This window comes from Streptomyces sp. NPDC088746 (assembly GCF_044751065.1).
In the GTDB taxonomy this organism is placed as follows: domain Bacteria; phylum Actinomycetota; class Actinomycetes; order Streptomycetales; family Streptomycetaceae; genus Streptomyces.
In genome coordinates, this window is the sequence record NZ_JBIVLA010000002.1 from 331,848 (window position 1) to 444,861 (window position 113,014).

Below are 113,014 nucleotides of genomic sequence, written 5' to 3' on the forward strand. Positions count from 1 at the left end.
GGGTCGAGGTGGCCGACACCAGCTGCCGTCCGCCCCAGCCGCGTCACGCGGAGGGTGAGGACACCAACGGCCGCGGCCTGGAGCTGGTGGACGGCCTGGCGGACCGCTGGGGCTGGCAGCCGGAGGGCGCGGGCAAGCGGATCTGGTGCGAGATCGACCGGGGTGGCCCGGTGATGGTCCCGGTGATCCAGGAGCAGCCCGGCGACCGGGCCAACGCCTGAGGGCACCGCCGGCGACGGGGCGAACGCCTGAGGACGCCGCCCGGCGGCCGGGCCGGCGCCGGAGGGCGGTGCGCCCTTCAGCGCCCCGGGGCGGTCGAGCGGAACGTCCGCCGGTAGGCCGTGGGCGACACCCCCAGCGCGGCCTGCACATGCTGCCGCAGCGAGGTGGCCGTACCGAAGCCGGCGTCCCGTGCCACCTGGTCGACCGACAGGCCCGTGGACTCCAGCAGCTGCCGCGCCCGCTCGACCCTCTGCTGGGCGAGCCACTGCCCGGGGCTCACGCCGACCTCCTCGCGGAAGCGCCGGGTGAAGGTGCGCACGCTCATCGACTCCTGCCGCGCCATGTCGCGCAGCAGGATCGGCTGCTCCAGCCGCCCGAGCGCCCAGGCCCGCGCGGCGGTCGTCGTGGCGAGCCCGGCCTCGGGCAGCGGCCGACGGATGAACTGCGCCTGACCGCCGTCCCGGTGCGGGGGCACGACGGTTCGGCGGGCGATGTCGTTGGCGACGGCGGTGCCGTGGTCGCGGCGCACGATGTGCAGGCAGAGATCGATCCCGGCGGCCACACCGGCCGAGGTCAGGACGTCGCCGTCGTCGATGAACAGGACGTCCGGGTCGACCCGCACCTTCGGGAAGAGCCGCTGGAAGTGGTCGGCCGATGACCAGTGGGTCGTGGCGGGCCGCCCGTCGAGGTATCCGGCGGCGGCGAGGACGTAGCCGCCGGTGCAGATGGAGACCATACGGGTCCCCGGCCTGATGTACGCGAGCGCGGCGGCCAGTTCGCCGGTGAGCCGGCCCTCCTCGTGGACGGGTCCGAGTTCGTACGAGGCCGGGACGACGACGGTGTCGGCGGTGGCGAGCGCCTCGGGGCCGTGCTCGGCCATGATGCTGAAGTCGGCGTCGGTGCGGACCGGGCCCGGCGGGCGCACGGAGCAGGTCACGACGTCGTACAGCCTCTTGCCCGCGCCGGGCGTCCCCGTGCTCAGTGTGCGGCCGAAGATGCGTTGCGGGATGCCCAGTTCGAAGGGGATCACTCCGTCCAGGGCGAGCACGACGACGCGGTGACACATGCGGACTCCTGCTCTCCCGCGGATGCTCTCCGGCGGATTGGGTGCGGCCGTCTCCGGCCTGATAAACGTACCGACCATGAAGGAGAAGCCGGCCGTCCGCGCATCCATTCCCCGCTCCGCCGTCGTCCGTGCGGCGGCCGTGGCGGCGGCGCTCGTCACCGTGGCGGCGGGTCTCGGCGTGCGCTCGGCGGCGAGCGGGGACGGGGCGAAGTACGCGGGCGACGCGCTCTACACCGTGCTGATCCACGCCCTGGTGGTCCTTCTGGTGCCCCGCGTGCGGCCGCTGACGGCGGCGGGCGCCGCGCTGGCCTTCAGCTGGGCGGTGGAACTGGCCCAGCTCACCGGCGTACCGGCCGAGCTGGCAGAACGGAGCGCGGTGGCACGGCTGGTGCTCGGCTCGACGTTCAACGCCCCTGATCTCCTCTGGTACGGGGTGGGAGCGGGCCTGGCCTGGGCCGTCCACAGCCTCCTGCGGCCCGGGCGCTCCCTGGCACGGTCGTGACCCCGGTGGCCCGATCCCTGCGAAGGGTGTCCTCCCGGCCACTCGTCCGAGTGCGGCCCCGGGCCCGATGCTGAGCGGCGTGACCGAGACAACCGAGAGCGCGACGACCGAGCGCGCCCCCCGCCGCCGCTCCCGCCTGCGGATACACCGCGCGTGGATCGTCGCCGCCGTCACCTTCGTGACGATCATCGGCGGAGCGGCCTTCAACTCCCTGCCCGGCCTCCTCATCGAGCCCCTCAACAAGGACTTCGGCTGGACGTACGGCGAGATCGGCCTCGCCGTCTCCCTCGACATGGCGCTGTACGGGCTGACCGCGCCGTTCGCGGCCGCGCTGATGGACCGGTTCGGCATCCGCCGGGTCGTGGTCGTCGCGCTCGGCGCGGTCGCGGCCGGGGCGCTGGCGAGCGTGTGGATGACGGCGTCCTGGCAGCTGATGCTCTACTGGGGCCTGCTCGTCGGGCTGGGCACCGGCTCGATGGCGATGGCGTTCTCGGCGACCGTCACCAACCGCTGGTTCGTGGCCCGGCGCGGTCTGGTGACCGGCATCCTGACCGCGGCCGGTGCCTCCGGCCAGCTGATCTTCCTTCCGCTGTGCGCCTGGATCATCGACAGGCACGGCTGGGAGCCGGCCTCGGTGACGGTCGCGCTGGCGGCTCTCGTCGTCGTCCCGTTCGTCTGGCTCCTGATGCGTGACCATCCGGCCGATGTGGGGCTCGCCCCGTACGGCGGCACATACGTGGAGAAGCCGGCACCCGCGACGGGTGCCGCGGCCCGCACCATGCGTGTCCTGTTCGACGCGGCCCGCACGGGCCCGTTCTGGCTGCTGGCGGGCTCGTTCGCGATCTGCGGTGCCTCCACGAACGGCCTGATCCGCACCCATTTCGTGCCGTCGGCCCATGACCACGGCATGCAGATCACCGCGGCGGCCTCGCTGCTCGCCGTCATCGGCGTCTTCGACATCATCGGCACGATCTTCAGCGGCTGGCTCACCGACCGCTTCGAGGCCCGCAGGCTGCTGGCCGTCTACTACGCCCTGCGCGGGATCTCGCTGCTGTTCCTGCCGATGCTGATGGCCCCGACGGTGCATCCGCCGATGGTCTTCTTCATCGTCTTCTACGGACTGGACTGGGTCGCGACGGTCCCGCCGACGCTGGCGCTGTGCAGGGAGCAGTACGGCGACGACAGCGCGATCGTCTTCGGCTGGGTCCTGGCGTCGCACCAGGTGGGGGCGGCCCTGGTGGCGTTCCTCGGCGGGGTCGTACGGGATGTGACCGGCTCGTACGACCTCGTCTGGTACGCCGCGGGGGCCCTCTGCGCGACGGCGGCCCTGATGGCCCTGGTGATCCGCCGCAAGGGGACGGCCCCGGTGCCGGCGGCCGTCCGCTGAGGGGCGGTGGTCAGCCCGTCCTCGCCACGCGGGCGGCTATCTTCCGCGCGTCCAGCGCCATCTCGCGGAGCATCCCGCTGATCGGGTTGGTGAAGCCGGTGAAGTAGAGGCCCGGCGCCCCCTCCGGGGTGCGTGCGCCGTGCACCACGGGGCGGCCCCGGGCGTCCAGCACGCCGAGGTGGCCGACCAGGTCCTCCAGGGCGCGTTCGTAGCCGGTGGCCGCGATCACGGCGTCCGGGGTGATCCGGGTGCCGTCGGCCAGTGCCACGGCGTCCCCGTCGAACGACTCGACCGCTGCCACGGGCACCACCCGGCCGCGCTTCACCGCGTCGATGAGCCCGACGTCCTGGACGGGGATCGCGCCCTCCTTGACCCGGGAGTACAGGCCGGTGTCGGGGCGGGGGAGGCCCTGTTCCGCCAGGTCGGGGACGGATACACGGCACATCACGCTCCCCGCCCGGTCGACGAGCCCGACCGGCAGCCTGCGGACCAGGACGGCCGTGGCCTGGGCGGGCCAGCCCGCCGTGGAGCGGCGCACGATGTGCGGCGTCGTGCGGACCGCGATCCGCACCCGGGACGCGCCGCCCTCGACCAGGTCCACGGCGATCTCGGCGCCCGTGTTGCCGATGCCGACGACGAGGACGTCCTTGCCGGCGTACGGGGCCGGGCCGCGGTACCGCGCCGCGTGCACCAGCTCGCCGGTGAAGTCCTCGCGGCCGGGCCACGGCGGGATCCGCGGGGTGTGGTTGAAGCCGGTGGCCACCACCACCGCCCGCCCGGTGAGCACCCGGCCGCCGGTGGCGCTCAGCTGCCAGCCCGTGCCGTCGGCGGCCCGCTCGATCCGGGAGACCTCGACGCCCGTCACGACGTCCAGCGCGTGGTGCTCGGCGTACTTCTCCAGGTACCGCACCATGTCGTCGCGCGACACCCAGCGCCCGAACCGGCGGGGCATCGCCAGCCCCGGGAGCGCCGACCAGCGGCGGGTCGTGTGGAGGTGCAGCCGGTCGTAGTGGTTGCGCCAGGACGTCCCGACGCTGCCGGACTTCTCCAGCACCACCGCCCGTACGCCCTGTTCCCGCAGGGCCGCCGCGGCGGCGAGGCCGCCCGGGCCGCCGCCGATCACATAGACCGGCCGGCCGTCGGTGCGGTCGATGGAGGCGGGCAGGGCTTCACCGGAGGCGGGGGTCGATTCGGGCATGGTTCGGAGCGTAATAGGACATGGACATGATGGGTTCCGGTCCGGACGGGAATCGGTTGCGAAATGATCACGGGACGCCGCGGAGGCCTTCACAGCCCGGGAGCGCCCCACACCGGGAACCAGCGTGAGAGGTCGTCCTCCACCCGGAGGTCGTCGCCGAGCGTGGCGCGCACCTGGAGTTCCAGCTGGTTGTCGCGCTTCTCGCCGCCGCCGGGGGCCGGCGCGAAGGGATAGAACGTCCCCCTCTTGTAGAGGTAGACCAGGGCCAGCGAACGCCCCTCCGGGTTCCGGAACCCGATCATCGAGCAGAGCAGATGGGGGCCGAAGCCGCCGTCCTGGAGGAGGGTGTTGACCGCGTGCAGGTCGTTGACCAGGGCGGCCGTGTCGTCCGGCTCCTGACGGGCGAGCAGCCAGGTGTAGCCGTAGGTGTCCCGGCTGAACTCGACCGGGACCCCGCCGCGCGCCGTGTCCGCGTCGAGCAACTCCCGGACGTCCTGCTGGACGCGGGCGAAGGTGCCGCCCTCCACCCCCGCGAAGCACACCGACCCGAGCCCGGTCGGCGTGAACCCGGTGCCGGCCTGGAGGGTGAGCGCGGCCGACGGCACGGCGAAGAGCTGGTCGAGATCGGGGCGGACCGGCTTGCTGCGGCCCAGGATGCTGTCGAGCAGGCCCACGGAAGCTCCTTACGGGCGGGACAGGCCGGCGGAGATGCGGGCCAGCTGGTCCAGACGCTGTTCGAGGGTCGGGTGGGAGGAGAGCAGCCGGCCCAGGCTCTCCCTGGCGGCGAAGGCGGGCACGAAGTAGAAGGCGTTGTACGGCTCCGCCTTCCGCAGGTCCTCCGTCGGGATCCTGGCCATCTGTCCGCTCACCTTGGTGAGGGCGGAGGCCAGCGCCGACGGCCGCCCGGTGAGCAGGGCGGCCGTACGGTCGGCGGAGAGCTCCCGGTAGCGGGAGAGCAGCCGGGTCAGCAGGAAGCTCAGGGCGTACACCACCGCGCTGATCAGCGGGATGAGCATGAGGATGACGCCCGCGGGGTCGTTGCCCCGGCTGTTGCGGGCGAAGCCGCCCCACAGGGCGACCCGGGTGACGACGCCGGCGAGGACCCCGAGGAACGACGCGATGGTCATCACGGCCACGTCGCGGTGCGCGACGTGCGACATCTCGTGGGCCAGGACGCCTTCGAGCTCCTCGGGCTCCAGTCTGCGCAGCAGCCCGGTCGTGGCACAGACCAGGGCCGTCCTCTCGCTGCGGCCCGTGGCGAAGGCGTTCGGCACGTCGCTCCGCGCGACGGCCACGCGGGGCTTCGGCATGTCCGCGAGGGCGCAGATCCGGTCGATCGCGCCGTGCAGCTCCGGCGCCTCCTGCGGGGTGACCTCCCGGGCGCCCATGCCGTACGCCGCGATGCGGTCGCTGAACCAGAACTGGGCGACGAACAGACCGCCCGTGATGACCAGGATGACGGGCCAGGAGCCGCGCAGGGCTGCGAGCAGCACGCCCACGAGGACCACGTACAGCAGGCCGATGAAGAACATCGTGCCCACCATGCGGGTGGTCAGCCCTCGGTCCGGGGCGTAACGGGAACGCGTACGTGCCATGGGTGCCTCCAGCAGCTCACCTGCCTCCCATAGTGCTCCTTTCCGGTAGGAACCGGGTGAAGGAGGCTCAGGGCCAGAGGAGCTCGCGGGTCCAGCCCGCGCCGTCCCGGCGGTAGCGCAGCCGCACGTGCCGGCGCCGGTCGTCGCCCTGGAAGAACTCCACCTCGCGAGGCTCGACGACGTACCGCGTCCAGGTCTCCGCCTCCGTCTCCGGCTCCGCCCGCGCCCGCTCCCAGGCGGCCTCGGAGGCCCGTACGAGGTCCTCGTACGCGGGCAGCACCTCGCTCTGCGAGCCGGTCAGCGCGGCGGCCAGCGCGCCGGTGGATCTGGCCCGCAGATCCGCCCGGCTCTCCTCCCGGGTCGCGGGGGCGGCCGTGCCCCGGACGCGTACCTGGCGGCCCTGGACGGGCCAGTAGAAGCCGAGCGCCGCGTACGGCCGGGCGGCGAGCTGCCGGCCCTTCGCGCTGGTGGCGTGGGTGGCGAAGTGCCAGCCGCGCTCGTCCGCGTCGTGCAGCATCAGCGTGCGCACATCGGGCAGGCCGTCCGCGTCCGCCGTCGCCAGCGTCATGGTGTGGGGCTCGGTCTGCCCGGCTGCCACCGCCTCGGCGAACCAGCAGTGGAAGAGGGGGAGCGGCGCGGCGGGCGCGGCGGACGGGTCGAAGCGGGGGAGGGGCACGTCCCAGACGCGCTGCGCGTGGAGCAGGTCGCGGAAGTCCTTCTGTGCATCGCTCATGGGTCCATTCCACAGCGTCCCGCGCCGGTGCGGAAACGCCGGCGGCGGACCACGGGGCGTGGTCCGCCGTCGGTGAGACAGGACGTGGGGAGCCGCGGGAAAGCGCGGCGCCCGGCGTGTGCGCGGGAGTCCTGGTCGGCGCCTACCTGACCGGCTTCTTGCCGGTGATGCCCAGATGGACCAACAGGGCCAGGTTCGGCCGGAGTTCGGCCTGCTTCACGCCCCAGGTGGTGAAGCTCCTCTGATGCGAGGCGACCCCCGCCATCATGACGACCAGGGAGCCCGCCACCGCGCCTGGGCTGACGTCCTTGTCCACCTTGCCCTTGGACTGGAGCTCCTTGACCGCGTCCGTCAGGGAGTTGGTGACGGAGCTCAGGACCTTCATGCGGATCTTGTAGAACCGCTTGTCGCCCTCGGCGGCGCCGAGATCGACGACGCGGAGGATCGCGTCGTGCCGCCGCCAGAAGTCGAGGAATCCCTCGACGAGTTCTTCGGAGGCCAGCCAGCCGACCTTGCCGACCCAGGAGCGGTCACCGACCAGTTCGGTCAGTCCGGCACCTTCCTTGGCCATTTCCTCGGCGAGTTCGAGAACAGCGCCCTCGACGTCGGGGAAATACTGGTAGAAAGTCGCGGGTGAAGTCCCCGCCTTCCGTGCGACGTCGATGACTTTGACGTCCCGGTACGGCGAGGAGCTGAGCATCTCGCTGAGGCAGTCGAGCAGCTTCTGCCGCGTCGCCTGACCTCGCCGACCAGCCACGCGGCCGTCGACGGTGCGTACTTGTCCTGTCATGCCGTCAGCTTACCGAGGGGTGATCCGAGCGCGATCTGACCGACTGCAAATGGGGAACGCCCCAGTGCGGACGGGGTGAACAGCGCAATTCCCGGAGCTGTGTGATCGGTTTTCCACGCGGGCGAAGCTGTTTATGAATTGCTCTTCACGGCCGCGCGCAGGGGCTCCGGTGCGATGTTGTTATCAACAGCCTGTGGATAACTTCGGTGGACAACCCTGTCCACGCAGGTCGCAAGACCTTCACGATTCGGGCAAAGGTTCTATTCGACCCCTCGGGGCGCGCCGGAAGGCCCCCGACGCTACGTTGAGTGTGACGGGCGTCACGGCGATCCATGCGACGGAAGGACCCGGGCCATGGCCGTATTCGCGCAGTCCGCGCCGTGCTGGGTGGATGTGCAGCTCTCCGACCTGGAGGCCGGCAAGCGCTTCTACGGCGGGCTCTTCGGCTGGACCTTCCGGGCGGGCGACGGCATGCCGTTCGCGGACGCGTACAGCGAAGGCGAGCTCGTCGCCGCGCTCGCGGCCAAGCGGGACGGCCGCATGCCCACGACCTGGGGCGTGTACTTCTCGACCGATGACATCCGCGCCACCGTGGCCCTGGTCAGGAAGGCGGGCGGCCAGGTGATCACCGATCCGGTGCGGGCCGGCGCGGCGGGGGTCCTCGCCCAGGCCGCCGACCCCGGCGGCGCGGTCTTCGGTCTCTGGCAGGCGGGCGAGCGCGCGGGTTTCGAGAAGCAGAACAGGCCGGCGTCCTTCTGCTGGACCGAGGTCTACACCCGGCAGCCGGAGCGGGTGGACGCCTTCTACGAGGAGGTCTTCGGCTTCCGGGGGACCGACATCGAACTGCCGGGCGACACCGGGGCGGCCGAGCCCTTCCGGATCTGGTCCCCGGCCGGGACCGAGCCCGGTGAGGACACCGGCGTCGGCGGGCGAGCGGTCATCACGGACGCGTTCCCCGCGATGCTGCCCAGCTACTTCCTCAGCTACTTCGCCGTCGTCGACTGCGACGGAACCGCCGAGGCCGCCGTACGCCTCGGTGGCCGGATCACGGCGCCTCCCCTGGACATTCCGTACGGGCGGATGGCGGTCCTCCAGGACGACCAGGGTGCGGTTTTCGCCGTGCTCCAGCCGACCGAGCTGCTGCCGTAGGGGTTTCCAGGGGTGTCCTGAAAGGGATGGAGTGCCACACAACACTCCGTTCCGCCCCCGGGTTCGCAACCGGGCCCCGAGCCAGGAAGAATCAGGGTGCGCACCGCCAAGTGGTGCCCAGTGGTGAGACGCTGCACAGGGCGGGATTTCGCGGGCTTCTGTTCCTGAGGTCCGTACGGGGAGGTGGCAGGCAAGTGGAGCAGCTGACGCAGCATGACCCGAGGCGGATCGGCCCGTTCGAGGTGCTGGGACGGCTCGGGGCCGGCGGCATGGGGCTGGTCTATCTGGCGCGGTCGGCGTCGGGCCGGCGGGTGGCGATCAAGACGGTCCGTACGGAACTGGCCGAGGACCAGCTGTTCCGGGTCCGCTTCACGCGTGAGGTGGAGGCCGCTCGCGCGGTCAGCGGTTTCTACACCGCCGCGGTGGTCGACGCCGACCCGAGGGCGGCCGTGCCCTGGCTGGCCACCGCCTACGTCCCCGCCCCCTCCCTCGAGGAGATAGTGAATGAGTGCGGGCCGATGCCGACGCAGGCCGTGCGCTGGCTGGCCGCCGGGATCGCCGAGGCCCTGCAGTCGATCCACGGGGCCGGTCTCGTCCACCGCGACCTGAAGCCGTCCAACGTCCTCGTGGTCGAGGACGGGCCGCGGGTGATCGACTTCGGTATCGCGTCCGGCGTCTCCAACACCCGGCTGACCATGACGAACGTCGCGGTGGGAACGCCCGCGTACATGTCTCCGGAGCAGGCCCGCGACTCGCGCAGCGTGACGGGTGCCAGCGATGTCTTCTCGCTCGGCTCGACCCTCGTCTTCGCGGCGACGGGGCACGCGCCCTTCCACGGGGCGAACCCGGTCGAGACCGTGTTCATGCTGCTGCGTGAGGGCCCCGACACCGAGGGGCTGCCCGACGATCTGCGCCCGCTCATCGAGTCCTGCATGCAGATGGACGCGGCCCGGCGGCCCAGCCCCGCGGACCTTCAGTCGCAGCTGGCCCCGCACCTGTTCGCCTCCGGCGGCGACGACAGCGGCACGGCGTCGGCCTGGCTGCCGACCGTTGCGACCGCGATGATCGAGCAGCGCCGCGGCGGTGGCCGTGCCGTCGCCGTCGCGCCCGCCCCCGTGGTCGTGCCTCCGCCCCCGTCCCAGCCGCCGCCCGGTGCCGACCGGGACGGGGTCTGGCGCAGCGGCGGCGATCTGCGGACCGCGCCGGCCCCCGCGCCCGTGTCGCCCGCCCCCGACGGCGGCCCCGTGCGGCTGCCCAACGCCAAGGTGCCGATCGGTCCCGGGCCGCGCCCCGTGGACGTGCGGGGCCCGGCGGCCGCGCACGCCGACCCGGCCACCGGCTGGGTGCGGGCACCCGGAGGGCACACCTCGGCGGCGCCGGCCGCCCCGGTGCCCGCCCCCGCACCGGCCCCGGACGCGGCACCCGTCGCGCCGGAGCGCTGGCGGCCGTGGCGTTTCCGTATGTCGAACGACGTGTGGGGCACGCCCGTCGTGGTGGGCGACCTGCTCTACGTGACGTCGTTCGAGGTCCATGCCCTGGACGTGGGCAACGGGCGGCGACAGTTCAAGACCCGCGACGTGGCCTGGTCGATGGCGGTCGACGGCGGCCGGATCCACGCCTCGGACGGCCCGTCCCTGTACGCCCTGGACGCGGCGACCGGCACCGAGCGGTGGCGGCTCCAGACCGACGCCTGGGTGTACTCCCTCAAGGCCGACCGGGGCACCGTCCTGACCGGGACGCGCGGCGGCGGCGTACAGGCCTGGGAGGCGTCCAGCGGCGAGAAGCTGTGGGAGACCTCCGGAGTGCAGACGGACTTCGAGACGCCGGAGGCCGGCCCCGTCATCCACGACGGCACGGTGTTCCTGTGGCAGGACGCCCGGCTGCGTGCCGTGGACGCGCGCACCGGCACGGAGCGGTGGTCGTACCCCGTCGGCGACGCGGCCTCCTGCGGCGGGGTCCCGGTCCGGATCACGCCCGCGCCCGACGGCTTCGTGTACGTCGCGGCGGGGACCCGGGTGCTGGCCGTGGACACGGTCTCCGGCCGGGTGCGCTGGCACTTCGAGTCACCGGCCGTCTTCCTCTCCCCGCCCGCCTTCGCGCCGGGGCCCGCGGTCACCGGCGGCGGGGTGTACCTCGCGGACTACCTCGGCACCGTGTACGCCCTGGACGCCTCCACCGGCAAGGACCGCTGGCGGATCGCGACGGAGGCCCGGCAGTCCATCGAGCCCGTACTGGTGACGGCGGGCAACGTGCACGTCGGCAGCGGCAGCGCGCTGTACACCCTGGACGCGGTCACCGGCACGCCGAAGTGGCGGTTCGCCGCGGGCGGCGAGGTCGTCGGCGCACCGGTGGTCGCGGACGGCCGGGTCCACTTCGGATCGGCGGACCACGTCCTCTACACCCTGGACGCGGCAGGCGGCCAGCTCCGCTGGAAGCTGGCCACGGGCGGCGAGATCACGGGCTCCCCGGTGGCGGAGGCGGGCGTCGTCTACGCGTGCAGCAAGGACCGCTGCGTGTACGCCCTGGACGCGCTGAAGGGCACGGGGACGGGGAACCGGGCCCGGGCCTGACGCCCCTCAGGGGTGGGGCGGGTGATACCGGTCCCGGTCCTGCTGATCCCCCTCGTCGGGGTGCTGGACGGGGTACTGGGCGGTGTCCTCGTCGGCGGGGGACGCCCGGTGCCGGCCCGGCCCGGTGTACGGATCCGCCTCGGGCTCCGGCCCGGGGGACGTGTACGCGGCAGGCCCGGGCTCCTGCGTCGGCGGCCAGGTGTCGGGACGGTCGTCAGGCGGCGCGGGGTAGGGCTCGGGGGCGTACCCCTCCCTGGCCGCCCGCTTCTTCCGCCCCGACATCAGCAGCGCGCCCAGCAGGAGCAGGAGACCGCCCGCGAGCGCCTGCGCGACGCCCCACCGCAGCCCCTGCCCGTCGCCGTCGACCGTGAGGCTCCCGGCCTCCTGGCCCTGCCGGACCATCCACAGCACGGTGAAGCCGATCACGATCAGGCCGGCGAGGGCCACGACCCAGCGCGAGCGGAACACGACGCCGACGAGGGTCACCAGGGCGGCGAAGAGGAACGGCAGCAGGATCGAGCCCATCACCGACGACGAGACGCCGCTGATGCCGCCGAACAGGTCCTGAATGCGGTAGTCCCGCCCGAGGCGGTCGTCGAACCAGCGGTGGAAGGGGCTCTGCACGGCCGCCGCCGCTCCCACCAGCGCTACGACGGAGCCGAGGACATTGCGGATCATCGACAGCCTCCCGGGCCAAGGCGCACGGCTGTGCGCACCGCTCCCCGCGCTCGACGCTACGCCGGGCCGATCTTCCCTGCCATCGGAGACGATGACGAGACCGTGACAGGGCCATGACGGAACCATGAGTGAGCGTCCGGGATGCTGTGCGTTACGGTGTCGCGCGGCCGTGCGACGGCCATGAAGCCGACTACAGCAAGGGGGGCTGCGTCGATGATGCGGCGACAGATGAGGTTCGCGGCGGTACTGGTCGTGGTGGTGCTCGCGCTCACCGGCTTCTCCACGTCCAGCCACGGCGGCAAGAGCGGGAAGAGCCGGAGCAGCGGCGGTTCTGGCGGAGGCGGCTGCTCCAGCTCCAAGAAGAGCAACGGCGGCTATCACGACTACGACGACGATGACTACGACAGCTCGTCGAGCTCGTCCGGCGGTTCCACGTACGAGTCGGCCACTCCCGCCGCGACCTCCTCCGAGGCACCCTCCCTGCGGGTCATCCGCTGCGCCCAGCCCAAGAAGGGCAAGCGCAGGGCGTACACCGCCTCGTCGGTCGAGATCCGCTCGACGGCGACGACCGAGCACACGTACGAGGTGGACGTGACGTTCGTCGACGCCAAGGGCCTGACCGTCGACACGGGTGAGGCCGACATCGACCTCGCGGCCGGCGAGAAGCAGATCATCTCGGTCCCCATGGACAGCCCGCGCTCGGTCTCCCGTGTGAAGCGCTGCGTGGTGACGGCGGAGCTGCGCTACTGATCCTGCTTGGTAAGATGCCAGGTATGGCAACCAAGAAGTACACGGTCACGCTGCCCGAGGAACTCGCGGAGGAGATCCGCGGCGAGGTGGGCCCCGGTGCGTTCAGCGCGTATGTCACGCATGCCATAGAACGTCAGCGTGAGCAGGACCGGCTGGGCGAGCTGGTGGCGTGGATGCAGGAGAAGCACGGGCCGCTCACCGAGGAGGAGCAGGCGGCGGCGTCGGCGGAGCTCCGCGAGATCGAGCGGTGGTTCGAGGAGCGGGCGCCCGGGGCGCACGGAGGGGCGACGGCCGCGTGACGCCTGAACTGTGCTTCGTGCTGGACTGTGAGGCTCTGTCGCGGGCCGTGTCCCGTGAGCGGGTCATGACGGGGATTCTCACCAAGGCGCACCAGGTGGGGGTCCGTGTGGTGACCAGTTCCATGACCCTCATCGAGGCGTACCACGGCAGGATCCGGCGTGCCGAGTGGAACTGGGCCATGTCCCGCATCGCTGTGGAGCCGGTGACCAAGGACGTGGCGGACGAGGCGATCGGTCTGCTGAGCGAGGCCGGGCTGCACGGTCACACGTACGCCATCGACGCGGCGCTCGCGGTCGTCGCGGGGCGGCAGCGGGGGCGGGTCGCGGTCTTCACCTCGGACGAGGACGACATGCGGAAGCTGTGCCGGCCGGAGGTCCAGGTCCGGGCGTTGTGACCGTGGAGCACGGCGGAGGGCCCGAGCCGACCGGCTCGGGCCCTCGTTCCCGCACGCGGACGTGCCGCGGCCGCGACGGCTCCCCCTCCGCGCCGCCGCGGCCGTTCCCCGTGCGGTGAGGCCTAGTTGGCCGGCTCGCTCGTGGCATGCGCGTCCTGGGTGGTGATCTCCCCGCCGGTGGCGTGCGCGTCCGTCGGCTTGAGCGGCGAACCGGTGGCGTGGGCGTCCTGGGTGGTGATCTCCTCGCCGGTGGCGTGCGCGTCCGTGGGCTTGAGGATGTCGCTCTTGTCGGCCATGAAGTTCAACTCCTGAAGAGGTGGTGACTGCGGATGGAGCGCCCACCCGGCGGTTCCCCCGTGGATCGCCGGGTGGGCCTCCCAGGGCCGATCACCCTAACGGTGAGGCCACTCGCCAATCCGTCTGCCCCCCGACGCGACGGATCGATGAGTAGAGAGTGCCGTGGGGCGATAAACGATTGATGAACGCCGGTCAGGAGGCCCTGGCGACAGTGGCCGGGGCGAGAAGGTCGCGTACGGAGGCGGCCTCGGGCGAGCCGAGGTCGTCGTAGATCGAGAGCGCCTCGTTCCAGCAGACCTGGGCGCGGTCCGTCTGGCCGATGCCCGCGAGCCCGCGGCCCAGTGCGGTGAGCACGTTGGCCCGGCGCCATTCACCGCCGATACCGCGCAGGATCGCCAGGGCCTGCTCGGCCTGCGACGCGGCGTGCGCGGGCTGACGGATGGCCAGGTGCAGTTCGGCCAGCCGGAACAGGGTCATGCCGTGCCAGAGCTGCTGCCGGCTGTCGCGGAATATCGACATGGCCTCGGTGAGCACCTCCTGGGCGGAGGCCGTCTGCCCGGTGCCGGTGAGGGCCAGTCCCAGGGCGTACTTCCCGTTGGCGAGGCGCAGGGCCAGTCCCGAGGTGTCCGCCTCGTAGATGCCGACGCCCTGCTGGGCGAGGTTCACCGCGCTCGCCGTCCTCCCCGTGGCCAGATGGACACGGGAGAGGTTGCACAGGGCCGAGGCCTCGCCGGGCTTGTTGCCGTCCGCGCGGAAGGCGGCCAGCGCTTCACGCAGGTGGTTCTCGGCGTCGGAGTGCCGGTTCTCGTACAGGGCGATGATCCCGCGCTGATTCGGGACCTGGCCGAGGGAGACAGGGTCACCGGCCAGCCGGCCGAGCTCCAACGCACGCCGGGCCTCGGTCTCGGCCTCCGCGAACCGTCCGGAGACGCTGAGGGCATGGGTCAGCATCGTCCGGGCCCGGCCCTCGGCCTGTGCGTCGCCCGCGGTCCGCGCCGCGTCGCTCACGGCCTTCGCGGCAGTCGCGAACTGGTGGGAGTTGGCACCGGATTCGCCCAGGTCCACCATCGCCATGAGCAGATCGGCGGCGCGCCGCGGCATGCCGGACCCGGCTGACTGGGCCGCGCAGGCCAGCAGTCCGCTGGACTCCGAGAAGAGCCAGTCCAGCGCGGTCTCACGCACCTGGAAGGTGAGTCCGGGGTATTCGGTCCGCGAGAAGTGGTCGAGCACCCGCTCCCCGGGCCGCTCCAGCGCGTACACCCCCGCCGCCGTGGCCAGGTAGAAGTCCAGCAGCCGCGACAGCGCCAGCTCCCGTCCCGCCGGGGGCTGTTCGTCGCGCTCGGCGCACGCACGCGCGTAGAGGCGCACCAGGTCGTGGTAGCGGTAGCGGCCCGGGGCGGCGGACTCCAGGAGGCTGGTGTCGACCAGGGTCTCCAGGAGGTCCTCCGCCGTGTGGGGGTCCAGGTCCAGGAGGGCGGCCGCCGCGGCGAGGGAGATGTCCGGGCCGTCCGCCAGACCCAGGAGACGGAAGGCGCGCGCCTGGGCCGGCTCCAGCTGGCCGTAGCCGAGCTCGAAGGTGGCCTTCACCGCGAGGTCGCCGGCCTGGAGTTCGTCGAGGCGGCGGCGTTCGTCGGCGAGCTTCGCGGCCAGCACCGAGACCGTCCAGGTGCGGCGGGCGGCCAGCCGGGAGGCGGCGATGCGGATGGCCAGCGGCAGGAAGCCGCACGCGGCCACCACGTCCAGGGCCGCTTCGCGCTCCGAGCGGACGCGTTCGTCGCCGACGATGCGGGTGAAGAGCTGCAGGGCCTCCTCGGGGGACATCACGTCCAGGTCCACGAGGTGCGCACCGGCCAGGTCGACCATGCGCACGCGGCTGGTGACCAGGGCCGCGCACCCCTCCGTGCCGGGGAGGAGGGGCCGGATCTGGGCCGCGTCGTGGGCGTTGTCGAGCAGGACCAGGATGCGGCGGCCGTCCAGCGTGGAGCGGTAGAGCGCGGCCCGCTCGTCCAGGGAGTCCGGGATGGCGGAGTCGGCGGTGCCCAGCGCGCGCAGGAACGCGCCGAGGACGGTCTCGGGTTCGGCGGCCCGCGCGCCCGCGCCCTGGAGGTCGACGTACAGCTGGCCGTCCGGGAAGTGCGGGCGGGCCCGGTGGGCGACGTGCACGGCGAGGGTCGTCTTGCCGACGCCGCCGATGCCGGCGAGCGCGGAGACCGCCATCACGGAGCCCTCCGCGGTCGCGAGCCGGGCGCCCAGTTCGCGTACGAACGCGTCGCGGCCCGTGAAGTCCGGGACGGTGGCCGGGAGCTGGGCCGGGCGGACCGCCGCGGTGGCGGGCGCCGGCTCGTCGGCGGGGCGGGCCAGCTCCTCGTCGGCCTGGAGGATCCGCTGCTGGAGCTGGGCCAGCTCGGGGCGCGGGTCCACGCCCAGTTCCTCCGCGAGGAGGCGGCGGGTGTCCGCGTACACCGCGAGGGCCTCGGCCTGCCGGCCGCTGCGGTACAGGGCGACCATCAGCAGCTCGCGGAGCCGTTCGCGCAGGGGGTGCGCCGCGGTGAGGGCGGTGAGTTCGGAGACCGCCTCCGCGTGGCAGCCGAGCTCCAGGTCCAGGTCCAGCCGGGTCTCGGTGAGCTGGAGGCGCCATTCCTCCAGGCTGGTCCGCTGGTTCTCCGCGTACGGGCCGGGGAGGGAGGCGAGTCCCTCGCCGTCCCAGAGACCGAGCAGCTTGTTGATCAGGGTGCGGGCCTGGCAGCGGTCTCCGCCGCCGCGTGCCTTCTCCGCCTCCGCCGCCAGGTCCTGGGCGAGCGTCAGGTCGAGTGCCTCGCGCGGGATCCGGACCGCGTACCCCCCGGACTCGCTGACCAGGGTCTCCTGGCCCAGGATCTTGCGCAGCCGGGAGGCGTACGTCCGCACGGTGGCCAGTGCCTGGGACGGGGGATCGTCGCCCCAGAGGGCGTCGATGAGTTCGCCTGCGGTGGCCGTGCGGCCGTCGCGCAGGAGGAGGGCGGCCAGCAGGGCGCGCTGCTGCGGGGACCCGGACGGCAGGAGTTCACTGCCGCGCCAGGCGCGGACCGGGCCGAGCACGGTGAAACGCAGGTCGGTCCCGGCCGCCTGTTCCCGTGGAGCGCGTTGCTCCGGAACGCGCACACCGGATCCGTTGTCGCGGCCCATGATGCCCCCTGTCCTGCTTGCCCCGCCGGTCCTGCTGATCCCGCTCTGCTTCATACCGTTGGTATCGCGGTCAACAGTCTGCCTTGTTATGGGCGGGCTCGTCAGTATCGGGTGGTGCTCTGCACAGGCCCTCGACATGATTGGGGGGCGAGAACCTGTGCGGAGGGTGACGTCAGGTCACCCGGCGAGGGGCAGCTGGAGTTCAGTGACCCAGTTGTCGGGATTCTCCGGGCACTCCAGAGTGACCTCACGGGCGTAACCGGCGGGACGCCGCCCGTGGTCGTCGACGTGGCGGGCCAGGATCCGCTCGGTCGCCGGCACGTGGCCCATGGAGCCCCGGTGGACGGCGTCCTCGTACCGGGCGATGCCGGGACCGGTGGCACCGACGCCCGCCGTGGCGAGCAGGGGCCGACGGCCGGGGTGCTGGCCGCGCCGCGGGACCCCTGCACCGGGTTGCTGCCGGCCTCGGTGCCCCGGGAGGGCTGGGGCCCGGCGGACGCCCTCAGGGGCCCGGGCCGCCGCCGGCTCTGAGTCGGGCCCCTTTTCCGTTTTCCGGAGAACCGGGGCGGAAAAGGCAGGAGCCCCGTTCCTCCGCCGAAGCGGGGGAGCGGGGCTCCTTGGGTACTGCTCACTCGGCCGCGATCGGCCGACCCGGGCAACTAGGCCGGGGTGACGTTCTCAGCCTGCGGACCCTTGGGTCCCTGAGTGACGTCGAAGTTCACGACCTGGTTCTCCTCGAGGGAGCGGAACCCGGACGCGTTGATCGCGGAGTAGTGGACGAAGACATCCGGGCCGCCGCCGTCCTGGGCGATGAAGCCGAAGCCCTTTTCAGCGTTGAACCACTTGACGGTTCCGGTAGCCATAAGCCCTCCTTGGGCCAAAGGGTTGCCCTGCTCCAGAACCTGCAAACAAGTCTGAAAACTACAAAAGCCTGCGGGTTACATGCTCCGCAGGCTCTGTACTGCAAGGGAAACCAAACTGCAACTTGCGGCGAGCCTAGCACGCAGTCCGCAGGGAGCGGTAGAGGGAAAGATCACTTCACCCGGATGTTTGATTGAGCCGTCCGAGAGCTGACGGACAAAGCCCCCGCGACCCACTCCGGGAGCCCCGATGGTGCCGGCCGGGAGGGGCAGGTCTAGCCTCGCGATGTGGACAATTCAACCGTCTCTCCCGCAGAAGGCGACGACCGTCGCAGCAGGCCGCGCGTCGGCCACATCCAGTTCCTGAACTGCCTCCCCCTCTACTGGGGCCTGGCGCGGACCGGAACCCTGCTCGACCTCGAGCTCTCGAAGGACACCCCGGAAAGACTCAGTGAGCAGCTGGTCAGGGGGGACCTCGACATCGGTCCCGTCACCCTGGTCGAGTTCCTGCGCAACGCCGACGACCTGGTCGCCCTCCCCGACATCGCCGTCGGCTGCGACGGCCCCGTCATGTCGTGCGTGATCGTGTCCCAGCTGCCCCTGGAGCAGCTGGACGGGGCCCGGGTGGCGCTCGGCTCGACCTCACGCACCTCGGTACGGCTGGCCCAGCTGCTGCTCGCCGAGCGGTACGGCGTCTCCCCCGACTACTACACCTGCCCCCCGGACCTCGGCCTGATGATGCAGGAGGCCGACGCGGCCGTGCTCATCGGTGACGCCGCGCTCCGCGCGAACCTGCACGACGCCCCCAGGCTCGGGCTGCAGGTCCACGACCTGGGCCAGATGTGGAAGGAGTGGACGGGGCTGCCGTTCGTCTTCGCCGTCTGGGCGGCCCGCAAGGACTACCTGGCCTCGCACCCGGACTACGTCGAGAAGGTGCACGAGGCGTTCCTGGCCTCCCGCGACGTCTCGCTGGAGGAGGTCACCAAGGTGGCCGAGCAGGCCGCGCGCTGGGAGGCCTTCGACGCCGAGGTGCTGGAGCGCTACTTCACCACCCTGGACTTCCGCTTCGGTCCGGACCAGCTGGCGGGCGTGCGCGAGTTCGCCCGGCGGACGGGTCCGACGACCGGCTTCCCGGCGGACGTCAAGGTCGAGCTGCTCGGCGGCTGACCCGAGGGCACACGGGAAAGGTGCGGGAGAAAGGTGAATCCCGTACCTTCCCGGCCCTTGCCCCGGGGGCCTTCCCTCGCGTTCCCCGTCCTTGCCCCGCGGGCCTTCCTTCCCGGGCCGCCCATTCCTCCCGGCGGACCCTGACGCACGACTGCTCCATTCCGTTCCCTTGAAAGGGTGCGAATGTCCGGAGTTCTGTCGCGGAGGGCCTCTCCAAGGACGCACGGGGAAATGGCGGACGTCTCCCGTAACGCCTTCCGGTTTCCCTCCGGTGAACCCCGGGGGTGCGGACGAACGACGTATTCACGCCTTTCCGTGTGGCGAAATCCCTGCTTCGTGCCCATAGGGGCGATATCGGCGGAAGGGGTCTCCGTGACCGTGCGACCCGGGCCGCCTAGGCTGCCGTCCGAGTCCCGGGGACCACAGGGGGAGACCGTATGCAGCCGCTGGAAGCCGGCGAACCGCACACCATCGGCGCCTACCGGCTGCTCGGCAGGCTCGGCGCCGGCGGGATGGGCCGGGTCTATCTGGGCCGCAGCGCGGGCGGACGCACCGTCGCCGTCAAGGTGGTGCACCCCCACTTCGCCCTGGACGAGCAGTTCCGCGCGCGCTTCCGCCGCGAGGTGGACGCGGCGCGGCGCCTCGGAGCGCGGTGGACCGCCCCGGTCCTCGACGCCGACCCCGACGCGGCCGTGCCGTGGGTCGCGACCGGTTACGTGGCCGGGCCGCCACTCTCCGACGCGGTCACCCGCCACGGCCCGCTGCCCGAGTACGCGGTACGGGCCCTGGGGGCCGGGCTCGGCGAGGCGCTCGACGCCGTACACGCGCACGGCCTGATCCACCGTGACGTGAAGCCGTCCAACGTCCTGCTCGCCCTCGACGGCCCCCGGCTGATCGACTTCGGCATCGCCCGGGCCCTCGGCGCCACGGTCTCCCTCACCTCCACCGGCGTCTCCGTCGGCTCGCCGGGCTACATGGCGCCGGAGCAGATCCGCGGCCTGGACATCTCCGGTGCGGCCGACGTCTTCTCGCTCGGCGCGGTCCTCGCCTACGCGGCCACCGGCACCGCGCCCTTCCCCGGCGACTCCTCCGCCGTGCTCCTCTACAAGGTGGTGCACGAGGAACCCGAACTCGGGGACCTGGAGGGCGAACTGCGGGAGCTGGTCGCCGGGTGCCTCGCCAAGGACCCCGCCGACCGGCCCGCCCCCGCCGAACTCGCCCGCAGGCTCGCGCCCGGCGGGGCCGCCGCACTGGTGGCGCCGGGCTGGCTGCCCGGCCCGCTGGTGCGGGAGGTCAGCACCTCGGCGGTGGCCCTGCTGGACCTGGAGCCGCAGGACGCCCCGGTGCGGTCCGGGCCGGTGCCGTTCAGCAACGCCTCGCTGGGGAGCGCGGCGCTCGGCACCTTCGGCCCGCCGCCACCCCCGCCGGCCGAGCCGCCGGCCGCCGCCGAGAGGCCGGGGAAGCGGGAGCCCGACGCCCGGATCGCCGTCACCGTGGACACCGGCCGGCAGCCCGGCGCGCGGCGGGGGCGGCGGGTCAGCTGCACCGTCGCGCTGGCCGTCGCCGGGGCGCTCGCCGTGGTGACCGTGGGTGCCGCGATGCTGGGGGACCTGTTCCCGGGCGGCGGTGGCAGCGACCACGGCAACGACGCCGCGGAGCCCCCGGCGTCCGGCCAGTCGCGGAAGCCGACGGACGCCGCGTCGAAGACCCCCGCGCCCTCCGCACCGGTGAGCGCGCTGCCCAAGGCGTTCGCCGGTACGTGGAAGGGCTCCGCCACCGAACGCAGCGGCGCGCCGCACGGCACGGTCACCGCCGTCTTCGTCGAGGGGAAGAGGAGCGAGGAGGTGGTCCGGCTCTCGTACAGGTTCGACGCGCTCGGAACGACCGTCGTCTGCAAGGGCATCGGCACACTCGTCTCCGGCACGGCCACCGAGCTGAAGATCCGGGAGCGTGCCGACCCGGACGCCCGCACCGGTGCGCTGTGCACCGGGGGCGAGGCCGACCTCGTCTTCACCCTCACCTCCGAGGACACCCTGCGCTACGAGTCCCACGAGGAGGCGGCGGGGAACCCGAAGGGAACCCTCAGCCGGTCCGGCGGCTGACCCCGGCAGGGGCTGGCGTACGCTGGATCGGTCCGTAGATCCGTTGAAAAACCGCCGAAAGGTGACAGCCCGGTGACCGAGAAGGCCGACCTCCAGCCCATCCTCGACCGAGCCGCCGAAGGCGGCCGGATCACTCCGGAAGAGGCCCTCGACCTGTACCGGTCGGCTCCGCTGCACGCCCTGGGTTCCGCCGCCGACGCCGTGCGCCGCCGCCGTTACGCCGGTACGGAGCACATCGCGACGTACATCATCGAGCGCAACATCAACTACACGAACGTCTGCGTCACGGCCTGCAAGTTCTGCGCCTTCTACGCGCCGCCCAAGGACACCGCCAAGGGCTGGTCCCGCGACCTCGACGACATCCTGCGCCGCTGCGCGGAGACCGTCGAGCTCGGCGGCACCCAGATCATGTTCCAGGGCGGACACCACCCGGACTACGGCGTCGAGTACTACGAGGAGCACTTCTCCGCGATCAAGAAGGCGTTCCCGCAGCTGGTCATCCACTCGCTGGGAGCCTCCGAGATCGAGCACATGGCCCGCATCTCGGGCGTCTCCGCGAAGGAGGCCATCGAGCGCATCCACGCCGCCGGCCTCGACTCCTTCGCCGGCGCGGGCGCCGAACTCCTGCCCGCCCGGCCGCGTACGGCGATCGCCCCGCTCAAGGAGTCCGGCGAGCGCTGGCTGGAGATCATGGAGATCGCGCACGGCCTCGGCGTCGAGTCCACCTCCACCATGCTGATGGGCACCGGCGAGACCAACGCCGAGCGCATCGAGCACCTGCGGATGATCCGTGACGTCCAGGACCGCACGGGCGGCTTCCGCGCCTTCATCCCGTACACCTACCAGCCGGAGAACAACAAGCTGAAAGGACAGACGCAGGCCACCCTCTTCGAGTACCTGCGGATGATCGCCATCGCCCGGCTCTTCCTCGACAACGTCGCCCACATCCAGGGCTCCTGGCTGACCACCGGCAAGGAGGTCGGCCAGCTCTCCCTGCACTACGGCGCGGACGACCTCGGCTCGATCATGCTGGAGGAGAACGTCGTCTCCTCGGCCGGCGCCAAGCACCGCTCGAACCGGCTCGAGATCATCGACCTGATCCGCAAGGCGGGCCGCGTCCCCGCCCAGCGGGCCACGACCTACGAGCACCTGGTCGTCCACGACGACCCGGCGAACGACCCGGTCGACGAGCGCGTCGTCTCGCACATCTCGTCCACGGCGATCGCGGGCGGCACGGCGCACCCGGAGCTCAAGCTCCTGAACGCCAACTGACGTCTCCGTGCTGACGATTCACGCCGCGCCGCTGGTCCTTCCGGTCGGCGCGGCGGCCGTCGAAGGCGGCGCGGTCGCGGTGGACGGCGACCGGATCGTGGCCGTCGGGCCGTACGACGCGGTGACCGCGGCGCACCCGGGGGCCCGGGTCCGGCGGTGGCCGGGCGTCCTCACCCCCGGCCTGCGCCAGTGGGACGCGGTCGAGCTGCTGACCCGCTGCTACCACCCGGACCCGCGCGAGGCGGACGAGCTCGGCGAACAGCCGCTGACCGGGGCGGACTTCGAGCGGCTGGCCGGGCGGATGGACGAGCCCCGCCGGGCCGGCAGCGTACGCCGGGGGCTGCAGCGGATGCTGAGCCACGGCACCACCCATGTCGCGGGCCCGTTCGACGACCACGCCGTACGCACCGCCCTGGCCCGCTCGGGACTCACGGCGGTGGCCGGGGCTCCCGGCGGCCTCCCCGGTGAGCCGGACCTCGACCCGTTCGCCCGCGGCCGCGACCTGCCGGGCTCCGTGCACGCCCCGCTCACGGCCGGCGGCCGCGCCGACCTCGCGGTCTTCGACGTGCCCGACGAGGCGGCGCTGGTCGCGGCGGGTGCCGGGACCTGCGTCGCCACGGTGCTCGGCGGACGGCTGGTCCACCGGCGGCGGTGAGGGCCGCCCCGCGGGGACCGGCGCACCGGGCCGGCGCGGCCTACGGCACGGACGGGCCGCCCAGGTAGCGGCCGTTCCCGTCGTACGGCCAGGCGTTGGAGGTGCAGCCCTTGAGCCCCTTGATCTGCTGCATCATCGCGGGGGCCGGCTTGCCGGCGCCGGGGCAGGTCTCGTGACCGTGCCCGAGCCAGTGGCCCACCTCGTGATTGATGATCAGGGCGCGGTACTCGGTCGCCGGACCGTCGAAGGTCGGTGAACCCAGCTGCCACCGGTCCAGGTTGACCATGACGTTCTTCCCGCCGCGGCAGTTCACCTCGCCCCCGGTGTTCAGCCCGTACTGCCCGCAGAGGCGGTCGGTGGTCTTCGCCGTCCCGATCTTGATCACCAGTCCGGCCGAATCGTCGTCGACCTGGGTGAAGGTGCGGGCCCCGCCGTTGCTCCAGCCCCGTGGGTCGGCGAGTATCTCCGCCACATCCTCGGCGGCGCTGTCCGGGTCCACGCCGATGCCGTCCTCCACCTCCACGCGGTAGCGGCTGCCGTCGCCGCCGGACGAGACACCCTCGCCGGCCACGGTGAAGGTGCCGGGACCCGACTTCGGCACGGAGTCCGGATCGACGGACTCCTCGGTGCTCGCTGAGGGCGAGGGGGACTTCGACGGCTCGGGGCTCACCAGGGCCTTCGGTGAGGCCGAAGGCCGCGGTGCGGCCGTGGACGGCGGCGGGGTGGTCCGGTCGGCCGCCACGGCGGCGCCGTCGTCCTGCCACGGCGGGTCGACGTAGAGGAACGTCGTGGCCGCGGCCACCGCGACCACCGCCCCGGCGAGGACCGCGCGCCGGCGCCGGGTCCGTTTTCGGAGGGCCGTGGAGCGCTTCCGGGACTGTGTGCGCGAGGGTCTGGACCCCGGAGCGGGTGTCCCGGCCCCCCGCCGGGAGCCGGCGGCGTTCCGTATTCGATGTGTGTCGTCACTGTGCATGTTCTGGTGAGTATCCGTGGTCTCGGTGTGGCCGTCCAGGACGGATGATCACCCGCCCCACACGCTGACCTGCTCCTCGAGCACCGGGTGCCCGTCCGCGTACCGGACGACGTCCAGCGTTCCGTTCTCCCGTGTTCCGTAAAGGAGTTGCTGGGTGTCACCGGGGCGGAAACCCCTTTCTTCTCGCCGGGAGAGACGACGATCGGGGCGATGCTGTTCCCGAATTCGAAAGGCCGTTCACCGCGTCGCTCCACGCCGCCGCCGGATATGGGGGGCGGGGCTGCTTGAATGGGAGGGTGACCCGAGCATCCCTGGACAAGCAGCCGCACGAAGTCGCCTCGATGTTCGACGACGTGGCGGCGAACTACGACCTCACCAACGACGTGCTGTCGCTCGGACAGGCGCGGCTCTGGCGCAAGGAGGTCGCCCGCGCCGTCGACGCCCGGCCGGCCCAGAAGATCCTCGACCTGGCGGCCGGCACGGCCACCTCCTCGCAGCCGTTCGCCCGGGCCGGCGCCTATGTGGTGCCCTGCGACTTCTCGATCGGGATGCTCCGGGTCGGCAAGGCGCGCCACCCGTGGATGCCCTTCACCGCGGGCGACGGCACGAAGCTCCCGTTCAAGGACGAGACCTTCGACGCCGTCACGATCTCCTTCGGGCTGCGCAACATCCAGGACACCGGCGCCGCGCTGAGCGAGCTGTACCGGGTCACGAAGCCCGGCGGACGGGTCGTGATCTGCGAGTTCTCCCAGCCGACCTGGACGCCCTTCCGGACCGTCTACACCGAGTACCTGATGCGCGCGCTGCCGCCGGTGGCGCGGGCGGTGTCGTCCAACCCGGACGCCTACGTCTACCTCGCAGAGTCGATCCGCGCCTGGCCCGACCAGGCCGGCCTCGCGACGCTGCTGCGGAAGGCCGGCTGGTCGAAGGTGGCCTGGCGCAATCTCACCGGTGGAGTGGTGGCACTCCACCGGGGCGTACGCGACTGAGGCCCCCCGGCCGGATTCAGAGCTCCAGCCGGAAGCAGTACGCCTCCTGCTTCGTCACCGGGGAGGTGTACGTCTCGGCCTGCCGCATGCCGAGGCGTACGGCCACCGCCACCGAGCGGGCGTTCCGCGTGTTGATCATCGCGACGACCTCCCGCACCCCGAGCGCCTTCATCCGCTCCAGCGTGGCGCGCGCGGCGGCGGTCGCGTAACCGTGCCCCCAGGCGGACCGGCCCAGCCGCCAGCCGATCTCGACCTCGCCCACCGGTCCGAACGACTCGTGCGGCCACGGCTGGGCGCCCGTGAACCCGAGCACCTTCCCGTCGTCGTCCAGGACCGTCCACAGACAGTGGCCGAGCTCCGCGTCGTGCCGGCGCTGGCGGGCGGTCAACTCCTCGTACACGGAGTACTCCGCCGGACGGCCGCCGTGGAACTCCATCACCTCCGGATCGTCGAACACCCGGTGCCAGGCCAGGGCGTCCTCGTCGGTGGGGACACGCAGATGGACGGACGGAGTCGAGTCAGGCACGTGCGGCATCGGGGAGCCCTTCGGAAGGTTGATCAGCAGGCACCCATAGACTGCACGCGACATGTGCCGCGCGGCACGCGAATTCGAGTCTTCGGGAGATCCGACCGTGACCGAGCCCCTCTCCGAGCACAGCGCGGACGTGATCGTCGTCGGAGCGGGCCCAGCCGGCTCCACGACCGCGTACCACCTCGCCAAGTCCGGACTCGACGTCCTCCTCCTGGAGAAGACGGCCTTCCCCCGGGAGAAGGTCTGTGGCGACGGGCTCACCCCGCGCGCCACCAAGCAGCTCGTCTCCATGGGCATCGACATCTCCGAAGAGGCCGGCTGGCTCCGCAACAAGGGCCTGCGCATCATCGGCGGCGGCGTCCGCCTCCAGCTGGACTGGCCGGACCTCGCCTCGTACCCGGACTACGGCCTGGTCCGCAAGCGCGACGACTTCGACGAGCAGCTCGCCCGCCAGGCACAGAAGGCGGGCGCCCGGCTGTACGAGCGCTGCAACGTCGGCGAACCGGTCAAGGACGAGCGCACCGGGCGCATCACCGGCGTCCACGCCAAGCTCGGCGAGGAGAAGACCCCGGTCACCTTCCACGCCCCGCTCGTCGTCGCCGCCGACGGCAACTCCACCCGGCTCTCCCTCCACATGGGCCTGCACCGCCGCGAGGACCGCCCGATGGGCGTCGCGGTCCGTACGTACTTCACCTCGCCCCGCCACGACGACGACTACCTGGAGTCCTGGCTGGAGCTCTGGGACCGCCGCGGCGCCGAGGACCGCCTGCTGCCCGGCTACGGCTGGATCTTCGGCATGGGCGACGGCACGTCCAACGTCGGCCTCGGCATCCTCAACTCGTCCTCCGCCTTCAAGGAGCTCGACTGGCGCGAGGTGCTCAAGGCATGGTGCGCCTCCATGCCGGAGGACTGGGGCTACACCCCCGAGAACATGACGATGCCGATCCGCGGCGCCGCGCTCCCCATGGCCTTCAACCGCCAGCCGCACTACACCAAGGGCCTGCTGCTCGTCGGTGACGCGGGCGGGCTCGTCAACCCGTTCAACGGCGAAGGCATCGCCTACGCCATGGAGTCGGGCCAGATCGCCGCGGACGTCATCGTCCAGGCGCACGCCCGCGCCACGCCCGCCCAGCGGGAACTGGCCCTGCACAACTACCCGAAGATCCTCAAGGACACGTACGGCGGTTACTACACGCTGGGCCGCGCCTTCGTGAAGATGATCGGGAACCCGAAGGTCATGAAGATCGCCACGCAGCGCGGTCTGACCCACCCCGTCCTGATGAAGTTCACGCTGAAGATGCTCGCCAACCTCACCGACCCGACCGGCGGCGACGCGATGGACCGCATCATCAACGGCCTCTCGAAGGTCGCCCCGAAGGCCTGATCCGACGGGCCCGGGGACGACCCGGGCCCCGGACCCCGTGGCCCTGCCTGCGATAGGTTCGGGCCATGGGGGCAACAGGGGCACGGACCACCGGCGGCTGCCGACGGCTCGGCGCGGCCGGATCGCTGGCGGTCGCGCTGGGCGGCTGGGCCGTCGGCACGCTGCCGGCGCACGACCCGTGGGGGCTGTGGGTTCCTCACGGGCCCGCTGTGACCGCTGTGGGCTACGCCCTGGCGTACGGCGGACTGACCGTGCTCGTCGTCGCCTGGTGGCTGCACGGGAGGGCGGGAGCCTCCGTACGCGACACCCTCGTCACCCTCGCGTGGTGGACCGCCCCGCTCGTTCTGGCCCCGCCGCTCCACAGCGCCGACGTCTACAGCTACATCGCGCAGGGCGCCATGGTCCTCGAAGGGCACGACGTCTACGACGTGGGCCCGTCCGTCCTCGACCCGGCGGGGCCGGGCGGCGACGCCGCGGCGAGCGTCGGCGGGCACTGGACCGACACCCCGGCGCCGTACGGCCCGTTCTTCCTCATCCTGGCGCGGGGTGTGGCCTGGGCGACCGGCGGCACGCTCGTGCCGGCCGTGCTGGGGATGCGACTGATCGCCCTGGGCTCACTGGTGCTGATCGTGTGGGCCCTGCGGAACCTCGCCCGGGAGCACGGCCGCGACGAGAGCGCCGCCCTGTGGCTCGGGGCACTGAACCCGCTGCTGCTCATCCATGTGGTCGGGGGCGTGCACAACGACGGGCTGATGACCGGCCTCATGCTGGCCGGCGTGCTGCTCGCCCTGCGCGGGCGGTGGATCGCCGGGTCGGCACTCGTCGGGCTCGCCATGATGGTCAAGTCGCCCGCGGCCGTGGCCCTGCTCTTCGTCGGCGTCATGGTGGGCCGGGCCGCGAGCGGTCCGGTCGTACGGCGGGTGGCCAAGGGGCTGCTGGCGCCAGGGCTGGTCGCCGGGGTGGTCGTGGCCGGCGTGACGTTGCTCGGCGGCACGGGCTTCGGCTGGATCGGGACCCAGAGCGTCGCGGGACGCATCCACACCGCGCTGTCCGTCAGCAGCGACCTCGGCCTGGGGCTGGGCGAACTGCTGCGGCTGCTGGTCGGGACCGACCCGGATCCGGTCAAGTCCGCCGTGCAGAACCTCGGTCTGCTGGTCGCCCTGGTGCTGATCGCCCGCCTCGCCTGGCAGGCGACGACCGGGCGTACGGAACCCGTCCCCGCCCTGGGCCTCGCGCTGCTGGCCCTGGTCGCGCTCTCGCCGATGGTGCAGCCGTGGTACCTGCTGTGGGCGACGGCGGTGCTCGCCGCCACCGTGAGCGGCGGCAGGGCCGTGGCCGCGGTGACCGTGCTGTCGGCCGCGCTCGTCTACGAGACGCAGCCCAAGGGCTCGACCCCGCCGTACGGCTTCGTGCTGGCCGCCCTCGTGTGCGTGGCGGGCCTGGTGCTCCTGCGCAGGGAGCGGGCCGACGCGGAACGCGGCCACGTGCCGGGCCAGCGCCTGCCGGCGGAAGCCGCCGTGCAGGCGGACGTGGAAGCTGACGTCACCCGGACACGATGACGGGCCGTCACTCCGGGTGGAGGAGTGACGGCCCGCGGTCGTGCTCAGGCGTGCGGAGCTTGTGAATCAGAGAACGCGGACGGCGCCCGACGGCGGGTCGTAGTCCAGGGACTTCTGCACGACACCGGTGCTGGAGTTCTGCGCACCGACGAACTCGCCGCCGCCCACGTAGATCCCGACGTGGTACGCGCTGCCGGCACCGCCCCAGTAGAGGATGTCGCCGGGCTGGAGGTTGTCGAGCGAGACCTGGGTGCCGGCCGTCGACTGGCTCTGCGAGACGCGCGGCAGGTCGATGCCCACCGAGCCGAAGGCGGCCTGGACCAGGCCCGAGCAGTCCCACGAGTTCGGGCCGGTGCCGCCGGAGACGTACGCGTCGCCGATCTGGGACTGCGCGAACGCGATGACGGACGCGGCGGACCCGGTGGCGCTCGACGACGAGTAGGAGGGGGAGGAAGAGGACGACGAGGAGTCGGAGGCCGCGCTGAGCGTGGTGCGCTCGGCGGTGCGGGAGGCGCGCTCGGCGGCCTCCGCCTTGGCCTTGGCGGCTGCTTCGGCCTTCTTCTTGGCCTCGGCCTTGCGGACGGCCTCGGCCTTGGCCTTCTTGGCCGCCTTGGCGGCGGTCTCGGCGGCGGCGTCCTCCTGGGCCTGGGTCTCCAGGTCCAGGGCGACCGCCTGGGTTGCCTGCGCGGACGCGGCGACGGAAGTGGAGAGCCCGGCCGTGATGGTGGGCATCTCGATGGTCTGGGTCACCGGCTCGGCCTGAGCCGGACCGGCGGCACCCGCGACCGCGATGGTGCTGAGGACGCCACCGGCAACTCCTGCCCGCAGCGCCGTCTTCGAGGCACTCTGGCGGGGCTTCCGGTGGCTGGGTATGTGAGCGGTGTGGGACATGAGTACTAGCGCTATCAGGGCCGTAGGGGTCCCATCAAGAAACGTGTGTTGCGACACAGTTACGTTCGGAATCTATGAATCCGCTTATTACGGCCCCTTATTGACGCCCTAACGGACAAAACGGGCGCGTCCGTGTACCGCTGTGATCACGGTGTTCTTTCAATACGCCCGAATTGCCCGTCGCTTACCATCCGTTCACACGGTTGGCCAAGCCCGCTTTTCTTGAAGCGTGCATGGAGTGATGCAGGTCACAGTATGACTCTGCTGTGAGAGGCAACCACGCGTTCGCGCGCCGCGTGCGGAGCGAGGCCGGCCGTCCCCTCGCGACGACGTGCCCCATTGGTGCGTCATGTCCGTTTCCATGGCCGCCCGTCGGCGCTCGCGCGGCCCGTTCGCGGATGGCCCGGCCGAGGGGAGCTCCCCCGTGCCGCGCATCCGGACGATGCGCTCCGGTCCGGCGCTCCCCGGTCGCCCGGAACTTCGTGAATGCGTGCGCATTGTCCACATCGGTACCGGAAGCCCCCCGTCCGAGTGTCTCCCGACTGGGGCCGATCCCTATATCACCAGTCCCGTGTCCATCGCCAATTTGCTTGTACGGTCCGCCGATTGATAGTGCCGTGCGCCTTTGACCAGGGGTGACGCCGCGAGATGTCACGTCTCGTAACCGCACGGCCGCTTCGCGTGCGAAGATCACCGCTCATCCGACTTCATGATCGTTCGTCAGGTGGTGGAGATCACAAAGACGTTGGTGTACCCCGTGTCGCAGATCACAGGACGGCAGGCATAGGATGCGGGGCAGTCGGGCTTGTGAACTGCCTCACATGTGCACGATCTTGATGAGGTGGCGAGCCGGTCGCCCGATGCGGTCCAACGGTCAAGGACGACTGGAAGGAGCGAGGAGCGTGAATGCCTACGCGCCCATCCTCGTGCTCGGCGCCCTCGGGGCAGGGTTTGCGATCTTCTCCGTGGTCATGGCCACGCTAATCGGCCCCAAGCGGTACAACCGGGCAAAGCTCGAAGCGTACGAGTGCGGTATCGAACCCACCCCCACTCCAGCCGGAGGCGGCCGCTTCCCCATCAAGTACTACCTGACGGCGATGCTGTTCATCGTCTTCGACATCGAGATCGTCTTCCTCTATCCCTGGGCGGTCACCTTCGACGCCCTGGGGATCTTCGGGCTCGTGGAGATGCTGCTCTTCGTGCTCACCGTCTTCGTCGCCTACGCGTATGTGTGGCGCCGGGGCGGCCTGGAATGGGACTGAGGGGCTGAGGGGCACACCATGGGACTCGAAGAGAAGCTGCCGAGCGGCTTTGTTCTGACCACTGTCGAGCAGGCCGCCGGCTGGGTACGGAAGTCGTCCGTCTTCCCCGCCACCTTCGGCCTCGCCTGCTGCGCCATCGAGATGATGACGACCGGCGCCGGGCGGTACGACCTGGCCCGTTTCGGGATGGAGGTCTTCCGCGGGTCGCCGCGGCAGGCGGACCTGATGATCGTCGCCGGGCGGGTGAGCCAGAAGATGGCGCCCGTCCTGCGGCAGGTCTACGACCAGATGCCGAGCCCCAAGTGGGTCATCTCCATGGGGGTTTGCGCGTCATCTGGCGGAATGTTCAATAATTACGCCATTGTTCAGGGTGTTGATCATATTGTCCCGGTCGACATCTATCTGCCGGGATGCCCGCCGCGTCCCGAGATGCTGATCGACGCCATCCTCAAGCTCCACCAGAAGATCCAGGGCTCCAAGCTCGGGGTCAACGCGGAGGAGGCCGCCCGCGAGGCGGAGGAGGCGGCCCTCAAGGCACTCCCCCTGATCGAGATGAAGGGGCTGCTGCGATGAGCGAGGAACCCAACAGCAACAGCGGCCAGGTGCCCGTCCCGCGCGACGACTCCGGTGAGGTCATCGGCGTACGCAAGGGCATGTTCGGCGCCAACAACGGCGGTGACACCTCCGGCTACGGCGGACTCGTCCGCACGGTGACCCTGCCGGGGGCCACCTCCCGCCCGTACGGCGGCTGGTTCGACGAGGTGGCGGACGAGCTGGAAGGGGCCCTGGAGGAACAGGACCTGCTCCCGGACAACGCCATCGAGAAGACCGTCGTCGACCGGGGCGAACTCACCTTCTTCATCGCCCGCGAGCACCTGCTCCAGGTCGCCCGCACCCTGCGCGACGACCCGGCCCTGCGCTTCGAGCTCTGTACGGGCGTCAACGGTGTCCACTACCTGGGGGACAAGGGGCGCGAGCTGCACGCGGTCTACCACCTGCGCTCGCTCACCCACGGGCGGCTGATCCGCCTGGAGGTGTCGGCCCCCGACAGCGACCCGCACATCCCGTCCCTCGTCGAGGTCTACCCGGCCAACGACTGGCACGAGCGCGAGACCTACGACTTCTTCGGGCTGATCTTCGACGGGCACCCCGCCCTGACCCGGATCATGATGCCGGACGACTGGCAGGGCTTCCCGCAGCGCAAGGACTACCCCCTCGGCGGCATCGCCGTCGAGTACAAGGGCGCCCAGATCCCGGCTCCGGACCAGCGGAGGTCGTACAGCTGATGACCACTCCCCACGCCCACCCGTCGCCCGGCCCCCACCCCTCATCGGGTCCCTCCGGGACGCCCCTTTCCGATGCCCGCTCCACGACCGAGGGGACTGTATATACAGTCACCGGCGGCGACTGGGACGAGGTCGTCGAGTCCGCCGCGAAGTCGGACGACGAACGCATCATCGTCAACATGGGTCCCCAGCACCCGTCCACGCACGGCGTGCTGCGGCTCATCCTGGAGATCGACGGCGAGACCGTCACCGAGGCCCGCTGCGGCATCGGCTACCTCCACACCGGCATCGAGAAGAACCTCGAATTCCGGAACTGGACGCAGGGCACCACCTTCGTCACCCGCATGGACTATCTGACCCCGTTCTTCAACGAGGCGGCGTACTGCCTCGGGGTCGAGAAGCTCCTCGGCATCGAGGACCAGATCCCGGACCGGGCCACCGTCCTGCGGGTGCTCCTGATGGAGCTCAACCGGATCTCCTCGCACCTGGTGTGCATCGCCACCGGCGGCATGGAGCTCGGCGCCACGACGATCATGATCTACGGCTTCCGCGATCGTGAACTCGTTCTCGACCTCTTCGAGCTGATCACCGGTCTGCGCATGAACCACGCGTTCATCCGCCCCGGCGGCCTCGCCCAGGACCTGCCCATGGGCGCGATCGACCGGCTCCGCGAGTTCATCAAGACCATGAAGAAGAACCTGCCGGAGTACGACAAGCTCGCGACCGGCAACCCCATCTTCAAGGCCCGTATGCAGGACGTCGGCTATCTCGACCTGACGGGCTGCGTGGCGCTCGGCGCCACCGGCCCGGTCCTCAGGTCCGCGGGGCTCCCGCACGACCTGCGCAAGACCGATCCCTACTGCGGCTACGAGACGTACGACTTCGACGTGCCCACCGCGGACACCTGCGACGCCTACGGCCGCTTCCTCATCCGGCTGGAGGAGATGCGCCAGTCGCTGAGGATCGTCGAGCAGTGCCTGGAACGGCTGGAGCCCGGACCGGTCATGGTCGCCGACAAGAAGATCGCCTGGCCCGCGCAGCTCGCGCTGGGACCCGACGGGCTCGGCAACTCGCTCGACCACATCAAGAAGATCATGGGCACCTCCATGGAGGCCCTGATCCACCACTTCAAGCTGGTGACCGAGGGCTTCCGGGTTCCGGCCGGGCAGACGTACACCGCCATAGAGTCCCCCAAGGGCGAACTGGGCGTGCACGTCGTCTCGGACGGCGGCACGCGCCCCTTCCGGGTCCACTTCCGCGACCCGTCCTTCACCAATCTGCAGGCCATGGCGGCGATGTGCGAGGGCGGCCAGGTCGCCGACGTCATCGTCGCCGTCGCGTCCATCGACCCCGTGATGGGAGGCGTCGACCGGTGACCGCGTCCAACCAAGAAGTCAGCCTGGGGATGCCGCAGCTCCCCGCCCCCGCCTACCCGGCCGAGGTGCTCACCCGGCTCGAAGCGGACGCGAAGGAGGTGATCGCCCGCTACCCCGGCAGTCGCTCCGCCCTGCTGCCGCTGCTGCACCTGGTGCAGTCCGAGGAGGGATACGTATCCCGTACGGGCATGGCCTTCTGCGCCGACCAGCTCGGACTCACCACCGCCGAGGTCACCGCGGTCGCCACCTTCTACACGATGTACCGCCGCCGGCCGAGCGGTGAGTACCAGGTCGGCGTCTGCACCAACACCCTGTGCGCGGTCATGGGCGGCGACGCCATCTTCGACCGGCTCAAGGACCATCTGGGCGTCGGCAACGACGAGACGACCGAGGACGGCAAGGTCACGCTCGAACACATCGAGTGCAACGCGGCCTGCGACTTCGCGCCCGTCGTGATGGTGAACTGGGAGTTCTTCGACAACCAGACGCCGGAGAGCGCGACGCGGCTCGTCGACGACCTGATCGCCGGCCGCACCGTCGAGCCCACCCGGGGCGCGCCCCTCTGCACGTACAAGGAGACCGCCCGGATCCTGGCCGGCTTCCCCGACGAACGCCCCGGCGCCGTCGAGGCGAGCGGCGGAGCGGGCGCGGCCTCCCTGGTCGGTCTGAAGCTGGCCAAGGGCGAGGGCGGACCGCACGCGCGCGTGGTCGGACAGCGGGGCGAGGCGCCCGGGGACGCACAGCCGCAGAAGGGCGCCGAGCACCTCAGCTCGCACGACGCGCCGCAGCAGACCTCGGCCTCCGACCCGGACAACCCGGCCGGGCCCGCAGCCGAGGAGGGGGAGTGATGACGTTGGCAGCCGAGATCGACAAGAACGGGACCAGCCCGGAGAAGCTCCTGGCCCCTGTCCTCTCCTCCTTCTGGGACGAGCCGGAGTCCTGGACGCTGGACACCTACCACCGCCATGACGGATACGAGGGCCTGCGCAAGGCCCTGGCCATGGCGCCCGACGACCTCATCGCGTACGTCAAGGACTCCGGTCTGCGCGGACGCGGGGGCGCGGGCTTCCCCACCGGGATGAAGTGGCAGTTCATCCCGCAGGGCGACGGCAAGCCGCACTACCTCGTGGTCAACGCCGACGAGTCGGAGCCCGGGACCTGCAAGGACATCCCGCTCCTCTTCGCGAACCCGCACAGCCTCATCGAGGGCATCGTGATCGCCTGTTACGCGATCCGCTCCTCGCACGCCTTCATCTATCTGCGCGGCGAGGTCGTGCCCGTACTGCGGCGGCTTCACGAGGCCGTGCGCGAGGCGTACGAGGCGGGCTACCTCGGGACGAACATCCTGGGTTCCGGGCTCGACCTGGAACTCACCGTGCACGCGGGCGCCGGGGCGTACATCTGCGGTGAGGAGACCGCACTGCTCGACTCGCTCGAAGGACGGCGCGGCCAGCCCCGGCTGCGGCCCCCCTTCCCCGCGGTCGCCGGTCTGTACGCCTGCCCCACCGTCGTGAACAACGTCGAGTCCATCGCCTCGGTTCCCGCGATCCTGAACAAGGGCAAGGACTGGTTCAAGTCGATGGGCAGCGAGAAGTCCCCGGGCTTCACGCTGTACTCGCTCAGCGGACACGTCACCAGCCCCGGACAGTACGAGGCCCCGCTCGGCATCACCCTGCGGCAGCTGCTCGACATGAGCGGCGGCATCCGGGCCGGGCACCGCCTGAAGTTCTGGACCCCCGGGGGCTCCTCGACTCCGATGTTCACCGACGAACACCTCGACGTCCCCCTGGACTACGAGGGCGTGGGCGCCGCCGGATCCATGCTCGGCACCAAGGCGCTGCAATGTTTCGACGAGACCACCTGCGTGGTGCGCGCCGTCACCCGCTGGACCGAGTTCTACGCCCATGAGTCCTGCGGCAAGTGCACACCGTGCCGCGAGGGGACGTACTGGCTGGTCCAGCTGCTCCGCGACATCGAGGCCGGCAAGGGCCAGATGTCCGACCTCGACAAGCTCAACGACATCGCCGACAACATCAACGGCAAGTCGTTCTGCGCACTCGGCGACGGCGCCGCCGCGCCGATCTTCTCCTCGCTGAAGTACTTCCGCGAGGAGTACGAGCAGCACATCACCGGCAAGGGCTGCCCCTTCGACCCGGCCAGGTCGACCCTCTGGGCCGACGACAAGGACGACAAGAACGCTCACCGGGGGGTGAACGCATGACAGTCACCACGAGTGCGCCCTCCGGGGGCGGCGAGGCGGCCGTTCCGCCCGAGGACCTCGTCACGCTCACGATCGACGGCATCGAGATCAGCGTCCCCAAGGGGACCCTGGTCATCCGCGCCGCCGAGCTCCTCGGCATCGAGATCCCGCGCTTCTGCGACCACCCGCTCCTCGACCCGGCCGGCGCCTGCCGGCAGTGCATCGTCGAGGTCGAGGGCCAGCGCAAGCCGATGGCCTCCTGCACCATCACGTGCACCGACGGCATGGTCGTGAAGTCGCAGATCACCTCGTCCGTCGCGGAGAAGGCCCAGAAGGGGGTGATGGAGCTCCTGCTCATCAACCACCCGCTGGACTGCCCGGTCTGCGACAAGGGCGGCGAGTGCCCCCTGCAGAACCAGGCGATGTCGCACGGCGGCGCCGACTCCCGCTTCGACGGGAAGAAGCGCACCTTCGAGAAGCCCGTCCCCATCTCCACCCAGGTGCTGCTGGACCGCGAGCGGTGCGTGCTCTGCGCGCGATGCACCCGGTTCTCCAACCAGGTGGCGGGCGACCCGATGATCGAGCTGATCGAGCGCGGCGCGCTCCAGCAGGTCGGCACCGGCGAGGGCGACCCCTTCGAGTCGTACTTCTCCGGGAACACCATCCAGATCTGCCCGGTCGGGGCGCTGACCTCGGCGGCGTACCGCTTCCGCTCCCGGCCCTTCGACCTGGTGTCGACGCCCTCGGTGTGCGAGCACTGCGCCGGCGGCTGCGCCACCCGGACCGACCACCGGCGCGGCAAGGTCATGCGGCGGCTCGCCGCCAACGACCCCGAGGTCAACGAGGAGTGGCTCTGCGACAAGGGCCGCTTCGGCTTCCGCTACGCCCAGCAGCGCGACCGGCTCACCACGCCGCTCGTACGCAACGCCGAGGGCGTGCTGGAGCCGGCGAGCTGGCCGGAGGCGCTGGAAGCGGCGGCGGCCGGACTCTCGGGTGCGCGCGGCAGGACCGGCGTGCTCACCGGAGGGCGGCTGACGGTCGAGGACGCCTACGCGTACAGCAAGTTCGCGCGGGTCGCCCTCGACACCAACGACATCGACTTCCGGGCCCGCGTCCACAGCGGTGAGGAAGCCGACTTCCTCGCCGCGCGGGTGGCCGGGCGCGGCCGCGACCTGGACGGCAGCGGGGTCACCTACACCGCGCTGGAGAAGGCGCCGGCCGTCCTGCTGGCCGGCTTCGAGTCCGAGGAGGAGGCGCCCGGCGTCTTCCTCCGGCTCCGCAAGGCCTTCCGCAAGCACGGGCAGCGGACGTTCGCGCTCGCCTCGCACGCCAGCCGGGGCCTGGAGAAGGCGGGTGGCACCCTGCTCCCCGCGGCTCCCGGCACCGAGACCGAATGGCTGGACGCCCTCGCGGGCGGGGTCGGCCTGGAGGCCGAAGGCGCCGCGGCGGCCGAGGCGCTGCGCGGCGAAGGCGCCGTGATCGTGGTGGGCGAGCGGCTCGCCGCGGTGCCCGGCGGACTGACCGCCGCACTGCGCACCGCCGCCGCGACCGGGGCCGCACTGGTGTGGATCCCGCGCCGGGCCGGCGAACGCGGCGCGCTGGAGGCGGGCGCGCTCCCGTCCCTGCTGCCGGGCGGCCGTCCCGCGACGGACCCCAGGGCCAGGGAGGAGGTGGCGTCCGTCTGGGGCGTCGCCGAACTCCCCGCCCGCTTCGGCCGCGACACCGGCCAGATCGTGGAGGCGGCGGCCACCGGTGAGCTGGGCGCGCTGCTGGTCGCGGGGGTCGACCCCGAGGACCTGCCCGACCCGGCCCGCGCGATCGAGGCACTGGACGAGGTCGGCTTCCTCGTATCGCTGGAGCTGCGGCCCGGCGCGGTGACCGAGCGCGCCGACGTGGTGCTCCCGGTCGCGGCCGTCGCGGAGAAGCCCGGCACCTTCCTCAACTGGGAAGGCAGGGCGCGGATGTTCGAGGCGGCGTTGAAGCCCGAGCAGCTGCCGAGGACGCTCTGCCCGACCGACGCGCGGGTGCTGCACATGCTGGCCGACGCCCTCGGCGTACGCCTCGGACTGCCCGACCTGAGGGCGGCCCGCCGCGAACTCGACCGCCTCGGCGGCCGGCAGGGCGGTTACGCCGACGACCCGCGGGCGACGTCCCGTCCGGTGCCCCGGCCCGGAGACGGCGAGGCGGTCCTCGCGGGCCACCGGATGCTGCTCGACCGGGGCCGGCTCCAGGAGGGCGACGAGGCGCTGGCCGGTACCCGGCACGCGGCCGTAGCCCGGCTCTCCCCGGTCACCGCCGCCGAGTCCGGGGTGAAGGACGGCGATCTGCTGGCCGTCACCGGACCCGCGGGCACCACCGAACTCCCGCTGGCGGTGACCGAGATGCCGGACCGGGTGGTGTGGGTGCCGCTCAACTCCGTCGGCCGGGGCGTCCCCGCCGATACCGGCGCCCAGCCGGGCGGACTCGTCCGGATCGGTCCGGCCGCCCCGGGTTCCCACGTCGTGACAACGGAGGTAGGAGAGTGACCGGCCTCGCCCAACTCACCACGGCACCGCAGGGCACCGTCCTTGCCGCCGAGGACCTCTCCATGTTCGGCACGGACCCCTGGTGGCTCGTCGTCGTCAAGGCGGTGTTCTGCTTCGCGTTCCTGATGCTGACCGTGCTGTTCGCCATCGTGTGGGAGCGCAAGGTCCTCGCCTGGATGCAGCTGCGCATCGGCCCGAACCGGCACGGCCCCTGGGGCATGCTCCAGTCGCTCGCCGACGGCGCCAAGCTGATGCTCAAGGAAGACGTCGTCGTCAAGCGTGCCGACAAGTTCGTCTACATCCTGGCCCCGATCGTGGCCGCCGTACCGGCGTTCATGGCGATCGCGGTCATCCCGTTCGGCCCGTCGGGCAACGAGGTGTCGATCTTCGGGCACCGTACGACGATGCAGCTGACCGACCTGCCGATCGCGATGCTGTACATCCTCGCGGTCGCCTCCGTCGGCATCTACGGCATCGTGCTGGCCGGCTGGTCCTCCGGATCGACGTACCCGCTGCTCGGCGGTCTGCGCTCCTGCGCCCAGATGATCAGCTACGAGATCGCGATGGGCGCCGCGTTCGCCTCGGTGTTCCTCTACTCGGGTTCGATGTCGACGTCGGAGATCGTGGCGGCTCAGGAGGACCGCTGGTTCATCCTCCTGCTGCCGGTCTCCTTCATCATCTACATCGTCACGATGGTCGGCGAGACCAACCGGGCACCGTTCGACATGCCGGAGTCCGAGGGCGACCTGGTCGGCGGCTTCAACACCGAGTACTCCTCGATCAAGTTCGCGATGTTCATGCTCGCCGAGTACGTCAACATGGTCACCGTCTCCGCGGTCTCCGCGACCCTGTTCCTGGGCGGCTGGCGGGCTCCGTACCCGGTCAGCACCTTCTGGGAGGGCGCGAACCACGGCTGGTGGCCGATGCTCTGGTTCGTCATCAAGGTGCAGCTGCTCCTCTTCTTCTTCATCTGGCTGCGCGGCACGCTGCCCCGCGTCCGCTACGACCAGCTGATGAAGCTCGGCTGGAAGGTCCTGATCCCGGTCTCCGTGGTCTGGCTGATGCTGGTCGCCACCGTGAGGGCGCTGAACAACGAGGGCTACGACTACTCGAAGATCCTGCTGTACGTCGCCGGAGCCGTGATCGCGGTCCTGCTGATCTCCTTCGTCGCCGACATGTTCCGCGACCGGAAGGCGAAGGCCGCCGAGGAGGCGGCCGGACCGGAGCCGGCGTTCGACCCGATGGCGGGCGGATATCCCGTGCCGCCGCTGCCCGGGCAGTCCCTGCCGCCGGTGCCGCGCCGCAGGCCACGACGCGAGCGGGAACTCGTTGTCAGTGGCGGGCCGGACACTCGGAGTGACGACCAGGTGGGTGCCGGAAGTTCGAGTGCCGGAAGTTCGAGTGCCGGAAGTTCGAGTGTCGGAAAGGAGGCTGACGGTGTCTGAGTCATCAGAGCCCTCAGGGGAGAAGTTCCAGAATCCTGTGGCCGGCTTCGGCGTGACCTTCAAGGCCATGTTCAAGAAGCGGCTCACGGAGCAGTACCCGGAAACGCAGAAGGTGACAGCGCCGCGCTTCCACGGCCGGCACCAGCTCAACCGCCACCCGGACGGGCTGGAGAAGTGCGTCGGCTGCGAGCTCTGCGCCTGGGCGTGTCCGGCGGACGCGATCTACGTCGAGGGCGCGGACAACACGGACGAGGAGCGCTACTCCCCGGGCGAGCGCTACGGCCGCGTCTACCAGATCAACTACGCACGCTGCATCCTGTGCGGGCTCTGCATCGAGGCGTGCCCCACGCGGGCACTGACCATGACCAACGACTTCGAGCTCGCCAACACCACCCGCGAGAGCCTCATCTACACCAAGGACGAGCTGCTCGCGGGGCTCGAGGACGGCATGGTCGACAGCCCGCACGCGATCTTCCCCGGCATGGACGAGCAGGACTACTACCGCGGTCTGGTGACCGAGGCGTCTCCCGGCACGGAGCGCCAGGTCGCCGTCTCCAAGGGAGAAGCGGACAAGGAGGTGGACGCGTGACCTCCACCCTGGCCGCAGCGGCCACCGCCACCTCGACCGGTGAGGCCGTCCAGTTCTGGATCCTCGGCACCGTCGCCGTCATCGGCGCCCTCTGCACCGTCCTGATGAAGAAGGCGGTGCACAGCGCGCTGTCGCTCGCCGGCACCATGATCGTGCTGGCGGTCTTCTACCTCGCCAACGGCGCCTACTTCCTGGGCATCGTGCAGGTCGTCGTCTACACCGGCGCGATCATGATGCTGTTCCTCTTCGTGGTCATGCTCGTCGGTGTCACGGCGGCCGACTCGCTGAAGGAGACGCTCAAGGGGCAGCGCTGGCTGGCCGCGGCCTGCGGACTCGGCTTCGGCATCCTGCTGATCGCCGGCATCGGGCAGGCGTCCCTCACGTCCTTCAACGGTCTGGGAGCGGCGAACGCCCGGCACGGCGGAAACGTCGAGGGCCTCGCCAACCTCATCTTCACGAAGTACGTCTTCGCGTTCGAGATCACCGGCGCCCTGCTGATCACGGCGACCGTCGGCGCGATGCTGCTCACGCACCGCGAGCGCACCGAGCGCGCCAAGACGCAGCGCGAGCTCTCCCAGGAGCGGGTGCGCAGCAGCCATGTGCCGCCGCTGCCGGCCCCCGGCGTCTACGCCCGGCACAACGCCGTGGACATCGCGGGCCTGCTCCCGGACGGCACCCCGTCCGAGCTCACCGTCATGCAGACGCTGCGGCAGCGCGGCCAGATCCGCGATGTCTCCAGCGAGTCGCTCGCCGACCTCAAGGCGCTGGAACAGCGCTCCGGGGAGCGGCTCGGCCGTGACCGCGGACCAGTCCGTGACCAGGCGGAAGAAGAGGAGGAGGTCGCCAAGTGAATCCCGTCAACTACCTCTACCTCGCGGCCCTTTTGTTCACGATCGGCGCCTCCGGCGTGCTGATCAGGCGGAACGCGATCGTGGTGTTCATGTGCGTCGAGCTGATGCTCAACGCCTGCAACCTCACGCTCGTCGCGTTCTCCCGGATGCACGGCAACCTCGACGGACAGATCATCGCCTTCTTCACGATGGTCGTCGCCGCCGCGGAGGTCGTCATCGGGCTCGCGATCATCGTGTCGCTGTTCCGCTCCCGCCACTCGGCCTCGGTCGACGACGCCAGCCTGATGAAGCTGTAAGGGGTCGGAATCGTGGAAAACCTGATTGCGCTGCTGGTCGCGGCGCCCCTGCTCGGAGCGGCGGTCCTGCTCTGCGGCGGCCGCCGGCTCGACCGGGCCGGACACTGGATCGGCACGGTGCTCGCCGCCGCGTCGTTCGTCATCGGTGTCGTGCTCTTCACCGACATGCTCGGCAAGGGCGCCGAAGACCGCGCCCTGCACCAGAAGCTGTTCAGCTGGATCCCCGTCGAGGGGTTCCAGGCCGACGTGGCCTTCCAGCTCGACCAGCTGTCGATGACGTTCGTCCTGCTGATCACGGGTGTGGGCACACTGATCCACATCTACTCCATCGGCTACATGGAGCACGACGAGCGCCGCCGCCGCTTCTTCGGCTATCTGAATCTCTTCCTCGCGGCGATGCTCATCCTGGTCATCGCCGACAACTACCTCCTGCTGTACGTCGGGTGGGAGGGCGTCGGCCTGGCGTCGTACCTGCTCATCGGCTTCTGGCAGCACAAGCCCAGCGCGGCCACCGCCGCCAAGAAGGCCTTCCTGGTCAACCGGGTCGGCGACATGGGCCTGTCCATCGCGATCATGCTGATGTTCACCACCTTCGGCACGTTCGCCTTCGGACCGGTGCTCGAAGCGACCGGCGACACGAGCGAGGGCAAGCTCACCGCGATCGGCCTGATGCTGCTCCTCGCCGCGTGCGGCAAGTCGGCCCAGGTGCCGCTGCAGTCCTGGCTCGGTGACGCGATGGAGGGCCCGACCCCGGTCTCGGCCCTCATCCACGCCGCCACCATGGTCACCGCGGGCGTCTACCTCATCGTCCGCTCCGGCGCGATCTTCAACGCGGCGCCCGACGCCCAGCTGGTCGTCGTGGTCGTCGGCGCCGTCACGCTCCTCTTCGGTGCGATCGTCGGTTGCGCGAAGGACGACATCAAGAAGGCCCTCGCCGGGTCGACGATGTCTCAGATCGGCTACATGATCCTGGCCGCCGGCCTCGGCCCCATCGGCTACGTCTTCGCGATCATGCACCTGGTGACGCACGGCTTCTTCAAGGCGGGGCTCTTCCTCGGCGCCGGTTCGGTCATGCACGGCATGAACGACGAGGTGGACATGCGGAAGTACGGCGGCCTGCGGACGTACATGCCGGTCACCTTCGTCACCTTCGGCCTGGGCTATCTCGCCATCATCGGCTTCCCCGGTCTGTCCGGCTTCTTCTCCAAGGACATGATCATCGAGGCGGCCTTCGCCAAGGGCGGCACCGAGGGCTGGATCCTCGGCTCCGTCACCCTGCTGGGCGCCGCGATCACCGCGTTCTACATGACGCGCGTGATGCTGCTGACGTTCTTCGGCGAGAAGCGCTGGCAGCCCGACGCCGAGGGCCATGAGCCGCACCCGCACGAGTCACCGAAGTCGATGACGATCCCGATGATCGTGCTGGCCTTCGGGTCGGTCTTCGCCGGAGGCTTCTTCTCCATCGGGGACCGCTTCATGCACTGGCTGGAGCCCGTCACCGGACACGACCACGGACACGCCCCGGTCAGCGCGACCACCGTCACCGCCGCCACCATGGTGGTGCTCGTCATCGGTGTCGCCATCGCCTGGGTCATGTACGGGCGCAGGCCCGTACCCTCCGTCGCCCCGCGCGGCTCCCTGCTCACCAGGGCGGCCCGCCGGGACCTCCTCCAGGACGACTTCAACCACGTGGTCCTGGTCCGCGGCGGCGAACACCTCACCCGCTCCCTGGTCTACGTCGACCACACCCTGGTCGACGGTGTCGTCAACGGCACGGCCGCCTCGATGGGCGGGCTGTCCGGCCGGCTGCGCAAGCTGCAGAACGGTTATGCCCGCTCCTACGCGGTCTCGATGTTCGGCGGTGCGGCGGTCCTCATCGCCGCGACCCTGCTGATGAGGGCGGTCTGATCCCATGTCCTTTCCCCTCCTGACAGCGACGGCGGCGCTCCCGGCGATCGGCGCGATCGCCACCGCCGCGGTCCCGGCCGCCCGGCGCACCGCGGCCAAGTGGCTCGCGCTGCTCGTCTCGCTGGCGACGCTCGTGCTCGCGGGCATCGTGTTCGCCCGCTTCGAACCGGGCGGCGACCGCTACCAGCTCACCGAATCACACGCCTGGATCAAGGACTTCGGCGTCCGGTACGAACTGGGCGTCGACGGCATCGGGGTGGCGCTCCTCGCGCTCACCGCGCTGCTGATCCCCTTCGTCATCCTGGCCGGCTGGCACGACGCCGATCCCCTGGAGACCAACTCCAGCCGCTGGCGGCCGACCCAGGGCTTCTTCGCCCTGATCCTGATGGTCGAAGCGATGGTGATCCTGTCCTTCGTGGCCACCGACGTCTTCCTCTTCTACATCCTCTTCGAAGCCATGCTCATCCCGATGTACTTCCTCATCGGTGGCTTCGGGGACCGGGCGCACGCGGGGAGCGACGAGAACGCGGCGGCGCAGCGCAGCTACGCGGCGGTGAAGTTCCTCCTGTACAACCTCGTCGGCGGGCTCATCATGCTGGCCGCCGTCATCGGGCTCTACGTCGTCGCGGGGAGCTTCTCGCTCTCCGAGATCGCCGAGGCCCGGGCCAACGGCTCGCTGGACATGGCGACCTCCACCGAGCGGTGGCTGTTCCTCGGGTTCTTCTTCGCCTTCGCGGTGAAGGCCCCGCTGTGGCCGCTGCACACCTGGCTGCCCAACGCCATGGGGGAGGCGACCACGCCGGTCGCCGTCCTGATCACCGCGGTCGTCGACAAGGTCGGCACGTTCGCGATGCTCCGCTTCTGCCTCCAACTGTTCCCGGAGGCCAGCAAGTGGGCGACGCCGGTGATCATCGTCCTGGCACTGGTCTCCATCGTCTACGGCGCTCTGCTCGCCGTCGGGCAGCGCGACATCAAGCGGCTCATCGCCTACGCGTCGATCTCGCACTTCGGCTTCATCGTGCTCGGCATCTTCGCGATGACCAGCCAGGGCCAGTCGGGCGCCACGCTCTACATGGTCAACCACGGGCTCTCGACGGCCGCGCTGATGCTGGTCGCCGGATTCCTGATCACCCGGCGGGGGTCGCGGCTCATCGCCGACTACGGCGGGGTGCAGAAGGTGGCGCCCGTCCTGGCGGGAACCTTCCTCATCGGCGGCCTGGCCACGCTCTCGGTGCCCGGCCTCGCCCCGTTCGTCAGTGAGTTCCTGGTCCTGGTCGGCGCGTTCAGCGCGTACCCGGTGGCCGGGATCATCGCCACCGTCGGCATCGTGCTCGCCGCGCTCTACGTCCTCGTCCTCTACCAGCGGACGATGACGGGGCCGGTCAGGGAGGGGATCGGGGGCATGCCCGACCTCAAGGTCCGTGAGCTGGCGGTGGCCCTTCCGCTGATCGCCCTGCTGATCTTCCTGGGCGTCTTCCCGAAGCCGCTCACCGAGGTCGTCAACCCGGCGGTCCAGCACACCATGCACGACGTACAGAAGAAGGACCCCCAGCCCGAGGTGGAGGCCGCCAAGTGAGCGCAACAGCTGTCCACAGCCTGTGGACGACGGCGGGCGAGGTGACATCGGCTGCCCCGGGCGACAAGTTCACCGCTCCGACCATCGAGTACGCCCAGCTGGCACCCGTCCTGATCGTGGTCGGTGCCGCAGTCGTCGGGATCCTGGTGGAGGCGTTCGTCCCGCGACGGGCCCGCTACACCACCCAGGTGCTCCTGACGGTGGTCGCGATCGCCGCCGCGTTCGCCGCGGTGGTGGGACTCGCCGCCGACGGGTACGCCACGAAGAACGCGCACATCGCCGCGATGGGCGCCGTCGCCGTCGACGGACCCGCCCTGTTCCTCCAGGGCACCATCCTGCTGGTCTCCATGGTCTCCGTCTTCACGTTCGCCGAGCGGCGCCTCGATCCGGCCTCGCACGGCAACCGCGTGGACTCCTTCGCCGCCCAGGCCGGTTCGGTGCCCGGCAGCGAGGGGGAGAAGGCCGCGGTCAAGGCCGGGTTCACCACCACCGAGGTCTTCCCGCTGGCCCTCTTCTCCGTGGCGGGCATGCTGGTCTTCCCGGCGGCCAACGACCTCCTGACGCTCTTCGTGGCGCTCGAGGTCTTCTCGCTCCCGCTCTACCTCCTCTGCGCCGTCGCCCGCCGCAAGCGGCTGATGTCGCAGGAAGCCGCCGTGAAGTACTTCCTGCTCGGCGCCTTCTCCTCGGCCTTCCTGCTCTTCGGGATCGCCCTGCTCTACGGATACGCGGGCACCGTCTCGTACGCGGGCATCGCGAACGTCGTGGACGGCAGCGTCCAGCAGATCGACCCGGCGCTCGCCTCCACCATGGGCAACGACGCGCTGCTGCTGATCGGCGGCGCGATGATCCTCATGGGCCTGCTCTTCAAGGTCGGCGCGGTCCCGTTCCACATGTGGACCCCGGACGTCTACCAGGGAGCCCCGACCCCGGTCACCGGCTTCATGGCCGCCGCCACGAAGGTCGCCGCGTTCGGCGCGCTGCTGCGCCTGCTGTACGTGGTGCTGCCCGGCCTCACCTGGGACCTGCGTCCCGTCATGTGGGGTGTCGCGATCGTCACGATGCTGGGCGGGGCGATCGTCGCGATCACCCAGACCGACATCAAGCGGCTCCTGGCCTACTCCTCGATCGCACACGCGGGCTTCATCCTCGCCGGTGTCATCGCGGCCAGCCCGGAAGGCGTCTCCTCGGTCCTCTTCTACCTCGGGGTGTACTCCTTCGTGACCGTCGGTGCCTTCGCCGTCGTCACCCTGGTGCGGGACGCGGGCGGAGAGGCGACCCATCTGTCGAAGTGGGCCGGTCTCGGCCGGCGCTCGCCGCTGACCGCGGCGGTCTTCGCGGTGTTCCTGCTGTCCTTCGCCGGCATCCCGCTCACCTCGGGCTTCTCCGGCAAGTTCGCCGTCTTCAAGGCGGCGGCGGACGGCGGCGCGGGAGGCCTCGTCGTGGTCGGTGTGATCTCCTCGGCCATCGCCGCGTTCTTCTACATCCGGGTCATCGTCCTGATGTTCTTCAGCGAGCCGAAGGCGGACGGCCCGACGGTCGCCGTCCCGTCCCCGCTGACGATGACGACGATCGCCGTCGGGGTCGCCGTGACCCTGGTCCTCGGCCTCGCCCCGCAGTACTTCCTCGACCTGGCGAGCCAGGCGGGGGTGTTCGTGCGGTAACGGCGCGCGGACGCGCTGCGACGCCGGACGGCCTTGGAAAAGTCAAGGCCGTCCGGCGTTGTCGTAGGCGGCGCCTATGGTTGCCGGTGACGGGTGAAGACGGACGGACGGGCGCGACCATGAGTGTGACGACCGAGAGCGCTGCGCAGCAGACGCTGCACCGGGTGTTCGGTTACGAGGCGTTCCGCGGCGAGCAGGGCGCGGTGATCGAGCATGTCGTCGAGGGCGGCGACGCGGTGGTGCTCATGCCCACCGGCGGCGGCAAGTCCCTCTGCTACCAGATCCCCGCGCTGGTCAGGCCCGGCACCGGTGTCGTGGTCTCCCCGCTGATCGCGCTCATGCAGGACCAGGTGGACGCCCTGCGCGCGCTGGGGGTCCGCGCGGGCTTCATGAACTCCACGCAGGACTTCGACGAGCGCCGCTCGATGGAGGCCCAGTTCGTCGCCGGTGAGCTCGACGTGCTGTATCTGGCCCCCGAGCGGCTGCGCCTCGATTCGACGCTCGCGCTGCTGGCCCGCGGCGAGATCTCCGTCTTCGCCATCGACGAGGCCCACTGCGTCGCCCAGTGGGGCCACGACTTCCGCCCCGACTACCTGGCCCTGTCCGTGCTGGGTGAGCGCTGGCCCGACGTACCCCGTATCGCGCTGACGGCCACGGCGACCGATGCCACGCACCGGGAGATCACCCAGCGCCTCGGCATGCCCGACGCCAGGCACTTCGTGGCCAGCTTCGACCGGCCGAACATCCAGTACCGCGTCGTGGGGAAGTCCGACCCGAAGAAGCAGCTGCTGACCTTCCTGAAGGAGGAGCACGCGGGGGACGCCGGGATCGTCTACTGCCTCTCGCGCAACTCCACGGAGAAGACCGCCGAGTACCTCTGCCGCAACGGCATCGAGGCCGTGCCGTACCACGCGGGTCTGGACGCCGGCACGCGCGCCGCCCACCAGTCGCGCTTCCTGCGCGAGGAGGGCCTGGTCGTCGTCGCGACCATCGCGTTCGGCATGGGCATCGACAAGCCGGACGTGCGTTTCGTCGCCCACCTCGACCTGCCGAAGTCCGTCGAGGGCTATTACCAGGAGACGGGCCGCGCGGGGCGGGACGGGGCACCGTCCACGGCCTGGATGGCGTACGGGCTCCAGGACGTCGTCCAGCAGCGCAAGCTGATCCAGGGCGGCGAGGGCGACGAGGCCTTCAGGCGGCGTGCGGCCGCGCACCTGGACTCGATGCTGGCGCTCTGCGAGACCGTCCAGTGCCGCCGGGCCCAGCTCCTGACGTACTTCGGCCAGGAGCCCGGCGCCGAGAGCTGCGGCAACTGCGACACCTGCCTGACCCCGCCGGAGACCTGGGACGGCACCGTGGTCGCCCAGAAGCTGCTGTCCACCGTGGTCCGGCTGAAGCGGGAGCGGAACCAGAAGTTCGGGGCCGGCCAGATCATCGACATCCTGCTGGGCCGCCGCACGGCCAAGGTCATCCAGTTCGACCACGACCAGCTCTCGGTCTTCGGTATCGGCGAGGAGCTGTCCGAAGCGGAGTGGCGCGGTGTCGTGCGCCAGCTGCTCGCCCAGGGGCTGCTCGCCGTCGAGGGTGAGTACGGCACGCTGGTGCTGACCGAGGAGAGCGGTTCCGTGCTCGGCCGGGAGCGCGAGGTGCTGCTGCGCAAGGAGCCGAAGAGGCCCACGACGCGGTCCGGCGGCTCGGGCGAGCGCAAGGCCAAGTCGGCGGCGGCCGTGGCCGACCTGCCCGCCGAGGCCGTCCCGGTCTTCGAGGCGCTGCGCGCCTGGCGCGGCGCCCAGGCGAAGGAGCTGGGCCTCCCGGCGTACGTGATCTTCCACGACGCGACACTGAGGGAGATCGCGGCCCTGCGCCCCACGACCCTGGCGGAGCTGGGCGGGGTCAGCGGTCTCGGCGAGAAGAAGCTCGCGACGTACGGCGATGGCGTGCTGGAGGTCCTGGCGGGGCTGGGGGACACGGCCCCCGCCGCCGCTCCGGAGCCGGACGCGGCTCCCTCACCGGTGCCACCCGCTCGGACCCCGGTCCAGGACGCGGACCCGGAGTTCGGCTGGGACGAGGAGCCGCCGGAGTTCGAGTGAGCCGGGGCGGGGCGCGCGGGCGCTATCGGGAGTCCGCTGTCAGGCGGCGCGGGAGGATGGCGGTGAGGTCGAAGTCGGCCTCGAAGGGGACGGAGACCTTCATCCGGTCGTGGAAGACCCCGGTGGAGGTGTAGGAACCGGTGGCCGGCTCCAGCTCGAACACGTAGACCACGGCACGACCGTTGTGGTTCTCCACCCGCCAGAAGTGCGGGATCTTCACCCGGGCGTATTTCACCGGCTTCGTCTCCCGGTCGCGGGACCCGGACTCCGGCGAGACGACCTCGATGGCCAGGCGGACGGACTCGGCAGGGAGACGAGTCCGGTCCAGGTTCTGCATGACCTCGTCGTCCACGACGATCACATCGGGTTCGGGCCGGTTGAAGCGGTCGATGTCGATGGTGAACCGGCCCACGACTTCCAGACCGGGCGGGGCCGAGGACCGCAGTTGCCCCGAGAAGAAGCTGACCGCTGCTGAGTGGAACAGCGTCTGCGGGCACGCGAAGACCAGGCTCGCGTCGATCAGCTCGGTGTGCGGAGGCAGATTCGGAAGCGTGTCCAGGTCATCGGCGGTCCAGCCGCCCAGGGGCGGTACCGCCCATCGCGGCTCGGGCTCGATGCTCATCGTTGCTCCATACGACGAGTCTCCCGGGCATCCAGGGGTTTCGCCGGGCGATCCGGTCAAGCCCACCCGCACGCGTGCACGAGTCACGCGCCGTTGACCACCGCCCCCCGCGCCGCGTACGCGCGCACGTCCGCGTCCGGGTCCGTGAGCACCCCGGCCAGGGCCTTTCGGGCCGCCTGGTGGGACGTGTGGTTCAGCAGCGCCAGGACAGCGGCCTTGCGCACATCGGCGTTCGGGTCGGCCAGCGCCCCGGTCAGCGGCGCGACCGCGGAAGCCGGCTCCGCCGAGGAGAGCGCCGTCGCCGCCCCCGCCCTGACCTGCCAGGCCGGATCGGAGAGGGCGCCGACCACCGTTCCCGCGTACGCGGGAGGGCACCCCGTCGCCGCGAGCGCCGCCAGGGCCGCCGCCCGCACCAGCGGGTCGGGATCGTCGAGCAGCGGTACCAACGGTTCAGGCCCGGGGGAGCGGGTGGCCGCCAACCCCTTGGCGACGGCCACCCGGACCTCCCGGGACGGGTCCGTCACGGCCCTGGCCAGCAGGTCTGCGGCGTCCACCGAGACCAGGGCGCTCACCGTGTGGACCCGTACGCCGATGTCGGGGTCGCCGAGCGTGCGCGCGTACAGCTCCGCGTCCCCCAGCCGCAGCGCCCGCAGGGTGTCCAGCGCGGTGGCGCGTACGACGGGGTCCTCCGAGCCCAGCGCCACCACCAGCGGTTCGCGCAGGGCCTCTTCGGCCGGCAGCACCTCGACCAGCTCCCGCAGGGACGCGGCGGCAGCCGCTCGCACCGACGGAGCGGGGTCCGCGAGCGTGGCCGCCAGCGCGGGCCCCGCGCCCGCCGGGGTCGACTCGGTGAGCGCCGCCACCGCCGCCCGCCGGACCGCCGGGTCCGGGTCGGTCAGATACGGGGCGAGATCCGGCAGCTCCGGCTGGTCCTCGGCCAGCGCCAGCAGCTCCAGGATCCGGGGGGAGGGCCCGGCCGAAGCGGAGTCGGCGGCCCCGGGCCGCACGGGCGCCGTCGAGCCGGAAGGGGCCGACTCCCGTGCCCCGGCCGTCGCCACCTGCTCCGCCTCGACCTCGCCGAGCTCCCGCGAGACCCCGCCCACCGGGTCGAAACCGTCCACCGGCACGAGATAGGGCGCCACCGGCCGGGCCGTGAACGTCATCGCCCCCGAAGCGGACTTACGCAGGTCCAGGTGGTGGAACCAGTCCGTGTCGTCGCGCTCCGGATGGTCCGTACGCTCGTGGTACAGCCCCCAGCGGGACTCCGTGCGGGCCAGGGAGGAGCGCGCCGCCATCTCCGCGCAGTCCCGGATGAAGCTCACCTCCGCGCACCGCATCAGCTCGTGCGGGGTGGTTGCCCCCATCTCCCCGATGTCCGTACGCATCCGCTCGAAGGACTCCAGCGCCAGCGAGAGCCGCGCCCCCGACTTGGGCGGCGCCACGTAGTCGTTCACGAACCGGCGCAGCTTGTACTCGACCTGGGTCTGCGGCGGGCCGTCCGGGTTGCGCAGCGGCCGGTAGATCAGCTCGTGGGCCTCGCGTAGCTGCTGCGCGGGGAGTTCGCCCTCGTAGGCCGTGTACTGCGAGGCGTCGGCGCCCGCCAGATCGCCGTAGACGAACGCGCCGATCATGTAGTTGTGGGGGACGCAGGCCAGGTCCCCGGCCGCGTACAGGCGCGGCACCGTCGTGCGGGCCCGGTCGTCGACGCGGACGCCGGAGGCCGAGTGGCCGCCGCACAGGCCGATCTCGGAGATGTGCATCTCGATGTCGTGGGTGCGGTAGTCATGGCCCCGGTTGGCGTGGAACGTGCCGCGCGTCGGCCGTTCCGTGGTGTGCAGGATGCCCTCCAGGGCGCTGACGGACTCCTCGGGGAGGTGGCTCAGCTTCAGATACACCGGCCCCCGGTCCGAGGCGACCTCCGCCGCGAACTCGGACATCATCTGCCCCGACCAGTAGTCGGAGTCGACGAACCGCTCGCCGTGCCGGTTCACCTGGTAGCCGCCGAACGGGTTGGCGACGTAGGCGCAGGCCGGGCCGTTGTAGTCCTTGATCAGCGGGTTGATCTGGAAGCACTCGATCCCGGTCAGCTCGGCGCCCGCGTGGTACGCCATGGCGTAGCCGTCACCCGCGTTCGTGGGGTTCTCGTACGTCCCGTAGAGGTAGCCGGAGGCGGGCAGTCCGAGCCGGCCGCACGGCCCGGTGGCCAGCACGACGGCACCGGCGCGGACCGTGACGAACGCTCCGGTACGGGTGTTGAAGGCCGCCGCCCCGATCGCCCTGCCGTCGTCACCGGTGAGGATCCGGACGGGCATCACCCGGTTCTCGATGCGGATCCGCTCCCGCATCTCCCGGCGCCGCAACTGCCGGTAGAGGACCTTCTTGACGTCCTTGCCCTCGGGCATCGGCAGGACGTACGAGCCGGAGCGGTGCACCTGCCGGACGGCGTACTCCCCGTGCTCGTCCTTCTCGAACTTCACCCCGTACGACTCCAGCCGCCGCACCATTCCGTAGCCGCGCACGGCGGTCTGCCGGACGGTGGACTGGTCGACGATGCCGTCGTTGGCCCGGGTGATCTCGGCGACGTAGTCGTCGGGTTCGGCCCGGCCCGGGATCACCGCGTTGTTCACGCCGTCCATGCCCATGGCGAGGGCGCCCGAGTGCCGGACGTGCGCCTTCTCCAGCAGCAGGACGGAGGAGCCGTGCTCGGCGGCGGTGAGCGCGGCCATCGTGCCGGCCGTGCCGCCCCCGACGACCAGTACGTCGCAGGAGAGTTCCTCGGCGTCGGCGAGGGCGGGGATCTGCACGGTCATGCCTTTCAGTGGGCGGGGGTGAGTGATTCGAGGACCTCGCGGCGCAGCGCGACGGTGGCCGGGTCGGCGTGCGCGGCGCGTTCGCGCGGACGCGGTACGTCCAGGACACGGCCGGTGGGCAGCAGAGCGACCCGGTCACCGAGAAAGAGCGCCTCGTCCACGTCGTGCGTGACGAAGACGACCGTGGCGCCCGTGCCGTGCAGGACGTCGACGAGCAGTTGCTGCATCCCGGCCCTGGTCTGGGCGTCCAGGGCGCCGAAGGGCTCGTCCATCAGGACCGCGCGCGGCTCGGCCGCCAGAGCGCGGGCCAGCTGGACGCGCTGGCGCTGACCGCCGGAGATCCGGTGCGGGAGCTTCGCGCCGTGCCCGTCCAGGCCGACCCGGGCCAGCCAGGACTCGGCGCGTGCCCGGCGTTCGGCCCGTGCGAAACCCCGGATGGCCAGGGGCAGTTCGACGTTCGCCCGCACCGTGCGCCACGGCAGCAGGGCGTCGTCCTGGAAGACGAGGGCACGCTCGGCGCGGGGCGTGGTGATCGCCTCACCGTCCTGGACGACCTCGCCGCCGAGGGCGGGCAGCAGCCCGGCCAGGGTGCGCAGCAGCGTGGACTTGCCGCAGCCGGAGGGACCGACGACGGCGAGGATCTCACCGGGTACGACATCGAGGTCGATCCCCTCCAGGACGGGGGCCCCGGCCCTGCCGAGCACGGCACCGCGCAGGGTGAGCCGGACGCCTCGGTACGTGGTGGTGGTCATGGGTGCACCCGCTCCTTCGCGAGGGGGGCCGTCGCTGCGGCCGGGGACACGGTCCGCCGCTGCCGTACGGGCGGCGACGGCGGACGGTTCTCCGTACGCGGCAGCCACCGCGTGAGCCGGCGGCCCAGCAGCTCCACCGCCGTCGAGGTGATCCACCCGAGCAGGCCGATCGTGGCCATCCCGACGAAGACCCCCGGATAGTCGACGACCGTGTAGTCCTGCCAGGTGCGGTAGCCGACCCCGTACTCGCCGGAGATCATCTCTGCGGAGATCACACAGATCCACGACACCCCGATGCCGACGGAGAGCCCGCCGAGGATGCCGGGGAGCGCGCCGGGCAGGACGACGGAGCCGAGGATCCGCCACCGGCCGCCGCCCATGGTCAGGACCGCCTCCTCCCACACCGGGGTGAGCGCCCGCACCGCGTGCCGGGTGGAGACCATGACCGGGAAGAACGCCGCCGTGCAGGTGATGAAGACGATGCCCTGCTCGTTGCTGGGGAAGAGCAGGATCGCCACGGGCACGAGGGCGATCGCCGGTACCGGGCGGATCACTTCGAGGACGGGGCCCAGCAGGTCCGAGGCGATCCGGGACCGTGCGACGGCCGTGCCGACCGTGATGCCGAGGACGGCGGCCAGGGCGAAGCCGGTGACGATCCGGGTCAGGCTGTCGGTGAGGTCCTGCCAGTACGCGTCGCTGCCGAGCCGGTCGCCGAACGCCCCGGCCACATCGGTCACCGTGGGGAACTGCTCGAAGCGCAGCCACAGACTGACGTCGTAGGTGGTCAGCAGCTGCCAGACACCCAGCGCGGCCACCAGTGACAGGGCCCGCAGCGCGGCCGACCACCGCCGCCCCCTCATGAGGCGCGGGCCAGTTCGAGCGCGGTGGCGTACGGGACGATACGCGCGCCCGGGTGCGCGGCGGCGTCCGCGCGGGCCGCGGATCCGGTGACGTACGGCCTCAGCTCCGTGCCGTCCGACACCCAGACGGCCCGGTCCGCGAACCACAGGGTGCCGGTGCCGGCGTCGGGGACGTACGCGGCGCGGACCTTGCCCTTGTGCGCGGCGGCGTACCGCAGGACCTCGGCGGGGGTGGCGAAAGCCGTTGTGGTGTCCTGGCCCTTCAGCCAGACCTCCCCGCCCCGCGCGGCGGGCGGGCCGGCGGCCCGTGCCTTCGCGTAGGCGGAGCCGTACACCCGCTTCACGTACCGCTCGTCGACGAAGTCGTCGACGTCCACGTCACCGACCAGCTTCGCCGACCGCAGCACCGGGACGTCCTTCTTGAGCGCCCCCACCAGGGCGGGCTTCACCGTCGTGTCGAACGTGGCGATGCCCTGAGCGCCGTTGTAGAGGTGGACGACCTCGGCGGGCAGTCCCGTCGCCTTCGCCACCGACTCGGAGGCCGCCACCGGGTGCTCGTGCAGATAATCCGTCGCCCGGCCCTGTGCCCGGAGGAAGTCCTCCAGCACGGCGGGCCGCTTCTCCGCGAAGTCCTCGACGACGGTGACGCCGTGGAAGGTGGGAAGATTCAGCTCCGCCCCGTCGTAGAGGGCCTCGGCCTTGCCCTGGAAGGCGAGCAGCCCGGGCCACGCCACGAACTGCGACAGGGCGTCGGCGCTGCCGGCCTGGAGTGCCGACGCCCCCACGGCGGGCTGCTGGTTGAGCTTGCGGATGTCCTTCTCCGGGTCGAGCCCGGCCTGCTGGAGCGCCCGGACGAGCGTCCCGTCGGCGGCCGAACCGACGCTCGTGGAGACCTTCCTGCCGCGCAGGTCCTCCAGGGAGCGAAGACCGGAATCAGGGCCGGTCACCACGGTGTTGAGGCCGCCGCGCAGGTTGTAGCCGGTCACCGAGACCAGCTTGGTCGGACGGTTCAGCTGCTTGCCGCGCGCCGCGTTGATCAGCAGCGGGAAGTCGCCCATCGAGCCGATGTCGATCTTTCCCGCGGTCATCTGGGCCGTGATCGGGGCGCCGGTCGCGTAGTCCTGCCACTTCACCTCGTACGTGACGCCGTCGCGCTCCCCTCGGGCGCGCAGCTCGTCCTCGAAGTAGCCGAGCGACCGCAGCAGGGTGCCCGCCGTGACGGTGTTGATGGTCCTGGACTGATAGCCGACGGTCACCGTGACCGTGTCGTCGTCACCCGCGCTCGCCTGGCCGCCGCAGCCCGCGGTGAGCAGGACGAGCAGTGCGGAGGTCAGCAGGGCCCCGGCAGTACGGCTTGCCGTTCGTCGCATGGGAGGAGAGGCCTTTCACCGGAGGAGGTAGGGCATGTTGACCGTGACCGCGTCGGTGGGACACCGGGCCGCGCACGGGCCGCAGTACCAGCACTCGTCGACGTGCATGTAGGCCTTGCCGCTGTCCGGGTGGATGGCCAGGGAGTCGAGTGGACACATGTCGACGCAGAGGGTGCAGCCGTCGATGCACTTGGACTCGTCGATGGTCACGGGCACGTCGGCCCGCTGGGGCGCCAGAGGCATGGCGGTCTCCAGGAAAGAGGGGGAAGAGGGGGAAGAGGGGGTCAGTCGGACCTGTGCAGCAGGCCGCTCATGCTGATGCGGTCACCGCGGAACCGGATGAACTCCAGGTCCACGGGCCGCCCGTCACAGAGATGGGTGAGGCGTTCCAGCATCAGGACGGCGGCGCCCTGCGGGGTCTCCAGGACGGCGGCGGAGTGCGCGTCGGCGTTGACGGCCTCCATGGTGATCTCGGCGGTGCCGAGCGGCCGGCCGGTCAGGGACTCCAGCAGCCGGAAGACATCGGTGTTCTCCAGGTCGCACCCCAGCAGCCCGGCTCCGATGTCCATCGGGATGTACGTGAGGTCGAGCGACAGCGGCAGCCCGTTCAGCAGCCGGCGCCGCTCGATGTAGAGAACGTCGGTGTGCTCAGCGATCCCGAGCCGGCGCGCGACGGGGCCCGGCGCGGGCACGGGGCCGACGGTGCGTACCTCGTTGGTGACCCGGCCGTGTTCGTGGAGCGTCTCGGCCAGGCCCTGGAGCCGGTCCAGGCGGTGCGGGTACCGCTCGCTGACGACGACGGTGCCGACCCCCGGCTGCCGTTCCACCAGGCCTTCGGCGCGGAGCAGGTCAAGGGCCTGGCGGACGGTGTTGCGGGAGACGCGGTAGTCACTGCCGATGGCGTCCTCGAAGGGCAGCACCCCGCCCGGGAAGCCGCCCGTACGCACCTGGTGGCGCAGCAGGTCGGCCAGCAGCCGGGCATGGTCCGCGCGCAGCCGGCGCCGACGGGCGGCGGCGACGGGCACGGTGTGCTCACGGGTGCGTTCGGCTGGCATGCGCTGGACCATACCGACGGGGTCCGCGCGATGGTGTTGCCACAGTGTTGCGCCACCTGCGGAGGCCGGGCGTACCGCCGTGACCAGGTGTTCTCCGCCCGGCCGGTGAAGATCTGCCACCCGGACGACCACCCCTCGGACACCAGGGGGGCGTCAGCCGTCGCCGCCCCCGCCACCGCCGTCCCCGCCCCCGGCCGCTGCGGCCTTGTCCTGGCGCACATTGCGGTGCACGGCCTGCGCCGGCCACTCCTCGCGGGCCAGGGACCGCACCGCCGCGCGCGTGCGGCGGTCGCCCCGCTTCACCACGGACGGCAGCTCCACCGCCGCCGCCAGCGCCGCGAGCAGACGGTCCCCGCGGTCGGGGAAGCCGGCCGCACGGGCCTCCTCGAAGCGCTGCCGCACCTGCTCCGCCGGGGAGGCGGGGCCCGCCGGGTGCCGGTGGAACGGGAACAGGCCGAGGAAGCGGCGGGACTCCCGGCGCAGGACGCCGCGCTCCACCAGGGCGTCCAGATACAGCCCTTCGGCCCGGCGTCCCGACTGCCGCACCCAGCGCCGGGACGGGATCCCCGAGCCGAACCTGCTCTTGCCCGGCGGCGGAAGGCTCCGCAGGAACACCGCGAGCAGCGGATCCGGCGGGTCCAGCGGATTCACGACGACCACCCGGCCGCGCTCCTCGGCGATCCGCCCCTGGAGCTCCAGCTCCGCCAGGACCGCCCCGGCGACGCCGTACTCCAGGAACCGGCCCCGGCAGTACGGCTTGCCGCGTACGGGATCCAGTGCGAGCAGCAGCAGCCTCTCGGGGAGCGTGGGCGCGGTGCCGGTCACGCTGCGGCCGTGATCCGTCCGGTGACCTCGCCGAGCCCGACCCGCGTGCCGTGCGGTCCGGGCGCCCAGGCGGTCAGGGTGACGGTGTCGCCGTCCTCCAGGAACGTCCGCTTGCCGTCGGCCAGGTCCAGCGGATCGCGGCCGTTCCAGGTGAGTTCGAGCAGGGAGCCGCGCTGGCCGGGCTCCGCGCCGCTGACGGTGCCGGAGCCGTACAGGTCGCCCGTGCGCAGCGACGCGCCGTTCACCGTCATCTGCGCCAGCTGCTGGGGAGCCGTCCAGTACATGGAGGAGAACGGGGGCTCGGAGACGGTCTGTCCGTTGATCTCCACCGAGATCCGGATGTCGAAGCCGCCCGGCTCCTCGTCGTCCGCGTCCTCCAGATAGGGGAGCAGCTCGGCGTCACGGGCCGGCGGCGCCGTCCGGGCCGCGTCCAGCGCCTCCAGCGGAGTCACCCACGCCGACACGGACGTCGCGAAGGACTTGCCGAGGAACGGGCCCAGCGGCACGTACTCCCAGGCCTGGATGTCCCGCGCCGACCAGTCGTTGAGCAGGGAGAGCCCGAAGACGTGCTCGCGGAAGTCACCGAGCGCCACGGGGGAGCCCTGCTCCGAGGGGACACCGACGACGAAGCCGACCTCGGCCTCGATGTCCAGCTTCACCGAGGGGCCGAAGACGGGGACGGGGTCGGCCGGTGCCTTGCGCTGCCCGGAGGGGCGCACCACGTCCGTGCCGGAGACGACGACCGTGCCGGCCCGCCCGTGGTAACCGATCGGCAGGTGCTTCCAGTTGGGGGTGAGGGCCGCGCCGTCGGGACGGAAGATCCGCCCCACGTTGGTGGCGTGGTGCTCACTGGCGTAGAAGTCGACGTAGTCCGCGACCTCGTACGGCAGGTGCAGGGTCACCGAGTCGAGCGGGTACAGCAGGGGTTCCAGGTCCGGGCGGTGGGACGGGACCGTCACCCAGGCCGTCAGTGCCCGCCGCACGTCCCGCCACGCGGTGCGCCCCGCCGCCAGCAGCGGCATCAGGCTGGGCTGCGCCAGCAGCCGGGCGTAGGGCGAACCCAGTGCGTGGGCCGCCGCCCCGGCGTCCAGCACGTGATTCCCCACACGGACTCCGACCCTCCGGTCCTCGGGGTGTCCAGGGATGGAGAACACGCCGTACGGAAGGTTGTGCGGACCGAAGGGATCGCCCTCGGCCAGGTCGAGCGGGCTGCTCTGCTCGGGCATCTGTCGCTGCCCCTTTCCAGTCGCTTGAGGAACACGGTACGTGGCCGCCGTCGGCGGGCGGCAGCGCCTCAAGTAGGCGTAATGCCCGGAAAGTTACGCGATAACCCTGGTCAGCCCGCCGTGCGGGGGATCCGCTTCTCCCAGGTCCGGTGGAAGACGATCTCGTCCCCGTCCCTGCACACGACCTCGTTGGACGTGATGAAGTCGTCCGCGTCCGCGCCGGTCTCCGACCGCGTCTCGATCCGCACGTCCCAGGCCATCTCGGGCCGGTGCAGCCGGATCGTCCAGTCCGAACGGGCCCGCGCCGACAGCGGGTCGTCCTCCTGGATCGTGTACGTCTCCAGGGCGTCCTCGGTGAACTCCAGCCCGTCGGGGTAGACACGCGTGCCGCCGTACCGCGGATCGACCTCCAGGCGCCACTCGCCCTTGGCGACGTCCCGGACCACCAGCCGCTCCGGGCGCTGCTCGTCGAGTGTGACCGGGTACACGACGCCGAGCGGCTCCGACTGCTCCGGCTCGCCGAAGGTGATGCCCGGGTCCTCGGTGTGCCGGCGCACCGGGAGCTCGACGAGGCTGCCGTCCGCCTCCAGCGTGAAGCCCGCCGAACCGGCCTGTGGCCAGATCCACGGCCAGTACGAGGAGGAGACGGCGAGCCTGATCCGGTGGCCGGGCGGGAAGGTGTGCCCGATGCCGTTCAGCTCGAACGTCACGTCCTCGGTCTCCCCGACGGGCCAGTCCTCCGCACGGTCGCGCCCGTGACGGGTGGCCAGGTTGAGGGCCCCTCGGGTCACCAGGGTGGAGGCACCGTCCGGGGCCACGTCGCAGAGCCGGGCGATCGCCTGGCCGCGCGGTACGTCCATGCGGACCCGGAGCGTCACCCGGGGGCGGCCGAGGATCTCGATGGGCGCGTCCTCGACGGGAAACTCGAAGCACACCGATTTGGCGTCCTCGTCGCGCTGGTCGGGCGGCAGGTCGGCGTCGTTGCCGAACGGGAAGAAGCGGCCCGCGTCCAGCCCGGTCTGCTGCGGCGAGCGGACGGTCTGCGGCCCGCCCGCCAGGGCGTACGCCACGGGGGCGACGTTCTCGGACGGCCAGCTCGCGTCGCCGACCCAGCGGCCGGGCAGCGTCTCGTACACCGTGGCGGGCGGGTGCGAGCCGCTGATCCAGGACCTCAGGAGCGGCTCGTTCATCACCCCGGTGTCCTCGTCCTTGAGGTGCTGGTCCCACCAGCGCAGCGTCTCCTGGAGGAAGCCGATCGCGGGCCCCGGGGGGAGGCCCCGGTCCGGGTACTGGTGCGACCAGGGGCCGATCAGCCCGCGCACCTGCCCGGGGCCCAGGTGCTCGACGAGCCTCAGGACGGTGTCGCGGTACGGGTCGTGCCAGCCGCCGACCGCGAGGACCTTCGCCTCGATGGCGCCGTAGTCCTCGCAGACGCTGCCGTGCTTCCAGTAGTCGTCACGGGTCTGGTGCGCCAGCCACGTGTGGATGAACGGCTCCACCTTTTCGAGCCGTCGCAGCCACATGTCCCGCCAGTCGTCGCCCACGTCCGCCGGGTCCGGGGGCCGGGAGACGAAGGCCAGCATGGTGGAGGCCCAGGCGTGCATGTCCACACCGAGGACGGAGCCGCCCATGTAGTGGACGTCGTTGTCGTAGCGGTCGTCGGCCGAGCACACGGTGACGACCGCCTTCAGGGGCTCCGGGGCGAGCGCGGCGACCTGGAGCGAGTTGAAGCCGCCCCAGGAGATGCCGAACATGCCGACCCGGCCCGAACACCACTCCTGCTGGGCCAGCCAGTGCACGACGGCGACCCCGTCCGCGAGCTCCGTCGCGTCGTACTCGTCACCCGGCATGCCCTCGCTGTTGCCGTGCCCGCGCACATCGACCCGTACGGAGGCGTAGCCGTGGCCCGCGTACCAGGGGTGGCGCTGCCAGTCGCGCGGCGCCGTCCAGTCGCTGAGCCGGTAGGGCAGGTACTCCAGCAGGGCGGGCACCGGTTCGTCGGTGACCGGCCGCCAGATCCTGGCGTACAGCTGGGTGCCGTCCGCCAGAGGGATGTAGAGGTCCTCGTGGGTGGTCTCGTACGGGAAATCGGTGCGGATCTGCATGGCGGTACCTCAGTGGACGGGGTGCATGGTGCGCTTGAGCCAGGGAGCGGCGGCGATGACGGCCACACCGGCCGCCACCGCGATAGCGCCATTGACACCGAAGTAGGCGGGGTTGGAGACCTCGCCGTAGAGCTTCACGATCTGTGCCTGGATTCCGTTGGCGAGGGCCAGCGAGAGGAACCACAGCGCCATCGTCTGGCTGGCGAACGCCTTGGGGGCGAGCTTGGTGGTGGCGGACATGCCGGAGGTCTCCAGCAGGATGTCGCCGAGGCCGAGCAGCAGATACGAGCCGACGATCCACCAGGCGGCCATCTTGTACGTGTCGTCGGCGTGGCCCGAGGTGGGGATGACCATCAGGAGGAACGACAGCCCGCCGAGGATCACCCCGATCGCGATCTTGTTCGAGGCGTGCGGCTGGCGCGGTCCCATCCGGGCCCAGACGGCTGCCACGACGGGCGCCAGCGCGACCTCGAAGGCGCCCAGCGCCGAGGCGTACCAGCTCGCCGGGAAGTGGAAGCCGAAGATCTCCGTACGGGCGTTCGTCGAGGCGAGCAGCATCATCGTCGAGTACGCCTGGAAGAGGATGAAGTTGAAGACGACGGAGGCCAGGAACAGCACGACGTACGGCCGGAGCCTGCCGCGCTCCTCCGGGGTGACCCGGGGGCTCCTGAACATCACGGCGAAGTACACGACGGGTGCGATCACCGAGACGAGGGTGAGGACGTCGACGAACCGGTCCATCGTGAGCCAGCCGGCCAGCGCCAGGGCCGTCGCCACCAGGGCGGCCACCACGACGCCCGCCGCGATCGTCAGGACGGCCCGGCGCATCGGGGCGGGCGCGAGGGCGTACTCCGCCGCGTGCTTTCGCCCGGCCAGGTGACGCCGGCCCGCGACGTACTGGATCAGGCCGAGCGTCATGCCGACCGCTGCGGCCGAGAAGCCCCAGTGCCAGCCCGCGTGCTCGCCGAGCCATCCGGTGATCAGCGGGCCGGCGAAGGCGCCGATGTTGATGCCCATGTAGTAGAGCGCGAAGCCGGCGTCGCGGCGCTGGTCCTCCGTGCGGTAGAGCTTGCCGACCATCGAGGCGACGTTGGGCTTGAGCAGGCCCGTTCCCGCGCTGATCAGGCCGAGGCCCACCCAGGTCATCGTGGCGGTCGGCACGGCCATGGCGTAATGGCCGCAGGCGATGAGGACGCCGCCGTACAGGACGGCGCGGTAGGAACCGAGGATCCGGTCGGCCAGCCAGCCGCCCGCGACGGAGACGAGGTAGACGAGGGTGCCGTAGGCGGCGGACACGGAGGCGGCGGTGCCCGGGTCCATGCCCATGCCGTCGTTCGAGACGGTGTCGGCGAAGAAGAGGACCAGGATCGCCTGCATCCCCAGGAAGGAAAAACGCTCCCAGACCTCCAGCCCGGACAGGGTCATCAGGCCCCGTGGCTGGCCGAAGAAGGCGTGATCGTCTCCGGGCGGTGGCTGGGCCGGTTCGGTACCGGTCGGGGCGTGGGACAAAGCGACAACTCCTGATCGTATGAGCTGATGCCGAACATACCGGCGGTGGCGGGAAGGCGCCCACGGTGATCCAAAGGGGACCGGATACGCTGAGTTGAGTGAGGACAACGACACATCGACATTCCGTGTGATCGTCAGCAGACAGGAGATCCCCTCGTGACCGTCGTCGGGCCGTTCGGACTGAGCGTGCGGGACCAGGCTCTTGAGGCCGATGTCCAGGCCGGTTTGGCCGCTGTCGAGGCGGGGCTGCTGGATGCCACCAAAAGCGAGGTCCCGTTCATCACGGAGGCCGCGCAGCACCTCGTCAGCGCGGGGGGCAAGCGCTTCCGGCCGCTGCTGGTGATGCTCGCTTCCCAGTTCGGTGACCCGGACGCGCCGGGCGTCGTCCCCTCCGCCGTGGTCGTCGAACTGACACACCTGGCGACGCTGTACCACGACGACGTGATGGACGAGGCGGACGTACGCCGGGGGGTGGACAGCGCCAACACCCGCTGGGGCAACTCCGTCGCCGTCCTGACGGGCGACTTCCTCTTCGCCCGCGCCTCGCACATCCTGGCCGACCTCGGGCCCGAGGCCGTCCGCATCCAGGCGGAGGCGTTCGAACGCCTGGTCACCGGTCAGATCCTGGAGACCGCGGGCCCGCGCGACGGGCGCGACCCCGTCGACCACTACATGGACGTGCTGGGCGGCAAGACCGGCTCGCTGGTCGCCGTGTCCGGCCGGTTCGGCGCCCTGATGTCGGGGGCCGACGAGTCGGTCGTCGACATCCTCACCCAGTACGGCGAACGCCTCGGCATCGCCTTCCAGCTCGCCGACGACGTCCTGGACATCGCCTCCGACTCCCACGAGTCGGGCAAGACGCCCGGCACCGACCTGCGCGAGGGCATCCCCACCCTGCCGGTCCTCCACCTGCGCGCCAGGGCGGCGGCCGAGGGCCGTCCGGAGGACAAGGAGCTCGTGGAGCTGCTGGACGGCGACCTCGCCGACGACGCCACGCTCGCGGAGGCACTGCGCAGGCTCCGTGCCCACCCCGCCCTCGAACAGGCGCGGCGGGACACCGTCCGCTACGCCGAGGAGGCGCGGGCGACCCTGGCACCCCTGCCCGAGTGCTACGCGAAGGCCGCGCTCGAAGAGCTGTGCGACGCCGTGGTGCACCGGGCGGGATGACCCCGGGGACCCCTAAGGGTGCCCGCACCGGGTCATCCCGGAGAGGTACGCACAGTTGCTCCCGGGGGCTGACGCTTGTCGCCGCCCGATTTGGTCAGATGGATAACAACCACTCCTGACCACATCGGGTGAGAATGGCGGCGGGGAGTGGACACGTGCAACGGGATGGCAGCCGCCGACCACGGAGGTAGAGCACACATGGCACCGAACGACAGCGCAGAGACCAACGGCGAGGCCACGGGCACTGTCGTGGGCCGCCGGAAGGCGGCGCGCTACATCGTCCCCTTCGCGGTGGCGGGAGTGGCGGCGGCGACGATCGGACTCGTCCCGGCACTCGCGGACTCAGGAGACCCGGAGCTCCCGAAGATCACCGCGCAGGAACTCATCGAGAAGATCGCCTCATCGGACCAGCAGCAGCTGTCCGGCACGGTGAAGGTCAGCACCGACCTCGGCATCCCGTCGCTCGGCGGGCTCGCGGGCTCCTTCGCGCCGGACGCCGCAGCCGGATCGGGTGGGTCGAGCGCGTCCCCCGACGCCAAGCTGATGGAGCTCGCCTCCGGGACCCACACGCTCCGGGTCGCGGCCGACGGCCCCGACAAGCAGCGCCTCTCGATCCTCGGCGAGGGCTCCGAGTACAGCCTCGTCCACAACGGGGACGACATCTGGGGATACGACAGCGAGAGCAACGAGGTCTACCACGCGGAGTCCGACGGGCACGGACGTACGGGCGGCAAGGCCGAGGAGCACAAGGCGCCGGAGGGAGTGCCGGCCACCCCGAAGGAGCTCGCCGAGGAGGCGCTCGCCGCCGCGGACGACACCACGTCCGTCACCGTCGACGGCACGGCACAGGTGGCGGGACGCGACGCGTACAAGCTCGTGATCAAGCCGAAGCAGTCCGGTTCGACGATCGGCTCGATCACCGTCGCGGTCGACGCCTCGACCGGCGTACCGCTGAAGTTCACGCTGGCCCCGAGCAGCGGCGGCAAGGCGGCGGTCGACGCCGGCTTCACGAAGGTCGACTTCGGGAAGCCCGACGCCTCCTCCTTCTCCTTCACCCCGCCCAAGGGCGCGAAGGTGACCGAGGCCGACGAGCTGAAGGCCGGGGCGGAGGAGAAGGGCGCGGCGGACAAGGCGCACAAGGACCTGGGCGCGCTGGAGGACTTCAAGGGCCTCGACGTCATCGGTGAGGGCTGGAACGCCGTCGCCGAGATCGAGGCCCCGGGCGGGGCGGGGCTGCCCGCCCAGGGCTCCGGCGATGTCCCCGCCGAGGCGCAGCAGTTCCTGGACGCGCTCGGCGACAAGGTCACCGGCGACTTCGGCTCGGGCACGGTCTTCAAGACGCGCCTGGTCAACGCGCTGCTGACGGACGACGGCAAGGTCTACGTCGGCGCGGTCACCAAGGACGCGCTGGTGAAGGCGGCCGACACCGCCGAGTAGGACGCACCGTACGCCCCGCCCCGTCGTACGCTCCGTACGGCGGGGCGGCCCGTGTGACGGGGCCCGGCGCTCGCGGGCCTCGGTGTGCCGGACCACGGCGGGACAGGACCGGGAGTGCGCATGACCGACACAGCGGCCGCGACGGCCGGACCGGAGACGGGGCGGGAGCCCGGCGCGGTGATCGAGACGCGCGGGCTCACCAAGCGCTACCGCGGCGGGCAGTTGGCCGTCGACGGGCTCGACCTCGCCGTTCCCGCCGGAAGCGTCTTCGGCTTCCTGGGGCCCAACGGCTCCGGCAAGACCACCACGATCCGGATGCTCATGGGGCTCATCGACCCGACATCCGGCACCGCACAGGTCCTGGGCCGCCCCATGCCGGCAGCCGCACGGGCGGTGCTCCCGCAGGTCGGCGCGCTCATCGAAGGGCCCGCGCTGTACGGGTTCCTGACGGGCCGCGACAATCTCGTGCGCTTCGACTCCGCCGACCCGGCCGCCGACCCACGCACCCGGCGCGCCCGGGTGGGCGACGCCCTGGAGCGGGTCGGGCTCGCCGCCGCGGCCGGCAAGAAGGCCAAGGCGTACTCACTCGGGATGAAGCAGCGGCTCGGGCTGGCCGCCGCTCTCCTCCAGCCGCGCAGACTGCTCGTGCTGGACGAACCGACCAACGGCCTCGACCCGCAGGGCATGCGCGAGATCCGCTCCCTGGTCCGGGAACTGGCGGCCGAGGGCACCACCGTCTTCCTCTCCTCCCACCTGCTCGACGAGATCGAACAGGTCTGCACCCATGCCGCGGTGATGGCCCGCGGCCGGCTGCTCGTCCAGGGCCCGGTCGCCACGCTCGCCGCGGGCGCCCGGGGCCGGCTCGCCGTGACCACGCCCGACCCGGGCGACGCGGCCCGCGTCCTCGCGGAACACGGGGCGACGGGCCTCGTGACCGACGGGGACCGGGTGAGCGCCGACGCGCCGCCGGGCGAGGTGGAACTCGCGGACCTCAACGCGGCCCTGGTGCGCGACGGTGTCCGCGTACGCGCCTTCGGCGTCGAACGGGCCTCGCTGGAGGACGCCTTCGTCGCGCTCACCGGAGAGGGATTCGATGTCGCAGGCTGAACTCACGGCGCCCCCGGCGCCCCCGGCGGCGCGCCGTGTGCTGTGGACCCTCGGGATCCTCCGCTCCGAACTGACCACCATGCTCCGCCGGTGGCGGACCCTGGCGCTGCTCGGGGTCCTGGCGGCCGTCCCCGTCCTCATCGGGATCGCCCTCCGCATCGAGACGGGAGACGGCTCCCAGGCCGGGCCCGGCGGCGGGGGCGGACCCGCCTTCCTCTCCCAGATCACCGGCAACGGCCTGTTCCTGGTCTTCGCGGCCCTCTCCGCGACGCTGCCCGTCTTCCTCCCGATGGCCGTCGGCGTCATCGCGGGGGACTCCGTCGCGGGCGAGGCGAGCGGCGGCACCCTGCGCTATCTGCTGGTGGCGCCGGCGGGCCGCACCCGGCTGCTGCTCGCGAAGTACGCGTCCGTGCTGGTGTTCTGCCTGGTCGCCACCCTGGTCGTGGCGGCATCGGCGCTCGCGGCCGGGGCGCTGCTCTTCCCCGTCGGGGAGGTCACGACGATCTCGGGCACCCGGATCGGCTTCGGCGAGGGACTCCTGCGGGCCGGACTGATCGCGGTCGCGGTGGCGGTGTCCCTCGTCGGCTTCGCGGCGCTGGGCCTCTTCGTCTCGACGCTCACCAACAGCGGGATCGCGGCGATGGCGGCCACCGTCGGGGTGCTGATCACCGTGCAGATCCTGGACACGATGCCGCAGTTGCACGGGATTCATCCGTATCTCTTCCCGCACTACTGGCTGTCCTTCACCGACCTGCTGCGGGACCCGGTCTACTGGGACGAGATGGCCAGGAACCTGGGCCTGCAGGCGGTGTACGCGGCGGTGTTCGGCTCCGCGGCCTGGGCGCGCTTCACCACGAGGGACGTCACGGTCTGAGGGGCCAGGCACGGGCCGTCCGTACCGTCGGCCGGTCGAGCCGTCCCCCGATCGGCTCGTCGCGGCACGAACGGCACGAACGGTGTGCTGCACGGAACGTCACGACACGGTACGTTCCGTTTCCAGCCTGGTCATTGTTCGACTTTTGGCGACGACCTGTCAATAAGCGGTGGGGGGAATCCCCCTATGCTCACCGAATGATCACATCGCCGAGTTCCCTGCGCCGCAGCGAGAGGTCACGACGGGCGACGCTGGACGCCGCCCTGGAGCTGTGTACGGAGAAGGGGTACGGCCGGGTCACCGTCGAGGCCATCGCGGCGCGCGCCGGCGTGAGCAAGAAGACGATCTACCGCTGGTGGCCGTCGAAGGGCGCGGTGATGCTGGAGGCGTTCGCCGAGGTGTTCGTCGGCTCCACGCCGTTCGTCGACACCGGCGACATCGAGGCCGATCTGCGGACGCACATCAACAGTGCGGTGAAGCTGGTCTCCACGGCGCCGTACGGCCCGGCCTACGCCGGGATCCTGTCCGAGATGCACCATGACGACGCACTCGCGCTGGCCGTACGCGAACAGCTGGTCGACCCGCGCTTCGAGGCCGCCGTGGGGCGCATGCGGCGCGCCCAGGAGCAGGGGCAGATACCGGACGGCGCCGATCTGCCGCTCGCGGTGGAGATGCTCTACGGCCCCGTCTACTACCGCCATGTGCTGCGGAAGCCGGCGCAGGACGAGGCGACGGTCGCCGCGCTGGTGGCCCATGTCCTGCGGTCCCTGACCGGCGCCGGCGCGCCCGGGGACGCTCCCGGCGGTGAGGGCGCCCCCGGGGCCGGACGCGTCAGCTGAAGAAGACCTTCGCCCGGGCCGCGGCCCCGGTGTCGGTCAGCACGTCACCGGGCCTGCTGCCGTTGCCCAGCAGCACCCCGCCCCACCGCATTTCGAGGTACCGCGCCGAATTCCGCAGGGTCCCCGCGAGCGGTTCGGCGACCGCGGGGTCGTCGTCCGCGAGCGCGGTGACCCCCCACAGCGTCTTCCCGGCCATCCGCCGCCGGAAGTCGGCGCCGGGCGCCTCCAGCCAGCCCGACCAGTGGTCGAGGTAGCGCTTCGTGGAGGTGGAGACGGAGTACCAGTACAGCGGCGAGGCGATGACCACGTCGGTGGCGGCGAGTGTCGCCTCCAGCAAGGCCGCGGAGTTGCCCGTGGGGGCGGCGGGCCGGCCGTCCGCGTGCCGCCGGTCCTCGAAGTCGGGCAGCGGGAGGTCCCGCAGGTCCAGCCAGCGCTGTCCCGTGCCGGCCGGGAGCTGCTCGGCGGCGAGCCGGGCCAGTGTCTCGGTGTTGCCGCCGGTGCGGCTGCTGCCGAGCAGGAAGAGGAAGTCGCGCGTGGTCATGCCATGCCCCCAATTGATTGCGTACGGCTTTTACCGGCGTACGCATCATATGCATGTGCATGAAGTTTCGGGGAGGTGCTTTTCGGCCGGGGCACGCGCGTTCTCAGGCGAACAGCCGCTCGAGGACCACCGCGACGCCGTCCTCCTCGTTCGAGAGCGTGATCTCGTCGGCGGCGGCCCGCAGCTCCGCGTGCGCGTCGGCCATCGCCACCCGGTGGCCGGCCAGGCGGAACATGGGCAGGTCGTTGGGCATGTCGCCGAACGCCACCGCGCCGGCGAGGTCGAGGCCCAGCAGCCCGGCGGCCAGGGTGACCCCCGTGCCCTTGTCCACGCCGAAGGGGGCCAGCTCCACCGTGCCGGGGCCCGCCATCGTGACGGACGCCAGGTCGCCCACCGCTCCCCGGGCGGCGGTGGCCAGCTCGTCGTCCGTCAGCTCCGGGTGGCGTATCAGGACCTTGATGACGGGCGCCGCCCACAGCTCCGACCGGTGCCCGGCGCGCTGAGCGGGGAGTGCGGGGTGCGGCATGCGGTAGCCCGGCTCGATCAGGGTCCGGCCGTCGGCGCCGTCCTGGTCCACCGCGGCGAACACCTGCCCCACCTCGGCCTCGATCTTGCCGAGCGCGGTGTCGGCCAGCTCCCGGTCCAGGGTCACCGAACGCAGCATGCGGGCCGACCCGGCGTCGTACAGCTGTGCGCCCTGGCCGCAGACCACGAGCCCGTCGTAGCCGAGGTCCGCGAGCAGGGCGCGTATGCCGGGCACCGGGCGGCCCGTGACGATCAGATGCCGTGCGCCGGCCGACGTGGCGCGGGCGAGGGCGGCACGCGAGCGGGCGCTCACGGTGTCGTCGGAGCGCAGCAGTGTGCCGTCCAGATCCGTGGCGACGAGGGTGTATGCGGCGGGTGGCGTGAACATGGGGTCAGCCTAGAGAGATCGCCATCCCGTCGTACGTCGCTGACCTGCGGGGACGGTCGGCTCCGTCGGGGCAGGCTGAATCCCGTGCGCTCCGGGGCCTGCTCACCGCGTCGGGCAGGCCGGGCAGACGTGTCCGGCGCACGCGGTCAGCAGGGTCCCGGCCGCCGCGCTCACCGCCGGATCGCCGTCCGTGGCGAGCCGCTCGGCCGTCGTCCGGCCGGCCAGGACCGCCAGATGCGCGTCCCTGGTCCACCCCGGATGGTGCGTGTGGCCATGAGCGAGGATCGTGCCCAGCAGGCCGAGCACCCCCACGCGGTCCTTCACGGACTCCATGGCGGCGAGCTCCCATAGGAACGGCACCGTGGCGGCCGTCGCGTCGAACACGGCCATGGCGCCGATCCACCGCCCCAGATCGCTCAGGGCGTCCTCGGCCGACTCGCTGTCGCCCCAGGCGATCCGTGACAGCAACCCGGGGACCTGGGACGCGGAGCCCTGGGCATGGCGCAGCTCATGCCACTGAACGTGCCTCATGTCCCTCAGGATCGTCCCCATCCGGGCACTCAATCAGCCTTTGCGGGTGCCGTCCACCATGCTTGCCACACTCATCGGATCCGGCTCCCGCGCCCCGTCCAGCGCGTCGAGACACCGCCGCACCGCGTCCCGGTCGCGGGCGTCCGCGATCAGCCCCACATGGTTGTCGGGTCGGATCACCACGACGGTGTCGCCGTCGACGCCGTAGGCCGCGCGGGCGAGCCCCTCCCGGTCGTGCAGCGCGTCCGCGGCGGCGGCGCCGCTCCCGGGCCCGGAGGCCCCGGCGCCGTACACCCGGATGGTCCGCACCGCGTCGCCGTAATTCCCGGCCGCCTCCCGCAACGCGCGCTCCGCGCCCGCCCCGAAGCCCAGCACCGTGATGTGCGGCCCGGCGAAGACACGGAACAGGCGGGTGGGGGCACCGGTCGCGGCCTCGGTGCAGGGGGCGTCCGGCGCGCGGTCGCCCGACCGTACGCCGTCCCCGCCCCCGGGCAGGGCGAGGGAGCTCCACCGGTAGCCGCGGTCGAGCCCCGCCGTCGACGGGGTGATCGCGGTGTCCAGGCCGCCACCCGGTTCCCGGATCGCCTCCAGCGTGGCCCGCAGCCGCTCCGAGGTGAGGTCCAGCGTCCAGGCGGCGACCGGCAGCCGCTCCTCCTCGTAGGTGTCCAGCAGCCCCGGCGCGCCCCGCCCCCGCAGTGTCCGGGCGAGCTTCCAGCCGAGGTTGTAGGCGTCCTGGATGCCGGTGTTCATGCCCAGTCCGCCCGCGATGGCGTGCACATGTGCGGCGTCCCCGGCCAGGAGGACCCGGCCCACCCGGTAGCGGTCGGCCATGCGCACGTTGACGCGGTACGTCGAGAGAAGTGTGGCCCCGGTGAGGCTGTCGGCCGGCAGCCGGGTGTGCCGGGCGAAGAGCCGCCTGAAGCCGTCGAGGGTGGGGGCGAGGGGGCGGCCGTCCGCGTCACGCTCCGGACCCGACTGGAACCACCAGCCCGTCCGGGTGCCGGGGACGGGGCAGAGCATGACGCCTCCGTCCTCGTCGAACCACTGGTGCCAGATGCCCCGGTCCAGGACGCCCGGGGTGATCTCGACGTCTCCGCAGACCATCGCCTGCTCCTCGTCCGTCTCCCCGTCGAACGGGACGCCGAGCAGTTTCCGTACGCGGCTGTGGGCACCGTCGCAGCCCACCACGTACCGCGCGCCGGCGGTGGAGCCGTCGGCGAGGGCGACGGTCACCGAGGACCCGTCGTCGGTGAGGCCCACGACCTCGGTGCCGGTCTCCACCGCCACGCCGTACCCGGCGAGGCGGTCGCGCAGGATCTCCTCCAGCCGCCACTGGGCGATCAGCCGGCCCCGGTCGTACGGGGCGTCCGGCGTCGGCGAGGAACCGGCGTACGGATCGGCGTCCGCGACCGGCACGCCGTCGCGGTACTTGCGCATCGGAAGCGGTGGTGAACCCGCCGCCAGCACCGCCTCGACGACCCCCAGGTCCTCCAGCACCTCCAGGGAGCGGGCGTTGGGGCCCTTCGACCGCGAACTGCGCGGATACTCCGGCGACCTGTCCACGATCCGGACCGTGATGCCCTGCCTGGCCAGATCGCAGGCCAGGGTCAGTCCGGTCGGGCCCGCGCCCACGATCAGTACGTCGGTCATGCCTGCTCCTCGGTCGCGTCGTCCTGCCGTACAGGAAAACGCAACCGAGTTAAAAAAGCAACCTGGTAACTATTTTATGGCCGGGGTGTCCGTGTCCGGCGTGGAAGCGGAAGCCGTGCCGACGGGGGCCGAGGCTTCCGCCGCCCGCACGGCCAGACGCAGGGCCTCGGCCCTCGTACGGCGCGCCGTGCGCAACGCGTCCCAGGTCAGCAGCATCAGGGCCACCCAGACCAGGGCGAATCCGGCCCACCGCTCCGGCGGCATCTCCTCGTGGAAGTACAGGATGCCGAGCGCGAACTGGAACACCGGCGCCAGATACTGCAGCAGGCCCAGGACCGACAGCGGCACCCGGATCGCGGCGGCGCCGAAGCAGACGAGGGGAATCGCGGTGACGAGTCCTGTCGCGGCGAGCAGGGCTCCGTGGCCCGCGCCCCCGGCCAGGAACGTCGCGTCGCCGCTCGCCCCGAGCCACAGCAGGAATCCGAGCGCGGGCACGAACAGCACGGCGGTCTCGGCGGCCAGTGACTCCAGGCCGCCCATGTCGACCTTCTTCTTCACCAGGCCGTACGTCGCGAAGGAGAACGCCAGCACCAGCGAGATCCACGGCGGCTGCCCGTAGCCGATCGCCAGCACGAGCACCGCGGCGAAGCCGGTCGCCACCGCGGTCCACTGCACCGGCCTCAGCCGCTCGCCGAGCAGCAGGACGCCCATGGCGATGGTGACCAGCGGATTGATGAAGTAGCCGAGCGACGCCTCGACGACGTGGCCGTTGTTCACGGACCAGATGTAGAGACCCCAGTTGACCGAGATCACCGTCGCGGCGATCGCGATCAGCCCCAGCCGCCGGGGTTGCCGGAGCAGCTCCCCGATCCACGCCCAGCGGCGCAGGAACAGCAGGGCGATGCCTACGACGCCCAGCGACCACACCATCCGGTGGGCGAGGATCTCCACCGCCCCCGACGGTTCCAGCAGCGGCCAGAAGAGGGGCACGAGGCCCCACATCCCGTACGCGCCGATTCCGTACAGCAGGCCTGCCCGCTGTTCGTTCTTCCCCTCCACGGGCCCTCCCGGCACTCCTGCGTCGGCGGACGGCCGACTGCACGACGGTAGCGCCGGAAGAGCCCTCTGTCATTGCCGTCTCAGGGAAACGGTCGTGACAGGCGCGGGCGTGCCCGTTCAGACCGTGGCGACCGCCGCCGCGACCGTCTCGGCCAGCGGAGTGGTCGGCCGGCCGATCAGGCGGGCCAGGTCGCCGCTCGTACCGGCGAGCAGGCCGCGCGCGATGGCCTCGTCGACGTCGACGAGGATCGCGGCGAAGGGCTCGGGCACCCCGGCCCCGACGAGGATCTCCTGGTGCACCGGGGCCGGAACGTTCTTGTAGGTGATCTCCTTGCCGGTCGCCGCGGCCACGACGTCGGCGTACTCGGCCAGCGACCAGGCCACGTCGCCGCTCAGCTCGTACGCCGCGCCCAGGTGGCCCTCGCCGGTCAGCACGGCGGCGGCCGCGTCCGCGTAGTCGGCCCGGGTGGCGGAGGCGATGCGCCCGTCACCGGCGTTGGCGACGACGGCGCCGTGCTCCAGGACGGGTCCCAGATTCGCCGTGTAGTTCTCGGTGTACCAGCCGTTGCGCAGGAAGGTGTACGGGAGACCGGAGTCGAGGATCAGCTGCTCGGTGACCTTGTGCTCCTCGGCCAGCAGGAAGTCGGCCTCGGGCCCGCCCAGCGCCCCGGTGTACGCGAGCTGCGCGACCCCGGCCGCCTTCGCGGCGTCGATCACCGCGGTGTGCTGGGGCACCCGCCGGCCGGGCTCGCTGCCCGAGACGAACAGCACCCGGTCACCGGCCCGGAACGCCCCGGCGAGGGTCTCCGGGCGGTCGTAGTCGGCGATGCGGAGCTCGACGCCCCGGGCGGCGAGCGGGGCGGCCTTCTCCTTGTCGCGGACGACCGCGACGACCTGGTGGGCCGGGACCGTGTCGAGCAGACGCTCGACGACGAGGCGGCCGAGGGCGCCGGTGGCTCCGGTGACGACGATGCTCATGAGGTTCTCTCCTGGTGGCGCTGGTCCTGCTGCGAGTGGAACGCAACTCACCATAGGAGGTGTACTAACTCTGGGAAAGTACCCACTTTGAAGTAAGGTACTGGTATGACGGTGAGCATCCTGGACGAAGTGGGCGGTTGGCGCGCGGACGTCAACCAGCAGAACTGCCCCTCCCGGCTGATCCTCGAGCACATCACCAGCCGGTGGGGCGTGCTCGTGCTGGCCGCGCTGCTGGAGCGGTCCTACCGGTTCAGCGAACTGCGCCGCACGGTCGGCGGCGTCAGCGAGAAGATGCTGGCCCAGACCCTCCAGACGCTGGAGCGCGACGGCTTCGTGCACCGGGACGCGAAGCCGGTGATCCCGCCCCGCGTCGACTACTCGCTCACCCCGCTCGGCAAGGATGCCGCCGACCAGGTCTGGGCGCTGGCCCGCTGGTCCGAGCGGCAGGTGGACGGGGTCGAGGCCGCCCGCGCGGCATACGACGAGGCCCGGAACCAGTCGGCTCCGGGCCCCGGGGGACAGGCGTGACGGCGGATCAGCCGACCACGGTCCAGGTGTCGCTGCCGGCCAGCAGGGTGCTCAGGTCACCCTTGCCGTGCTGCTCGATCGCGGTATCGAGCTGGTCGGACATGAGCGCGTCGTAGACCGGGCGCTCCACACTGCGCAGCACGCCGATCGGTGTGTGGTGCAGGGTGTCCGCGTCGGCCAGCCGGGACAGCGCGAACGCGGTCGTTGGGCTGGGGTTGTGGGCGTCGTGGACGAGGATCCGCGACCGGTTCTCCTCGGTGACGGCGACGACGCCGAGGTCACCCGTGAGCGCGTCGCGCACGACCCCCTTGGAGTTGTCCGCGCCGAAGAGGATCGGCTGGCCGTGTTCGAGGCGGATGACCGCCTCCTCGGCCCTTTCCTTGTCCTTGAGCACCTCGAAGGCACCGTCGTTGAAGATGTTGCAGTTCTGGTAGATCTCCACCAGCGCGGTGCCGGGGTGGTCGGCCGCCGCGCGCAGCACGCTCGTGAGGTGCTTCCGGTCGGAGTCGACGGTGCGGGCGACGAAGGAGGCTTCGGCGCCCAGGGCGAGGGAGACCGGGTTGAAGGGGGCGTCCAGGGACCCCATCGGCGTCGACTTGGTGATCTTGCCGACCTCGGAGGTGGGGCTGTACTGCCCCTTCGTGAGCCCGTAGATCCGGTTGTTGAACAGCAGGATCTTGAGGTTGACGTTGCGGCGCAGGGCGTGGATGAGGTGGTTCCCGCCGATGGACAACGCGTCGCCGTCGCCGGTGACGACCCAGACGGACAGGTCGCGGCGGGAGGTGGCCAGACCCGTGGCGATGGAGGGGGCGCGGCCGTGGATGGAGTGCATCCCGTACGTGTTCATGTAGTACGGGAAGCGGGACGAGCAGCCGATGCCGGAGACGAAGGTGATGTTCTCCTTGGCCAGCCCCAGCTCGGGCATGAAGCCCTGCACGGCCGCGAGGACCGCGTAGTCACCGCAGCCCGGGCACCAGCGCACCTCCTGGTCGGACTTGAAGTCCTTCATGGACTGCTTGCCCTCGGCCTTGGGGACCAGCTGGAGGAGTTCGTTGGCGTCAGGCATCAATGGCCTCCTTGAGGGCGGTGGCGAGCTGCTCGGCCTTGAAGGGCATTCCGTTGACCTGGTTGTAACTCCGGGCGTCCACGAGGTACTCGGCCCGCAGCAGCAGGGCCAGCTGCCCGAGGTTCATCTCCGGGACCACGACCTTGTCGTAACGCCTCAGCACCTCACCGAGATTCCGCGGGAACGGGTTGAGGTGGCGCAGATGGGCCTGCGCGATCGTCTCGCCCGCCGCGCGGAGCCGCCGTACGGCCGCGGTGATCGGCCCGTACGTCGAACCCCAGCCCAGGACCAGGGTCGTGGCGCCGGCCGGGTCGTCGACTTCCACGTCGGGGACCCGGATGCCGTCGATCTTCGCCTGACGGGTACGGACCATGAAGTCGTGGTTGGCCGGATCGTACGAGATGTTCCCCGTGCCGTCCTGCTTCTCGATCCCGCCGATCCGGTGCTCCAGACCCGGAGTGCCCGGCACCGCCCACGGCCGGGCCAGGGTCTCCGGGTCCCGCTTGTACGGCCAGAACACCTCGGTGCCGTCGGCCAGTTCGTGGTTCGGTCCGGTCGCGAACTGCGTCCGCAGGTCCGGGAGGCTGTCGATCTCCGGGATCCGCCACGGCTCGGAACCGTTCGCCAGATACCCGTCCGAGAGCAGGAACACCGGCGTCCGGTACGTCAGCGCGATCCGGGCGGCGTCGAGCGCCGCGTCGAAGCAGTCCGCCGGCGTCCTCGGCGCCACGATCGGCACCGGTGCCTCGCCGTTGCGCCCGTACATCGCCTGGAGCAGGTCGGCCTGCTCGGTCTTGGTCGGCAGACCGGTGGACGGCCCGCCCCGCTGGATGTCGATGATCAGCAGCGGCAGCTCCAGCGACACGGCCAGACCGATCGTCTCCGACTTCAGCGCCACGCCCGGACCCGACGTCGTCGTCACACCCAGCGACCCGCCGAACGAAGCGCCGAGCGCCGCCCCGATCCCGGCGATCTCGTCCTCCGCCTGGAACGTCCGTACGCCGAAGTTCTTGTGCTTGCTGAGCTCGTGCAGGATGTCGGACGCCGGAGTGATCGGATACGAGCCCAGATACACCGGCAGATCCGCCTGCCGGCCCGCCGCGATCAGCCCGTACGACAAGGCCAGGTTCCCCGAGATATTGCGGTACGTGCCGGTGGGGAAAGCCTGCGACGCCGGGGCGACCTCGTACGAGACCGCGAAATCCTCCGTCGTCTCACCGAAATTCCAGCCCGCGCGGAACGCCGCCACATTTGCCTCGGCGATGTCCGGCTTCCTGGCGAACTTCGACCGGAGGAATGTCTCCGTCCCCTCGGTCGGACGGTTGTACATCCAGGACAACAGCCCGAGCGCGAACATGTTCTTCGACCGCTCGGCCTCCTTGCGGGAAAGCCCGAACTCCTTCAACGCCTCGATCGTCAAGGTCGTCAACGGCACAGGATGCACGTTGTACGCCTCGAGCGAGCCGTCCTCGAGAGGGGATTCGGCGTACCCGACTTTCGCCATCGGGCGTTTCGTGAACTCGTCCGTGTTCACGATGATGTCGGCCCCGCGCGGCACATCGGCGATATTCGCCTTCAGCGCGGCGGGATTCATCGCGACCAGCACATTCGGCGCGTCGCCCGGGGTCAGGATGTCGTGGTCCGCGAAATGCAGCTGGAACGACGACACACCCGGCAGCGTCCCGGCGGGTGCCCGGATCTCGGCGGGGAAGTTGGGCAGCGTCGACAGGTCGTTCCCGAACGACGCGGTCTCCGACGTGAACCGGTCGCCCGTCAACTGCATGCCGTCACCGGAGTCACCCGCGAAACGGATGATCACCCGGTCGAGGCGGCGGATTTCCTTCTCGGTGGCACCCGTACGATCAATGCGCGGGGCTCGCTGCTCCCCGACGACAGCCTCGTCGGCCTCATCGGACTTTCCGGCTGGGCTACTGACCTGGCTGGTCACTGAACTGGACCTCCCTCGGGGCGGCGGCTCGGGACCGGCCGACCCGCCGGCGGTCCAGGCCCCACCCTACTTCTGTAAGGGTCGCCTTCCTCGGACCGGTCATATGGTGGACGCGTTTGTGAGACATGAATGCGTCACGCTTTGCCATATTTTTCCGGACCTTTCGATCACTGGACGAGGCCCCCGGTGCTCATCCTTTCGTCCTGGTCCTGAGGTCTCACTCGGCTACCGGTGGATCATCCAGATCATCGCGACTAGATCATCGCCTTGTCACGAGTTCAGATAAGTGAGAACGGCGAGAACACGCCGGTGATCCCCGTCACTGGGTGACAGGCCGAGTTTCAGGAAGATGTTGCTGACGTGCTTCTCCACCGCTCCGTCACTGACCACCAGCTGCCGGGCGACGGCTGAATTCGTGCGCCCCTCCGCCATCAGCCCCAGGACCTCCCGCTCGCGCGGCGTGAGCCCGGCCAGCACGTCCTGCTTGCGGCTGCGGCCCAGCAGCTGTGCCACCACCTCCGGGTCCAGGGCGGTCCCGCCCTGCGCCACCCGGACCACAGCGTCCACGAACTCCCTGACCTCGGCGACCCGGTCCTTCAGGAGGTAGCCCACCCCCCGGCTGCTGCCGGCCAGCAGCTCGGTGGCGTACTGCTCCTCGACGTACTGCGAGAGCACCAGCACGCCGATGTCCGGGTAGTCCTTGCGCAGCCGCACCGCCGCCCGCACGCCCTCGTCGGTGTGGGTCGGCGGCATCCGCACATCGGCGACCACCACGTCCGGCAACGCGTCCTGCCCGGCGAGGTCGCTCACCGTCTTGAGCAGCGCCTCGGCGTCCCCGACCCCCGCGACGACGTCGTGCCCCAGATCGGTCAGCAGCCGGGTGAGTCCCTCCCGGAGCAACACCGAATCCTCGGCGATGACGACCCGCACTCTTTCCTCCACGACGTTGTGTCCCCCACTGTCGGTGTTCCGTGTGTTCACGTGTTCGCCGCTGCCCGCGGCCGCTCGTGTGCCCAGCATTCCAGCTCCGGCGGCCGGATGGGCCGTACACCAGCGGTTCCGGCGACACCGGACGCGCCGCAGTGCCCCGGTCGCCGTGACGGCGGCCGGGGCACTGCGGCGCGGTGCGGAGCCGGATACTCAGCCCCGCCAGGGCAGCTCGGCCGTGACGGTCGTGGGTCCGCCGGCGGGGGAGTCGACGACGAGGATGCCGTCCACCGCGTCCAGCCGCTCCGTCAGCCCGGCGAGACCGCTGCCCGTCGACACACCGGCTCCGCCGCGCCCGTCGTCGCTGACCTGGAGCATCAGCCGGTCCGCCGCCCGCCACACGTCGACCGAGGCACGGGTGGCCCGGGCGTGCTTGCTGACGTTCTGGAGGAGCTCGGAGACCGTGAAGTAGGCGATGCCCTCGATGGCCTGCGCGGGCCGCGACTCCAGGTCCACGACGACCTTCACGGGGACGGTGCAGCGGGAGGCGATGGCGGAGAGCGCGGCGTCGAGTCCTCGGTCGGTGAGGACGGCGGGGTGGATGCCGCGGGCGAGGTCGCGGAGTTCCTGGAGGGCGACCTTGACCTCGCCGTGGGCCTCGTCGACCATGCGGGCGGCGGCTTCGGGGTCGTCGGTGAGCTTTTCCTTCGCCAGCCCCAGATCCATGGCGAGGGCGACGAGGCGGGCCTGTGCTCCGTCGTGGAGGTCGCGTTCGATGCGGCGCAGGTCCGCGGCGGCCGTGTCCACGACCACACCGCGGTCCGACTCCAGCTCCGAGACCCTGGTGGCCAGCCGGGAAGGGCCGAGCAGACCCGCGACCATGACCCGGTCCACGGTCGCCAGGCCCCGGATGATCCACGGCGTGATCAGCACGAGAGCCAGGCCGAGCGCGGCGGTGACCCCCAGCTCGAAGGACGAGTCGAGGAAGAGCTGGTGCGTCCCGTCCCCGTACAGCTGGATGCCGTCGACACCCACGTACGTGGGGAAGACCCAGTGCCAGAGCGGGTAGGTGAACGCGGCCCAGCCGTAGAACCAGAAGGTCACCGCCACGGTGAACGCGAACACCGCCCACGGCATGTGCAACACCGCGTAGAGCAGATGCCGCCAGGACACCCCGCTCTTCAGCGTCGCGCCGACCCAGGACATCAGGCCGCCCTTGCCGCGCGCCGGCGCGGGCTCCGCGACATCGAGCCTCAGCAGCCCGCGCGCCCGGCCTCGCTCCATGACACCGAACCCGCGGCACATGACGAGGCCGGCGGCGAGTATCGGAATGCCGAGGAACGTGATCAGCATGCCGAGGCCGAGCGACACCATGGTCACCGCGAAGGAGAACAGCACCACGCTGATCGGCAGGCTCAGGAGCAGATAGGCCAGCTCGCGCCACGTACGCGCCTCGAAGGGCGCGCGGAGCGCCGCGGGGAGGAAGTGCTTCGCCGGCGGGTAGCCCCCCGGCCCGGTGCCGGGCCTGTGCCGGTCCCGGGTGTCCGGTCCGTATGCCGTGGCCATCAGTGGCGTCCGTCCGTTTCTTCTGAGCGGGAACTCCCCGCGGACCGATACAACGGCTGATATCCCAAGAGTGCTGTGCCGGGGGCCGCCTCACCATGAGGGCCGTCTCCGTATCCGGCCGGGGGTTTTCCCCACCACGGGGACGCCCCGTCCCGTGCCGGGGACGGGAGCCCCCGCTGTCGCCGTGTCACGCCGCACCGGCGCGGTCGGCCCCGGCGGCGAGGCGGTCGCGCCAGGGCAGCTCCGCGGTGACCGTGGTCGGGCCGCCCTCGGGGGAGTCCAGGACGAACACCCCGTCGACCGCTCCCAGCCGCTCCGCCAGCCCCGACATGCCCGTACCGCCGTCGAGCCGGGCGCCGCCCGTCCCGTCGTCCCGGACCTGGAGCATCAGCCGGTCGCCGGACCGCCACACGTCGACCGACGCCCGGTCGGCGCGGCTGTGCTTGCTGACGTTCTGGAGGAGTTCGGAGACCGTGAAGTACGCGATGCCCTCGATGGCCTCGGCCGGGCGCGCCGACAGCTGCACCGACACGGTCACGGGGACGGTGCAGCGGGAGGCGATGGCGGAGAGCGCGGCGTCGAGTCCTCGGTCGGTGAGGACGGCGGGGTGGATGCCGCGGGCGAGGTCGCGGAGTTCCTGGAGGGCGACCTTGACCTCGCCGTGGGCCTCGTCGACCATGCGGGCGGCGGCTTCGGGGTCGTCGGTGAGCTTTTCCTTCGCCAGCCCCAGGCCCATGGCGAGGGCGACGAGGCGGGCCTGCGCTCCGTCGTGGAGGTCGCGTTCGATGCGGCGCAGGTCCGCGGCGGCCGTGTCCACGACCACGCCCCGGTCCGACTCCAGCTCGGCGATCCTGCGTTCCAGCTCGTCGGAGGGCGAGAGCAGCCCCCGCGCCATCGCCCGGTCCGCGTTCGTCAGCCCGCGCGCGAGGTACGGGAGCACCGGCCAGAGGACGAACAGGCTCACCAGCGTCACGGCGAACGTCGCCACACCCCACGGCAGCCGGATGAACGAATACAGCAACGCCCGCCAGCCGACCGGGTCCTTCAGGCCCGACCACAGCCAGCTGAAGAAGCCCTGGTCCCGGCGGCCGCGCACCATCGGGCTCGGCTCCTCGATCCGCACCCCGAGCATCCTCCGCGCCCTGCCACGCTCGGCACGGCCGAGACCGCGCGCGCCCCTCAGCCCCAGCGCGAGGAGCGGCAGCCCGATCACGGTGACGGAGAGGCCCGCGCCCACGGCGACCAGGAACACGGTGTAGACGAACCCGGCGATCGCCATCGGCAGATTGGCCAGGAGATACGCGATCTCCTTCCACGTCCACCGGTCGAAGGCGAAGCGCGCGGGCGGCGGCCGGTCGTTGTCCGGCGGGGAGGGGCTCATGGTCATACGACCAGCGTGCCGGGCCGGGAGCGCCCACGCCATGGGGTTCGTGGGTGAGGGCGAGTAGGGATAACCCCACCTCGCGTCGGCTCTCCTCCGTCACCTCCCGCCTCACCCGTCATGCGACTCCCGCCCCACCCGTTGTGCGACGGGGCTGCTTACCGTGTCTTTAACAGGGCCTAGACTCCCGTGCGTACAGACCGTCGAACAGGTTGAGGGAGCGAGGGGCGGACGTGGCGGACGTGCCGGGACCGACCGTTCTCGCGTCGGACTACTTCCAGAGCTACTCAGTGGTCGGACTGCTCGCCCTGGTGGGCGTGGTGTTCGTCGCCGTCGCCTTCGGGGCCGGCCGGCTGCTGAGGCCCGTGGTCCCGACGCCGGAGAAACTCCTCACGTACGAGTGCGGCGTGGACCCCGTGGGCGAGGGCTGGGCCCACACCCAGGTTCGCTATTACGTGTACGCCTTCCTGTACGTGATCTTCGCCGTCGACTCGATCTTCCTGTTCCCGTGGGCGACGGTCTTCGCGGCCCCCGGATACGGGGCGACGACGCTGGTGGAGATGTTCATCTTCCTCGGTTTCCTGGCCGTGGGACTGCTCTACGCATGGAAGAAGGGCGTCCTCGAATGGGCGTGACGAGCCGGCCGAACCCCGAACCCCCCGTGTCGCTGCCCGACCCGACGCCGCTGCCCGAGCCGAAGAGGCTCGGCGTGCTGTCCCGGCTCGCGCCCGAACCGATGAAGGTGGTCCTCAACTGGGGCCGCCGCTACAGCCTGTGGGTCTTCAACTTCGGACTCGCCTGCTGCGCCATCGAATTCATCGCGGCCTCCATGGCGCGGCACGACTTCATCCGGCTCGGGGTCATCCCCTTCGCGCCCGGCCCCCGGCAGGCCGACCTGATGGTCGTGTCCGGCACGGTGACGGACAAGATGGCCCCCGCCGTGAAGCGGCTCTACGAGCAGATGCCCGAGCCGAAGTACGTCATCTCCTTCGGCGCCTGTTCCAACTGCGGCGGGCCCTACTGGGATTCGTACTCCGTGACGAAGGGCGTCGACCAGATCATCCCCGTCGACGTCTACGTGCCCGGCTGCCCGCCCCGGCCCGAGGCGCTCCTGCAGGGCATCCTCAAGCTCCAGGAGAAGATCGCCCGCGAATCGCTGGCCGAGCGGTACGCCACCGAGGACACGGCCCGCCCGTCGGCCGCCGCCCTGCGCAGCGGTCTCGTCGAGGCGCCGAAGGCGCCGGGGGAGGAGGGGAAGTGACCGCCCCGGACCTCTACAGCACGCTGCCCGACGCCGTGACCGACGTCTTCGGCGCGGAAGCCACGGCCGCGCACGCGTACGACCTGCTGACCGTCGACGTCCCGGCCGCCTCCTGGACCACCGCCCTCGAAACGGCCCGCGACGAGCTGGGCTGCACCTACTTCGACTGGCTGAGCGCCGTCGACGAACCCGGCACCGGCTTCCGGGTCTGCGCCCATGTCGCGGCCCTGGGCGGGGGTACGGTCCGGCGCCTCCTGGTCCGTACGACCGTGCCGCACGACGCGGCCACCCTGCCCACCGCCGTCGGTATCTACGCGGGCGCCGCGTGGCACGAGCGTGAGACGCACGAGATGTTCGGCATCGGCTTCGAGGACCATCCCCATCTGGTCCCGCTGCTGCTGCCCGAGAGCTTCGAGGGCCACCCGCTGCGCAAGGACTTCGTCCTGGCCGCCCGGGTCGCCAAGGCATGGCCGGGGGCGAAGGAGCCGGGAGAGTCCGAGCACGGCGGACCCAAGCGGCGGACCATGCTGCCGCCGGGGGTGCCCGATCCCAACGAATGGGGCCCGCTCAAGGGACAGCTCCCGCCCGCACCGGCCCGCCCCGCCCGAGGCGCCCGCGCGGCGGGCGACCGCCCGGCGCGCCGGGCCCGCAGCGCGAGCGAGGGTTCGGCGGCCCAGCGGCCCGACGCGGCGGAGACCCCGCAGGCGGCGGCGCCGCCACGCCGTACCCGCAGCGCGTCCCAGGGGTCGGCGAGCCAGCCGCCACCGGCGACCCCGGAGTCGGGCACAGCCAAGGACGCACCGTGGCACGACGCCCGCCCGGCATTCGACGAACCGTCCGGTGACGCTCGCGACTCCGGCGAACCTGGTGAGCCCGGTGAATCCCAGCCCCTCCGGCGTTCGAGGAGCGGGGGCCCGGGGGCGGAGCCCCCGGTTCGGGAAGGGGCGGGTAGGGGAGAAGCCCCGCGCAGCGGCACCCCCGACACCCCTGCCCCTGAACCTTCGGCCGAGCAGACCCCCGAGGCGCCGGCCACTCCCGAGGCACGGGACACCCCCGAGGCGCCGGACACCTCCGAGGCACCGGACACCCCCGAGGCCCCCCGACCCCCCGACACCCCCGCCGGAGGCGATACCGCGTGAACGACGTACTCGACGTCGCCCTCCGCCTCGTCATCGTCTTCGCCGTGTTCATGGTCGTCCCGCTGATCGTGGGGCAGACCGAACACAAGGTGATGGCCCACATGCAGGGCCGCCTCGGCCCGATGTACGCGGGCGGGTTCCACGGCTGGGCGCAGCTCGTCGCGGACGGGGTGAAGTTCGCGCAGAAGGAAGACGTCGTACCGGCCGAAGCGGACCGCCGCATCTTCCAGCTGGCACCCGCCGTCGCCCTGCTCCCGTATCTCCTCGTGATCGTCGCCATCCCGATCGGCCCCGGCGAGGGTGCGGTCGGTCAGGTCGTCGACGCGGGCATCTTCTTCGTGCTGGCCGTCATGGGCGTCGGTGTGCTCGGCTCGCTGATGGCCGGGTGGGCCTCGGCCAACAAGTTCTCCCTCCTCGGTGGTCTCCGCACCGCCGCGCAGCTCCTCGCGTACGAACTGCCCATGCTGCTCGCCGCAGCCTCCGTCGCCATGGCGGCCGGCACCGTCTCGCTCCCGGGCATCCTCAATGCCTTCGAGTGGTGGTGGCTGCCCTGGCAGATCGTCGGCGCACTCGTCTTCTTCGTGGCAGGGCTCGCCGAACTCCAGCGCCCGCCCTTCGACATGCCGGTCGCCGACTCGGAGATCATCTTCGGGGCGTACACCGAGTACACGGGCCTCAGGTTCGCGTTGTTCCTGCTCGCCGAGTACGCCGGGATCGTCGTCCTGTGCGGTCTGACGACGGTCCTCTTCCTCGGCGGGTGGCACGGGCCGCTCGGCGCGGACGGGCTCGGCTGGGTCTGGACCCTGCTCAAGACAGGCGTCCTCGCGTTCGTCGTCATCTGGCTCCGGGTCACCTACCCCCGTCTGCGCGAGGACCAGTTGCAGAAGCTCGCCTGGACCATGCTCATCCCCCTCGCTCTCGCGCAGATCGCGCTCACCGGCATCGTGAAGGTGGCGATCAACTAGTGCCCCCGATCCCCGGCTCAGGCCTGGCCAAGGGTCTCGCCGTCACCCTGCGGACCATGACGAAGCGCACGGTCACCGCGCAGTACCCGGAGGTCCAGCCCGAACTGCCTCCCCGCACGCGGGGCGTCATCGGACTGTTCGAGGAGAACTGCACGGTCTGCATGCTCTGTGCCCGCGAATGCCCCGACTGGTGCATCTACATCGACTCCCACAAGGAGACGGTGCCCCCGGCCGCCCCCGGCGGCCGCGAGCGCAGCCGCAATGTCCTGGACCGCTTCGCGATCGACTTCGCCCTGTGCATGTACTGCGGTATCTGCATCGAGGTCTGTCCTTTCGACGCGCTGTTCTGGTCGCCCGAGTTCGAGTACGCGGAGACGGACATCCACGAACTCACCCACGAGCGCGACAAGCTCCGCGAGTGGATGTGGACCGTCCCGGAGCCGCCCGCGCTCGACCCGGGAGCCGAGGAACCCAAGGAGATCGCCGCCGCCCGCAAGACGGCCGACAAGCTCCAGGCCCAGGAAGCGCAGGCGGCCCAGGAAGCCCAGGCAGCGCAGGAAGCTGAGCAGTCCCGGCCGGGGCAGGCCCCGGAAGCGGAGGGCCAGGAATGACCCTCGCGGCTACGGCCGGCCACCCCGGCTTCCTCTCACCCACCGGCGTCGAGATCGCCTTCCTCCTGGTCGGGCTCGCCACCTTCGGCGCGGCTCTCATCACCGTCACGACCAAGCAACTCGTGCACGCGGCCCTCTGGCTGGTCGTCGCGCTCGGCGGCATAGCGGTGGAGTACCTCCTCCTCACCGCCGAGTTCATCGCATGGGTGCAGGTGCTGATCTACGTCGGCTCCATCGTGGTCCTCCTCCTCTTCGGGCTGATGCTCACCAGAGCCCCCATCGGCCGCTCCCCGGACGCCGACTCGGGCAACCGGTGGATCGCCCTCGGCGCTTCCGTCGCCGCCGCGGGCGCCCTCGTCTGGGTCGTCGTGGACGCCTTCCGGACGACCTGGATCGATCTGGACGGTCCCGCCCAGGGCTCCACCAAGGCCTCGGGGGAGTTCCTCTTCCGGCACTGGGTGCTCCCCTTCGAGGCGCTCTCCGTCCTGCTGCTCGCCGCACTCGTCGGCGCGATCGTCCTGTCCCGCAAGGACCGGCCGGAGCGCAAGGCCGGGCAGAGCGATCGAACGGACCGCCCAGCCGCGAACCGGGAGGACAAGAGCTGATGCACCTCGCCTATCCCGCCGTCCTCGCCGTCCTCCTCTTCTGCACCGGGCTCTACGGAGTGCTCGCCCGCCGCAACGCGATCCTCGTCCTGATGTCCGTCGAGCTCATGCTCAACGCCGTCAACCTCAACCTGGTCGCCTTCGACGTCTGGCTCCGCGACGCACTCCACGCCGGCCAGGCCCTCACGCTCTTCACGATCGCCATCGCCGCAGCCGAGATCGGCATCGGCCTGGCGATCGTCCTGGCCGTCTACCGCAACCGTGGCAGCTCGGACGTCGACCGTCTCCGCGACACCGCTGAGACCGACGAAGCCGAGACGCTTTCCGGTGACACCGACGCCGACACCGCCCGGGACGACACCACCGCAGACCAGGCCACTGCTCCGGCAGGGAAGGCAAAGAAGGCAGAGGCCACCGCGTGACCACCACGACCCTCGCCGCCCTCGTCCCCCTCCTCCCCTTCCTGGGCGCCGCCGCAGGACTGCTCCTGGGCCGGACCGCGCCCGGCTTCGTCCGTCCCCTCGCCGTCCTTCCGACCCTCCTCGCCGCCGTCCTCGCCGTCGTCGTCGCCGCCCGCCAGGGAGGCGGCCGGCCCATCGACGCCGCGACCCAGCTGACCCCCACCGGCTCGGTCCCGATCGATCTGGCCCTGCACCTGGACGGCTTCGCCGTTCTCGTCGCCGTTCTCGCCGGACTCGTCGCCACCTGCGTGCAGGTCTACTCGACGGCGTATCTCAAGGACGACGTCCGCTACCCGTCGTACGCGGCCCTCGTCTCCCTCTTCACCTCCGCGATGCTGCTCGTCGTCTACTCCGGCGACCTCATGGTGCTCCTGGTCGGCTGGGAGATCATGGGCATCTGCTCGTACTTCCTCGTCGGCCACTACTGGGAGACCCCCGAGGCCCGCGCGGCCTCCCTCAAGGCCTTCCTCGTCACCAAGCTCGGTGACGTGCCCTTCCTCATCGGCCTGTTCGCGCTCGCCGCCGACACCGGCACCTTCCGCATCACCGGAATCCTGGCCGCCGTCACCAACGGCGGACTCGACCACCCCACCCTCATCGCGCTGCTGCTCCTCGCCGGTGTCGCGGGCAAGTCCGCGCAGTTCCCCCTGCACACCTGGCTGCCCGACGCGATGGCCGGCCCCACCCCCGTCTCCGCGCTCATCCACGCCGCGACGATGGTCGCCGCCGGCATCTACTTCGTGGCCCGGCTCCTCCCCGTCTTCGCAGCCTCCGGCGCCGCCCTCGTCGTCCTCGCCGTCATGGCGGCCGTCACGATGATCGGCTCCGGACTCGCCGCCCTCGCACAGGACGACATCAAGCGCGTCCTCGCCTACTCGACGATCGGCCAGCTGGGCTACATGTCCGGCGCCCTGGCCGTGGGCGACCGCGGGGCCGCCGTCTTCCACCTCCTGTCGCACGGTGCGTTCAAAGCCGTCCTCTTCCTCGCGGCGGGCGTCGTCATCCACGCCGCGGGAACCAACTCACTCGCCGCCATGTCCCGCATGGGCGGGCTGGACAAGCGGATCCCCGACGCCTACTGGACGATGACCGTCGCCCTGCTCGCGCTCGCCGCCATCCCGCCGTTCGCCGGCTTCTTCTCCAAGGAAGCCGTCCTCGTCGCCGCCGAGCACACCGCCTTCGGGGACCGTGACGTCGCCCCCACAGCGGCCGGCTGGACGATCCTCGTCGCCGGACTCGCCGCCGCGGTCCTCACCGCCGCCTACGCCACCCGGCTGTGGCTCCTCGCCTTCCGGGGGCGCGGCACCGAGGCCCCCGACCACGGCAAGCAGCCCGCCGCGATGACCTCCGTCCTCTGGGTCCTCGCCGTCCCCACCATCGCGTTCGGTCTCACCACCGGCGTCCTCACCGACTGGTTCGACGGGCACAGCCTCACCCCGTCCCTCACGACCGCTGTCCTCTCCACCGGCGTAGGACTCGTCGGCGGACTCGTCACTTACGGGGCCTGGCGCCACACCACGGCACTCGCCGACCGCCCCCCGGTCGGCGCGGTGGCCGCCCACCCCGACGCCGAACCCGCCCTCGTGGAGGCCGAGGCCATGACCTCCCACACCGCGGCGTACGGCACCATCGCGGACGCCCAGGACCCCTCGGACCCCGGCAGGCTCCTGCTGGGCCCGCTGCACCGCCACGCGGTCACCGGCTTCCACCTCGACGCCGTGTACACGACGCTGTTCGTCCGCCCCGTGGGAGCCGCCGCACGGCTCGTCCGCTTCCTGGACCGTGAGGTCGTCGACACCTACGTACACGGCGCGGGCAGCATCGCCCGTGGACTCGGCACCCTGATCCGCCGCGCGCAGACCGGCAACGTGCAGACCTACCTCGGCGCGCTGCTCGCCGGAACCCTTGTCCTGGCGATCGCCGCCGTCGTCTTTGCCAACGTCTACGCCGGGGCGTGAGCCGTGTTCGATATCAGCGCATCCGTGATGCAGTTCCTTCTGGCGTTCATCGTCGTCGGCCCGCTCCTCGGCGCGGCCGCCGCGCTCCTGCCCGCCCCGCCCGGGCTCAAGGGCAGGAACCCCGACCAGGCCGTGCTCCGCCACGGCGTGACCGTCACCGGCGCCGTGCTCCTCGCCGCGCTCGTCCTGGCCGCGGGCTTCGACCACGACCACCCGTCGAAGATGCAGGCCACCACGGACATCAGCTGGATCCCGGCACTCGACGTCCGGATCCACCTCGGCACCGACGGCATCTCGCTCCCCCTTCTCGTACTGACCGCGCTGCTGACCTTCCTCTGCGCGCTCTACAGCTACTTCAAGCTCCCCGCAGGCCCCTCCCCGAAGGCCTTCGTCGCCCTGGTCCTCGTCCTCGAGTCCGGCACCCTCGCGACCTTCGCCGTCCTCGACCTGCTGCTGTTCTTCCTGGCCTTCGAGATGGTCCTCATCCCGATGTACTTCCTCATCGCCCGCTGGGGCGGCGACCGGAAGCAGCCCGCCGCCTGGAAATTCATCCTCTACACACTGCTCGGCTCGGTGATCATGCTGCTCGGGCTGCTCCTCATCGGGCTGAAGAGCGGCACCTTCGACATGGTGGCACTCGCCACTGACAACGGCCGGGGCCTCACCACATCCGTGCAGGTCATCGCCGTACTGGCCGTCGGGATCGGCCTGGCCGTGAAGACCCCGATGTGGCCCCTGCACAGCTGGCTCCCCGACGCCCACACCGCGGCCCCGACCGTCGGCTCCGTGCTCCTCGCCGGCGTACTGCTGAAGATGGGCACATACGGATTCGTCCGCATCCTGCTCCCCGTCACCCCCGACGGGATGCAGACCTTCGCGCCGTACCTCGCGGCGTTCGCCGTCGTCGGGATCATCTACGGTTCCCTCGCCTGCCTCGCCCTCGCGCGCCCCGGCGCCAAGGGCGACCTCAAGCGCCTGATCGCCTACTCCTCCGTGGGCCACATGGGCTTCGTGCTCCTCGGCATCGCGACCATGACCCCCACCGGCGTGAACGGCGCGCTCTTCGCCAACATCGCCCACGGCCTCATCACGGGCCTGCTGTTCTTCCTGGTCGGCGCCGTCAAGGACCGCTACGGCACGGCGGACCTCGACACCCTGTCCGGAGCCACCGGGGCCGCTCTCTACGGCCGTGCGCCCCGGCTCGGCGGCCTCCTCGCCTTCGCCGCCGTCGCCTCGCTCGGACTCCCCGGCCTCGCCGGCTTCTGGGGCGAGATGCTCACCCTTTTCGGCGCCTTCGACCCCGCCGAAGGGCTCAGCCGCCCCGCCTTCCTCACCTTCATGTCCATCGGCGCCCTCGGCACCCTGCTCACGGCCGCGTACATGCTGATCGTCGTACGCCGCGTCTGCATGGGCGAGCACCGTGAGCAGCAGCCGGTCGCCGACATCCAGCGCTACGAATTCGCCGCCTGGACCCCGCTCGCCGCCCTGACCGTCCTCGCCGGCCTCTGGCCCGCCGTCCTCCTCGGCCTCACCGACCCGGCCGTGCAGAAGCTCCTCGCAGGAGGCAAGTCGTGACCGTGGCAGCCGACAGCGCAACCGGGGCGGCGAGCCTCGTCCAGTCCGTCGACTGGCTCGCGATCGCCCCGCCCGTCATCGCGGCGTCCGTGGCCCTGCTCGTCCTCGTCGCCGACCTCTTCACCGGCGAACGCCGCAAGCCGCTCCTCGGCTACGGAGCCGTCGCCGGGCTCGTCGCCGCGCTCGCCATGCTCGTCCCGCTGCGCGCCGGGGACCGCTCCACCTTCTGCCTCACCGGCGGCACACAGGCCTGCAGCTACACCGCCGACCCCTTCGCCCTCGTCATCCAGGCCCTCGTGCTCGGCGGAGCCCTGCTCACCGCGCTGCTCTCGATCGGCGACACCCGCAAGCTCCCCGCAGGCGAGTTCTGGTTCCTGCTGCTGTCCTCCGCGGCCGGAGCCGCGCTTCTCCCCGCAGCCCGGGACCTCGCCACCCTCGTCGTCGCCCTCGAAGTCGCCTCGCTCCCCGCGTTCGCCCTCGTCGGCATCAAGCGCGGCGACCGCCGCTCCTCCGAAGCGGCCCTGAAGTTCTTCCTGTCCTCCGTCGTCGCCACCGCCGTGATGCTCCTGGGCGTCAGCTTCGTCTACGCGACCACCGGCACGATGCACCTCACGGAGATCGCCGCCCGCCTCGACGACGTACCGGGCCGGTTCTCCACCCTCGCCGAGGCGGGCGTCGTCCTCACCCTCGTCGGCTTCGCCTTCAAGACGGCCGCGGCGCCGTTCCACTTCTGGGTCCCCGACACCTACGTGGGGGCACCGCTCCCCATCGCCGCCTACCTCTCCGTCGTCGGCAAGGCCGTCGGCTTCTCCGGCCTCGTCCTCGTCACGGTGATCGGCTTCCCGTCGTACGCCGACGTCTGGGGCCCCGCCCTGGCCGTCCTCGCCGCGCTCACCATGACCGTCGGCAACGTCGCCGCACTCCGGCAGACCGCGACCCGCGCCCGCAGCGCCGTACGCCTCCTCGCCTGGTCGTCCGTCGGGCAGGCGGGCTACCTCCTCGTCCCGATCGCCGCCGCCGCGTACTCCAGCGACGCCCAGATCGGCTCCACCGTCGCCTACGCGCTCATGTACGCCGTGGTGAACCTCGGTGCCTTCTCGGTGGCCGCCCTGGTCGCCCGCAGCCGCCCCGGCAACCGCCTGAGCGACTACCGCGGCCTGTACGCCACCCGCCCCCTGGCCGCGCTCGCCATGGGCTTCTTCCTCCTCTGCCTGGCAGGCCTGCCGCCCGGCATCATCGGCCTCTTCGCCAAGGTCACCGTCTTCTCCTCGGCCGTCGACGCCGGGCTCGGCTGGCTCGCCGTCGTCATGGCCGTCAACGTGGTGATCGCGCTGTACTACTACCTCCGGTGGACCGCCGCGCTCTTCAGCACCCCGGAGCAGGCCCCGGCCTCCGAGGAGGCACCCAAGGCCCCCGCGCTCCAGGTCCCCGTCCCGCTCACCCTGGCGATCGCCCTCACCGCCGTAGCCGGAATCACACTGTCCGGCGCCCCCCAGCTCATCCTCCGTTTCGCCACCCTCAGCCTCTTCTGACCGGGTACGACCGGCTTGCCCGTGCGGCCACGCGCAGGGCATGGTCATGCGTGCACGCGTCACGTATCGGAGCGCGCAGGGCGAGCACACACTGAAGAGCACAGAGGAGCCAGAGCGGTGCTGAACGGGTTCAAGGACTTCATCCTTCGCGGGAACGTCATCTCCATGGCCATCGGCCTGGCCGTGGGAGCCGCCTTCACCGCGGTGGTCACCGGCTTCAGCAACGCGTTCATCGTGCCGCTCATCGGTCTCTTCACCCGCGGCACCGGCGACTTCAGCAAGGCCTCCTACAGCGTCGACGGCGTGACGTTCCCCTACGGCCTCTTCATCAGCGCCGCCATCGCCTTCCTGATCACCGCCGCGGTCCTCTACTTCCTGGTCGTCCTGCCCATGGCCAAGGTCCAGAACCGCTTCACGACCAAGGAGGAGGAGGAGAAGGCCGACATCAAGGCCGCCCTGCGCGACTGCCCGCACTGCTACAGCGAGATCCCCTCCATCGCCAGCCGCTGCGCCCACTGCACCAGCGAGGTCGAGCCGGACGCGGAGGCCCGCGCGCTCGCGGGGCTCCCCGCCCAGCGCTGACCTGCCGCCGCACGGCCCTCACGGGCCCGCGCGGGCACACCCACCCGTACGGCCCAGGGGCGGATCCATCCGGATCCGCCCCTTCTGCCTGTGCCCCCGGCCACCTCGCACAAGGGAACTAGCTTCCGTCGCCTCGCGTTGACCTGTACGGGAGGCTCCACTGGAGAGTGGAGCACCACCGAGCAAGGGTTCCCCTGCTGCACCACTTGGAGGGCGTACCGTGCACCGCCGGCACAACGGGCTGAAAACCGCTGTACTCCTCGGGGGCCTCTCGGCCCTCATCATCGTCATCGGCAGTTTCTTCGGCCGGACCGGTCTGATCGTGGCCCTCCTGGTCGCGCTCGCCACCAACGCCTACGCGTACTGGAACAGCGACAAGCTCGCCCTGCGCGCCATGCGGGCACGCCCGGTCAGTGAATTCGAGGCGCCGCAGCTCTACCGCACCGTCCGCGAGCTCTCGACGGCGGCCCGCCAGCCCATGCCCCGGCTCTACATCTCCCCGACCCAGGCACCCAACGCCTTCGCCACCGGGCGCAACCCGCGCAACGCCGCCGTGTGCTGCACCGAGGGGATCCTCCAGATCCTCGACGAGCGCGAGCTGCGCGGGGTCCTCGGCCACGAGCTGAGCCATGTCTACAACCGCGACATCCTCATCTCGTCGGTCGCGGGCGCCCTCGCCTCGGTGGTCATGTTCCTGGTCAACTTCGCGTGGCTCATCCCCGTCGGCCGGTCCGACGACGACGACGGCCCCGGCCTCCTGGGGATGCTCCTGATCATGATCCTCGGCCCGCTGGCCGCCTCCGTGATCCAGCTCGCCGTGAGCCGTTCCCGGGAGTACCAGGCCGACGCGTCCGGGGCCCAGCTCACGGGGGACCCGCTCGCCCTGGCGTCCGCCCTGCGCAAGCTCGACGCCGGGACCAAACAGCTTCCGCTCCCACCCGAACCACGGATCGAGACCGCGAGTCACATGATGATCGCGAACCCGTTCCGGCCCGGCCAGGGCATGTCCAAGATGTTCTCCACCCACCCGCCCATGGCCGAACGCATCGCCCGACTCGAGCAGATGGCAGGGTACCGACCATGAACGCAATCCTGAACGTCATCTGGCTGGTCCTGTGCGGACTGTGGATGTTCTTCGGCTACCTCGCCGCAGGGCTCCTTCTCTGCATCACGATCATCGGCATCCCCTTCGGCGTGGCCGCGTTCCGTATCGGCGTCTACGCCCTCTGGCCCTTCGGCCGCACCGTCGTCGACCGTCACGACGCGGGCGGCGGCTCCCTCATCGGCAACGTCCTCTGGGTGATCCTGGCCGGCTGGTGGCTCGCCCTCGGCCACATCTTCACGGGCATCGCCCTGTGCGTCACGATCATCGGCATCCCCCTGGGCATCGCGAACTTCAAGCTCATCCCGGTCTCGCTGATGCCCTTCGGCAAGGAGATCGTCCCCACGGACCAGCCGTTCGCGACCCGCTAGACAGACGGCCCGGGCAACCGCACCCGCCCCCGCAGGCGTCCTGGCTTGCAGGAACAAGTGACGGGTAGGTACGCGAACATGAGCATCATCAGCTGGATCATCCTCGGGCTGCTGGCCGGAGCAATAGCCAAGTTTCTTCTGCCGGGCCGCGACCCCGGGGGCATCATCGGCACGACCGTCATCGGCATCGTGGGCGCCTTCCTCGGGGGCTGGCTGTCGTCGCGTTTCCTCGACCGCCCCATCAGCACGGACTTCTACGACACGGCCACCTGGGTGGCGGCCATCGCCGGATCGCTCGTCCTGCTGATCGCCTACCGCCTGCTCTTCGGCAACTCCCGCGACCGCCGCTGACCCGGCGCCCGCCCAGCCCCTTCGGACACGGCTACGGGGCGGGCCGTGCCGACCGGCACGCCCCGCCCCGCCCACGCCCCGCTGCACACGGCAGCGGACCGTCTACCGGTAGTTGGCGAACTGCACCGCGAAGTCGAGGTCCTTGCCCTTGATCAGCGCCTGCACCGCCTGCAGGTCGTCCCGGCTCTTGGAGCTGACCCGCAGCTCCTCGCCCTGGACCTGCGCCTTGACGCCCTTCGGGCCCTCATCGCGAATGATCTTCGCCACCTTCTTGGCGTTCTCCTGGGAGATGCCCTCCTCGATCGTGGCGAAGATCTTGTACTCCTTGCCGGAAAGCTGCGGCTCACCCGCGTCCAGCGACTTCAACGAGATCCCGCGCTTGATCAGCTTGGACTGGAAGATGTCGAGGATCGCCTTGACCCGCTCCTCGCCGTTCGCCTCCATCAGGATCTTCTCGCCGGACCAGGAGATCGACGCGCCCGTCCCCTTGAAGTCGTAGCGCTGGGAGATCTCCTTGGCGGCCTGGTTGAGGGCGTTGTCGACCTCCTGCCGCTCGACCTTCGAGACGATGTCGAAACTGGAGTCGGCCATGACGTGTGGCTCCTTGCGTCGTATGCGTTGGGGTACGGCACAAAGCCTAGCCACCCGGGCGCGTCCGGTGCTGATCAATCAGGTGGCGTAGCACCCCTGGGCATCAGGTATCGTTTACGACGTCGCCGAGGAACCCCAACCGGGATCCGACGCGTCGTTCAAGGCGGTGTGCCCGAGTGGCCAAAGGGAGCAGACTGTAAATCTGCCGGCTCAGCCTACCCAGGTTCGAACCCTGGCGCCGCCACAGGACGAGAAACCCCGTCCGACCTGATTGAACACCAGGTCGGGCGGGGTTTCTGCATGTGTGCCCATGGGCCGGTGAACCGCCTGCGCCGGCCCCGCGTCCTCCCTGCTGACTGCCACGCGAGCCAGAGGGAGTACCGGCCTTGACCGACAAGGACGTCCAGCAGACCGACGAGCGGGCTTACGGCCCGGGGCCCTGGTGGGCGGACCTCGGAACGTGGGGCGCTGTCGGGCTGATCGCCTTCGGCGGTCTCGGCGCGGCGTGGGTCTTCTTCCGGCTGCCCGGCACCCCCGAGGAACTGGGGGCCGGCTACTACCAAGCCGCCAAGGTCGTCGCCATCGGGCTCGTGCTCGTGGGAAGCACCCTGGTGGGTCGGCGTCGTGCCCAGGGCGGGGGCGCAGCCACCGAGGGGGCGACGGACAAGGCGGAGAGCCGCTGACTCCACCGGAGGGGCGGGGCAGGAGCGGAGCTCACTGTCTCCGCCCCGCGGGCCGCCGCAGGAGGTAGAGGCCGGCGCAGGTGACCAGGACCGCCATGCACGCGATGAAGACCAGCCCCGCGTCCTGGAGCCCGATGTGGTCCGAGAGGATGCCCACGCCGATCACCGGCAGCGAGATGCCCGCGTACGCCACCACGAACAGCGTCGAGATCACCGCCGCCCGGCTGCCGGCGGGCGAGGCCGCCGCCACCTGGGACAGGGCCGCCCGGAACGCCAGCCCCTGGCCCGCGCCGCCGAGGAGCGCGCTCAGCACGATCAGGGGCAGCAGCTGCCACCAGAGCGCGGCCGCGAGCAGCGCCAGTCCGCCCAGGAGGCCGGCGCAGCCCAGCGACAGGGACCGCTGCTCCCCGATCCTGCCGACCGCCGACTGACCCGCGACCGAGGCGAAGAAGGCCAGCGCGACGATCAGACCGCTCATGGCGTGGTTGTCCACGTCCAGGAACTCGGAGAGGAACGCGGGGCTGACCGAGGTGAACACCCCGAACAGGGCGAACCCCACGAAGGAGGCGAGCGCCGCGGGCCTGAAGACCTTCCGGACCTCGGGCGGCAGCCCCGGGCGCTGCGGGCGGACGGTGCTCAGGGGGCGCCGCTCGCCCACGGTCTCCTTCAGGCCGAGCAGCAGGACCGCCGAAGTGGCCACCAGCACCAGGTGCACGACGAACGGCAGATGAAGCGGCCAGGGTGCGTACTGCGCGAGGATCCCGGCCAGCAGCGGCCCGCAGCCCAGACCGCCCATGTTGGCGGCCGTCGCCACGAACGAGGCCCTGGGGGAGCCCTTGCCGGGTGCCAGCTCCATGACGTACGCGGTGGCCGCCCCGGTGAACAGCCCGGCCGACAGGCCCGAAAGCAGCCGTCCCGCGAAGAGCCAGCCCAGGGCGGTGGCGCACAGGAAGCAGACGGCGCTCGCCGCCGCGCAGCCCAGGCCCCACAGCAGCACGGGCCGTCTGCCCACCGCGTCGGAGGCGTTTCCGGCGAGCAGCAGCACCCCGATGACACCGAAGGCGTACACGGCGTAGACGACCGTCACCGTCATCTCGGAGAACCCGAGTTCGTCCTGATAGAGGCTGTAGAGCGGGGTCGGCAGCGTCGTCCCCGCCATGCAGACGGCGAACACCGCCCCGCTGACGTAACTGGGGAGCCAGCCTCGGCTGTCCACGCCACCGTTCATGTGCCCGACGGTAGCCCGCGGACGCTTCGGCGACCCGCAACGCCTCGCGAGGCCAGGACTCCAGGTACCTCAGGACCGCACAAGGCTGACGCGGAGGCGCCGCCCTGGGATGCCCGGGTGGTTCATGAACTGCGGCGGTGCTGGGCCCGGCCGGTGGAGCGCAGCCTCCGGACGACGTACGTCGCGACGGCCACGACCACCAGGACCAGTACGGCCTTGGAGGCGAACCCGACGTAGGTCTCCACCGCCTCCCACCGGTCGCCCAGCCAGTAACCGGCCATGACCAGCAGGGAGTTCCAGATCAGGCTGCCGAGCGCGGTCAGCGTGACGAAGACGTGGAGCGGCATCCGCTCCACACCGGCGGGGACGGAGATGAGGCTGCGGAAGACCGGCACCATACGGCCGAAGAAGACCGCCTTGGTGCCGTGCTTCGCGAACCACTCCTCCGTGCGCACCAGATCGGAGGCCTTCACGAGCGGCAGCTTCCCCCAGAGGGTGTGCATCCGTTCACGGCCGAAGGCCGCGCCGATCCAGTAGAGGACGACGGCTCCCACGACCGAGCCGAGCGTGGTCCAGAACAGCGCGGAAGCCAGACTGAGGACACCCTGCCCGGCGGCGAAGCCGGTCAGCGGCAGGATCAGTTCGCTCGGCAGCGGCGGGAACAGGTTCTCCAGCGCGATGGCCAGACCTGCTCCGGGACCGCCCATCGTCTCGACGAGATCCGTGGCCCAGCCCGCGATACCGCCCGAGGGCTCCTGCGGCGAAGCCGAGTACGTGAGATGCATATGAGTCTCCAAGGCGGCGGGTCGTTACCCGGGGCGTGTACCCCCGATCACCCTCCACGTGAGAAACCGCGGCTCGACGGCCGGTATGCGCACCCGCACTCAGTTCCCGGCGACGTCCTTCACCGCGACCGCGACGGGCTTGCTCCCGCTGATCAGCTCCAGCGTCAGTCCCGCCGTCGCGGAGGTGTCCAGCAGCTCCGTCAGCACCGCCGCCACGTCGTCGCGGGGGATCGGGCCGCGGCCCGTCGAGGCGGCGAGCAGGACCTGGCCGGTGCCGGCGTCGTTCGTGAGCATGCCGGGGCGCAGGATCGTCCAGTCCAGGCCGCTCCTGGAACGTACGTACGCGTCCGCCTCGCCCTTGGCCCGCTGGTAGATGTCGAAGACCTCGTCGCCGGTGTGATCCGGGTCGGCGCCCATGGAGGACACCACCACGTAGCGCCGCACCCCCGCCTGTTCCGCCGCGTCCGCGAAGAGCACGGCCGCTCCGCGGTCCACCGTGTCCTTGCGTGCCGAACCGCTGTTCGGGCCGGCGCCGGCCGCGAAGACCGCGGCGTCCGCGCCCCGCAGGACCTCCGCCACCTCCTCGACGGACGCCGATTCGAGGTCGAGGACGACGGGCTCGGCGCCGGCTGCCCTCAGGTCGTCGCTCTGCTCCGGATTCCGGATGACGCCCACCGCTTCGTCACCGCGCGCGGCGAGCAGCCGCTCGAGCCGCAGCGCGATCTGACCATGTCCACCTGCAATGACAATGCGCATGCTTCCGACCGTACGCCGCGGGGAGCGCTCGTGCTCAAGGCCCGCCGCCGGGACCGGAATCGGTGCGTCCCTGGCGGGGGAGGTCGAGGGCCGACGCGGCGGCCCCGGAGTCGCGGTACTCACGTACGGCACTGGTCCGCGCCACCACGTGCCCCCGGTGCACGACGATCCTGCTGTACGCGAGCGAGAGCGCTCCGGCGAGCCCGTCCCCGCGCACGGCGAGCAGCTCGGCGGGAAAGCCGGCCGCGACGCGCACCCCGGGCAGGCCCAGGGCCGCTCTGGCGTCGCCGGAGACGGCGTCGTAGGCGTGTTCGGGCCCGAGCCCCTCCTGCGAGGCCAGCAGGTACGCCGCCTCCAGGGGGTCGCCACGGCCGACGGGGTTGGAGGCGTCCCGCAGGGCTCCGCTGCCCGCGGCCACCCGCACCCCGGCGTCCCGCAGCAGCCGTACGGGCGGGGTGCCGCGGAGCCGGGCCTCGGAACAGCCTCCCTGCGGGAGACAGACCACGGTCACGGCCGCGGCGGCGAGCCGGTCGGCGGCGCGGGCCGCCTCGTCGGCGGGAAGCCGCGAGAGTCCCGCGCAGGGCCCGACGCAGACGCCCGGGCGGAGCCCGCCGGCCATGGCGGTCAGCCGGGCGAGCCGGCCCGGGTCGTCACCGTCCGTGTGCAGGTCGACGGGGAGCCCGTGGGCGGCGGCGAGATCCAGGACGGCTTCGGTGTGACCTGCCGGATCGGGGTCGAGGTCGGGGCAGCCGCCGACCACGCTCGCGCCCATGTCCACGGCGTCACGGAGCACGGCGAGGCCGTCGGCTCCCGCCACCCCGGTGAGGAGCCGGGGCACGGCGACGGCGGTCAGGTCGGTGAGGCCCCGCAGGGAACGGCGGGCCGCCAGTACGCCCTCCAGCAGGCCGAGTTCCCGCACGCCGCCGACGCGCACATGGGCGCGCAGGGCGGTGGCCCCGTGGCTGAGCTGGAGCAGCGCGGCCTCGGTGGCACGGCGCCTGACGTCCTCGGGGCGGTGGGACGGCGAGCCCTCCGCTGTGGCGGTGAGCGCCGTGCCGGGGTGGGCGTGGGGCTCCGCGGGGGCGGGCAGCAGGAGGTATCCGCGCAGGTCCAGGCGGATCCCCGGAGTGGTGAGGCTGCCCGCCGTCCCTACGGCCTCGATGCGCCGCCCGCCGATCCGCACGTCGACAAGCCGCCCGTCCGTGAGCCGTGCCCCGCTGAGGAGGAGCCCGGGCGCCTCGCCGGGACTTTCGGGCATCGCACCGCTCCTGGAAGGCCTGGACGAACCGCAAGATCACGCAGAGTGCGCCGAGCCTAGGCCGGGGCCCGGTGCACTCCGAGGAGGAGCGAATTAGTCGTACGAATGTGGCCTTGTGAGGCAGGTGGTGGGAGCGGCGCCACAGGGGCCCGTGAGTCCGCCCGCGAAGGTGGCGTACGTGCTGATCAAGGGCCTGATCAGGGGGGCGGCCGCCGTTGTCGTCCAGGGGGTGGGAGGGGGTCCGGTGCGGGCCGCGGAAACGGATTTGGGCGATCGGCGACAGAGCGTGTAATGTCTTCCTCGCTCGCCCCAATAGCTCAGTCGGTAGAGCGTCTCCATGGTAAGGAGAAGGTCTGCGGTTCGATTCCGCATTGGGGCTCTGGTGACCGGGTGACCCCGCTTCGGCGGGGAAGCCCGTCATCAAAGCGGTGTAGCTCAGTCGGTAGAGCAAGCGGCTCATAATCGCTGTGTCACCGGTTCAAGTCCGGTCACCGCTACTAACGGTAGCCGATTGTGGGGTCGGTCCTTCGATCGGCTACTCTTTTATGCGTTCATCCGTCCATCCGTCCGTCCAAGGAGCACTCACGTGGCTGCCACCGACGTCCGCCCGAAGATCACGCTGGCCTGCGTGGAGTGCAAGGAGCGGAACTACATCACCAAGAAGAACCGGCGTAACAACCCGGACCGTCTTGAGATGAAGAAGCACTGCCCGCGCTGCAACTCGCACACCGCGCACCGCGAAACGCGCTGAAACAGGCTCGTACACGAGGCCGTCCCCACTGGGGGCGGCCTCGTGTCGTTTGTCTTGACGACTCGGGTGGTCAACGCCCCATCCGACTTTCACCAGGAGGTACCGGGCTCATGGCGCTCGACCAGTCCTTCGTGGGGCGGACCTATCCGCCCACCCCGGCGTACGAGGTCGGCCGGGAGAAGATCCGGGAGTTCGCGGAGGCGGTGGGTGACACCAATCCCGCGTACGTGGATCCGGAGGCCGCCAAGGCCTTGGGGTACCCGGATGTGATCGCCCCGCCGACGTTCGTCTTCTCCATCACCTTCAAGGCCGCGGGCCAGGTGGTGCGGGACCCGCAGCTCGGCCTGGACTACAGCCGTGTGGTGCACGGTGACCAGAAGTTCGCCTACGTGCGTCCCGTGCGGGCGGGGGACCGGCTCACGGTCACCTCGACGATCGAGGCCATCAAGACGATGGCGGGCAACGACATCGTGGACGTCCGCGGTGAGGTGCACGACGAGTCCGGTGAGCACGTGGTGACCGCATGGACCAAGCTGGTGGCGCGCGGCGCCGAGGAGGCGTGATGACGGCGAGCATCGCCTACGAGGCGGTCGAGGTCGGTACGGAGCTGCCGGCGCAGTCGTTCCCGGTGACCCGGGCCACGCTGGTGCAGTACGCGGGCGCCTCCGGTGACTTCAACCCGATCCACTGGAACGAGAAGTTCGCGCGCGAGGTCGGTCTGCCCGACGTGATCGCGCACGGCATGTTCACCATGGCCGAAGCGATCCGGGTCGTCACGGACTGGGCCGGTGACCCGGGCGCGGTCGTGGAGTACGGCGTGCGCTTCACCAAGCCGGTCGTCGTGCCGAACGACGACACCGGGGCGCTGATCGAGGTCAGCGGCAAGGTCGCCGCGAAGCTGGACGACAACACCGTCCGGGTCGACCTGATCGCCATGAGCGACGGCAAGAAGGTGCTGGGCATGTCCCGCGCCGTCGTCCGCCTCGCCTGAGCGGCACAGCCACCGAACGGAGGGGCGCCCACGCGGCGCCCCTCCGCTGTCGGTTTCCGCGCGGACGCCGGTCTTGACAAGTTAGTAAGTGACCAATAACTTACTGCCATGGCAAGGATGAGCGCAGAGGACAGGCGGGAGAGCGTCGTGCGGGCGGCGGTCGCCGAGTTCGCCCGCAGCGGGTACAACGGCACCTCGACGGAGGCGATCGCCAAGCGGGTCGGCGTCTCGCAGCCGTATCTGTTCCGGCTCTTCCCCGGCAAGCAGGCCATCTTCCTCGCCGCGTCCGAGCGGTGCCTCACGGACACCCGGGAGGTGTTCATGAAGGCGGCCGAGGGGCTGGAGGGTGAGGAGCTGTCGCAGGCCCTGGCCCGGGCGTATCAGCGGCTGATCGTGGACGACCCCGACAAGCTGCTGATGCAGATGCAGATGTACGCCGCGGTCGCGGCGGCCGAGACGGCGGGTGATCACGAGTTCGGTGAGCGCCTGCGGCTCGGCTGGGTGGCGATGTGGGACGAGATCCACCTCCTGCTGGGGGCGGACCAGGACGAGACCACGTCGTTCCTGGCCTACGGCATGCTCATCAACACGCTGGCCTCGATGGGCTTTCCGGCCGGTCATCGTGTCTGGTCCGGCTTCCATCTCGCGACCAGGCCCAGCTGACCGGGTGCGCCGCCCGCCGGCGTGCTCGTCGGCGGGGCGGCTCCGTCCGGGGCGCCGAGAGCCCTCGGCAGCCCGCCCGTTCTTCTGACCGCTTAAGTTAGTCATTGATAACTAACCCTTGGGGGGTAGCAGTGAAGCAGCAAGCATCCAGCCGCGGGGGAGCCGTCTGGGCCCTCGTCATCACGAGCGTCGCCGGATTCATGGCGGCACTCGACAACCTCGTCGTCACCACCGCACTGCCGTCCATCCGCGAAAGCCTCGGCGGCCGGCTGGAGGAACTCGAGTGGACGGTGAACGCCTACACCCTCACCTTCGCGGTGCTGCTGATGACGGGCGCCGCACTCGGTGACCGCTTCGGCCGGCGCCGGCTCTTCCTCGCCGGACTCACGGTCTTCACCGCCGCCTCCGCGGCCGCCGCCCTCTCGCCGGGGATCAACGAACTCATCGCCTTCCGGGCCGTCCAGGGCGTGGGGGCCGCGGTCATGATGCCGCTGACCCTCACCCTGCTCACCGCCGCGGTCCCGCCCGCCAGGCGCGGCATGGCGCTCGGATTCTTCGGCGCGGTCACCGGGCTCGCGGTCGCCAGCGGCCCCCTGATCGGCGGGAGCCTCACCGAACACGTCTCCTGGCAGTGGATCTTCTGGCTCAACGTCCCGGTCGGCCTGATCCTGCTGCCCCTGGCGCGACTGCGGCTGGCCGAGTCCTACGCCCCCGAGGCGCGGCTCGACGTGCCCGGCACCGTCCTGGTCAGCGGAGGCCTCTTCGGCATCGTCTACGCACTCGTCAGCAGCACGAGTGACGGCTGGACCGACCCGCGCGTGCTGACCGGGCTGATCGCGGGGACGCTCCTCCTGGGTGTCTTCGTCCGCCACGGGTTCCGCGCGAAGAACCCCGTCCTTCCCATGCGGCTCTTCCGCGACCGGGCGTTCTTCGGGATCAACATGGCGAGCCTGCTGATGTTCCTGGGCATGTTCGGCTCGATCTTCCTGCTCAGCCAGTTCCTCCAGAACGCGCTGGGCTACTCGCCGACCGAGGCGGGCCTGCGGATGCTTCCGTGGACCGGGATGCCGATACTCGTGGCGCCCGTCGCCGGATATCTGGCCGACCGGTTCGGCGGCCGCCCCGTGGTGGTGACCGGCCTCGCCCTCCAGGCGGTGGGTCTCGGCCTCTTCGCGGCGGTCCTGGAACCCGACGTCGCCTACTCGGCCCAGCTGCCCGGCCTGATCGTCGGCGGCATCGGCATGGCCCTGTACTTCGCGCCCGCCGCCAGCCTCGTGATGGCCAGCGTCAGGCCGGGGGAGCAGGGCATCGCCTCCGGGGCCAACAACGCCCTGCGTGAGGTCGGCGGGGCCCTCGGGGTCGCCGTACTGGCCGCGGTCTTCTCCGCCCAGGGCGGATACGGCTCCCCGCAGGCCTTCTCCGACGGGACCGTGCCGGCCGTGTGGATCGGTGCCGGTGTGGTGGCCCTCGCCGCGCTCACGGCCCTGCTCATCCCGCGCCGCGGTCGGGTGACCGGCCCGGCGCCCGAAGCCTCCGAGGAGCGTGTGTCCGTCGCCGCCTGACCTCCCGTTCCCGTCCGTACGGTCCACGGCCCGCTCCAGGGACGTGGACCGTACTCTTGTCCCCGTGCAGGAACTCCACGACGCCCCCCTCGCCCCCCTGACCACCTTCCGGCTCGGCGGCCCGGCCAACCGCCTCCTGACGGCCACCACCGACGCGGAGGTGATCGCCGCCGTACGCGAGGCCGACGACAGCGGCACCCCGCTCCTGGTCGTCGGCGGCGGTTCCAACCTGGTCATCGGCGACAAGGGCTTCGACGGAACGGCCCTGCGCATCGCGACCAAGGGCTTCCAGCTCTCCGGTACGGCGCTCGAACTGGCCGCCGGCGAGGTCTGGACCGACGCCGTGGCCCGTGCGGTCGAGGCGGGGCTGGCCGGGATCGAATGCCTCGCCGGGATTCCCGGGTCCGCCGGGGCGACGCCGATCCAGAACGTCGGCGCCTACGGGCAGGAGGTGTCCTCGGTCATCACCGAGGTCGTCGCCTACGACCGGCACACCCGGGAGACGGTCACCCTCCCCAACGAGGCGTGCGCGTTCTCGTACCGCCACAGCCGCTTCAAGGCCGAGCCCGACCGTTTCGTCGTGCTGCGGGTCCGGTTCGGCCTCGAGGACGCGGGCGGACAGTCGGCGCCCCTCCTCTACCCCGAGACGGCCAGAGCCATGGGCGTCGAACAGGGTGACCGCGTTCCCGCCGCGTCCGCCCGCGAAACCGTCCTCCGGCTGAGGGCGGGCAAGGGGATGGTGCTCGACCCGGAGGACCACGACACCTGGTCGGCCGGGTCCTTCTTCACCAACCCGATCCTCGACGAGGCCGGACACGCGCTCTTCCTCGCCCGCGCCGCCGAACGCCTGGGCACGGACGTCACGCCCCCCGCCTTCCCCACGGGCGACGGGCGGGTGAAGACCTCGGCCGCCTGGCTCATCGACAAGGCCGGCTTCACCAAGGGCTACGGCACCGGCCCCGCACGCATCTCCACCAAGCACACGCTCGCCCTCACCAACCGGGGCGGCGCGACCACCGAGGACCTGCTGGCCCTGGCCCGCGAGGTCGTCGCCGGGGTGCACGAGGCCTTCGGGGTCACGCTCGTCAACGAGCCGGTGACGGTGGGCGTCAGCCTGTAGCCCGGCTCGGGGCCCCGAGCCGGGCTACAGGCTGACGCCCGGACCGGGGCCCCAGGCTCAGTAGGCGACCCCCACGCCCTGCTTCAGGGCGGCCGGCTCGTCGATCAGCGCCAGCATCGCGTGGGCCACATCGGCCCGCGCGATGGACCGGCCGCTGCGCGGGGTGCCGCCCACGACCGTCCGGTACGTCCCCGTCAGCGGGCCGTTCGTCAGCTTCGGCGGCCGCACCGACGTCCAGTCCGTCGCGCTCGCGGCCAGCGCGGCCTCCATGCGCGTCAGATCCGCGTACAGCTCCTTGAGGACCACGCCGAGCACCCCGCGGACCGCCCGGTCCAGCAGCGGGTCGTCCGCCGGCTCCGGGCCGACCGGGGCCGCGCTCACGACCAGCAGCCGCCGCACCCCCTCGGCCTCCATCGCCTCCAGCACCTGCCCGGTGAGCCGCTCCGCGACGTCACCGGCCTTCCGGCCCCGGGCCCCGAGCCCGGAGAGCACGGCATCCCGCCCCGCGACCGCCCCGCGCACCGCCGCCCCGTCGCCCAGCGGCACGACCGCGTGCAGGGCGGCGGCCCCGAGCCCGACCGGGAGCCGGGCGGGCTCGGGGCCGACCGGGAGCCGGGCGGGATCACGGACCACCGCCGTCACCTCGTGCCCCGCCGCCAGCGCCTGCCGCACGACCTCCTGGCCGACCGCCCCCGTCGCCCCGAACACTGTGAGCCTCATCGCGCCGCCCTCCTGAGTGGGTGAGTATTCACTTACCCATAGGGTGAGTGGACGCTCACCCTTTCGTCAAGCCTTGCTGGAGCATTCATGGAGCAGAAGCCGGCCCGCGTCCGCATCGTCGACGCGGCTCATGAACTCATGCTCGCCATCGGTCTCGCGCGGACGACGACGAAGGAGATCGCCAAGGCGGCCGGCTGCTCCGAGGCGGCGCTGTACAAGTACTTCGCGAGCAAGGAAGAGCTCTTCGTGACCGTGCTCGGCGAGCGCATGCCGAGGCTCGGCCCGCTCCTGGGAGGCCTGGAGGCGGGCGAAGGGGACCTGGAACAGAACCTCACCGAGGTCGCCCGGCGGGCCGCGCTCTTCTACGAGCAGACCTTCCCGGTCCTCGCGTCGCTGTACGCCGAGCCCCGGCTCAAGCAGCGTCACGAAGCGGCGATGCGCGAGATGGGCACCGGCCCGCACAGGCCGATCCAGGGCCTCGACGCCTATCTCCGCGCCGAACAGCGGGCGGGCCGCGTCGCTCCCGGGGCGGACACCTACGCGGCGGCCTCGCTCCTGCTCGGCGCCTGCGCCCAGCGAGCCTTCGCCTACGAGACGCTCGCGGCCCCGCAGTCGCTGGACGACTTCGCCGCGTCCCTCGCGCGCACCCTGCTGCGCGGCATCAGCTGACCAGCCACGCGTCGATCCCGTCCAGCAGCTTCTCCCGCACCTCGACGGGCGCCACCGATCCCCGCACGGACTGCCGCGCCAGCTCGGCCAGCTCCTCGTCGGTGAACGCGTGATGACGGCGTACGAGGTCGTACTGCGCGGCCAGCCGGGAACCGAAGAGCAGCGGGTCGTCCGCGCCGAGCGCCATCGGCACCCCGGCCTCGAACAGAGTGCGCAGGGGTACGTCGGCGGGCTTCTCGTAGACGCCGAGCGCCACATTGGACGCGGGGCAGACCTCGCAGGTCACCCCCCGCTCCGCGAGCTTGCGCAGCAGCCTCGGATCCTCGGCCGCCCGCACGCCGTGCCCGACCCGGGCCGCGTCGAGGTCGTCCAGGCAGTCCCGGACGCTGGACGGGCCCGACAGCTCGCCGCCGTGCGGGGCCGCGATCAGTCCGCCCTCGCGGGCGATGGCGAAGGCGCGGTCGAAGTCGCGGGCCATCCCGCGGCGTTCGTCGTTGGAGAGCCCGAAGCCGATGACACCCCGGTCCGCGTAGCGCACGGCGAGCCGGGCCAGCGTCCGGGCGTCCAGCGGATGCTTCATCCGGTTCGCCGCGATCACCACCCGGATCCCGAGCCCGGTCTCGCGGGCCGCACGGTCCACGGCGTCCAGGATGATCTCGATCGCCGGGATGAGCCCTCCGAGCAGCGGAGCGTACGAGGTCGGGTCGACCTGGATCTCCAGCCAACCGGAGCCGTCCGCGACGTCCTCCATGGCGGTCTCGCGCACGAGCCGCTGGATGTCCTCCGGCGAGCGGAGGCAGGACCGGGCGATGTCGTACAGGCGCTGGAAACGGAACCAGCCGCGCTCGTCGGTGGCCCGCAGCTTGGGCGGCTCACCGCCGGTCAGGGCATCGGGCAGATGCACGCCGTACTTGTCCGCGAGTTCGAGCAGGGTCGTGGGCCGCATCGACCCGGTGAAGTGCAGGTGCAGGTGGGCCTTGGGCAACAGCCGTACGTCACGCTCCATCGATCGATCTTGCCGCACCCGAGGGGCGCGGCGGTAGCGGGATGCCCATGTGAGTTACCCGTCGAACAAAAAAGTGGCCCCCGGCCGGAGCCGGGGGCCACACCACTCAGGCGGGTTTCCGCGTCAGTCGCGGGCCTCGCCCAGCAGCTTCTGGAGCCGGGAGATGCCCTCGACGAGGTCGTCGTCGCCCAGCGCGTAGGAGAGCCGCAGGTAACCCGGCGTGCCGAACGCCTCACCGGGCACCACGGCGACCTCGGCCTCGTCCAGGATGAGGGCCGCGAGCTCGACGGAGTCCGCGGGGCGCTTGCCGCGGATCTCCTTGCCGAGCAGCGCCTTCACCGACGGGTACGCGTAGAACGCGCCCTCGGGCTCGGGGCAGAGCACGCCGTCGATCTCGTTGAGCATGCGCACGATCGTCTTGCGCCGGCGGTCGAAGGCGGTCCGCATCTCGGCGACCGCGTCCAGGCTCCCCGTGAGAGCGGCCAGCGCGGCGGCCTGCGCGACGTTGTTGACGTTGGAGGTGGCGTGCGACTGCAGGTTGGTCGCGGCCTTCACGATGTCCTTCGGGCCGATGATCCAGCCCACCCGCCAGCCGGTCATGGCGTACGTCTTGGCGACACCGTTGACCACGATGCACTTGTCACGCAGCTCGGGCACGACCGCGGGGAGCGAGGCGGCGGCCGCGCTCCCGTAGACCAGGTGCTCGTAGATCTCGTCCGTCATCACCCAGAGGCCGTGCTCGACGGCCCAGCGGCCGATCGCCTCGGTCTCGGCCCCGCTGTAGACCGCGCCCGTCGGGTTGGACGGGGAGACGAACAGGACGACCTTCGTGCGCTCGGTGCGCGCTGCTTCGAGCTGCTCGACCGAGACCCGGTAGCCGGTGGTCTCGTCGGCCACGACGTCGACCGGGACACCGCCGGCGAGACGGATGGACTCGGGGTAGGTCGTCCAGTACGGCGCGGGGACGATGACCTCGTCGCCCGGGTCGAGGACCGCGGCGAAGGCCTCGTAGATGGCCTGCTTGCCGCCGTTGGTCACCAGGACCTGGGAGGCGTCGACCTCGTAGCCGGAGTCGCGCAGCGTCTTCGCCACGATGGCGGCCTTGAGCTCGGGGAGCCCGCCCGCCGGGGTGTAGCGGTGGTACTTCGGGTTTCGGCACGCCTCGATCGCGGCGTCCACGATGTAACCGGGGGTCGGGAAGTCGGGCTCGCCGGCGCCGAAGCCGATCACCGGACGCCCGGCGGCCTTGAGGGCCTTGGCCTTGGCGTCGACGGCGAGGGTGGCGGACTCGGAGATCGCACCGATGCGGGCCGAGACCCGGCGCTCGGACGGAGAAGTTGCAGCGCTCATGCCCCCCATGCTCGCAGACCGGAAAACCCCTCGGCACAGGGGTTTCAGGGACCGGACAGGACTCGGACAGCATCCGGACAGGACCGGTCGGTTGTTGTCTGTTCGACGCGGCGCCCCTGAGCACGTACACTCACCTGTCGTTGGCCTTCATCAGCCACACCGTTTTCCCCACCGGCCCACCGGGGAGGATGCGGTAGGTTGGTGGAAACCACAAAGGGTCGTAGCTCAATTGGTAGAGCACTGGTCTCCAAAACCAGCGGTTGGGGGTTCAAGTCCCTCCGGCCCTGCTACACACTCCTTCGCCAGGATGTGTGCGCATGTACGTACTTCAATGCACCGCCGTGCGGCTCCACCGGGCGCGGCACGGCCACGACCCGGAATCAGGTGAGTAGCGTGACGGACGCCGTGGGCTCCATCGACATGCCTGATGCCGAGGACGAAGCCCCCGAGTCGAAGAAGAAGACCCGGAAGGGCGGCAAGCGCGGCAAGAAGGGCCCTCTGGGCCGTCTCGCGCTGTTCTACCGCCAGATCGTCGCCGAGCTCCGCAAGGTCGTATGGCCGACGCGCAGCCAGCTGTCGACGTACACGGCCGTGGTGATCGTGTTCGTGGTCGTCATGATCGGTCTCGTCACCGTGATTGACTTCGGATTTGCGCGGGTCATCAAGTACGTCTTCGGCTGATCCCCGCGGAGGGCGCCTCATCGGCGCCCCTTTCGCATGTTCCACCCATTTGTATCCAGGAAGAAGCAGCCATCGTGTCTGACCCGAACCTGAACGACGACGCCGAGCCCACGGCGAGCGCCGTCGAGTCCGCCGAGGACGAGCTCGACATCGTCGAGGCGGCGGATGCCGTGGCCCCGGACCAGGTCGACGCTGCTGACGCCGCCGCGGGCGAGCCCGCCGAGCAGGATGCCGTGCGTGTCGAGGACGAAGAGGCCGCGGAGTCCGTCGAGGACGACGAGGCCGCGGAGTCCGTCGAGGACGACGAGGCCGCGGACGAGTCCGACGCCGACGAGGAGGCCGTCGAGGAAGCCGAGCCGGCCGCCCCCGTCGACGCCGTCGCCGCCCTGCGCGAAGAGCTCCGCGGACTTCCCGGCGAGTGGTACGTCATCCACACGTACGCCGGTTACGAGAAGCGCGTGAAGGCCAACCTGGAGCAGCGCGCCGTCTCGCTCAACGTCGAGGACTTCATCTACCAGGCCGAGGTGCCCGAGGAAGAGATCGTCCAGATCAAGAACGGTGAGCGGAAGAACGTCCGTCAGAACAAGCTCCCGGGATACGTCCTGGTGCGCATGGACCTGACGAACGAGTCCTGGGGTGTTGTCCGCAACACGCCCGGCGTCACCGGCTTCGTGGGCAACGCCTACGACCCGTACCCGCTGACCCTGGACGAGATCGTCAAGATGCTCGCCCCCGAGGCCGAGGAGAAGGCGGCCCGCGAGGCGGCCGAGGCCGAGGGCAAGCCGGCTCCGGCCCGCAAGGTCGAGGTCCAGGTCCTGGACTTCGAGGTGGGCGACTCGGTCACCGTCACCGACGGCCCGTTCGCGACCCTTCAGGCGACGATCAACGAGATCAACGCCGACTCGAAGAAGGTCAAGGGCCTCGTCGAGATCTTCGGTCGCGAGACCCCGGTCGAGCTCAGCTTCGACCAGATCCAGAAGAACTGACGGCCTTTCGGCCCGTCTCTGGACACATGCCTACCGAGCAGGTCAGACAGGCTTCGCAGCCGGTCTGACCTGCTCGGTTTTTGGTCGCGCAGCTATACCCGTTATCGTTGTGCGGTATGCCTCCATCCGGATGACCGGAATGGCGGCGAAACACTCTCACTAGGACCCGGAGAGAGCAATGCCTCCCAAGAAGAAGAAGGTCACGGGGCTTATCAAGCTCCAGATCAACGCCGGTGCGGCCAACCCGGCGCCGCCGGTCGGTCCCGCACTGGGCCAGCACGGCGTCAACATCATGGAGTTCTGCAAGGCCTACAACGCCGCGACCGAGTCGCAGCGTGGCATGGTCGTGCCGGTGGAGATCACGGTCTACGAGGACCGCTCCTTCACCTTCATCACGAAGACTCCGCCGGCCGCCAAGCTGATCCTCAAGGCCGCGGGTGTGGACAAGGGCTCCGGCGAGCCGCACAAGACCAAGGTCGCCAAGCTCACGGCCGCCCAGGTCCGCGAGATCGCCACGACCAAGCTTCCCGACCTGAACGCCAACGACCTCGACGCCGCGTCGAAGATCATCGCTGGCACCGCCCGTTCCATGGGCATCACGGTCGAAGGCTGAGTCAGCCCCGTAGCCCCACAGTGGTAGGACCAAGCGCTGGTCCGCACCACGACTCCACACTCTGAAAACCACAGGAGTAGATGTGAAGCGCAGCAAGAACCTCCGCGCTGCGGACGCGAAGATCGACCGGGAGCGTACGTACGCCCCGCTCGAGGCCGTCCGTCTCGCCAAGGACACCGCCGCCACCAAGTTCGACGGCACCGTCGAGGTCGCGTTCTGCCTGGGTGTTGACCCTCGCAAGGCCGACCAGATGGTCCGTGGCACCGTGAACCTCCCGCACGGCACCGGCAAGACCGCCCGGGTCCTGGTCTTCGCGACCGGTGACCGTGCTGCGGCCGCGGAAGCCGCGGGCGCCGACATCGTCGGCGCCGACGAGCTCATCGACGAGGTGGCGAAGGGCCGTCTGGACTTCGACGCCGTCGTCGCCACGCCGGACCTCATGGGCAAGGTCGGCCGCCTGGGCCGCGTGCTCGGTCCGCGTGGTCTGATGCCGAACCCGAAGACCGGCACCGTCACCCCGGATGTCGTCAAGGCTGTCAACGACATCAAGGGCGGAAAGATCGAGTTCCGCGTCGACAAGCACTCGAACCTGCACTTCATCATCGGAAAGACCTCTTTCGATGACACGAAGCTGGTCGAGAACTACGGCGCGGCGCTGGAGGAGATCCTCCGTCTGAAGCCGTCCGCCGCGAAGGGTCGCTTCATCAAGAAGGCGACCATGAGCACGACGATGGGTCCCGGCATCCCGCTGGACGCCAACCGCGTGCGCAACCTCCTCGTCGAGGAGGACCCGGCCGCCGTCTGAGCCCCCGTGCTCACCCGGTAGCCGCGTCACGGCATGGGACGGGCCCCGCAGCCTCCTCGGAGACCGCGGGGCCCGTCCTCGTACGTACGGGTGCTCCGTGGGCCGTCCGAGAGGCGTTCAAACCTCTCGCACCGGTCGAACCGGGACGGATTTGCTCCGGACGGCCCCGGTCGCGTACGCTCACCAGGAAGCCAAAGACCGCTGGTCGTCGCCGCGTCCTCGTAAGGGGAAACGGTGACCGAAGGATCCGTCAAGAACGGGCGACCTGCGCAGGTGACTGTGGAAAGCTCCCGGATCCGTCCGGTCGAGCTACGCCCTGGCGCCTGCGCCGGGGCGTTTCGTCTTTCCCGGCCCCTTCTGAGCGGTCCTCATCACCCGGAAGGAGGCCGACGCTCATGGCAAGGCCCGACAAGGCTGCCGCGGTAGCCGAGCTGACGGACCAGTTCCGCAGCTCGAACGCCGCCGTGCTGACCGAGTACCGGGGTCTCACCGTGGCACAGCTCAAGGAGCTGCGCCGTTCGCTCGGTGAGAACGCCCAGTACGCCGTGGTGAAGAACACGCTGACCAAGATTGCGGCCAACGAGGCCGGGATCGACACGCTGGACGACCTGTTCTCGGGTCCGACGGCGGTTGCCTTCGTCACCGGTGACCCGGTGGTGTCGGCGAAGGGTCTTCGTGACTTCGCCAAGGACAACCCCAACCTCATCATCAAGGGCGGTGTCCTTGACGGTAAGGCGCTGTCCGCCGATGAGATCAAGAAGCTCGCGGACCTCGAGTCCCGCGAGGTTCTGCTCGCCAAGCTGGCCGGCGCCATGAAGGGCAAGCAGACTCAGGCTGCGCAGCTCTTCCAGGCTCTGCCGTCGAAGTTCGTCCGCACCGCGGAAGCGCTTCGCGCCAAGAAGGCCGAGCAGGGCGGTGCCGGTACGCCGGCTCCCGCCGATGCCGAGGTGGCGGAGTAACACTCCGCGCCCACGGCTCGCAGCGGGCCCGTACGCCCGCCGACATATACATCCGGCACCTGCCGAATTAGTGGAAGGACGCCATCATGGCGAAGCTCAGCCAGGAAGACCTGCTCGCTCAGTTCGAGGAGCTCACCCTCATCGAGCTCTCCGAGTTCGTTAAGGCGTTCGAGGAGAAGTTCGACGTCACCGCCGCCGCCGCGGTCGCCGTCGCCGGTCCCGCGGGCCCGGGCGCCCCGGCCGAGGCCGAGGCCGAGCAGGACGAGTTCGACGTCATCCTCACGGCTGCCGGCGACAAGAAGATCCAGGTCATCAAGGTCGTGCGTGAGCTGACCTCGCTGGGTCTCAAGGAGGCCAAGGACCTCGTCGACGGCGCCCCGAAGCCCGTCCTCGAGAAGGTCGCCAAGGAGGCCGCCGAGAAGGCTGCCGAGTCCCTCAAGGGCGCCGGCGCCTCCGTCGAGGTCAAGTGACCTTGCGAGTCCTCTGACTCCGTGAGGCAGTCCCTGCCGTAGGCGGGGATGTCACATCGCAAAGGGCGATCACCCATCCGGGTGGTCGCCCTTTGGCGTGCCCCCGGAGGCTGCCTTGATCTTCCGTGCGCGACGAGTAGGGTGATCTTCGCCGTGCGTTCCTCCGGGGGCGCCGTGAGGCGTCAACCGGCGTCCTTCCGGCGCAGGTGAAGATCGCCGGGCGTCCGCCGAACCCCTCGGGGCCTTGACGAACCGCACGCGGCGCGCAATTCTCAGGACGCGTCGTCATCTCGATCCGCATCCGAGGCATGGATCGAGAGCGAAGAGGGCAGTAAAGAAGAGCGCACACCGCGCGAGGGCTATTCATAGGTGTTGAGAACAGCTGTTGAGAGCAACGTGGGTCTCTGAGAACCCCGACTGGACATCAGTGTGCCGCTTGGCTACACTGACCCTTTGCGCTGCCTGTTAGCTGCCTCCTGCCCGTCACCAGGGGCATGCCCACGCCTAGCACCGATGACCGGACATTCCCTGACCTTGGGATTCCTGTCTCTGTGTGCGGCTTGGGGCCGGTACGCGCGTAGTGAGTCCGAGCCCTCGGAAGGACCCCCTCTTGGCCGCCTCGCGCAACGCCTCGACCTCGAATACGAACAACGGTGCCAGCACCGCCCCGCTGCGCATCTCTTTTGCAAAGATCAAGGAGCCCCTCGAGGTTCCGAACCTCCTCGCGCTGCAGACCGAGAGCTTTGACTGGCTCCTCGGCAACGCCGCCTGGAAGGCTCGCGTCGAGGCTGCTCTGGACAGCGGACAAGACGTCCCCACCAAGTCCGGCCTGGAGGAAATCTTCGAGGAGATCTCCCCGATCGAGGACTTCTCCGGGTCGATGTCGCTCACCTTCCGCGACCACCGCTTCGAGCCCCCGAAGAACTCGATCGACGAGTGCAAGGAGCGCGACTTCACGTTCGCCGCGCCGCTCTTCGTCACGGCCGAGTTCACCAACAACGAGACCGGCGAGATCAAGTCCCAGACGGTCTTCATGGGCGACTTCCCGCTCATGACCAACAAGGGCACCTTCGTCATCAACGGCACCGAGCGTGTCGTCGTGTCGCAGCTCGTGCGCTCGCCGGGTGTCTACTTCGACTCCTCCATCGACAAGACGTCCGACAAGGACATCTTCTCCGCCAAGATCATCCCGTCCCGGGGTGCCTGGCTGGAGATGGAGATCGACAAGCGCGACATGGTCGGTGTCCGCATCGACCGCAAGCGCAAGCAGTCCGTCACCGTCCTCCTGAAGGCTCTCGGCTGGACCACCGAGCAGATCCTCGAGGAGTTCGGCGAGTACGAGTCGATGCGCGCCACCCTGGAGAAGGACCACACCCAGGGCCAGGACGACGCGCTGCTCGACATCTACCGCAAGCTGCGTCCGGGCGAGCCGCCCACGCGCGAGGCCGCTCAGACGCTGCTCGAGAACCTCTACTTCAACCCGAAGCGCTACGACCTCGCGAAGGTCGGCCGCTACAAGGTGAACAAGAAGCTCGGCGCCGACGAGCCGCTCGACGCCGGTGTCCTCACCAGCGACGACATCATCGCCACCATCAAGTACCTGGTGAAGCTGCACGCCGGTGAGACCGAGACCGTCGGTGAGTCCGGCCGTTCGATCATGGTCGAGACCGACGACATCGACCACTTCGGCAACCGCCGTATCCGTAACGTCGGTGAGCTGATCCAGAACCAGGTCCGTACGGGTCTCGCCCGTATGGAGCGCGTCGTGCGTGAGCGCATGACCACTCAGGACGTCGAGGCGATCACGCCGCAGACCCTGATCAACATCCGGCCGGTCGTCGCCTCCATCAAGGAGTTCTTCGGCACCAGCCAGCTGTCCCAGTTCATGGACCAGAACAACCCGCTGTCGGGCCTGACGCACAAGCGTCGTCTCAACGCCCTCGGCCCGGGTGGTCTCTCCCGT

General features: G+C 71.0%; 109 protein-coding genes, 4 tRNA genes and 1 pseudogene (2 of these 114 only partly in view). 70 read left to right on the top strand and 44 right to left on the bottom strand.

The annotated features are described in order from the left end of the window. Positions 1–221, top strand: partial view of an ATP-binding protein gene (locus ACIP63_RS08935; protein WP_401512790.1) — the 3' portion only. Its footprint begins 241 nt before the window's first position; only the last 221 of its 462 coding nucleotides appear in the window; its start codon lies beyond the left edge, outside the window; its stop codon occupies positions 219–221. 77 nt (positions 222–298) lie between these two features. Here ACIP63_RS08935 and ACIP63_RS08940 read toward each other — a convergent pair whose 3' ends face one another. Continuing rightward, a complete protein-coding gene (locus ACIP63_RS08940) occupies positions 299–1,288 on the bottom strand; it encodes a GlxA family transcriptional regulator (protein WP_401512791.1) in 990 nt (329 codons plus the stop codon). 76 nt (positions 1,289–1,364) lie between these two features. On the opposite strand from ACIP63_RS08940, the gene ACIP63_RS08945 reads away from it, so the two are divergent. Next, the gene (locus ACIP63_RS08945; RefSeq protein WP_401512793.1) at positions 1,365–1,790 is read left to right on the top strand and encodes a DUF2809 domain-containing protein; all 426 of its coding nucleotides are present in this window, start codon (positions 1,365–1,367) and stop codon (positions 1,788–1,790) included. A 79-nt stretch (positions 1,791–1,869) separates the two neighbouring features. After that, positions 1,870–3,177 carry an MFS transporter gene (locus ACIP63_RS08950; RefSeq protein WP_401512795.1) on the top strand — a complete coding sequence of 436 codons (1,308 nt, stop codon included), beginning with the start codon at positions 1,870–1,872 and terminating at the stop codon, positions 3,175–3,177. 10 nt (positions 3,178–3,187) lie between these two features. On the opposite strand, the gene ACIP63_RS08955 is transcribed toward ACIP63_RS08950, so the two are convergent. From ACIP63_RS08955 to ACIP63_RS08975, 5 genes are all read right to left on the bottom strand, one after another. After that, the gene (locus ACIP63_RS08955) at positions 3,188–4,375 is read right to left on the bottom strand and encodes a flavin-containing monooxygenase (protein WP_401512798.1); all 1,188 of its coding nucleotides are present in this window, start codon (positions 4,373–4,375) and stop codon (positions 3,188–3,190) included. An 89-nt stretch (positions 4,376–4,464) separates the two neighbouring features. Continuing rightward, positions 4,465–5,049 (bottom strand): hypothetical protein, encoded by a 585-nt coding sequence (locus tag ACIP63_RS08960; RefSeq protein ID WP_401512801.1) that lies wholly within the window; start codon positions 5,047–5,049, stop codon positions 4,465–4,467. A 9-nt stretch (positions 5,050–5,058) separates the two neighbouring features. Further along, on the bottom strand, positions 5,059–5,970 hold the full coding sequence (htpX, locus tag ACIP63_RS08965) for a zinc metalloprotease HtpX (protein WP_401512804.1): 912 nt from the start codon (positions 5,968–5,970) through the stop codon (positions 5,059–5,061). A 67-nt stretch (positions 5,971–6,037) separates the two neighbouring features. Next, on the bottom strand, positions 6,038–6,703 hold the full coding sequence (locus tag ACIP63_RS08970) for a pyridoxal 5'-phosphate synthase (RefSeq protein ID WP_401512806.1): 666 nt from the start codon (positions 6,701–6,703) through the stop codon (positions 6,038–6,040). 142 nt (positions 6,704–6,845) lie between these two features. Continuing rightward, a complete protein-coding gene (locus tag ACIP63_RS08975; RefSeq protein ID WP_401512809.1) occupies positions 6,846–7,493 on the bottom strand; it encodes a TetR family transcriptional regulator in 648 nt (215 codons plus the stop codon). Between the two features lie 354 nt (positions 7,494–7,847). On the opposite strand from ACIP63_RS08975, the gene ACIP63_RS08980 reads away from it, so the two are divergent. Continuing rightward, entirely contained in the window at positions 7,848–8,642 is a 795-nt protein-coding gene (locus ACIP63_RS08980) for a VOC family protein (protein ID WP_401512811.1), read from the top strand. Positions 8,643–8,836: 194 nt separating this feature from the next. Next, positions 8,837–11,212, top strand: coding sequence for a serine/threonine-protein kinase (locus tag ACIP63_RS08985; protein WP_401512814.1), 2,376 nt, complete (start codon positions 8,837–8,839; stop codon positions 11,210–11,212). Positions 11,213–11,218: 6 nt separating this feature from the next. Here the strand turns inward: ACIP63_RS08985 and ACIP63_RS08990 are convergent, their stop codons facing one another. Continuing rightward, complete coding sequence (locus tag ACIP63_RS08990; protein WP_401512817.1) at positions 11,219–11,890, bottom strand: hypothetical protein; 672 nt, start codon at positions 11,888–11,890, stop codon at positions 11,219–11,221. Positions 11,891–12,103: 213 nt separating this feature from the next. Between ACIP63_RS08990 and ACIP63_RS08995 the strand changes: the two genes are divergently transcribed. From ACIP63_RS08995 to ACIP63_RS09005, 3 genes are read left to right on the top strand one after another with little or no spacing between them, the layout of a single operon-like run. After that, positions 12,104–12,640 (top strand): hypothetical protein, encoded by a 537-nt coding sequence (locus tag ACIP63_RS08995; RefSeq protein ID WP_401512818.1) that lies wholly within the window; start codon positions 12,104–12,106, stop codon positions 12,638–12,640. A gap of 23 nt (positions 12,641–12,663) precedes the next feature. Then, positions 12,664–12,939, top strand: a complete 276-nt coding sequence (locus ACIP63_RS09000; protein WP_401512821.1) for a hypothetical protein — start codon at positions 12,664–12,666, stop codon at positions 12,937–12,939. Next, positions 12,936–13,334, top strand: coding sequence for a PIN domain-containing protein (locus tag ACIP63_RS09005; RefSeq protein WP_401512822.1), 399 nt, complete (start codon positions 12,936–12,938; stop codon positions 13,332–13,334). Before ACIP63_RS09000 ends, ACIP63_RS09005 begins: the two co-directional genes overlap by 4 nt. Before the next feature lie 122 nt (positions 13,335–13,456). Here ACIP63_RS09005 and ACIP63_RS09010 read toward each other — a convergent pair whose 3' ends face one another. The 3 genes and pseudogenes from ACIP63_RS09010 to ACIP63_RS09020 form a co-directional block, all read right to left on the bottom strand. Then, on the bottom strand, positions 13,457–13,630 hold the full coding sequence (locus ACIP63_RS09010; RefSeq protein WP_393757731.1) for a hypothetical protein: 174 nt from the start codon (positions 13,628–13,630) through the stop codon (positions 13,457–13,459). A 193-nt stretch (positions 13,631–13,823) separates the two neighbouring features. Further along, complete coding sequence (locus ACIP63_RS09015) at positions 13,824–16,796, bottom strand: AfsR/SARP family transcriptional regulator (protein ID WP_401512825.1); 2,973 nt, start codon at positions 16,794–16,796, stop codon at positions 13,824–13,826. Positions 16,797–16,973: 177 nt separating this feature from the next. Further along, positions 16,974–17,204, bottom strand: a pseudogene (locus tag ACIP63_RS09020) (MerR family transcriptional regulator); the annotation flags it as partial. On the opposite strand from ACIP63_RS09020, the gene ACIP63_RS09025 reads away from it, so the two are divergent. Beyond that, positions 17,136–17,327 carry a hypothetical protein gene (locus tag ACIP63_RS09025; RefSeq protein ID WP_401512828.1) on the top strand — a complete coding sequence of 64 codons (192 nt, stop codon included), beginning with the start codon at positions 17,136–17,138 and terminating at the stop codon, positions 17,325–17,327. The pseudogene ACIP63_RS09020 and the gene ACIP63_RS09025 sit on opposite strands and share 69 nt — an antisense overlap. 128 nt (positions 17,328–17,455) lie before the next feature. Here ACIP63_RS09025 and ACIP63_RS09030 read toward each other — a convergent pair whose 3' ends face one another. Next, positions 17,456–17,659 (bottom strand): cold-shock protein, encoded by a 204-nt coding sequence (locus ACIP63_RS09030; RefSeq protein WP_003967102.1) that lies wholly within the window; start codon positions 17,657–17,659, stop codon positions 17,456–17,458. A 285-nt stretch (positions 17,660–17,944) separates the two neighbouring features. On the opposite strand from ACIP63_RS09030, the gene ACIP63_RS09035 reads away from it, so the two are divergent. The 4 genes from ACIP63_RS09035 to ACIP63_RS09050 all read left to right on the top strand — a co-directional run bounded on the left by ACIP63_RS09035 (position 17,945) and on the right by ACIP63_RS09050 (position 22,852). Further along, positions 17,945–18,823, top strand: coding sequence for a menaquinone biosynthetic enzyme MqnA/MqnD family protein (locus ACIP63_RS09035; RefSeq protein WP_401512829.1), 879 nt, complete (start codon positions 17,945–17,947; stop codon positions 18,821–18,823). A 437-nt stretch (positions 18,824–19,260) separates the two neighbouring features. Beyond that, on the top strand, positions 19,261–20,925 hold the full coding sequence (locus tag ACIP63_RS09040) for a serine/threonine-protein kinase (RefSeq protein ID WP_401512832.1): 1,665 nt from the start codon (positions 19,261–19,263) through the stop codon (positions 20,923–20,925). A 72-nt stretch (positions 20,926–20,997) separates the two neighbouring features. After that, positions 20,998–22,197: a cyclic dehypoxanthinyl futalosine synthase gene (gene mqnC / locus ACIP63_RS09045; protein ID WP_362933603.1), complete on the top strand. Its 1,200-nt coding sequence runs from the start codon at positions 20,998–21,000 to the stop codon at positions 22,195–22,197. Positions 22,198–22,204: 7 nt separating this feature from the next. Then, positions 22,205–22,852 carry an imidazolonepropionase-like domain-containing protein gene (locus tag ACIP63_RS09050; protein WP_401512834.1) on the top strand — a complete coding sequence of 216 codons (648 nt, stop codon included), beginning with the start codon at positions 22,205–22,207 and terminating at the stop codon, positions 22,850–22,852. Between the two features lie 40 nt (positions 22,853–22,892). On the opposite strand, the gene ACIP63_RS09055 is transcribed toward ACIP63_RS09050, so the two are convergent. After that, on the bottom strand, positions 22,893–23,825 hold the full coding sequence (locus tag ACIP63_RS09055) for a DUF3152 domain-containing protein (RefSeq protein ID WP_401512836.1): 933 nt from the start codon (positions 23,823–23,825) through the stop codon (positions 22,893–22,895). 296 nt (positions 23,826–24,121) lie between these two features. On the opposite strand from ACIP63_RS09055, the gene ACIP63_RS09060 reads away from it, so the two are divergent. Continuing rightward, positions 24,122–24,814: a demethylmenaquinone methyltransferase gene (locus ACIP63_RS09060; RefSeq protein WP_401512838.1), complete on the top strand. Its 693-nt coding sequence runs from the start codon at positions 24,122–24,124 to the stop codon at positions 24,812–24,814. Between the two features lie 16 nt (positions 24,815–24,830). Here ACIP63_RS09060 and ACIP63_RS09065 read toward each other — a convergent pair whose 3' ends face one another. After that, on the bottom strand, positions 24,831–25,349 hold the full coding sequence (locus tag ACIP63_RS09065; protein ID WP_401512839.1) for a GNAT family N-acetyltransferase: 519 nt from the start codon (positions 25,347–25,349) through the stop codon (positions 24,831–24,833). Between the two features lie 97 nt (positions 25,350–25,446). On the opposite strand from ACIP63_RS09065, the gene ACIP63_RS09070 reads away from it, so the two are divergent. Both ACIP63_RS09070 and mptB read left to right on the top strand, forming a co-directional pair. Next, a complete protein-coding gene (locus tag ACIP63_RS09070) occupies positions 25,447–26,730 on the top strand; it encodes a geranylgeranyl reductase family protein (protein ID WP_401512842.1) in 1,284 nt (427 codons plus the stop codon). 65 nt (positions 26,731–26,795) lie between these two features. After that, a complete protein-coding gene (mptB, locus tag ACIP63_RS09075; protein WP_401512845.1) occupies positions 26,796–28,289 on the top strand; it encodes a polyprenol phosphomannose-dependent alpha 1,6 mannosyltransferase MptB in 1,494 nt (497 codons plus the stop codon). Positions 28,290–28,355: 66 nt separating this feature from the next. On the opposite strand, the gene ACIP63_RS09080 is transcribed toward mptB, so the two are convergent. Then, positions 28,356–29,180 carry a C40 family peptidase gene (locus ACIP63_RS09080; RefSeq protein WP_401512848.1) on the bottom strand — a complete coding sequence of 275 codons (825 nt, stop codon included), beginning with the start codon at positions 29,178–29,180 and terminating at the stop codon, positions 28,356–28,358. A 902-nt stretch (positions 29,181–30,082) separates the two neighbouring features. Between ACIP63_RS09080 and ACIP63_RS09085 the strand changes: the two genes are divergently transcribed. From ACIP63_RS09085 to recQ, 15 genes are all read left to right on the top strand, one after another. Continuing rightward, positions 30,083–30,442 carry an NADH-quinone oxidoreductase subunit A gene (locus tag ACIP63_RS09085; RefSeq protein ID WP_003992243.1) on the top strand — a complete coding sequence of 120 codons (360 nt, stop codon included), beginning with the start codon at positions 30,083–30,085 and terminating at the stop codon, positions 30,440–30,442. 18 nt (positions 30,443–30,460) lie between these two features. Then, a complete protein-coding gene (locus tag ACIP63_RS09090; RefSeq protein WP_014154689.1) occupies positions 30,461–31,015 on the top strand; it encodes an NADH-quinone oxidoreductase subunit B family protein in 555 nt (184 codons plus the stop codon). Further along, positions 31,012–31,728, top strand: coding sequence for an NADH-quinone oxidoreductase subunit C (locus tag ACIP63_RS09095; protein WP_401512851.1), 717 nt, complete (start codon positions 31,012–31,014; stop codon positions 31,726–31,728). The genes ACIP63_RS09090 and ACIP63_RS09095 overlap by 4 nt, the downstream gene beginning before the upstream one ends. Next, positions 31,728–33,104, top strand: a complete 1,377-nt coding sequence (locus ACIP63_RS09100) for an NADH-quinone oxidoreductase subunit D (RefSeq protein ID WP_401512854.1) — start codon at positions 31,728–31,730, stop codon at positions 33,102–33,104. The genes ACIP63_RS09095 and ACIP63_RS09100 overlap by 1 nt, the downstream gene beginning before the upstream one ends. A gap of 29 nt (positions 33,105–33,133) precedes the next feature. After that, positions 33,134–33,952: an NADH-quinone oxidoreductase subunit NuoE gene (nuoE, locus tag ACIP63_RS09105; protein ID WP_401515032.1), complete on the top strand. Its 819-nt coding sequence runs from the start codon at positions 33,134–33,136 to the stop codon at positions 33,950–33,952. Beyond that, positions 33,949–35,325 (top strand): NADH-quinone oxidoreductase subunit NuoF, encoded by a 1,377-nt coding sequence (gene nuoF / locus ACIP63_RS09110; protein ID WP_401512856.1) that lies wholly within the window; start codon positions 33,949–33,951, stop codon positions 35,323–35,325. The genes nuoE and nuoF overlap by 4 nt, the downstream gene beginning before the upstream one ends. Continuing rightward, positions 35,322–37,829: an NADH-quinone oxidoreductase subunit G gene (locus tag ACIP63_RS09115; protein WP_401512858.1), complete on the top strand. Its 2,508-nt coding sequence runs from the start codon at positions 35,322–35,324 to the stop codon at positions 37,827–37,829. The genes nuoF and ACIP63_RS09115 overlap by 4 nt, the downstream gene beginning before the upstream one ends. Next, entirely contained in the window at positions 37,826–39,274 is a 1,449-nt protein-coding gene (nuoH, locus tag ACIP63_RS09120; RefSeq protein ID WP_401512861.1) for an NADH-quinone oxidoreductase subunit NuoH, read from the top strand. The genes ACIP63_RS09115 and nuoH overlap by 4 nt, the downstream gene beginning before the upstream one ends. Continuing rightward, the gene (gene nuoI, locus ACIP63_RS09125; protein ID WP_401512864.1) at positions 39,267–39,863 is read left to right on the top strand and encodes an NADH-quinone oxidoreductase subunit NuoI; all 597 of its coding nucleotides are present in this window, start codon (positions 39,267–39,269) and stop codon (positions 39,861–39,863) included. The genes nuoH and nuoI overlap by 8 nt, the downstream gene beginning before the upstream one ends. Further along, a complete protein-coding gene (locus ACIP63_RS09130; protein WP_401512867.1) occupies positions 39,860–40,714 on the top strand; it encodes an NADH-quinone oxidoreductase subunit J in 855 nt (284 codons plus the stop codon). Before nuoI ends, ACIP63_RS09130 begins: the two co-directional genes overlap by 4 nt. Next, a complete protein-coding gene (nuoK, locus tag ACIP63_RS09135) occupies positions 40,711–41,010 on the top strand; it encodes an NADH-quinone oxidoreductase subunit NuoK (protein WP_014154680.1) in 300 nt (99 codons plus the stop codon). Before ACIP63_RS09130 ends, nuoK (ACIP63_RS09135) begins: the two co-directional genes overlap by 4 nt. Positions 41,011–41,022: 12 nt before the next feature. After that, a complete protein-coding gene (gene nuoL, locus ACIP63_RS09140) occupies positions 41,023–42,918 on the top strand; it encodes an NADH-quinone oxidoreductase subunit L (RefSeq protein WP_401512870.1) in 1,896 nt (631 codons plus the stop codon). A 4-nt stretch (positions 42,919–42,922) separates the two neighbouring features. After that, positions 42,923–44,494 carry an NADH-quinone oxidoreductase subunit M gene (locus ACIP63_RS09145; RefSeq protein ID WP_401512873.1) on the top strand — a complete coding sequence of 524 codons (1,572 nt, stop codon included), beginning with the start codon at positions 42,923–42,925 and terminating at the stop codon, positions 44,492–44,494. Continuing rightward, on the top strand, positions 44,491–46,155 hold the full coding sequence (gene nuoN / locus ACIP63_RS09150; protein WP_401512876.1) for an NADH-quinone oxidoreductase subunit NuoN: 1,665 nt from the start codon (positions 44,491–44,493) through the stop codon (positions 46,153–46,155). The genes ACIP63_RS09145 and nuoN overlap by 4 nt, the downstream gene beginning before the upstream one ends. A gap of 119 nt (positions 46,156–46,274) precedes the next feature. After that, on the top strand, positions 46,275–48,245 hold the full coding sequence (gene recQ / locus ACIP63_RS09155) for a DNA helicase RecQ (protein WP_401512879.1): 1,971 nt from the start codon (positions 46,275–46,277) through the stop codon (positions 48,243–48,245). A 22-nt stretch (positions 48,246–48,267) separates the two neighbouring features. On the opposite strand, the gene ACIP63_RS09160 is transcribed toward recQ, so the two are convergent. The 11 genes from ACIP63_RS09160 to ACIP63_RS09210 form a co-directional block, all read right to left on the bottom strand. Then, positions 48,268–48,867, bottom strand: a complete 600-nt coding sequence (locus tag ACIP63_RS09160) for a Uma2 family endonuclease (protein WP_401512882.1) — start codon at positions 48,865–48,867, stop codon at positions 48,268–48,270. Positions 48,868–48,950: 83 nt separating this feature from the next. Then, entirely contained in the window at positions 48,951–51,677 is a 2,727-nt protein-coding gene (locus ACIP63_RS09165; RefSeq protein WP_401512885.1) for a fumarate reductase/succinate dehydrogenase flavoprotein subunit, read from the bottom strand. Between the two features lie 5 nt (positions 51,678–51,682). After that, the gene (locus ACIP63_RS09170; RefSeq protein ID WP_401512888.1) at positions 51,683–52,429 is read right to left on the bottom strand and encodes an ABC transporter ATP-binding protein; all 747 of its coding nucleotides are present in this window, start codon (positions 52,427–52,429) and stop codon (positions 51,683–51,685) included. After that, a complete protein-coding gene (locus ACIP63_RS09175; RefSeq protein ID WP_401512890.1) occupies positions 52,426–53,289 on the bottom strand; it encodes an ABC transporter permease in 864 nt (287 codons plus the stop codon). Before ACIP63_RS09175 ends, ACIP63_RS09170 begins: the two co-directional genes overlap by 4 nt. Continuing rightward, the gene (locus ACIP63_RS09180; RefSeq protein WP_401512893.1) at positions 53,286–54,659 is read right to left on the bottom strand and encodes an ABC transporter substrate-binding protein; all 1,374 of its coding nucleotides are present in this window, start codon (positions 54,657–54,659) and stop codon (positions 53,286–53,288) included. The genes ACIP63_RS09175 and ACIP63_RS09180 overlap by 4 nt, the downstream gene beginning before the upstream one ends. A gap of 15 nt (positions 54,660–54,674) precedes the next feature. Continuing rightward, on the bottom strand, positions 54,675–54,902 hold the full coding sequence (locus ACIP63_RS09185; RefSeq protein ID WP_033297536.1) for a ferredoxin family protein: 228 nt from the start codon (positions 54,900–54,902) through the stop codon (positions 54,675–54,677). A 41-nt stretch (positions 54,903–54,943) separates the two neighbouring features. Continuing rightward, positions 54,944–55,714, bottom strand: a complete 771-nt coding sequence (locus tag ACIP63_RS09190; protein ID WP_393757802.1) for a GntR family transcriptional regulator — start codon at positions 55,712–55,714, stop codon at positions 54,944–54,946. A 153-nt stretch (positions 55,715–55,867) separates the two neighbouring features. Further along, positions 55,868–56,539 carry a GPP34 family phosphoprotein gene (locus ACIP63_RS09195; protein WP_401512897.1) on the bottom strand — a complete coding sequence of 224 codons (672 nt, stop codon included), beginning with the start codon at positions 56,537–56,539 and terminating at the stop codon, positions 55,868–55,870. Continuing rightward, positions 56,536–57,765 carry a fumarylacetoacetase gene (fahA, locus tag ACIP63_RS09200; protein WP_401512900.1) on the bottom strand — a complete coding sequence of 410 codons (1,230 nt, stop codon included), beginning with the start codon at positions 57,763–57,765 and terminating at the stop codon, positions 56,536–56,538. The genes ACIP63_RS09195 and fahA overlap by 4 nt, the downstream gene beginning before the upstream one ends. A 110-nt stretch (positions 57,766–57,875) precedes the next feature. Further along, positions 57,876–59,870: a CocE/NonD family hydrolase gene (locus tag ACIP63_RS09205; protein ID WP_401512902.1), complete on the bottom strand. Its 1,995-nt coding sequence runs from the start codon at positions 59,868–59,870 to the stop codon at positions 57,876–57,878. Positions 59,871–59,879: 9 nt separating this feature from the next. Continuing rightward, the gene (locus tag ACIP63_RS09210; RefSeq protein ID WP_401512905.1) at positions 59,880–61,379 is read right to left on the bottom strand and encodes a peptide MFS transporter; all 1,500 of its coding nucleotides are present in this window, start codon (positions 61,377–61,379) and stop codon (positions 59,880–59,882) included. A gap of 156 nt (positions 61,380–61,535) precedes the next feature. On the opposite strand from ACIP63_RS09210, the gene ACIP63_RS09215 reads away from it, so the two are divergent. The 5 genes from ACIP63_RS09215 (at position 61,536) to ACIP63_RS09235 (ending at position 66,803) form a co-directional block, all read left to right on the top strand. After that, positions 61,536–62,546 carry a polyprenyl synthetase family protein gene (locus ACIP63_RS09215; protein WP_401512908.1) on the top strand — a complete coding sequence of 337 codons (1,011 nt, stop codon included), beginning with the start codon at positions 61,536–61,538 and terminating at the stop codon, positions 62,544–62,546. Between the two features lie 198 nt (positions 62,547–62,744). Then, positions 62,745–63,983 (top strand): outer membrane lipoprotein carrier protein LolA, encoded by a 1,239-nt coding sequence (locus ACIP63_RS09220; RefSeq protein WP_401512911.1) that lies wholly within the window; start codon positions 62,745–62,747, stop codon positions 63,981–63,983. Positions 63,984–64,103: 120 nt separating this feature from the next. Further along, positions 64,104–65,090 carry an ABC transporter ATP-binding protein gene (locus tag ACIP63_RS09225; protein ID WP_401512914.1) on the top strand — a complete coding sequence of 329 codons (987 nt, stop codon included), beginning with the start codon at positions 64,104–64,106 and terminating at the stop codon, positions 65,088–65,090. Further along, entirely contained in the window at positions 65,077–65,964 is an 888-nt protein-coding gene (locus ACIP63_RS09230; RefSeq protein WP_401512916.1) for an ABC transporter permease, read from the top strand. The genes ACIP63_RS09225 and ACIP63_RS09230 overlap by 14 nt, the downstream gene beginning before the upstream one ends. Positions 65,965–66,161: 197 nt before the next feature. Beyond that, the gene (locus tag ACIP63_RS09235) at positions 66,162–66,803 is read left to right on the top strand and encodes a TetR/AcrR family transcriptional regulator (RefSeq protein WP_401512917.1); all 642 of its coding nucleotides are present in this window, start codon (positions 66,162–66,164) and stop codon (positions 66,801–66,803) included. On the opposite strand, the gene ACIP63_RS09240 is transcribed toward ACIP63_RS09235, so the two are convergent. The 6 genes from ACIP63_RS09240 to ACIP63_RS09265 all read right to left on the bottom strand — a co-directional run bounded on the left by ACIP63_RS09240 (position 66,796) and on the right by ACIP63_RS09265 (position 72,475). Continuing rightward, positions 66,796–67,344 carry a flavodoxin family protein gene (locus ACIP63_RS09240; RefSeq protein ID WP_401512920.1) on the bottom strand — a complete coding sequence of 183 codons (549 nt, stop codon included), beginning with the start codon at positions 67,342–67,344 and terminating at the stop codon, positions 66,796–66,798. The two genes, ACIP63_RS09235 and ACIP63_RS09240, sit on opposite strands and share 8 nt — an antisense overlap. A gap of 103 nt (positions 67,345–67,447) precedes the next feature. Beyond that, positions 67,448–68,257 (bottom strand): HAD-IIB family hydrolase, encoded by an 810-nt coding sequence (locus tag ACIP63_RS09245; protein ID WP_401512921.1) that lies wholly within the window; start codon positions 68,255–68,257, stop codon positions 67,448–67,450. Between the two features lie 102 nt (positions 68,258–68,359). Continuing rightward, entirely contained in the window at positions 68,360–68,809 is a 450-nt protein-coding gene (locus tag ACIP63_RS09250) for a hypothetical protein (RefSeq protein ID WP_401512924.1), read from the bottom strand. A gap of 12 nt (positions 68,810–68,821) precedes the next feature. Further along, entirely contained in the window at positions 68,822–70,438 is a 1,617-nt protein-coding gene (locus ACIP63_RS09255) for an FAD-dependent monooxygenase (RefSeq protein WP_401512925.1), read from the bottom strand. A 69-nt stretch (positions 70,439–70,507) separates the two neighbouring features. After that, positions 70,508–71,497: an EamA family transporter RarD gene (rarD, locus tag ACIP63_RS09260; RefSeq protein WP_401512927.1), complete on the bottom strand. Its 990-nt coding sequence runs from the start codon at positions 71,495–71,497 to the stop codon at positions 70,508–70,510. Between the two features lie 117 nt (positions 71,498–71,614). Continuing rightward, the gene (locus ACIP63_RS09265) at positions 71,615–72,475 is read right to left on the bottom strand and encodes an SDR family oxidoreductase (RefSeq protein WP_401512928.1); all 861 of its coding nucleotides are present in this window, start codon (positions 72,473–72,475) and stop codon (positions 71,615–71,617) included. A gap of 105 nt (positions 72,476–72,580) precedes the next feature. Between ACIP63_RS09265 and ACIP63_RS09270 the strand changes: the two genes are divergently transcribed. After that, complete coding sequence (locus ACIP63_RS09270; protein WP_401512930.1) at positions 72,581–73,003, top strand: winged helix-turn-helix transcriptional regulator; 423 nt, start codon at positions 72,581–72,583, stop codon at positions 73,001–73,003. Positions 73,004–73,010: 7 nt separating this feature from the next. Here ACIP63_RS09270 and ACIP63_RS09275 read toward each other — a convergent pair whose 3' ends face one another. The 5 genes from ACIP63_RS09275 to ACIP63_RS09295 all read right to left on the bottom strand — a co-directional run bounded on the left by ACIP63_RS09275 (position 73,011) and on the right by ACIP63_RS09295 (position 79,897). Next, positions 73,011–74,069 carry a 2-oxoacid:ferredoxin oxidoreductase subunit beta gene (locus tag ACIP63_RS09275; RefSeq protein WP_401512933.1) on the bottom strand — a complete coding sequence of 353 codons (1,059 nt, stop codon included), beginning with the start codon at positions 74,067–74,069 and terminating at the stop codon, positions 73,011–73,013. After that, on the bottom strand, positions 74,062–76,017 hold the full coding sequence (locus ACIP63_RS09280) for a 2-oxoacid:acceptor oxidoreductase subunit alpha (RefSeq protein WP_401512935.1): 1,956 nt from the start codon (positions 76,015–76,017) through the stop codon (positions 74,062–74,064). The genes ACIP63_RS09275 and ACIP63_RS09280 overlap by 8 nt, the downstream gene beginning before the upstream one ends. 270 nt (positions 76,018–76,287) lie before the next feature. Then, positions 76,288–76,947, bottom strand: coding sequence for a response regulator (locus tag ACIP63_RS09285; protein WP_401515035.1), 660 nt, complete (start codon positions 76,945–76,947; stop codon positions 76,288–76,290). 210 nt (positions 76,948–77,157) lie between these two features. Next, positions 77,158–78,510: a sensor histidine kinase gene (locus ACIP63_RS09290; protein ID WP_401512938.1), complete on the bottom strand. Its 1,353-nt coding sequence runs from the start codon at positions 78,508–78,510 to the stop codon at positions 77,158–77,160. A 187-nt stretch (positions 78,511–78,697) separates the two neighbouring features. Further along, a complete protein-coding gene (locus tag ACIP63_RS09295) occupies positions 78,698–79,897 on the bottom strand; it encodes a sensor histidine kinase (protein ID WP_401512941.1) in 1,200 nt (399 codons plus the stop codon). Positions 79,898–80,124: 227 nt separating this feature from the next. Between ACIP63_RS09295 and ACIP63_RS09300 the strand changes: the two genes are divergently transcribed. The 14 genes from ACIP63_RS09300 (at position 80,125) to ACIP63_RS09365 (ending at position 92,404) form a co-directional block, all read left to right on the top strand. Continuing rightward, a complete protein-coding gene (locus ACIP63_RS09300; protein WP_099173887.1) occupies positions 80,125–80,526 on the top strand; it encodes an NADH-quinone oxidoreductase subunit A in 402 nt (133 codons plus the stop codon). Further along, entirely contained in the window at positions 80,517–81,152 is a 636-nt protein-coding gene (locus ACIP63_RS09305; protein WP_401512943.1) for an NADH-quinone oxidoreductase subunit B, read from the top strand. The genes ACIP63_RS09300 and ACIP63_RS09305 overlap by 10 nt, the downstream gene beginning before the upstream one ends. Beyond that, positions 81,149–82,291 carry an NADH-quinone oxidoreductase subunit C gene (locus tag ACIP63_RS09310; protein WP_401512946.1) on the top strand — a complete coding sequence of 381 codons (1,143 nt, stop codon included), beginning with the start codon at positions 81,149–81,151 and terminating at the stop codon, positions 82,289–82,291. The genes ACIP63_RS09305 and ACIP63_RS09310 overlap by 4 nt, the downstream gene beginning before the upstream one ends. Continuing rightward, positions 82,288–83,256, top strand: a complete 969-nt coding sequence (locus ACIP63_RS09315; protein WP_401512949.1) for an NADH-quinone oxidoreductase subunit H — start codon at positions 82,288–82,290, stop codon at positions 83,254–83,256. Before ACIP63_RS09310 ends, ACIP63_RS09315 begins: the two co-directional genes overlap by 4 nt. Beyond that, positions 83,256–83,867, top strand: a complete 612-nt coding sequence (locus tag ACIP63_RS09320) for a NuoI/complex I 23 kDa subunit family protein (RefSeq protein WP_401512952.1) — start codon at positions 83,256–83,258, stop codon at positions 83,865–83,867. Before ACIP63_RS09315 ends, ACIP63_RS09320 begins: the two co-directional genes overlap by 1 nt. Beyond that, a complete protein-coding gene (locus tag ACIP63_RS09325) occupies positions 83,864–84,472 on the top strand; it encodes an NADH-quinone oxidoreductase subunit J (protein ID WP_401512954.1) in 609 nt (202 codons plus the stop codon). The genes ACIP63_RS09320 and ACIP63_RS09325 overlap by 4 nt, the downstream gene beginning before the upstream one ends. After that, complete coding sequence (gene nuoK, locus ACIP63_RS09330; protein WP_401512957.1) at positions 84,472–84,894, top strand: NADH-quinone oxidoreductase subunit NuoK; 423 nt, start codon at positions 84,472–84,474, stop codon at positions 84,892–84,894. The genes ACIP63_RS09325 and nuoK (ACIP63_RS09330) overlap by 1 nt, the downstream gene beginning before the upstream one ends. Further along, positions 84,891–86,891 (top strand): NADH-quinone oxidoreductase subunit L, encoded by a 2,001-nt coding sequence (locus ACIP63_RS09335; protein WP_401512960.1) that lies wholly within the window; start codon positions 84,891–84,893, stop codon positions 86,889–86,891. Before nuoK (ACIP63_RS09330) ends, ACIP63_RS09335 begins: the two co-directional genes overlap by 4 nt. Before the next feature lie 27 nt (positions 86,892–86,918). Then, positions 86,919–88,466, top strand: a complete 1,548-nt coding sequence (locus tag ACIP63_RS09340) for an NADH-quinone oxidoreductase subunit M (protein WP_401515038.1) — start codon at positions 86,919–86,921, stop codon at positions 88,464–88,466. After that, positions 88,463–89,998, top strand: a complete 1,536-nt coding sequence (locus tag ACIP63_RS09345; RefSeq protein WP_401512962.1) for an NADH-quinone oxidoreductase subunit N — start codon at positions 88,463–88,465, stop codon at positions 89,996–89,998. Before ACIP63_RS09340 ends, ACIP63_RS09345 begins: the two co-directional genes overlap by 4 nt. A gap of 117 nt (positions 89,999–90,115) precedes the next feature. Next, the gene (gene mscL, locus ACIP63_RS09350) at positions 90,116–90,580 is read left to right on the top strand and encodes a large conductance mechanosensitive channel protein MscL (protein ID WP_401512964.1); all 465 of its coding nucleotides are present in this window, start codon (positions 90,116–90,118) and stop codon (positions 90,578–90,580) included. A 220-nt stretch (positions 90,581–90,800) separates the two neighbouring features. After that, positions 90,801–91,664 (top strand): zinc metalloprotease HtpX, encoded by an 864-nt coding sequence (gene htpX, locus ACIP63_RS09355; protein WP_099173877.1) that lies wholly within the window; start codon positions 90,801–90,803, stop codon positions 91,662–91,664. After that, on the top strand, positions 91,661–92,053 hold the full coding sequence (locus ACIP63_RS09360) for a YccF domain-containing protein (protein WP_401512968.1): 393 nt from the start codon (positions 91,661–91,663) through the stop codon (positions 92,051–92,053). The genes htpX (ACIP63_RS09355) and ACIP63_RS09360 overlap by 4 nt, the downstream gene beginning before the upstream one ends. A 78-nt stretch (positions 92,054–92,131) precedes the next feature. After that, a complete protein-coding gene (locus ACIP63_RS09365) occupies positions 92,132–92,404 on the top strand; it encodes a GlsB/YeaQ/YmgE family stress response membrane protein (protein ID WP_104788223.1) in 273 nt (90 codons plus the stop codon). Positions 92,405–92,506: 102 nt separating this feature from the next. Here the strand turns inward: ACIP63_RS09365 and ACIP63_RS09370 are convergent, their stop codons facing one another. Then, the gene (locus ACIP63_RS09370; RefSeq protein WP_014154639.1) at positions 92,507–92,995 is read right to left on the bottom strand and encodes a YajQ family cyclic di-GMP-binding protein; all 489 of its coding nucleotides are present in this window, start codon (positions 92,993–92,995) and stop codon (positions 92,507–92,509) included. Between the two features lie 162 nt (positions 92,996–93,157). Between ACIP63_RS09370 and ACIP63_RS09375 the strand changes: the two genes are divergently transcribed. Together ACIP63_RS09375 and ACIP63_RS09380 are read left to right on the top strand one after the other, a co-directional pair. Further along, a tRNA-Tyr gene (locus ACIP63_RS09375) sits at positions 93,158–93,239 on the top strand. A 142-nt stretch (positions 93,240–93,381) separates the two neighbouring features. Then, entirely contained in the window at positions 93,382–93,678 is a 297-nt protein-coding gene (locus tag ACIP63_RS09380) for a hypothetical protein (RefSeq protein ID WP_401512971.1), read from the top strand. A gap of 31 nt (positions 93,679–93,709) precedes the next feature. Here ACIP63_RS09380 and ACIP63_RS09385 read toward each other — a convergent pair whose 3' ends face one another. The 4 genes from ACIP63_RS09385 to ACIP63_RS09400 form a co-directional block, all read right to left on the bottom strand. Further along, positions 93,710–94,906: an MFS transporter gene (locus ACIP63_RS09385; protein WP_401512973.1), complete on the bottom strand. Its 1,197-nt coding sequence runs from the start codon at positions 94,904–94,906 to the stop codon at positions 93,710–93,712. A gap of 122 nt (positions 94,907–95,028) precedes the next feature. Next, positions 95,029–95,691 carry a DedA family protein gene (locus tag ACIP63_RS09390; protein WP_401512976.1) on the bottom strand — a complete coding sequence of 221 codons (663 nt, stop codon included), beginning with the start codon at positions 95,689–95,691 and terminating at the stop codon, positions 95,029–95,031. A 99-nt stretch (positions 95,692–95,790) separates the two neighbouring features. Continuing rightward, entirely contained in the window at positions 95,791–96,447 is a 657-nt protein-coding gene (locus ACIP63_RS09395; RefSeq protein ID WP_401512979.1) for an SDR family oxidoreductase, read from the bottom strand. A 34-nt stretch (positions 96,448–96,481) separates the two neighbouring features. Then, the gene (locus ACIP63_RS09400; RefSeq protein ID WP_401512981.1) at positions 96,482–97,705 is read right to left on the bottom strand and encodes an amidohydrolase family protein; all 1,224 of its coding nucleotides are present in this window, start codon (positions 97,703–97,705) and stop codon (positions 96,482–96,484) included. Between the two features lie 306 nt (positions 97,706–98,011). On the opposite strand from ACIP63_RS09400, the gene ACIP63_RS09405 reads away from it, so the two are divergent. The 8 genes from ACIP63_RS09405 (at position 98,012) to ACIP63_RS09440 (ending at position 102,792) form a co-directional block, all read left to right on the top strand. Beyond that, positions 98,012–98,084: transfer RNA gene (locus tag ACIP63_RS09405), tRNA-Thr, on the top strand. Positions 98,085–98,129: 45 nt separating this feature from the next. Beyond that, a tRNA-Met gene (locus tag ACIP63_RS09410) sits at positions 98,130–98,202 on the top strand. 89 nt (positions 98,203–98,291) lie between these two features. Continuing rightward, positions 98,292–98,456: a 50S ribosomal protein L33 gene (gene rpmG / locus ACIP63_RS09415; protein ID WP_003956487.1), complete on the top strand. Its 165-nt coding sequence runs from the start codon at positions 98,292–98,294 to the stop codon at positions 98,454–98,456. Positions 98,457–98,566: 110 nt separating this feature from the next. Next, positions 98,567–99,019: a MaoC family dehydratase N-terminal domain-containing protein gene (locus ACIP63_RS09420; protein ID WP_401512984.1), complete on the top strand. Its 453-nt coding sequence runs from the start codon at positions 98,567–98,569 to the stop codon at positions 99,017–99,019. After that, positions 99,019–99,447 carry a MaoC family dehydratase gene (locus ACIP63_RS09425; RefSeq protein WP_401512987.1) on the top strand — a complete coding sequence of 143 codons (429 nt, stop codon included), beginning with the start codon at positions 99,019–99,021 and terminating at the stop codon, positions 99,445–99,447. The genes ACIP63_RS09420 and ACIP63_RS09425 overlap by 1 nt, the downstream gene beginning before the upstream one ends. 117 nt (positions 99,448–99,564) lie before the next feature. Further along, positions 99,565–100,110: a TetR/AcrR family transcriptional regulator gene (locus ACIP63_RS09430; protein WP_401512988.1), complete on the top strand. Its 546-nt coding sequence runs from the start codon at positions 99,565–99,567 to the stop codon at positions 100,108–100,110. Between the two features lie 131 nt (positions 100,111–100,241). Then, a complete protein-coding gene (locus ACIP63_RS09435; protein ID WP_401512990.1) occupies positions 100,242–101,672 on the top strand; it encodes an MFS transporter in 1,431 nt (476 codons plus the stop codon). Between the two features lie 64 nt (positions 101,673–101,736). Then, complete coding sequence (locus ACIP63_RS09440; protein WP_401512993.1) at positions 101,737–102,792, top strand: UDP-N-acetylmuramate dehydrogenase; 1,056 nt, start codon at positions 101,737–101,739, stop codon at positions 102,790–102,792. A 57-nt stretch (positions 102,793–102,849) separates the two neighbouring features. Here the strand turns inward: ACIP63_RS09440 and ACIP63_RS09445 are convergent, their stop codons facing one another. Beyond that, complete coding sequence (locus ACIP63_RS09445) at positions 102,850–103,512, bottom strand: NAD(P)-dependent oxidoreductase (protein ID WP_401512996.1); 663 nt, start codon at positions 103,510–103,512, stop codon at positions 102,850–102,852. 87 nt (positions 103,513–103,599) lie between these two features. Between ACIP63_RS09445 and ACIP63_RS09450 the strand changes: the two genes are divergently transcribed. After that, a complete protein-coding gene (locus ACIP63_RS09450) occupies positions 103,600–104,181 on the top strand; it encodes a TetR/AcrR family transcriptional regulator (RefSeq protein ID WP_401512997.1) in 582 nt (193 codons plus the stop codon). Here ACIP63_RS09450 and ACIP63_RS09455 read toward each other — a convergent pair. Continuing rightward, positions 104,174–105,187 (bottom strand): adenosine deaminase, encoded by a 1,014-nt coding sequence (locus ACIP63_RS09455; protein WP_401513000.1) that lies wholly within the window; start codon positions 105,185–105,187, stop codon positions 104,174–104,176. The genes ACIP63_RS09450 and ACIP63_RS09455 overlap by 8 nt on opposite strands. Positions 105,188–105,310: 123 nt before the next feature. Further along, positions 105,311–106,537 (bottom strand): pyridoxal phosphate-dependent aminotransferase, encoded by a 1,227-nt coding sequence (locus ACIP63_RS09460; protein WP_401513001.1) that lies wholly within the window; start codon positions 106,535–106,537, stop codon positions 105,311–105,313. 214 nt (positions 106,538–106,751) lie between these two features. Between ACIP63_RS09460 and ACIP63_RS09465 the strand changes: the two genes are divergently transcribed. From ACIP63_RS09465 to rpoB, 8 genes are all read left to right on the top strand, one after another. Then, positions 106,752–106,824 (top strand) — tRNA-Trp (locus tag ACIP63_RS09465). 106 nt (positions 106,825–106,930) lie between these two features. Then, positions 106,931–107,218 carry a preprotein translocase subunit SecE gene (secE, locus tag ACIP63_RS09470; RefSeq protein ID WP_031096325.1) on the top strand — a complete coding sequence of 96 codons (288 nt, stop codon included), beginning with the start codon at positions 106,931–106,933 and terminating at the stop codon, positions 107,216–107,218. 74 nt (positions 107,219–107,292) lie between these two features. Continuing rightward, entirely contained in the window at positions 107,293–108,204 is a 912-nt protein-coding gene (gene nusG, locus ACIP63_RS09475) for a transcription termination/antitermination protein NusG (RefSeq protein ID WP_401513004.1), read from the top strand. Positions 108,205–108,382: 178 nt separating this feature from the next. Further along, entirely contained in the window at positions 108,383–108,817 is a 435-nt protein-coding gene (gene rplK, locus ACIP63_RS09480) for a 50S ribosomal protein L11 (protein WP_010058817.1), read from the top strand. Between the two features lie 82 nt (positions 108,818–108,899). Beyond that, positions 108,900–109,622 (top strand): 50S ribosomal protein L1, encoded by a 723-nt coding sequence (gene rplA, locus ACIP63_RS09485; protein WP_014154604.1) that lies wholly within the window; start codon positions 108,900–108,902, stop codon positions 109,620–109,622. A 395-nt stretch (positions 109,623–110,017) separates the two neighbouring features. After that, positions 110,018–110,581, top strand: a complete 564-nt coding sequence (gene rplJ / locus ACIP63_RS09490) for a 50S ribosomal protein L10 (protein WP_103517761.1) — start codon at positions 110,018–110,020, stop codon at positions 110,579–110,581. A gap of 86 nt (positions 110,582–110,667) precedes the next feature. Then, positions 110,668–111,051 carry a 50S ribosomal protein L7/L12 gene (gene rplL / locus ACIP63_RS09495; protein WP_361586269.1) on the top strand — a complete coding sequence of 128 codons (384 nt, stop codon included), beginning with the start codon at positions 110,668–110,670 and terminating at the stop codon, positions 111,049–111,051. 610 nt (positions 111,052–111,661) lie between these two features. Then, positions 111,662–113,014, top strand: partial view of a DNA-directed RNA polymerase subunit beta gene (gene rpoB / locus ACIP63_RS09500; RefSeq protein WP_401513009.1) — the beginning only. The gene runs 2,133 nt beyond the window's last position; 1,353 of the gene's 3,486 nt are visible here — the first part of the coding sequence; it begins with the start codon at positions 111,662–111,664; its stop codon lies beyond the right edge, outside the window.

Coding starts and splice junctions, on each gene's coding strand:
- ACIP63_RS09460 (WP_401513001.1), bottom strand. CDS start 106,537: ATGAGCGCTGCAACTTCTCCGTCCGAGCGCCGGGTCTCGGCCCGCATC.
- ACIP63_RS09290 (WP_401512938.1), bottom strand. CDS start 78,510: ATGGCCACGGCATACGGACCGGACACCCGGGACCGGCACAGGCCCGGC.
- nuoK (WP_401512957.1), top strand. CDS start 84,472: ATGCACCTCGCCTATCCCGCCGTCCTCGCCGTCCTCCTCTTCTGCACC.
- ACIP63_RS09010 (WP_393757731.1), bottom strand. CDS start 13,630: ATGGCCGACAAGAGCGACATCCTCAAGCCCACGGACGCGCACGCCACC.
- ACIP63_RS08990 (WP_401512817.1), bottom strand. CDS start 11,890: ATGATCCGCAATGTCCTCGGCTCCGTCGTAGCGCTGGTGGGAGCGGCG.
- ACIP63_RS09175 (WP_401512890.1), bottom strand. CDS start 53,289: ATGAGGGGGCGGCGGTGGTCGGCCGCGCTGCGGGCCCTGTCACTGGTG.
- ACIP63_RS09390 (WP_401512976.1), bottom strand. CDS start 95,691: ATGCATCTCACGTACTCGGCTTCGCCGCAGGAGCCCTCGGGCGGTATC.
- ACIP63_RS09240 (WP_401512920.1), bottom strand. CDS start 67,344: ATGACCACGCGCGACTTCCTCTTCCTGCTCGGCAGCAGCCGCACCGGC.
- ACIP63_RS09245 (WP_401512921.1), bottom strand. CDS start 68,257: ATGTTCACGCCACCCGCCGCATACACCCTCGTCGCCACGGATCTGGAC.
- ACIP63_RS09445 (WP_401512996.1), bottom strand. CDS start 103,512: ATGAGGCTCACAGTGTTCGGGGCGACGGGGGCGGTCGGCCAGGAGGTC.
- ACIP63_RS09235 (WP_401512917.1), top strand. CDS start 66,162: ATGATCACATCGCCGAGTTCCCTGCGCCGCAGCGAGAGGTCACGACGG.
- ACIP63_RS09370 (WP_014154639.1), bottom strand. CDS start 92,995: ATGGCCGACTCCAGTTTCGACATCGTCTCGAAGGTCGAGCGGCAGGAG.
- ACIP63_RS09205 (WP_401512902.1), bottom strand. CDS start 59,870: ATGCAGATCCGCACCGATTTCCCGTACGAGACCACCCACGAGGACCTC.
- ACIP63_RS09340 (WP_401515038.1), top strand. CDS start 86,919: ATGCAGTTCCTTCTGGCGTTCATCGTCGTCGGCCCGCTCCTCGGCGCG.
- ACIP63_RS09095 (WP_401512851.1), top strand. CDS start 31,012: ATGAGCGAGGAACCCAACAGCAACAGCGGCCAGGTGCCCGTCCCGCGC.
- ACIP63_RS09270 (WP_401512930.1), top strand. CDS start 72,581: ATGACGGTGAGCATCCTGGACGAAGTGGGCGGTTGGCGCGCGGACGTC.
- rplL (WP_361586269.1), top strand. CDS start 110,668: ATGGCGAAGCTCAGCCAGGAAGACCTGCTCGCTCAGTTCGAGGAGCTC.
- ACIP63_RS09015 (WP_401512825.1), bottom strand. CDS start 16,796: ATGGGCCGCGACAACGGATCCGGTGTGCGCGTTCCGGAGCAACGCGCT.
- mptB (WP_401512845.1), top strand. CDS start 26,796: ATGGGGGCAACAGGGGCACGGACCACCGGCGGCTGCCGACGGCTCGGC.
- ACIP63_RS09100 (WP_401512854.1), top strand. CDS start 31,728: ATGACCACTCCCCACGCCCACCCGTCGCCCGGCCCCCACCCCTCATCG.
- ACIP63_RS09040 (WP_401512832.1), top strand. CDS start 19,261: ATGCAGCCGCTGGAAGCCGGCGAACCGCACACCATCGGCGCCTACCGG.
- ACIP63_RS09160 (WP_401512882.1), bottom strand. CDS start 48,867: ATGAGCATCGAGCCCGAGCCGCGATGGGCGGTACCGCCCCTGGGCGGC.
- ACIP63_RS09450 (WP_401512997.1), top strand. CDS start 103,600: ATGGAGCAGAAGCCGGCCCGCGTCCGCATCGTCGACGCGGCTCATGAA.
- ACIP63_RS08975 (WP_401512809.1), bottom strand. CDS start 7,493: ATGACAGGACAAGTACGCACCGTCGACGGCCGCGTGGCTGGTCGGCGA.
- ACIP63_RS09225 (WP_401512914.1), top strand. CDS start 64,104: ATGACCGACACAGCGGCCGCGACGGCCGGACCGGAGACGGGGCGGGAG.
- ACIP63_RS09170 (WP_401512888.1), bottom strand. CDS start 52,429: ATGACCACCACCACGTACCGAGGCGTCCGGCTCACCCTGCGCGGTGCC.
- ACIP63_RS09090 (WP_014154689.1), top strand. CDS start 30,461: ATGGGACTCGAAGAGAAGCTGCCGAGCGGCTTTGTTCTGACCACTGTC.
- recQ (WP_401512879.1), top strand. CDS start 46,275: ATGAGTGTGACGACCGAGAGCGCTGCGCAGCAGACGCTGCACCGGGTG.
- ACIP63_RS09185 (WP_033297536.1), bottom strand. CDS start 54,902: ATGCCTCTGGCGCCCCAGCGGGCCGACGTGCCCGTGACCATCGACGAG.
- ACIP63_RS08945 (WP_401512793.1), top strand. CDS start 1,365: ATGAAGGAGAAGCCGGCCGTCCGCGCATCCATTCCCCGCTCCGCCGTC.
- ACIP63_RS09255 (WP_401512925.1), bottom strand. CDS start 70,438: ATGACCGACGTACTGATCGTGGGCGCGGGCCCGACCGGACTGACCCTG.
- ACIP63_RS09365 (WP_104788223.1), top strand. CDS start 92,132: ATGAGCATCATCAGCTGGATCATCCTCGGGCTGCTGGCCGGAGCAATA.
- ACIP63_RS09080 (WP_401512848.1), bottom strand. CDS start 29,180: ATGTCCCACACCGCTCACATACCCAGCCACCGGAAGCCCCGCCAGAGT.
- ACIP63_RS08970 (WP_401512806.1), bottom strand. CDS start 6,703: ATGAGCGATGCACAGAAGGACTTCCGCGACCTGCTCCACGCGCAGCGC.
- ACIP63_RS09275 (WP_401512933.1), bottom strand. CDS start 74,069: ATGCCTGACGCCAACGAACTCCTCCAGCTGGTCCCCAAGGCCGAGGGC.
- ACIP63_RS08980 (WP_401512811.1), top strand. CDS start 7,848: ATGGCCGTATTCGCGCAGTCCGCGCCGTGCTGGGTGGATGTGCAGCTC.
- ACIP63_RS09360 (WP_401512968.1), top strand. CDS start 91,661: ATGAACGCAATCCTGAACGTCATCTGGCTGGTCCTGTGCGGACTGTGG.
- ACIP63_RS09400 (WP_401512981.1), bottom strand. CDS start 97,705: ATGCCCGAAAGTCCCGGCGAGGCGCCCGGGCTCCTCCTCAGCGGGGCA.
- ACIP63_RS09425 (WP_401512987.1), top strand. CDS start 99,019: ATGACGGCGAGCATCGCCTACGAGGCGGTCGAGGTCGGTACGGAGCTG.
- ACIP63_RS08955 (WP_401512798.1), bottom strand. CDS start 4,375: ATGCCCGAATCGACCCCCGCCTCCGGTGAAGCCCTGCCCGCCTCCATC.
- ACIP63_RS09065 (WP_401512839.1), bottom strand. CDS start 25,349: ATGCCGCACGTGCCTGACTCGACTCCGTCCGTCCATCTGCGTGTCCCC.
- ACIP63_RS09055 (WP_401512836.1), bottom strand. CDS start 23,825: ATGCACAGTGACGACACACATCGAATACGGAACGCCGCCGGCTCCCGG.
- ACIP63_RS09145 (WP_401512873.1), top strand. CDS start 42,923: ATGTCCTTTCCCCTCCTGACAGCGACGGCGGCGCTCCCGGCGATCGGC.
- ACIP63_RS09265 (WP_401512928.1), bottom strand. CDS start 72,475: ATGAGCATCGTCGTCACCGGAGCCACCGGCGCCCTCGGCCGCCTCGTC.
- ACIP63_RS09295 (WP_401512941.1), bottom strand. CDS start 79,897: ATGACCATGAGCCCCTCCCCGCCGGACAACGACCGGCCGCCGCCCGCG.
- ACIP63_RS09220 (WP_401512911.1), top strand. CDS start 62,745: ATGGCACCGAACGACAGCGCAGAGACCAACGGCGAGGCCACGGGCACT.
- ACIP63_RS08940 (WP_401512791.1), bottom strand. CDS start 1,288: ATGTGTCACCGCGTCGTCGTGCTCGCCCTGGACGGAGTGATCCCCTTC.
- ACIP63_RS09455 (WP_401513000.1), bottom strand. CDS start 105,187: ATGGAGCGTGACGTACGGCTGTTGCCCAAGGCCCACCTGCACCTGCAC.
- rplJ (WP_103517761.1), top strand. CDS start 110,018: ATGGCAAGGCCCGACAAGGCTGCCGCGGTAGCCGAGCTGACGGACCAG.
- ACIP63_RS09325 (WP_401512954.1), top strand. CDS start 83,864: ATGACCCTCGCGGCTACGGCCGGCCACCCCGGCTTCCTCTCACCCACC.
- ACIP63_RS09030 (WP_003967102.1), bottom strand. CDS start 17,659: ATGGCTACCGGAACCGTCAAGTGGTTCAACGCTGAAAAGGGCTTCGGC.
- nuoE (WP_401515032.1), top strand. CDS start 33,134: ATGCCGCAGCTCCCCGCCCCCGCCTACCCGGCCGAGGTGCTCACCCGG.
- ACIP63_RS09180 (WP_401512893.1), bottom strand. CDS start 54,659: ATGCGACGAACGGCAAGCCGTACTGCCGGGGCCCTGCTGACCTCCGCA.
- ACIP63_RS09395 (WP_401512979.1), bottom strand. CDS start 96,447: ATGCGCATTGTCATTGCAGGTGGACATGGTCAGATCGCGCTGCGGCTC.
- ACIP63_RS09385 (WP_401512973.1), bottom strand. CDS start 94,906: ATGAACGGTGGCGTGGACAGCCGAGGCTGGCTCCCCAGTTACGTCAGC.
- ACIP63_RS09190 (WP_393757802.1), bottom strand. CDS start 55,714: ATGCCAGCCGAACGCACCCGTGAGCACACCGTGCCCGTCGCCGCCGCC.
- fahA (WP_401512900.1), bottom strand. CDS start 57,765: ATGCCCGAGCAGAGCAGCCCGCTCGACCTGGCCGAGGGCGATCCCTTC.
- htpX (WP_401512804.1), bottom strand. CDS start 5,970: ATGGCACGTACGCGTTCCCGTTACGCCCCGGACCGAGGGCTGACCACC.
- ACIP63_RS09115 (WP_401512858.1), top strand. CDS start 35,322: ATGACAGTCACCACGAGTGCGCCCTCCGGGGGCGGCGAGGCGGCCGTT.
- ACIP63_RS09250 (WP_401512924.1), bottom strand. CDS start 68,809: ATGGGGACGATCCTGAGGGACATGAGGCACGTTCAGTGGCATGAGCTG.
- ACIP63_RS09230 (WP_401512916.1), top strand. CDS start 65,077: ATGTCGCAGGCTGAACTCACGGCGCCCCCGGCGCCCCCGGCGGCGCGC.
- rplK (WP_010058817.1), top strand. CDS start 108,383: ATGCCTCCCAAGAAGAAGAAGGTCACGGGGCTTATCAAGCTCCAGATC.
- ACIP63_RS09165 (WP_401512885.1), bottom strand. CDS start 51,677: ATGACCGTGCAGATCCCCGCCCTCGCCGACGCCGAGGAACTCTCCTGC.
- ACIP63_RS09305 (WP_401512943.1), top strand. CDS start 80,517: ATGGGCGTGACGAGCCGGCCGAACCCCGAACCCCCCGTGTCGCTGCCC.
- ACIP63_RS09420 (WP_401512984.1), top strand. CDS start 98,567: ATGGCGCTCGACCAGTCCTTCGTGGGGCGGACCTATCCGCCCACCCCG.
- ACIP63_RS09000 (WP_401512821.1), top strand. CDS start 12,664: ATGGCAACCAAGAAGTACACGGTCACGCTGCCCGAGGAACTCGCGGAG.
- ACIP63_RS08995 (WP_401512818.1), top strand. CDS start 12,104: ATGATGCGGCGACAGATGAGGTTCGCGGCGGTACTGGTCGTGGTGGTG.
- ACIP63_RS09430 (WP_401512988.1), top strand. CDS start 99,565: ATGAGCGCAGAGGACAGGCGGGAGAGCGTCGTGCGGGCGGCGGTCGCC.